This window comes from Deefgea piscis (assembly GCF_019665785.1).
Lineage (GTDB): Bacteria > Pseudomonadota > Gammaproteobacteria > Burkholderiales > Chitinibacteraceae > Deefgea.
The window spans coordinates 1,842,897-1,958,239 of record NZ_CP081149.1 but is presented as its reverse complement, the minus strand read 5'-3'; the positions used below and the strand labels follow the sequence as shown (position 1 = coordinate 1,958,239).

104 protein-coding genes, 4 tRNA genes and 1 pseudogene (1 of these 109 only partly in view) are annotated in these 115,343 nt (G+C 49.2%); 67 read left to right on the top strand and 42 right to left on the bottom strand.

What is annotated here, in order from left to right; all coding sequences use genetic code 11:
• Positions 1-27 precede the first annotated feature (27 nt).
• The 4 genes from K4H25_RS09100 to K4H25_RS09085 all read right to left on the bottom strand — a co-directional run bounded on the left by K4H25_RS09100 (position 28) and on the right by K4H25_RS09085 (position 3,561).
• Positions 28-1,320, bottom strand: a complete 1,293-nt coding sequence (locus K4H25_RS09100; protein ID WP_221020232.1) for a DUF445 domain-containing protein — start codon at positions 1,318-1,320, stop codon at positions 28-30.
• A gap of 227 nt (positions 1,321-1,547) precedes the next feature.
• On the bottom strand, positions 1,548-2,939 hold the full coding sequence (gene dbpA / locus K4H25_RS09095; RefSeq protein ID WP_221020231.1) for an ATP-dependent RNA helicase DbpA: 1,392 nt from the start codon (positions 2,937-2,939) through the stop codon (positions 1,548-1,550).
• A 207-nt stretch (positions 2,940-3,146) separates the two neighbouring features.
• Positions 3,147-3,223, bottom strand: a tRNA-Pro gene (locus K4H25_RS09090).
• 182 nt (positions 3,224-3,405) lie between these two features.
• The gene (locus K4H25_RS09085) at positions 3,406-3,561 is read right to left on the bottom strand and encodes a cbb3-type cytochrome oxidase subunit 3 (protein WP_221020230.1); all 156 of its coding nucleotides are present in this window, start codon (positions 3,559-3,561) and stop codon (positions 3,406-3,408) included.
• A 184-nt stretch (positions 3,562-3,745) separates the two neighbouring features.
• Between K4H25_RS09085 and K4H25_RS09080 the strand changes: the two genes are divergently transcribed.
• On the top strand, positions 3,746-5,467 hold the full coding sequence (locus K4H25_RS09080) for a SulP family inorganic anion transporter (RefSeq protein ID WP_221020229.1): 1,722 nt from the start codon (positions 3,746-3,748) through the stop codon (positions 5,465-5,467).
• Positions 5,468-5,554: 87 nt separating this feature from the next.
• Here K4H25_RS09080 and K4H25_RS09075 read toward each other — a convergent pair whose 3' ends face one another.
• On the bottom strand, positions 5,555-7,153 hold the full coding sequence (locus tag K4H25_RS09075; protein ID WP_221020228.1) for an ABC transporter ATP-binding protein: 1,599 nt from the start codon (positions 7,151-7,153) through the stop codon (positions 5,555-5,557).
• Positions 7,154-7,610: 457 nt separating this feature from the next.
• Here K4H25_RS09075 and K4H25_RS09070 point away from each other — a divergent pair, with 457 nt between their 5' ends.
• From K4H25_RS09070 to K4H25_RS09020, 11 genes are all read left to right on the top strand, one after another.
• Entirely contained in the window at positions 7,611-8,648 is a 1,038-nt protein-coding gene (locus K4H25_RS09070; protein ID WP_221020227.1) for a serine/threonine protein kinase, read from the top strand.
• Between the two features lie 270 nt (positions 8,649-8,918).
• Positions 8,919-10,160 carry a bifunctional glutamate N-acetyltransferase/amino-acid acetyltransferase ArgJ gene (gene argJ / locus K4H25_RS09065; protein WP_221020226.1) on the top strand — a complete coding sequence of 414 codons (1,242 nt, stop codon included), beginning with the start codon at positions 8,919-8,921 and terminating at the stop codon, positions 10,158-10,160.
• Positions 10,161-10,233: 73 nt separating this feature from the next.
• Positions 10,234-11,214: a Nudix family hydrolase gene (locus K4H25_RS09060; RefSeq protein WP_221020225.1), complete on the top strand. Its 981-nt coding sequence runs from the start codon at positions 10,234-10,236 to the stop codon at positions 11,212-11,214.
• Entirely contained in the window at positions 11,211-11,675 is a 465-nt protein-coding gene (locus K4H25_RS09055) for a hypothetical protein (protein ID WP_221020224.1), read from the top strand. Before K4H25_RS09060 ends, K4H25_RS09055 begins: the two co-directional genes overlap by 4 nt.
• Positions 11,676-11,790: 115 nt before the next feature.
• The gene (locus K4H25_RS09050; protein ID WP_221020223.1) at positions 11,791-12,234 is read left to right on the top strand and encodes a DUF4124 domain-containing protein; all 444 of its coding nucleotides are present in this window, start codon (positions 11,791-11,793) and stop codon (positions 12,232-12,234) included.
• Between the two features lie 116 nt (positions 12,235-12,350).
• Positions 12,351-13,673 (top strand): sodium-dependent transporter, encoded by a 1,323-nt coding sequence (locus K4H25_RS09045; protein WP_221020222.1) that lies wholly within the window; start codon positions 12,351-12,353, stop codon positions 13,671-13,673.
• Between the two features lie 106 nt (positions 13,674-13,779).
• Positions 13,780-14,496: a tRNA (N6-threonylcarbamoyladenosine(37)-N6)-methyltransferase TrmO gene (tsaA, locus tag K4H25_RS09040; protein ID WP_255587461.1), complete on the top strand. Its 717-nt coding sequence runs from the start codon at positions 13,780-13,782 to the stop codon at positions 14,494-14,496.
• On the top strand, positions 14,493-15,404 hold the full coding sequence (locus K4H25_RS09035) for a patatin-like phospholipase family protein (RefSeq protein ID WP_221020221.1): 912 nt from the start codon (positions 14,493-14,495) through the stop codon (positions 15,402-15,404). The genes tsaA and K4H25_RS09035 overlap by 4 nt, the downstream gene beginning before the upstream one ends.
• A gap of 16 nt (positions 15,405-15,420) precedes the next feature.
• On the top strand, positions 15,421-15,912 hold the full coding sequence (locus K4H25_RS09030) for a YaiI/YqxD family protein (protein ID WP_221020220.1): 492 nt from the start codon (positions 15,421-15,423) through the stop codon (positions 15,910-15,912).
• 612 nt (positions 15,913-16,524) lie between these two features.
• Complete coding sequence (gene recG / locus K4H25_RS09025; protein WP_221020219.1) at positions 16,525-18,540, top strand: ATP-dependent DNA helicase RecG; 2,016 nt, start codon at positions 16,525-16,527, stop codon at positions 18,538-18,540.
• Positions 18,541-18,639: 99 nt separating this feature from the next.
• Positions 18,640-20,775, top strand: a complete 2,136-nt coding sequence (locus tag K4H25_RS09020; RefSeq protein WP_221020218.1) for an ATP-binding protein — start codon at positions 18,640-18,642, stop codon at positions 20,773-20,775.
• A gap of 14 nt (positions 20,776-20,789) precedes the next feature.
• Here the strand turns inward: K4H25_RS09020 and K4H25_RS09015 are convergent, their stop codons facing one another.
• From K4H25_RS09015 to K4H25_RS09005, 3 genes are all read right to left on the bottom strand, one after another.
• Positions 20,790-21,419 (bottom strand): protein-methionine-sulfoxide reductase heme-binding subunit MsrQ, encoded by a 630-nt coding sequence (locus K4H25_RS09015; RefSeq protein WP_221020217.1) that lies wholly within the window; start codon positions 21,417-21,419, stop codon positions 20,790-20,792.
• A gap of 66 nt (positions 21,420-21,485) precedes the next feature.
• Positions 21,486-22,400 carry a protein-methionine-sulfoxide reductase catalytic subunit MsrP gene (gene msrP, locus K4H25_RS09010; RefSeq protein WP_221020216.1) on the bottom strand — a complete coding sequence of 305 codons (915 nt, stop codon included), beginning with the start codon at positions 22,398-22,400 and terminating at the stop codon, positions 21,486-21,488.
• Between the two features lie 206 nt (positions 22,401-22,606).
• Positions 22,607-22,915, bottom strand: a complete 309-nt coding sequence (locus K4H25_RS09005; protein ID WP_221020215.1) for a c-type cytochrome — start codon at positions 22,913-22,915, stop codon at positions 22,607-22,609.
• A 243-nt stretch (positions 22,916-23,158) separates the two neighbouring features.
• Here K4H25_RS09005 and cysG point away from each other — a divergent pair, with 243 nt between their 5' ends.
• A complete protein-coding gene (cysG, locus tag K4H25_RS09000) occupies positions 23,159-24,532 on the top strand; it encodes a siroheme synthase CysG (RefSeq protein ID WP_221020214.1) in 1,374 nt (457 codons plus the stop codon).
• A gap of 74 nt (positions 24,533-24,606) precedes the next feature.
• Here the strand turns inward: cysG and K4H25_RS08995 are convergent, their stop codons facing one another.
• The 3 genes from K4H25_RS08995 to K4H25_RS08985 all read right to left on the bottom strand — a co-directional run bounded on the left by K4H25_RS08995 (position 24,607) and on the right by K4H25_RS08985 (position 27,057).
• Positions 24,607-25,878 (bottom strand): voltage-gated chloride channel family protein, encoded by a 1,272-nt coding sequence (locus K4H25_RS08995; RefSeq protein ID WP_221020213.1) that lies wholly within the window; start codon positions 25,876-25,878, stop codon positions 24,607-24,609.
• Between the two features lie 79 nt (positions 25,879-25,957).
• Complete coding sequence (locus K4H25_RS08990) at positions 25,958-26,665, bottom strand: LrgB family protein (protein WP_221020212.1); 708 nt, start codon at positions 26,663-26,665, stop codon at positions 25,958-25,960.
• A complete protein-coding gene (locus K4H25_RS08985) occupies positions 26,662-27,057 on the bottom strand; it encodes a CidA/LrgA family protein (protein WP_221020211.1) in 396 nt (131 codons plus the stop codon). Before K4H25_RS08985 ends, K4H25_RS08990 begins: the two co-directional genes overlap by 4 nt.
• A gap of 285 nt (positions 27,058-27,342) precedes the next feature.
• Here K4H25_RS08985 and K4H25_RS08980 point away from each other — a divergent pair, with 285 nt between their 5' ends.
• From K4H25_RS08980 to K4H25_RS08945, 8 genes are all read left to right on the top strand, one after another.
• Complete coding sequence (locus K4H25_RS08980; protein ID WP_221020210.1) at positions 27,343-29,781, top strand: heavy metal translocating P-type ATPase; 2,439 nt, start codon at positions 27,343-27,345, stop codon at positions 29,779-29,781.
• Between the two features lies 1 nt (position 29,782).
• The gene (gene ccoS / locus K4H25_RS08975; RefSeq protein WP_221020209.1) at positions 29,783-29,977 is read left to right on the top strand and encodes a cbb3-type cytochrome oxidase assembly protein CcoS; all 195 of its coding nucleotides are present in this window, start codon (positions 29,783-29,785) and stop codon (positions 29,975-29,977) included.
• Between the two features lie 239 nt (positions 29,978-30,216).
• On the top strand, positions 30,217-31,641 hold the full coding sequence (gene ccoN / locus K4H25_RS08970; protein WP_221020208.1) for a cytochrome-c oxidase, cbb3-type subunit I: 1,425 nt from the start codon (positions 30,217-30,219) through the stop codon (positions 31,639-31,641).
• A gap of 21 nt (positions 31,642-31,662) precedes the next feature.
• Positions 31,663-32,277, top strand: a complete 615-nt coding sequence (gene ccoO / locus K4H25_RS08965; protein WP_221020207.1) for a cytochrome-c oxidase, cbb3-type subunit II — start codon at positions 31,663-31,665, stop codon at positions 32,275-32,277.
• Positions 32,278-32,282: 5 nt separating this feature from the next.
• Positions 32,283-32,450: a cbb3-type cytochrome oxidase subunit 3 gene (locus K4H25_RS08960; protein WP_173534028.1), complete on the top strand. Its 168-nt coding sequence runs from the start codon at positions 32,283-32,285 to the stop codon at positions 32,448-32,450.
• 19 nt (positions 32,451-32,469) lie between these two features.
• Complete coding sequence (ccoP, locus tag K4H25_RS08955) at positions 32,470-33,381, top strand: cytochrome-c oxidase, cbb3-type subunit III (protein ID WP_221020206.1); 912 nt, start codon at positions 32,470-32,472, stop codon at positions 33,379-33,381.
• Between the two features lie 150 nt (positions 33,382-33,531).
• Positions 33,532-34,968, top strand: coding sequence for a cytochrome c oxidase accessory protein CcoG (gene ccoG / locus K4H25_RS08950; RefSeq protein WP_221020205.1), 1,437 nt, complete (start codon positions 33,532-33,534; stop codon positions 34,966-34,968).
• A gap of 1 nt (position 34,969) precedes the next feature.
• Positions 34,970-35,455, top strand: a complete 486-nt coding sequence (locus tag K4H25_RS08945) for a FixH family protein (RefSeq protein WP_221020204.1) — start codon at positions 34,970-34,972, stop codon at positions 35,453-35,455.
• 50 nt (positions 35,456-35,505) lie between these two features.
• Here K4H25_RS08945 and K4H25_RS08940 read toward each other — a convergent pair whose 3' ends face one another.
• The gene (locus K4H25_RS08940) at positions 35,506-36,624 is read right to left on the bottom strand and encodes an acyl-CoA dehydrogenase family protein (RefSeq protein WP_255587456.1); all 1,119 of its coding nucleotides are present in this window, start codon (positions 36,622-36,624) and stop codon (positions 35,506-35,508) included.
• A gap of 46 nt (positions 36,625-36,670) precedes the next feature.
• Entirely contained in the window at positions 36,671-37,222 is a 552-nt protein-coding gene (msrA, locus tag K4H25_RS08935; RefSeq protein ID WP_221020203.1) for a peptide-methionine (S)-S-oxide reductase MsrA, read from the bottom strand.
• A 327-nt stretch (positions 37,223-37,549) separates the two neighbouring features.
• On the opposite strand from msrA, the gene K4H25_RS08930 reads away from it, so the two are divergent.
• The 10 genes from K4H25_RS08930 (at position 37,550) to K4H25_RS08885 (ending at position 51,985) form a co-directional block, all read left to right on the top strand.
• Entirely contained in the window at positions 37,550-38,965 is a 1,416-nt protein-coding gene (locus K4H25_RS08930; RefSeq protein WP_221020202.1) for a methyl-accepting chemotaxis protein, read from the top strand.
• A gap of 159 nt (positions 38,966-39,124) precedes the next feature.
• On the top strand, positions 39,125-42,523 hold the full coding sequence (gene mfd / locus K4H25_RS08925) for a transcription-repair coupling factor (RefSeq protein WP_221020201.1): 3,399 nt from the start codon (positions 39,125-39,127) through the stop codon (positions 42,521-42,523).
• Positions 42,524-42,593: 70 nt separating this feature from the next.
• Positions 42,594-46,682 carry a DEAD/DEAH box helicase gene (locus K4H25_RS08920; protein WP_221020200.1) on the top strand — a complete coding sequence of 1,363 codons (4,089 nt, stop codon included), beginning with the start codon at positions 42,594-42,596 and terminating at the stop codon, positions 46,680-46,682.
• A 2-nt stretch (positions 46,683-46,684) separates the two neighbouring features.
• Positions 46,685-47,143, top strand: coding sequence for a GNAT family N-acetyltransferase (locus K4H25_RS08915; protein WP_221020199.1), 459 nt, complete (start codon positions 46,685-46,687; stop codon positions 47,141-47,143).
• Between the two features lie 16 nt (positions 47,144-47,159).
• A complete protein-coding gene (locus K4H25_RS08910) occupies positions 47,160-47,891 on the top strand; it encodes a UPF0149 family protein (protein ID WP_221020198.1) in 732 nt (243 codons plus the stop codon).
• A gap of 3 nt (positions 47,892-47,894) precedes the next feature.
• The gene (locus K4H25_RS08905; protein WP_221020197.1) at positions 47,895-48,917 is read left to right on the top strand and encodes an FUSC family protein; all 1,023 of its coding nucleotides are present in this window, start codon (positions 47,895-47,897) and stop codon (positions 48,915-48,917) included.
• A gap of 4 nt (positions 48,918-48,921) precedes the next feature.
• Entirely contained in the window at positions 48,922-49,761 is an 840-nt protein-coding gene (serB, locus tag K4H25_RS08900; RefSeq protein WP_221020196.1) for a phosphoserine phosphatase SerB, read from the top strand.
• Positions 49,762-50,072: 311 nt separating this feature from the next.
• Positions 50,073-50,321, top strand: a complete 249-nt coding sequence (locus K4H25_RS08895; RefSeq protein ID WP_221020195.1) for a BufA1 family periplasmic bufferin-type metallophore — start codon at positions 50,073-50,075, stop codon at positions 50,319-50,321.
• 72 nt (positions 50,322-50,393) lie between these two features.
• Positions 50,394-51,227 carry an MNIO family bufferin maturase gene (gene bufB / locus K4H25_RS08890; RefSeq protein WP_221020194.1) on the top strand — a complete coding sequence of 278 codons (834 nt, stop codon included), beginning with the start codon at positions 50,394-50,396 and terminating at the stop codon, positions 51,225-51,227.
• Positions 51,224-51,985 carry an HvfC/BufC N-terminal domain-containing protein gene (locus K4H25_RS08885; protein WP_221020193.1) on the top strand — a complete coding sequence of 254 codons (762 nt, stop codon included), beginning with the start codon at positions 51,224-51,226 and terminating at the stop codon, positions 51,983-51,985. The genes bufB and K4H25_RS08885 overlap by 4 nt, the downstream gene beginning before the upstream one ends.
• 17 nt (positions 51,986-52,002) lie before the next feature.
• On the opposite strand, the gene K4H25_RS08880 is transcribed toward K4H25_RS08885, so the two are convergent.
• From K4H25_RS08880 to K4H25_RS08865, 4 genes are all read right to left on the bottom strand, one after another.
• Positions 52,003-53,331, bottom strand: a complete 1,329-nt coding sequence (locus tag K4H25_RS08880; RefSeq protein ID WP_221020192.1) for a chitinase N-terminal domain-containing protein — start codon at positions 53,329-53,331, stop codon at positions 52,003-52,005.
• Positions 53,328-55,043 carry a single-stranded-DNA-specific exonuclease RecJ gene (gene recJ, locus K4H25_RS08875; protein WP_221020191.1) on the bottom strand — a complete coding sequence of 572 codons (1,716 nt, stop codon included), beginning with the start codon at positions 55,041-55,043 and terminating at the stop codon, positions 53,328-53,330. Before recJ ends, K4H25_RS08880 begins: the two co-directional genes overlap by 4 nt.
• A gap of 54 nt (positions 55,044-55,097) precedes the next feature.
• Positions 55,098-56,087: a hypothetical protein gene (locus tag K4H25_RS08870; RefSeq protein WP_221020190.1), complete on the bottom strand. Its 990-nt coding sequence runs from the start codon at positions 56,085-56,087 to the stop codon at positions 55,098-55,100.
• Positions 56,088-56,232: 145 nt separating this feature from the next.
• A complete protein-coding gene (locus K4H25_RS08865) occupies positions 56,233-56,583 on the bottom strand; it encodes a YnfA family protein (protein ID WP_221020189.1) in 351 nt (116 codons plus the stop codon).
• 169 nt (positions 56,584-56,752) lie between these two features.
• Here K4H25_RS08865 and frmR point away from each other — a divergent pair, with 169 nt between their 5' ends.
• From frmR to fghA, 3 genes are all read left to right on the top strand, one after another.
• Positions 56,753-57,028 (top strand): formaldehyde-responsive transcriptional repressor FrmR, encoded by a 276-nt coding sequence (frmR, locus tag K4H25_RS08860; RefSeq protein WP_221020188.1) that lies wholly within the window; start codon positions 56,753-56,755, stop codon positions 57,026-57,028.
• Between the two features lie 32 nt (positions 57,029-57,060).
• A complete protein-coding gene (locus K4H25_RS08855; RefSeq protein ID WP_221020187.1) occupies positions 57,061-58,170 on the top strand; it encodes an S-(hydroxymethyl)glutathione dehydrogenase/class III alcohol dehydrogenase in 1,110 nt (369 codons plus the stop codon).
• A gap of 118 nt (positions 58,171-58,288) precedes the next feature.
• Positions 58,289-59,158, top strand: coding sequence for an S-formylglutathione hydrolase (fghA, locus tag K4H25_RS08850; protein WP_487246752.1), 870 nt, complete (start codon positions 58,289-58,291; stop codon positions 59,156-59,158).
• Positions 59,159-59,650: 492 nt separating this feature from the next.
• On the opposite strand, the gene K4H25_RS08845 is transcribed toward fghA, so the two are convergent.
• Entirely contained in the window at positions 59,651-59,920 is a 270-nt protein-coding gene (locus tag K4H25_RS08845; protein WP_221020185.1) for a hypothetical protein, read from the bottom strand.
• A 272-nt stretch (positions 59,921-60,192) separates the two neighbouring features.
• On the opposite strand from K4H25_RS08845, the gene K4H25_RS08840 reads away from it, so the two are divergent.
• A protein-coding gene (locus K4H25_RS08840) for an IS3 family transposase (RefSeq protein ID WP_374706344.1) occupies positions 60,193-61,367 on the top strand; the annotation gives its coding sequence in 2 pieces (ribosomal slippage) (positions 60,193-60,460 and positions 60,460-61,367; 1,176 coding nt in all).
• A gap of 378 nt (positions 61,368-61,745) precedes the next feature.
• Here K4H25_RS08840 and K4H25_RS08835 read toward each other — a convergent pair.
• On the bottom strand, positions 61,746-62,036 hold the full coding sequence (locus K4H25_RS08835) for a hypothetical protein (RefSeq protein WP_221020183.1): 291 nt from the start codon (positions 62,034-62,036) through the stop codon (positions 61,746-61,748).
• A 9-nt stretch (positions 62,037-62,045) separates the two neighbouring features.
• Between K4H25_RS08835 and K4H25_RS08830 the strand changes: the two genes are divergently transcribed.
• Complete coding sequence (locus tag K4H25_RS08830; RefSeq protein ID WP_221020182.1) at positions 62,046-63,164, top strand: Fic family protein; 1,119 nt, start codon at positions 62,046-62,048, stop codon at positions 63,162-63,164.
• Between the two features lie 65 nt (positions 63,165-63,229).
• On the opposite strand, the gene K4H25_RS08825 is transcribed toward K4H25_RS08830, so the two are convergent.
• Positions 63,230-63,385, bottom strand: a complete 156-nt coding sequence (locus K4H25_RS08825) for a site-specific integrase (RefSeq protein WP_255587454.1) — start codon at positions 63,383-63,385, stop codon at positions 63,230-63,232.
• 69 nt (positions 63,386-63,454) lie between these two features.
• Between K4H25_RS08825 and K4H25_RS08820 the strand changes: the two genes are divergently transcribed.
• The gene (locus K4H25_RS08820) at positions 63,455-63,952 is read left to right on the top strand and encodes a transposase (RefSeq protein WP_221020181.1); all 498 of its coding nucleotides are present in this window, start codon (positions 63,455-63,457) and stop codon (positions 63,950-63,952) included.
• A complete protein-coding gene (locus K4H25_RS08815; RefSeq protein ID WP_221020180.1) occupies positions 63,949-64,428 on the top strand; it encodes a helix-turn-helix domain-containing protein in 480 nt (159 codons plus the stop codon). The genes K4H25_RS08820 and K4H25_RS08815 overlap by 4 nt, the downstream gene beginning before the upstream one ends.
• A gap of 104 nt (positions 64,429-64,532) precedes the next feature.
• On the opposite strand, the gene istB is transcribed toward K4H25_RS08815, so the two are convergent.
• Both istB and istA read right to left on the bottom strand, forming a co-directional pair.
• Complete coding sequence (gene istB, locus K4H25_RS08810; RefSeq protein ID WP_221020179.1) at positions 64,533-65,336, bottom strand: IS21-like element helper ATPase IstB; 804 nt, start codon at positions 65,334-65,336, stop codon at positions 64,533-64,535.
• Between the two features lies 1 nt (position 65,337).
• A pseudogene (istA, locus tag K4H25_RS08805) lies at positions 65,338-66,832 on the bottom strand (IS21 family transposase).
• A gap of 84 nt (positions 66,833-66,916) precedes the next feature.
• Here istA and K4H25_RS08800 point away from each other — a divergent pair.
• Entirely contained in the window at positions 66,917-67,372 is a 456-nt protein-coding gene (locus K4H25_RS08800; protein ID WP_221020178.1) for a hypothetical protein, read from the top strand.
• Positions 67,373-67,546: 174 nt separating this feature from the next.
• Here K4H25_RS08800 and K4H25_RS08795 read toward each other — a convergent pair.
• Together K4H25_RS08795 and K4H25_RS08790 are read right to left on the bottom strand one after the other, a co-directional pair.
• Positions 67,547-67,636, bottom strand: a tRNA-Ser gene (locus tag K4H25_RS08795).
• 94 nt (positions 67,637-67,730) lie between these two features.
• Complete coding sequence (locus tag K4H25_RS08790; protein ID WP_221020177.1) at positions 67,731-69,251, bottom strand: fumarate hydratase; 1,521 nt, start codon at positions 69,249-69,251, stop codon at positions 67,731-67,733.
• Positions 69,252-69,369: 118 nt separating this feature from the next.
• Here K4H25_RS08790 and K4H25_RS08785 point away from each other — a divergent pair, with 118 nt between their 5' ends.
• Positions 69,370-70,152, top strand: a complete 783-nt coding sequence (locus tag K4H25_RS08785) for an NUDIX hydrolase (protein WP_221020176.1) — start codon at positions 69,370-69,372, stop codon at positions 70,150-70,152.
• A gap of 234 nt (positions 70,153-70,386) precedes the next feature.
• Complete coding sequence (locus tag K4H25_RS08780) at positions 70,387-71,268, top strand: DMT family transporter (protein ID WP_221020175.1); 882 nt, start codon at positions 70,387-70,389, stop codon at positions 71,266-71,268.
• Between the two features lie 94 nt (positions 71,269-71,362).
• Here the strand turns inward: K4H25_RS08780 and K4H25_RS08775 are convergent, their stop codons facing one another.
• From K4H25_RS08775 to K4H25_RS08735, 9 genes are all read right to left on the bottom strand, one after another.
• Complete coding sequence (locus K4H25_RS08775; protein ID WP_221020174.1) at positions 71,363-73,435, bottom strand: putative bifunctional diguanylate cyclase/phosphodiesterase; 2,073 nt, start codon at positions 73,433-73,435, stop codon at positions 71,363-71,365.
• Between the two features lie 154 nt (positions 73,436-73,589).
• Positions 73,590-75,407, bottom strand: a complete 1,818-nt coding sequence (locus K4H25_RS08770; RefSeq protein ID WP_221020173.1) for a M61 family metallopeptidase — start codon at positions 75,405-75,407, stop codon at positions 73,590-73,592.
• A gap of 209 nt (positions 75,408-75,616) precedes the next feature.
• On the bottom strand, positions 75,617-77,008 hold the full coding sequence (cysS, locus tag K4H25_RS08765) for a cysteine--tRNA ligase (protein ID WP_221020172.1): 1,392 nt from the start codon (positions 77,006-77,008) through the stop codon (positions 75,617-75,619).
• Between the two features lie 250 nt (positions 77,009-77,258).
• Positions 77,259-78,419, bottom strand: a complete 1,161-nt coding sequence (gene clsB, locus K4H25_RS08760; protein WP_221020171.1) for a cardiolipin synthase ClsB — start codon at positions 78,417-78,419, stop codon at positions 77,259-77,261.
• Positions 78,416-79,192, bottom strand: coding sequence for an endonuclease/exonuclease/phosphatase family protein (locus tag K4H25_RS08755; protein WP_221020170.1), 777 nt, complete (start codon positions 79,190-79,192; stop codon positions 78,416-78,418). The genes clsB and K4H25_RS08755 overlap by 4 nt, the downstream gene beginning before the upstream one ends.
• 152 nt (positions 79,193-79,344) lie before the next feature.
• The gene (gene torD / locus K4H25_RS08750; RefSeq protein WP_221020169.1) at positions 79,345-79,977 is read right to left on the bottom strand and encodes a molecular chaperone TorD; all 633 of its coding nucleotides are present in this window, start codon (positions 79,975-79,977) and stop codon (positions 79,345-79,347) included.
• Positions 79,974-82,463 carry a trimethylamine-N-oxide reductase TorA gene (torA, locus tag K4H25_RS08745; RefSeq protein WP_221020168.1) on the bottom strand — a complete coding sequence of 830 codons (2,490 nt, stop codon included), beginning with the start codon at positions 82,461-82,463 and terminating at the stop codon, positions 79,974-79,976. The genes torD and torA overlap by 4 nt, the downstream gene beginning before the upstream one ends.
• Positions 82,464-82,475: 12 nt before the next feature.
• Positions 82,476-83,657 (bottom strand): pentaheme c-type cytochrome TorC, encoded by a 1,182-nt coding sequence (gene torC, locus K4H25_RS08740; RefSeq protein ID WP_221020167.1) that lies wholly within the window; start codon positions 83,655-83,657, stop codon positions 82,476-82,478.
• A gap of 48 nt (positions 83,658-83,705) precedes the next feature.
• Entirely contained in the window at positions 83,706-83,867 is a 162-nt protein-coding gene (locus K4H25_RS08735; protein WP_173533950.1) for a nitrate/trimethylamine N-oxide reductase NapE/TorE, read from the bottom strand.
• 869 nt (positions 83,868-84,736) lie between these two features.
• On the opposite strand from K4H25_RS08735, the gene gbpA reads away from it, so the two are divergent.
• Together gbpA and K4H25_RS08725 are read left to right on the top strand one after the other, a co-directional pair.
• Positions 84,737-86,164, top strand: coding sequence for an N-acetylglucosamine-binding protein GbpA (gene gbpA / locus K4H25_RS08730; RefSeq protein WP_221020166.1), 1,428 nt, complete (start codon positions 84,737-84,739; stop codon positions 86,162-86,164).
• A gap of 259 nt (positions 86,165-86,423) precedes the next feature.
• Positions 86,424-87,236 (top strand): mechanosensitive ion channel family protein, encoded by an 813-nt coding sequence (locus K4H25_RS08725; protein ID WP_221020165.1) that lies wholly within the window; start codon positions 86,424-86,426, stop codon positions 87,234-87,236.
• An 86-nt stretch (positions 87,237-87,322) separates the two neighbouring features.
• Here the strand turns inward: K4H25_RS08725 and K4H25_RS08720 are convergent, their stop codons facing one another.
• A complete protein-coding gene (locus tag K4H25_RS08720) occupies positions 87,323-87,724 on the bottom strand; it encodes a GFA family protein (RefSeq protein ID WP_255587451.1) in 402 nt (133 codons plus the stop codon).
• A 44-nt stretch (positions 87,725-87,768) separates the two neighbouring features.
• Positions 87,769-88,821 (bottom strand): SPFH domain-containing protein, encoded by a 1,053-nt coding sequence (locus tag K4H25_RS08715; protein ID WP_221020164.1) that lies wholly within the window; start codon positions 88,819-88,821, stop codon positions 87,769-87,771.
• A gap of 363 nt (positions 88,822-89,184) precedes the next feature.
• Here K4H25_RS08715 and K4H25_RS08710 point away from each other — a divergent pair, with 363 nt between their 5' ends.
• The gene (locus K4H25_RS08710; protein ID WP_221020163.1) at positions 89,185-91,446 is read left to right on the top strand and encodes an LVIVD repeat-containing protein; all 2,262 of its coding nucleotides are present in this window, start codon (positions 89,185-89,187) and stop codon (positions 91,444-91,446) included.
• Between the two features lie 182 nt (positions 91,447-91,628).
• Here the strand turns inward: K4H25_RS08710 and nudB are convergent, their stop codons facing one another.
• Complete coding sequence (gene nudB / locus K4H25_RS08705; RefSeq protein WP_221020162.1) at positions 91,629-92,069, bottom strand: dihydroneopterin triphosphate diphosphatase; 441 nt, start codon at positions 92,067-92,069, stop codon at positions 91,629-91,631.
• Positions 92,070-92,123: 54 nt separating this feature from the next.
• On the opposite strand from nudB, the gene K4H25_RS08700 reads away from it, so the two are divergent.
• The 7 genes from K4H25_RS08700 (at position 92,124) to K4H25_RS08670 (ending at position 98,307) form a co-directional block, all read left to right on the top strand.
• Complete coding sequence (locus K4H25_RS08700) at positions 92,124-93,335, top strand: cysteine desulfurase (RefSeq protein ID WP_221020161.1); 1,212 nt, start codon at positions 92,124-92,126, stop codon at positions 93,333-93,335.
• Entirely contained in the window at positions 93,332-93,781 is a 450-nt protein-coding gene (locus K4H25_RS08695) for a SufE family protein (protein WP_221020160.1), read from the top strand. The genes K4H25_RS08700 and K4H25_RS08695 overlap by 4 nt, the downstream gene beginning before the upstream one ends.
• A gap of 77 nt (positions 93,782-93,858) precedes the next feature.
• Positions 93,859-94,608: a basic amino acid ABC transporter substrate-binding protein gene (locus K4H25_RS08690; RefSeq protein WP_221020159.1), complete on the top strand. Its 750-nt coding sequence runs from the start codon at positions 93,859-93,861 to the stop codon at positions 94,606-94,608.
• Between the two features lie 181 nt (positions 94,609-94,789).
• A complete protein-coding gene (locus tag K4H25_RS08685; RefSeq protein ID WP_221020158.1) occupies positions 94,790-95,437 on the top strand; it encodes a paraquat-inducible protein A in 648 nt (215 codons plus the stop codon).
• Positions 95,437-96,072, top strand: a complete 636-nt coding sequence (locus K4H25_RS08680) for a paraquat-inducible protein A (protein WP_221020157.1) — start codon at positions 95,437-95,439, stop codon at positions 96,070-96,072. Before K4H25_RS08685 ends, K4H25_RS08680 begins: the two co-directional genes overlap by 1 nt.
• On the top strand, positions 96,065-97,723 hold the full coding sequence (locus K4H25_RS08675; protein WP_221020156.1) for a PqiB family protein: 1,659 nt from the start codon (positions 96,065-96,067) through the stop codon (positions 97,721-97,723). The genes K4H25_RS08680 and K4H25_RS08675 overlap by 8 nt, the downstream gene beginning before the upstream one ends.
• Complete coding sequence (locus K4H25_RS08670) at positions 97,720-98,307, top strand: PqiC family protein (protein WP_221020155.1); 588 nt, start codon at positions 97,720-97,722, stop codon at positions 98,305-98,307. The genes K4H25_RS08675 and K4H25_RS08670 overlap by 4 nt, the downstream gene beginning before the upstream one ends.
• Before the next feature lie 9 nt (positions 98,308-98,316).
• Here the strand turns inward: K4H25_RS08670 and K4H25_RS08665 are convergent, their stop codons facing one another.
• Complete coding sequence (locus K4H25_RS08665; protein ID WP_173533938.1) at positions 98,317-98,709, bottom strand: RNA-binding S4 domain-containing protein; 393 nt, start codon at positions 98,707-98,709, stop codon at positions 98,317-98,319.
• A 55-nt stretch (positions 98,710-98,764) separates the two neighbouring features.
• Between K4H25_RS08665 and K4H25_RS08660 the strand changes: the two genes are divergently transcribed.
• The 5 genes from K4H25_RS08660 (at position 98,765) to K4H25_RS08640 (ending at position 103,308) form a co-directional block, all read left to right on the top strand.
• On the top strand, positions 98,765-99,394 hold the full coding sequence (locus K4H25_RS08660; RefSeq protein WP_221020154.1) for a Smr/MutS family protein: 630 nt from the start codon (positions 98,765-98,767) through the stop codon (positions 99,392-99,394).
• Positions 99,391-99,738, top strand: coding sequence for a VanZ family protein (locus tag K4H25_RS08655; RefSeq protein WP_221020153.1), 348 nt, complete (start codon positions 99,391-99,393; stop codon positions 99,736-99,738). The genes K4H25_RS08660 and K4H25_RS08655 overlap by 4 nt, the downstream gene beginning before the upstream one ends.
• A gap of 121 nt (positions 99,739-99,859) precedes the next feature.
• Positions 99,860-100,711 (top strand): mechanosensitive ion channel family protein, encoded by an 852-nt coding sequence (locus K4H25_RS08650; protein ID WP_221020152.1) that lies wholly within the window; start codon positions 99,860-99,862, stop codon positions 100,709-100,711.
• A gap of 230 nt (positions 100,712-100,941) precedes the next feature.
• Positions 100,942-102,723: a DEAD/DEAH box helicase gene (locus tag K4H25_RS08645; RefSeq protein WP_221020151.1), complete on the top strand. Its 1,782-nt coding sequence runs from the start codon at positions 100,942-100,944 to the stop codon at positions 102,721-102,723.
• A 96-nt stretch (positions 102,724-102,819) separates the two neighbouring features.
• A complete protein-coding gene (locus tag K4H25_RS08640; protein WP_221020150.1) occupies positions 102,820-103,308 on the top strand; it encodes a GNAT family N-acetyltransferase in 489 nt (162 codons plus the stop codon).
• On the opposite strand, the gene K4H25_RS08635 is transcribed toward K4H25_RS08640, so the two are convergent.
• Genes K4H25_RS08635 through K4H25_RS08625 form a run of 3 tightly spaced genes read right to left on the bottom strand, consistent with a single transcriptional unit; the run spans position 103,303 to position 104,801 of the window.
• Positions 103,303-103,716: a protein YgfX gene (locus K4H25_RS08635; RefSeq protein WP_221020149.1), complete on the bottom strand. Its 414-nt coding sequence runs from the start codon at positions 103,714-103,716 to the stop codon at positions 103,303-103,305. The two genes, K4H25_RS08640 and K4H25_RS08635, sit on opposite strands and share 6 nt — an antisense overlap.
• Entirely contained in the window at positions 103,716-104,411 is a 696-nt protein-coding gene (locus tag K4H25_RS08630; RefSeq protein ID WP_221020148.1) for an SIMPL domain-containing protein, read from the bottom strand. Before K4H25_RS08630 ends, K4H25_RS08635 begins: the two co-directional genes overlap by 1 nt.
• Before the next feature lie 30 nt (positions 104,412-104,441).
• Entirely contained in the window at positions 104,442-104,801 is a 360-nt protein-coding gene (locus tag K4H25_RS08625) for a hypothetical protein (protein WP_173533930.1), read from the bottom strand.
• 123 nt (positions 104,802-104,924) lie between these two features.
• Between K4H25_RS08625 and K4H25_RS08620 the strand changes: the two genes are divergently transcribed.
• Entirely contained in the window at positions 104,925-105,278 is a 354-nt protein-coding gene (locus K4H25_RS08620) for a hypothetical protein (protein ID WP_221020147.1), read from the top strand.
• Positions 105,279-105,387: 109 nt separating this feature from the next.
• Here K4H25_RS08620 and rnr read toward each other — a convergent pair whose 3' ends face one another.
• Positions 105,388-107,832, bottom strand: a complete 2,445-nt coding sequence (rnr, locus tag K4H25_RS08615; protein WP_255587444.1) for a ribonuclease R — start codon at positions 107,830-107,832, stop codon at positions 105,388-105,390.
• An 85-nt stretch (positions 107,833-107,917) separates the two neighbouring features.
• On the opposite strand from rnr, the gene K4H25_RS08610 reads away from it, so the two are divergent.
• Together K4H25_RS08610 and K4H25_RS08605 are read left to right on the top strand one after the other, a co-directional pair.
• A tRNA-Leu gene (locus K4H25_RS08610) sits at positions 107,918-108,004 on the top strand.
• Positions 108,005-108,038: 34 nt separating this feature from the next.
• A tRNA-Leu gene (locus K4H25_RS08605) sits at positions 108,039-108,125 on the top strand.
• A gap of 60 nt (positions 108,126-108,185) precedes the next feature.
• Here the strand turns inward: K4H25_RS08605 and K4H25_RS08600 are convergent.
• Positions 108,186-108,806, bottom strand: coding sequence for a TetR/AcrR family transcriptional regulator (locus K4H25_RS08600; RefSeq protein WP_221020146.1), 621 nt, complete (start codon positions 108,804-108,806; stop codon positions 108,186-108,188).
• A 109-nt stretch (positions 108,807-108,915) separates the two neighbouring features.
• Between K4H25_RS08600 and K4H25_RS08595 the strand changes: the two genes are divergently transcribed.
• The 8 genes in view from K4H25_RS08595 to K4H25_RS08560 are tightly spaced (at most 4 nt apart) and all read left to right on the top strand, a layout consistent with a single transcriptional unit that may run on beyond the window.
• Entirely contained in the window at positions 108,916-110,196 is a 1,281-nt protein-coding gene (locus K4H25_RS08595; protein WP_221020145.1) for an NAD(P)/FAD-dependent oxidoreductase, read from the top strand.
• Complete coding sequence (locus K4H25_RS08590; RefSeq protein ID WP_221020144.1) at positions 110,193-111,008, top strand: DUF1365 domain-containing protein; 816 nt, start codon at positions 110,193-110,195, stop codon at positions 111,006-111,008. The genes K4H25_RS08595 and K4H25_RS08590 overlap by 4 nt, the downstream gene beginning before the upstream one ends.
• On the top strand, positions 111,005-112,216 hold the full coding sequence (locus K4H25_RS08585) for an SAM-dependent methyltransferase (protein ID WP_221020143.1): 1,212 nt from the start codon (positions 111,005-111,007) through the stop codon (positions 112,214-112,216). Before K4H25_RS08590 ends, K4H25_RS08585 begins: the two co-directional genes overlap by 4 nt.
• Positions 112,217-112,220: 4 nt before the next feature.
• Entirely contained in the window at positions 112,221-112,751 is a 531-nt protein-coding gene (locus K4H25_RS08580) for a chalcone isomerase family protein (RefSeq protein WP_255587443.1), read from the top strand.
• Complete coding sequence (locus K4H25_RS08575) at positions 112,748-114,028, top strand: MFS transporter (protein WP_221020142.1); 1,281 nt, start codon at positions 112,748-112,750, stop codon at positions 114,026-114,028. The genes K4H25_RS08580 and K4H25_RS08575 overlap by 4 nt, the downstream gene beginning before the upstream one ends.
• Positions 114,025-114,549, top strand: coding sequence for a DUF3833 domain-containing protein (locus K4H25_RS08570; RefSeq protein WP_221020141.1), 525 nt, complete (start codon positions 114,025-114,027; stop codon positions 114,547-114,549). The genes K4H25_RS08575 and K4H25_RS08570 overlap by 4 nt, the downstream gene beginning before the upstream one ends.
• A 2-nt stretch (positions 114,550-114,551) precedes the next feature.
• The gene (locus K4H25_RS08565) at positions 114,552-115,334 is read left to right on the top strand and encodes an SDR family NAD(P)-dependent oxidoreductase (protein WP_221020140.1); all 783 of its coding nucleotides are present in this window, start codon (positions 114,552-114,554) and stop codon (positions 115,332-115,334) included.
• Positions 115,331-115,343, top strand: the 5' portion of a protein-coding gene (locus tag K4H25_RS08560) for a nuclear transport factor 2 family protein (RefSeq protein WP_221020139.1). The gene runs 413 nt beyond the window's last position; 13 of the gene's 426 nt are visible here — the first part of the coding sequence; its start codon is at positions 115,331-115,333; its stop codon lies beyond the right edge, outside the window. Before K4H25_RS08565 ends, K4H25_RS08560 begins: the two co-directional genes overlap by 4 nt.

Sequence of the window (115,343 nt, the reverse complement as noted above, 5' to 3'; positions counted from 1 at the left end):
ATTCCCCCATCCGCCAAACCCAAGACTTTAACGCAATAATTGATGGCCCGTATACAAAAACAAACCAATCAACCCGCCCACCAACGTGCCATTCAGGCGAACAAACTGCAGATCAACGCCCACGCTGACTTCCAGCCGCTCAACCATCACTTCATCATCCCAAGCTTTGAGTTGTTCGGCGATAAATTGGCCAATTTGTCGCCGATATTTTTTAACTAGCACTCCAGCTGCGACGCGGGCGTGGCGATTTAACCAGTCGGCCAGAACGACGTCATCCGCCAAGCGCACACCCAAATGCTGCAAACTGAGCGCCAATTTGGCGCGTAGCACTGAGTCTTGCGCCGCCAAATCATCAGCCAACCAAGCCACCAGCCGCGACCACATATTGTCGATAGCGTTCAGCAAACTCGGCTGCGCCAATAAATGCTGCTGACTCAACTGCAGCGCCGCTTGTAGTGATGCATCGTGCTTTAGATTTTGCTCCAGATCCGCTAACGCTTGATCAAAATGCTCACGCAATGGATGATCGCTCGATTCGCGCATGTTTTGCACTTCACGCCCTGCCGCATGCACCAGTTTTTTGGCCATATAGCGCCCACCGGCTGCATCGAGTGAAATCCAGCGCAAATAATCAAATTCAGCGGCAATAATGCCGGCGATATGCTGTTGCAGCTCAGGCTTTTGCAGCTCCTGATCTAAATGCGCCAGCACGGCATCGAGCATGACTTGATGCTGACCACTTTGCCGTATCACAGCCAAAATCTCACCAGCTGGTTTCACCAAATCAATTTGCGCCAATTGCTGCAGCAACAATCCACGCAAACGCAGCGCCATCGCTGGTTCAGTCAAGCTTTGCAAAATAAAATCCATCAGCTTAGCGACTTGATCGGCGCCCGCTTTGGCATTCACATCCACTTGCAGCCAAGCGGCCAATCGACGCGCTGGATTAAATTGACTCACTTTTTCCATAATCCGCTCGCTGGACAAAAAATGCGTCTCAATAAATTCACCCAAACTATCGGCAATGCGGTGTTTGTTTTTGGGAATAATCGCCGTATGCGGAATCGGTAAATTCAATGGATGTCGAAACAGCGCTGTCACAGCAAACCAATCGGCCAAACCACCGACCAAAGCGGCCTCAGCAAAAGCGGCAATATAAGGCAAACTGGGATGCGCGCCGCGAAAATACGTCGCCAGCAGCATAATCAATGCCATCAGCACCAGCAATAGCGTCGCATTACGCTTTAGCAGCCGCAAACGCTGCGCCTTAACATCAAAAGAACGTGCCGCCGGCTGGCGCGGGGTCGGATTGATTACCATAAGCCCTCGAAAAAAATTAAGCCCTGCTATTTGAAAGCCTACATGCAGCAAGGTCAAGTCATGCCCCCACTCGCTTCTCAAACTACTGCAGTAGCGAGCGACTGCCACATCACGTTAGCCGCTGATTTATATTTATAGTGACATGTCACCAATGTATACACAGACACTTACTCCGCACAAACAATAATGCCCAGCATTGGCTGGGCATTATGCAGACTAAAATCGTTTTATTTCACAATTTGAACTTTAACCGGCTTACCTTTAAGTTTGCCTTTGTCATTACCCAAACGAGCAATCACTTGGTTGGCGTATTGCAATTGCACCGCCACATACGTTCTAAATTCGAACAAATCAATTTTACCAATTGCGTCATTCGGAATTGCGCCGTCGCCAGTTAAAGCGCCAACGACATCACCAGGGCGCACTTTTTGTTTGCGCCCGGCATCAAAGCAAATCGTTGCCATTTTGGCCGGCAAAGCATAATCACCATTGATTTTTAGATCGGCTTCTTTGCCTTCTGGGATCGGCAACTCTAGGTATTCTTCAATAGTGCGCTGACGCTTTACTTGCGATGGCGATACCAAACTAAAGGCAAAGCCTTTTTTACCTGCACGGCCAGTACGACCAATTCGATGCACGTAGATTTCAGGGTCGTACGGCAATTCGTAATTCACCACGGCAGCCAAGTCTTTAATATCCAAGCCTCGGGCGGCCATATCGGTGGCAACCAGAATTGGGCAACTACCATTGGCAAATTTAACCAGCGTTAAATCACGATCACGCTGCTCGAGCTCGCCGTGTAATTCAATCGCATCAAAACCGTCTTTTTGTAAACTACGCGCCAAATCCATACAGTCTTGGCGGGTATTACAAAACACCACGCTGGATGCTGGTTGGTAATGCGCGAAAATGCGCTTAAGCAAATCGGCTTTTTCTGCGTTGTCTTTGACCAAATATAATTGCTGCTCAATAAACACCTGATCGTGCAAAGACTCCACCGTGACTTCAGTCGGCGCGCGTTGAATCGACGCACTGAGTTTACGAATCCCTTCGGGATACGTTGCTGAAAACAGCAAGGTTTGACGCCAGCGCGGCAGAAAATCAATCACATCTTGCACTTCACCGCCAAAACCCATATCGAGCATACGATCGGCTTCGTCCAGCACCAGCGTGCTGACTTGTTTTACGATCAGGGTGTTTTTATGTAAATGATCTTGAATACGACCCGGCGTGCCGACCACCACGTGTGCACCATGCGCCAATGAGGCCGCTTGCGGCGTTAACGGTGTACCGCCGCACAAAGTCAGAATTTTTAAATTGGGTAAATGGCGCCCCAAACGGCGCAAATCTTTACTCACCTGATCGGCAAGTTCTCGCGTTGGGCACAGCACTAAAGCTTGTACACGGTGCAAATTAATATTGAGTTTTTGCAGTAGCGGAATACCAAACGCAGCCGTTTTACCACTCCCAGTTTTGGCTTTAGCAATAATATCGCCGCCTTCGAGCACAATCGGCAAGCTCGCCGCTTGAATTGGCGTCATCGCCTCAAATCCCAGCGAAGCCAGATTATCGAGCATTTCAGCAGGTAAATTTAGAGCAGAAAACGGCGTTTTAGTCATAGCAAATCCAATGATGTATAGAAAGCAAGCCAACAAGGCAGTGGCATCTGCAGCGCGAAAACTTAAAAAATCGCATCGCAAATCGATTAAGCTAAGCGGCTTAAATCAATCCATTGCACTACAAGCATTCTAAGGGATTTACAACGAGAACTAAGATTTAGATTGGTAATGCAGGGGTGAAACTGAGATGAGGCAAAGCAAGAAGTCTGGTCGGGGCGGTGGGATTCGAACTCACGACCACCTGGTCCCAAACCAGGTGCGCTACCGGGCTGCGCTACGCCCCGAACAGGACCCGAATATTATAGATCATTTAAAAAAGGGTCAAGCACTATCGAACAAAAATATCGACAAACAACAAAAAAAACCAATAACAGCCTGTTTTTACACGCAATTAAAAACAAGCCAATCACTTGCCACGCGAAAAACTCGCGCCGTATGCGGCAGTCAATTGACGTGGCGTCTTGATTTAATCTGCTTTTTCATCTTTTTTATCGATTTTTTCGCTATCAAACGGCAGTTTGGCGTCTTCTTCAAAGCGTTTTTTCTGCTTTTTACCAAACACCCAAATCACAATCGCCACAAAAGCCACAATTAAAATCAAATGATAAATCGACAAGCCCATGATGACACTCCTACAGCCGCAACCCAGCAAGGCACGGCCGAATTAAATTGAAATCCAATAAACACCGCTCAGACAAAGCACCAGCACCAGCTTACTTTCAATTTAACAAATCCACAATACAGCAAGGCGAAAGCTCATTTGCGGCGTAGAATTCAACTACCCACCCAAAGCCATCCAAACACGCATGACAATCACTCAGACCTTACTCAAGCTCTATCGCCAACGACGCTGGCCCAGCATTGTGCTAGCTCGCGGCGTGATACCCAATACACGGCGAGGGGTCATCAATGACGCCAAAGCCGGTATCGCCCTCGCCTCAGTCAATATCCCGCAAGTTTTAGGCTACACCAGTATTGCCGGCACGCCCATTGTGACCGGGCTCTACACGGTATTACTCCCCTTATTGGGCTTTGCCTTGTTTGGCTCCTCACGGCATCTAGTTGTTGCGGCTGATTCTGCCACTGCCGCCATCTTTGCCAACGGCTTATCGGGCATGGCCACACCAGCTAGCGCCGCATATATGAATTTAGTCGCCATCGTCGCGCTACTCACGGCAGGCATTTTGCTAATAGCCCGCTGGCTTAAACTCGGCTTTGTGGCTGACTTTTTATCCAGAACCATCTTAACCGGCTTTTTAACTGGCGTTGGCTTGCAAGTGAGCATCGCCATGCTCGCGCCGCTTTTGGGAATTCATAATCAAACCCATCAAGCCCACACCACTTGGTCGCAACTCCATTTCGCAATCACTCATTTACCCGACATCAACTTACCCACGCTCTATTTGGGCATCGTCGTAATTGGCGCCATCTTAATTGGCAAACACATCAATCCTCGCTTCCCCGTGGCGATGATTGCCGTATTCACTAGCATTCTGGCCGGAAAATATCTCGCCATCTCCAACTGGGGTATTGCCTTAATTGGCCCGGTGCCTGGCGGATTACCGCAACTGTCTTGGCCCAACATGACTTGGCATGGCACGCTCACACTAATTCCATTAGCGCTATCTTGCGCCGTCATCATCATTGCGCAAAGTGCCGCCACCGCACGAATCTATGCTTTGCAATTTCAAGAAAACGAAGATGAAAACGCCAATATATTAGGCCTTGCCGCCGCCAATGCCGCAGCAGCGGTTAGCGGGGCATTTGTCGTCAATGGCAGTCCTACGCAAACGGCAATGGCGGCACAAGCTGGCGCACGTAGCCAAGTCGCGCAAATCGTCTTTGCCGGCATTGTCGCCATCGCCCTGATGTTTTTAACCAACTGGCTCGCTTACCTGCCCCATGCAGTATTGGCAGCCATTGTATTTACCATCGCCATCGGCATGATTAATGTTTCGGCACTCAAAGCCATTTATCAAGAAAGCCCAGGGGAATTTAAGCTGGCAATCATTACCGCAATGACCGTGGCCTTAGTCGGCGTTGAGCAAGGACTGCTCTTTGCCGCGCTATTGTCTTTACTGCACCACGTTAGCCACAGCTACAACCCGCATTGCGCGATATTGCAAGCCAACTCGGAGGGGCACCTCATCACCCAAGCCATAGAACCGGGCGAAACAACCTTTCCGGGCTTGATTATTTATCATTTTGGTGCCGACTTATTTTATGCCAACGAGCACCGCTTTAGCGCCGACATTCATTCACTGATAAGCCAAGCCGCTACGCCAGTACATTGCTTAATTATCGACGCCTCAGCCATGACGCATATCGACTACTCCGCCGCCCAATCGCTACGCCAACTGGATGATCAATTGCAGCAACAAAACATCACACTGATGTTTGCCCGTTGCGATACCGCCTTTATTGACGACTTAAACCGCCATCACATCAGCGAAAAAATTGGCGCAAAGCATATTTTTACCACCTTGCACGAAGCACTCAAATACTGGCCCAACACCAACAAGACTTAGGGTGCACGTAGGGTGCGAATAAGCGCAGCGCATTCCACCGCCGCGCATCGCTTCGTATCGCTTTGCACCCTAGCTCACCACACGCCATCAAAGACTCGCCGCTAATAATTGCTGAGTATAAGGATGCTGCGGCTCAGACAGCACCAGCTCAACATCGCCGGTTTCGAGCACTTCACCGTTTTTAAGCACCAACACGCGATGCGCTAAAGCACGCACCACTGCCAAATCATGACTAATCAGTAAAAAACTCAAACCAAATTTAAGCTGCAATTGCACTAATAACTGCAAAATTTGTCGTTGCACCGTCGCATCGAGTGCCGAAGTCGGCTCATCAAGCACAATAACTTGCGGCTGCATAATCAACACCCGCGCAATGGCGATTCTTTGCCTTTGCCCACCGGAAAACTCATGTGGGTAGCGCGACAAAATATCGTCCATGTCGGCATGATTCCCCAAGCCCACTTCTTGCAATACCGCAATCACCTGCTCACGGCGCTCAGCCTCACTGCATTCTGGGCGATGCACCAACAAGCTCTCACCCACCAGATCAAAAATCGTCAACCGTGGCGACAAAGCGGCAAACGGATCTTGAAAAACAATTTGTATATGCTGGCGCGCCTGTCGCAACGCTTTGCCCTGCAATGCACTCAATTGCAGCGCGGGCGATGCATCCAGCGTTAACTGCACGCTACCGCCGCCTTGGCCCACGCGCAATAAACGCAGCAAAGCCAAAGCCAAGGTTGTTTTGCCGCTGCCCGACTCACCCACCACGGCCAAAGTTTGCCCGCGGTGCAAATCAAAATCGAGCTTGGCTAAAACAGTTTTGAGTTGAGTTTTAAACCACGAACGAGATACCGGATAAGCATGCGTTAATTGCCGCACTTGCAATACGCAAGGTGAATGCAATGGCAAAGGCGCAGCAACGCGAGTCGGGCGCGCCGCCAATAAAGACTGGGTATAGGGATGCGCTGGACTCGCAAACAATTGCTGCGTTGGCGCCGTCTCAACAATTTGCCCCGCCTGCATCACCGCCACTCGATCGGCAAAACGGCGCACTAGATTTAAATCATGCGAGATAAACAACACCGCCATCCCTTGCTCAGCCTGCAATTGACTGAGCAAGGCCATGATTTGCGCCTGCACTGTCACATCGAGCGCGGTGGTTGGCTCGTCGGCGATCAAAATCTCTGGCTCAGTAGCAATCGCCATGGCAATCATCACCCGCTGCCGCTGCCCGCCAGAGAGCTGGTGCGGAAAAACATCGAGCTTATCAGTCACATCAGTAATACCCATACGCAGTAATAGCTTACATACCCTATCTCTAGCCGCTGCAGCGCTATACCCCACCAAGACTTCGGCAATCTGCGTGTAGACGGTTTGCAAAGGGTTGAGCGCCGTCATTGGCTCCTGAAAAATCATCGCGATGCGCCGACCACGGATTAAACGCAGTGCTGATTCTGGCAAGGACAACAAAGACTGACCGGCAAATTCAATCTCGCCCTGAGCAATCACCTCGCGATCTAATCGCAACAAGCTACGCGCCAGAACGCTTTTTCCCGAGCCTGATTCGCCCACCAAGGCCAATTTCTCACCCGCATTCAAATGCAGACTTACATCGCGCACCACTGGCTCATTGGTACTGGCAAATCGCAGAGATAAATTCGACACGGTCAACAAATTAACCATAGCGCTGACACCCCAAATCAACTAAATCCATCAAAACCTCGTTAACACGGATCACTTGGCTATTTTTAGCGTCAAGCGCGCCAAAAACCTTTTAACGCAGAGACGCAGAGGCACGGAGAAAAACAAACCCATTGGGCTGGATAAAAGCATTTCGCTTTGAATTATGCTTTGCTTGATGGCACAACAATGGCTTTTTAACTTTTATACATACTCGTGAGCGACAATTTAGCCATCCACCGCGTCAATACACACTTCATGCGCATCACTCAAGCTTAAAGATCGATCATAAAGCACTTCCTTCGCGCTCATAAGAGCATCTCTCAAACACCAGAAAAAACGCACAAACTGGCAACAATTTAAAATCGCCCTGAAACCCACCGAAAGCGCGCAAAAAGAAAACAGCCAAACCCACAAATTGACCGCCTAGCCCAAGCCCAAACGGCGTAAAATGCCCAGTATGAAACCTGCTCCTTACTCCGCACTCACGCCCGACCTGACCTTAGACGCCCTTGAATCGCTTGGCTTGGCTTGCTCAGGGCATTTACTTGCGCTCAATAGTTACGAAAATCGCGTTTATCAAGTTGGTATCGACGATGGCGACCCAGTTATCGCCAAATTTTATCGCCCCGAGCGCTGGAACGACGCGGCGATTTTAGAAGAACATCAATTCACGCAGGCACTGGCCGAGCGCGAAATTCCGGTGGTTGCGCCGCTCACCCTTAACGGCCAAACGCTGCATCGTTTTGGCGAATTTCGTTTTGCGGTTTTCCCACGTCGTGGCGGGCGCGCGCCCGAGCTCGATCAAGCTGAAACTCGCGAATGGATTGGTCGATTTTTAGGCCGTATTCACGCAGTTGGCCAACTAAGCCCCTTTGCCCATCGCGCACAACTCACGCCGCAAACCTTTGGCCAAGACTCGCTCGACTATTTAATCAGCAACAAGGTGATTCCTCTGGATTTAGCCGCCAGCTATCAAGCGGTGGCAGAAACGGCGCTGGCAGGCGTGGCCGAATGCTATCAACGCGCAGGCGACATCCAACTCATCCGTCTACATGGCGACTGCCACCCAAGCAATATTTTATGGACGCCAGCTGGCCCGCACTTTGTTGACTTTGACGACGCGCGCACGGGCCCAGCGATTCAGGACTTATGGATGCTGCTCTCTGGCGACAGAGACGAGCAACAAAACCAACTGGCGGACATTTTGGCCGGCTACGAAGATTTTTGTGAATTTGATCGGCGCGAGCTGCATTTAATTGAAGCGCTCCGAACATTACGCCTGATGCATTACAGCGCATGGCTGGCTCGACGCTGGGATGATCCAGCTTTTCCGGCGGCTTTTCCCTGGTTTAATACCGCCACCTATTGGCAAGACCGCATTGCCGAGCTGCGCGAGCAAATTGAAATCATGCATCTACCGCCACTGTGGAGCAATGAATCCACTGGCCACATCCGCATTGATGACGAAATCGACCCGCCGTATTGGGATATGTAAACACAGCGCAAAAACACCGCGTTCTGAGGCATGAATAAGGTGTTTTTGAACGCGAACACGGCATTAAGCAAAACCTGCGACAATCAATCTGATGTCAAGTAGTTCACAATCAGCACAATCAGAGGCGATTAACTCGCAAAGATCGTCGCAGACTGGCGAGGCCACTGACACACCCACGTGCATCGCATCGAGCAAAAGCCTTTCATCGCTCAGTCGCATCACGTTACAATCTGCTTACTTTTTAAAATTTGCACCCATTTGGAGTCTTGCATGCCGGTTAATCTCGCCCCCATCGATCCTGCTTTATTATTCCCGGTTGCCGGGGTTGAAATTGGCATTGCCTCCGCAGGCATTAAAAAAGTCGGCCGCCAAGACACCACCTTAATCCAAATCGCCGATGGTGCCCGCGTTGCGGGGGTGTTTACCTTAAATCGTTTTTGCGCCGCGCCAGTTCGCATTTGCCAAAAAAATCTTCAGCAGTATCTGGCCACAGGCCAATCGATCCGAGCCCTGGTGATTAATACGGGCAATGCCAATGCCGGGACCGGACTAGATGGCCTCGCACGCGCCGAGCAAATTTGCGCCGCAACGGCCAGTGAATTGGACTGTACATCCGAACAAGTACTGCCTTTTTCAACCGGCGTGATTTTAGAGCCACTGCCGTCAGAAAAAATCATCGCCGTTTTGCCCGCCGCCAAAGCCGATCTGTCACCGAAAAATTGGGCACAGGCCGCTAACGCGATCATGACCACCGACATCGCCCCCAAAGCGACCAGCACGCAAATCGTTTTGGATGGCAAAACGGTCACTGTGACCGGCATCGCCAAAGGCTCGGGCATGATTCACCCGAATATGGCCACCATGCTCGGCTTTGTCGCCACCGACGCCGCCATTAGCCAAACTTTATTGCAAGACATGCTACTGGCCGCAACCGACGCTTCATTTAATAGCATCACCGTTGACGGCGACACCAGCACCAATGACAGCTATATCGCCATTGCCACAGGGCTAGCTGGCAACACCGAAATCACGGATGCCAATAGCCGCGACTACGCCACTTTGCGCGGCGCAATTGAGCAGGTTTCGCACTTTTTGGCGCAAGCGATTGTGCGTGACGGCGAAGGCGCAACCAAATTCATTACCATTAACGTAGAAGGCGGCGCCAGCTACGCCGAATGCAAAGCCGTTGGCTACGCCATTGGCCGCTCGCCACTGGTTAAAACCGCATTTTTTGCATCAGACCCTAATCTAGGCCGTATTTTGGCCGCGATTGGCTACGCCGGCATTAGCGATTTAGATGTTGACCAAATCGAAGTGCGGCTTGACGACGTATTGGTGGCAATCAATGGTGGGCGCAATCCAGAATACCAAGAAAGCCAAGGCCAAGCCGTGATGAACCAAGCTGAAATCAGCATTAATATCCAACTTAATCGCGGCGAGCACCGCGCCACGGTGTGGACTTGTGATTTCTCTTACGACTACGTCAAAATTAACGCAGACTACCGCAGCTAGATCCCTGCCAGACCCAGCTAAGTCGCCGACACGACGGCTTAGCTGGCGATTTTTCTTTTTTTTGAGCCCGTCAATGCAGCCAGACCACCACAACCCCAACAACCCCAAAAAAACCACTGTCGTCGCCGCTGGGGTATTAATTAACGCACAAGGGCAGTTTTTAATGGGCAGCCGTCCCGCTGGCAAGCCTTACGCACATTACTGGGAATTTCCGGGCGGCAAACTCGAAGCTGGCGAAACCGCGCACGACGCTTTATGCCGCGAGCTAAAAGAAGAAATGGGTATCGATGTCACGGCGGCCACACCTTGGCTCACTCAGCGTTTTAATTATCCGCACGCCAATGTTGAATTGCGCTTTTTTAAAGTGCGCAGCTGGAACGGCACTTTGCACGGCCACGAAGGGCAAGAGCTCGCTTGGCAAGGTGTAGGCCAATTGAATGTTTCACCCATTTTGCCGGCCAACGGCCCGATTTTGCGTGGCCTAGCCTTACCGGAGGTCATTGAAATCTCCAATATGGCCGAATTAGGTCGCGAAGCGTTCATGGCGCAACTCAGTGCCAAGTGGGCAGCTGGCCCAATTTGCTTATTGTTACGAGAACCACAACTCTCTATTAGTGATTACCAAGATCTGGCAAAAACAGTGCAAAGCATTGCCCGACCACACGGCGGCAAGTTGATTTTGCATCGTGATTTGGCCTTGGCCCAAGCGATCAAAGCCGACGGCATTCATTTTACCGCCAGCCAACTACAGCAACTGAACGCCAGACCCAGAGGCATCGATTGGGTGAGCGCTTCCACGCATCAGCTGAGCGATCTTGAAGCTGCGGCGCGCATTGGCGTTGACTTTGCCTTTTTAGGTCATGTTGCGCCAACGCAAAGCCATCCGGGGCAAACGCCTTTAGGCTGGGAAAAATTCAGTCAATTATTGCAATTAGGCTGGTGCTTTCCGGTATTTGCCATTGGCGGGCAAACGCTATCCTCCCTTCACACCGCCCAAGCGCACGGCGGGCATGGCGTAGCCCTATTACGCGCTGCATGGAGTCAAACAGTATGAAAAACATCCTGAGCAACAATGCATGGGCCAGAAAAAGCATTCTGATCTTCGCGCTACTTTTAGGCGCGAGTTTATTTGCTTATAAAATGGGCTTATTTAAAGGCTGGCAGCAAGCAAAAGTCGATCAAGTGATCCATATTTCTTGCCCGGACTTGCAGCAAGGCTGTCAGTTTAAAATCAACGAACAAAGCTACCAAATCAAAAGCGCCGCACCACTAAGTACCGACCAGCCCGTCACGCTGACACTGACCGGTCCCGCCAAATCGGTGTATTTAAATTGGCAAATGGTCGATATGGATATGGGTAGCAATCGCTACAAGATGCAAGACATTGGCAAAGATCAATGGCAGGCCGAAACCGCGCTACCGATTTGCAGCCAAAAACGCCAAGACTGGCTGCTGTCTTTGCAATTAGAGCAAGTTGAAGTTCGAATTCAAACTTCATCACGCGGCAAGTCTTAATCTTGGCACGCCGCATTACTGCGGCCGCGCCACTTAAACTGTGGTGTTTTCGACTTCAATGCTTGAGCATAAAAACAAAATATCGCACTTCGTAACTTTAGAATAAAAGGCTGTTATGCGATTCTGGCTGCTACTTACTTTGCTTACTACATCTGGCATGGGTTTTGCCAACAAGGTCTACCAATGGCGTGACAATGAGGGCAATGTGTTTTATTCCGATCGTGCCCCCACGCATACCGTAGCCAAAGAAAGAAAGATACACAGCAGTAGCGCGCCAGCGCCCGCCACCGATAAACCCGCGGCGATCACACTATGGATTACGCCGCAATGCGGGGCAAACTGTGAAACGGCACAGGCCATGCTAGAACAAAGTAAATTGCGCTACGCGCTAAAAACGGCCGATCCAAGCCAAGAAGACAGCATGTTGGCTTTTTTTAACGCCGCCAAGACCTTACAAGCGCGCCCACCCATTCTGATTATTGAAAAAACAATTTTGAAAGAATTCAATCCCGTTCAATGGCAAGCAGCGATCAGCCAAGCCCAAACCACACTAAAATAAGAGCAACAAACCCAACAAATCATACAAATCGCATATCGGCCAGCCAACTATTACCCTTGTTCGAGGGGCTTGAAAAAGCAAAACTCCCGTGGTGACAATTTAACTAGAGCATTTTTATGTCTTCACGTGCCAATTGGGGCTCAAAACTCGGCTTTATTTTAGCCACCTCAGGCTCCGCTGTCGGACTTGGGGCCATCTGGAAATTTCCTTACGTTGCCGGCAAAAACGGTGGCGGTGTGTTTTTACTGGTGTATCTCGCCTGCGTACTAACAATTGGTATTTCGATGGTGCTCGCAGAAATGAGCATCGGCCATATGGCCAAAAAATCCGCCACCACCGCGTATCGCAACCTCAAAGGCGGTCTATGGCCTTGGGCGGGGCGACTCTCGGTTTTGTGTATTTTTGTTTTGCTGTCGTTTTATTGCGTTGTTGGCGGCTGGAGTTTTGCTTACCTATGGCTATCGCTCACCGGCGAAGTGATGACGCAAGACACCAAGGCACTCAGCAACTTATTTAATGGCTTTATTGCCAGCCCAAGCCAAAGTATTTTTTATACCGGTCTATTTTTGGTAGCAACAGTTGGCATCGTCATGGGCGGCGTACAAAAAGGCATTGAGCGCACCAGCAAAATCTTGATGCCAGCATTGTTTATCTTAATGCTGGGCATTATTGCGCGCGTATTGACTTTACCTAACGCCATGGACGGCGTGATGTACTTCATCACCCCTGATTTTTCCAAAATTAACGCCGCAATGATGATTGAAGCAGTGGGTTTGGCAATGTTTTCATTGTCGGTCGGCTGCGGGATTTTGATTGCCTACGGCTCATACGTTGACGAAAAAACCAAACTACCTGGCGCTACGTTGTGGATTTCACTCTTGGCGACCCTCGCTTGCGTAATGGCGGGCTTAATGGTGTTGCCGGCGGTATTTGCTTTTGGGATTGACCCATCAGCTGGTCCTGGCCTGACGTTTATCACCATGCCTGCGATTTTCTCGCAAATGCCATTCGGTCAATTCTTTGCCGTAATGTTCTTTTTGCTACTGATTTTTGCTGCCATTACTTCTTCAGTCTCTTTGCTCGAACCGATCGTGGCATTTTTGATTGATGAATTTAATATTCAGCGCCAAAAAGCAACTTTAATGACCTGCATTGCGGTATTTACACTGAGCATTCCAGCGGCGCTGTCATTTGGCGTTTTGGCTGATTTTCATATTTTTGGCAAAAATCCATTTGACCTGATGGACTACGCCGCCTCCAATGTGATGATGCCTGCAGGTGGTTTATTAGCAGCATTGTTTGCTGGCTGGGCGATTTGGCCGCGCGTACAAGCGTCGCTAATTGCGCAAGATTCAGCGCGTATTTTGCCGGCGTTTCGCTTTATTTGCGCCATCATTGCACCAATTGTGATTTGCGTGATTTGGGCGCACAACTTGTAATTGTTCACTAAACACACAAGCCAAGCCCTACAGATAGCAGCGAGTGCGGTAATATCCAGCACTCGCTGCTTTTTTATGGCCGCTCTATTGTGAAGTCTGCAACCCTGTGAATCCAAACGCTGTGAATCCAAACCCATACACCATCGAGCCAATTGGTTTTATTCGCACGCCTTTTGTCGACAAATTCGGCATTCCGCGCCAACCGAGTTTGGCGCCGCATGCGATTGGCACGCTCAAACTCGTTGCGCCATTTAATCACGCCGATTGCGTACGAGGCCTGGACGGGTTTTCTCATCTTTGGCTGAGTTTTATTTTTCATGAAACGCTCGGTCGCTGGTCACCCACGGTGCGCCCGCCACGCTTGGGCGGCAATGAAAAAGTCGGCGTTTTTGCCAGCCGCAGCCCGTTTCGCCCCAATTCATTGGGCTTGTCTTTGGTGCGTCTGCTAGATATCGACACCCAAAATGGCGTGACCTTGCGCTTTTCTGGCGTGGATTTAGTCGATCAGACGCCGATTGTCGACATCAAACCCTACATCCCGTTTATTGAAAGCCAAAGTGAGGCGAAAGGCGGTTTTGTCAGCGGCGCGCCACCAACGCTAAACGTTGAATTTAGCCCCACCGCCCACAGCCAATTGGCGCAATTGCCAGCAACAGACTCAAGCGCACTGCACGCCTTAATTTGCGAAGTATTAGCGCAAGACCCACGCCCTGCCTATGCTAGCGACCCATACCGCAGCTATGGGATCCGACTTTATCAGTATGAAATCCAATGGCGATGCGATGGTCAAACCGCCTTGGTCCTCTCAATGGAGCCACGATGAACCGACTTCAGTACGTAATCAATCATGTCCGTCCACGACTTTGCACGCTCATCGTCGTTATCACCAGCAGTCTTTTGGCCGCGTGCAGTACGCCACCAGCTGCACCACCGACACCAACACCAGCGCCTAAAGTTAAAATCGGCCTCGCGCTCGGCGGCGGCGCCGCCAAAGGCTTTGCCCACATTGGCGTGATTAAAATGCTTGAAGCCAACGGCATTCAAGCCGACGTCGTTGCCGGCACCAGCGCCGGCAGCGTTGTTGGTGCGCTGTACGCCAGCGGGATGGATGCGTTTACGCTGCAAGAGCGCGCATTTAGTCTGGATGAAAGCCAAATCCGCGACGTCAATTTACTCGGCGGCGGCTTAATCAAAGGGCAAAAACTGCAAGATTACGTCAATCAATTGGTGGGCAATAAAGCGATCAATCAGTTTGCCAAGCCTTTTGCAGCGGTCGCCACTGAGCTGGAAACTGGCAAAAAAATCGCCTTTAGCCGCGGCAATGCCGGACAAGCCGTTCGCGCGTCGAGCAGCATTCCAGGGATTTTTATGCCGGTGAGCATTGCCAATAAAAAATACGTTGATGGCGGCGTAGTTAGCCCAGTACCGGTCGACGCAGCGCGCGATTTGGGCGCTAATTTTGTCATTGCGGTGGATATTTCAAGCAAAGCCAACAATCAAGCCGCCAGCACCAGCACACTGGGCGTGATGAACCAAGCGATTGTCATCATGGGGCAAAAATTGGGCGAACAAGAACTCGCCCGCGCCGACATTGTGATTCGCCCCAAAGTCGGCAAAATTGGCGCCAGCGATTTTGACATGAAAAACGTCGCCATTTTAGAAGGCGAAAAAGCCGCGTTAGCGATGCTACCTTTGATCAAACAAAAACTCGCTGAGCGCAGCAAAAATTAACGGGTATTTACCAGCAATGCATACACAGCAAAATCCAGACACCAATACCCCTAGAAAATGCCATCTTTGGGTCGATGCCGATGCCTGCCCTGTTGCCATTAAAGAAATCATGTTTCGCGTCGCCGAGCGTTTAGCACTACCGCTCACCTTGGTCGCCAATCAACTGATACGCGTGCCGCCGTCGGCGCACATTCGCGCCATTCAAGTGGCGCATGGTTTTGACGAAGCGGACCATTGGATTGTGGCGCAAGCCCAAGCGGGCGATTTAGTCATCACCGCCGACATTCCATTGGCGGCGCGCATTATTGACAAACAAGCACACGCGCTCAATCCTCGCGGCGAGTTTTATTCACCAGAAAACATCCGCGAACGACTCAATATGCGTGACTTCATGGAGGAACTACGCGGCGCCGGCCTGCAATCGGGCGGCCCTGCGGCATTTAGCCAAAGCGACAAACAAGCTTTTGCCAAAGCACTGGATCGGTTTTTAGCACAACGCGGCCGCTAAACGCTGCGCAAAAACTTTTGACGCAGAGACGCAGAGGCGCGGAGAAAAGCCAAATCAGAATTCAATCCGCCAACGAACTCATTAACTCAAGGGTTTAAATTGTGACTTGCAGATGGCCAAAGCACTGGATCGCCTCTTAGCCCAACGCGGCCGCTAAACGCTGCGCAAAAACTTTTGACGCAGAGGCGCGGAGAAAAGCAAAATCAAAACAATCAAAATTTAAACCGGTCAAACCGCCAACAAACGCAACAATTTAAACTGCAACATACTGATGTTTTTCCTCTACGTTTCTGCGTCTCTGCGTTGGCTTTTCGCTCACTCAAACCGACCAAAACCCTAAGCAAACGCAGCGGTTTAAACTGCAACGTGCTGATGTTTTCCTCCGCGTCTCTGCGCCTCTGCGTTGGCTTTTCGCTCACTCAAACCGACCAAAACCCTAAGCAAACGCAGCGGTTTAAACTGCAACGTGCTGATGTTTTCCTCCGCGTCTCTGCGCCTCTGCGTTGGCTTTTTAAAAATCAACGACGTAAACCGCCAATGTCAACCGCCCCTAGCTCAAATGGCGCAAATACGGTACAGTGAAGCCAATAGAACGATTGTTCAAGCCAACTAATGAGCTCACTCACACCCGCCCAACAGCAGCGTCTCCATAAATTGGGGATACAACGCGAATTTGATTTGATATTGCATTTGCCGCTGCGCTACGAAGACGAAACGCATCTCTACGCCATTGCCGACGCGCCGATGGGCAGTCCGGTTTTGGTTGAGGGCGAGGTGCTGTCTTGCGAAGTCAATTACAAGCCGCGCAAACAACTGAATGCCCGCGTTAAAGACGCCAGCGGCTCATTGGTGGTGCGACTAATGAATTTTTACCCTAGCCAAGTGCAGCAATTGGCCGTTGGCAAGCGCGTGCGACTCTATGGCGATTTACGCCACGGCTATTTTGGCACCGAAATGGTTCACCCCAAAATTCGCGTTGGTGGCGAAGTCAGCCTGCAAGAAGCACTCAGCCCGATCTACCCAACCACCGCCGGTTTATCGCAAGCGCAACTGGCTACATGGATCGCTAAAGCCTTGGCCAATACACCAATGCCCGACACCCTGAGCGACGCCATTTTAGCGCCACTGCAATTGCCCGATTTTGCCAGCAGCGTGCGTTTACTGCATGCGCCCACCCCCGACATTCCAAAGATACTGCTCACCGCCCGCACGCATCCGGCATGGCAAAGACTTAAGTTTGACGAATTACTCGCCCAGCAATTGTCGCTGCGCTTAGCGCGCGCTGTGCGCCGCGAAAAAACCGCACCCAAAATCGACCCTGACGGTCGACTTGGCGCGCAGCTGATTGCCAACTTGCCATTTGATCTCACCGCCGCGCAAAAACGCGTACTACTTGAAATCACCCAAGATTTAGCGCAAGCGCACCCGATGCAGCGACTACTGCAAGGCGATGTGGGCGCGGGTAAAACCATTGTCGCCGCCGTGGCCGCCTGCCATGCAATCGAAGCGGGCTTTCAAGTGGCGATGCTGGCCCCTACCGAGATTTTGGCCGAACAGCACTTTCAAAAACTATCAGCATGGTTAACGCCACTGGGCGTTAACGTGGTGTGGCTCACTGGCAGCTTAAAAGCCAAAGCCAAGCGCGAAGCGATTGCAGCCGCGAGTGACGGCAGCGCACAACTCTTGGTCGGCACTCACGCGATTTTTCAAGCCAGTGTGGCGTTTCAAAACCTTGGCTTGGCCATCGTCGATGAGCAACATCGCTTTGGCGTACAGCAAAGATTGGCGCTACGCGAAAAAGGCCAAAGCCCACACCAGCTGATGATGAGTGCCACGCCGATCCCACGCACCTTGGCAATGAGTTTTTACGCCGATTTGGATGTCAGCGTGATTGATGAATTGCCGCCAGGGCGAACGCCGATTATTACCAAACTGATTTCCGATGCGCGCCGCGACGAAGTTATTGAGCGCATTGCTGCCAAAGTGCTTGAAGGTCGGCAAGTGTATTGGGTTTGCCCCTTAATCGAAGAATCCGAAACACTGCAATTGCAAACCGCGGTCGACACCCATGCCCAGCTAAGCGAAGAGCTCGAAGGCATTGCCGTTGGCTTATTACACGGCAAAATGAAACCGGAAGAAAAAGCCGCCACCATGGCCGCTTTTTCTCGCAATGAAATTCAAGTCTTAATCGCCACTACGGTAATCGAAGTGGGCGTTGATGTTCCCAACGCCAGCCTCATGGTGATAGAGCACGCCGAACGAATGGGTTTATCGCAATTACACCAATTACGCGGCCGAGTTGGCCGTGGCGCGCACGCCAGTTTGTGTATTTTGCTCTACACCACGCCACTGAGCGAAACCGCCAAAGCGCGGTTAAAAGTAATTTTTGAGCACACCGACGGCTTTGAAATTGCCCGCCAAGATTTGCATATCCGAGGGCCAGGCGATATGGCCGGCATTAAGCAATCGGGCGTACCGATGCTGCGTTTTGCCGACTTAGAAACCGACGCTGATTTACTTGAATTAGCCAGAGACAGCGCCGAAACCATTTTGCAGCACCACGCCAATTTGGCTCAGCCACATTTAGATCGCTGGCTACCCGGACGCGAAGCGTTACTAAAAGTGTAAACAAAGCAACAGTGAATAACTAGGGTTTACCGCAATCGACACGTAAGAATTCCAAAGAGATATACTAGTCGCATATATTATTTGACTTAAGGCATTCGCTTGAATCACTTCAAATTTCGCACGACTTTTTGCATTGTGATCGGCGTATTGAGCTTGGTCTCAATTTTAGTTTTAAGTTATGAATTTAAAGCGCAAAAGTTACTCAACGAATTTAACTCCCCAGCGCAGCAAAAGCTGATTAAAGAAGCGCGCTCTGGCAATCGCCTATTTAGTTTTGTCGAACGCGCCGTCGACGAAGCCATCAAAAACCCTAAGCCGGAAAACTTTATCGCAATCAAAGCTGCGTTTGCTGAGTTTGCAACGCTAATCCACCATTATGACAGTGGCCAATTTAGCGAATACTCTAACAATCCCAAATTTAATGCACACATTACGCCACTGGTGCAATGGGCCAACAAAACTGAACAATTACTCCCCGCTCTTAGCGCGGCGCAATTGCCGGCTTTGGCCAGCAGCATGGAGCGCGTCGCCCCGCACTTACGTATTGTCGTCTCCTCGATTGATGCACAATACAATGCCAGCTTAGAAGCCAAAAAAGACATTTTTACTAGTTTTAGTCGCTACCGCCTAAGCTTGATTGCCTTACTATTGACGCTAATGAGTGGCTTTGCTTATTTTGCGCTGCGCACTTTATGGCGCAACCAACAGACGCTGGCCCAACTCAAAGCCGCAGAACAAAGTGCTCAAGCGGCTAATCAAGCCAAAAGCCTGTTTTTAGCCTCTATTAGCCACGAAATGCGCACGCCGCTGACCACCATTTTGGGCTACTCCGAATTAGCTCAAGCCAGTGCAGATCGCAGCAATCCAACCTATTTGCAGCACATTATTCAAGCCAGCCGACACTTACAAACACTCCTGGGTAATGTGCTCGATATGAGCAAAATTGAAGCGGGGCATTTTTCACTCAACCCCAGTCAATTAGACATGCCAGCGCTAGTGAATGATTTGCAGGCTACTTTTCAACCCATGGCACTCAACAAAAATCTAACGCTAACAATTAGCGCCGATCCTATCCCTGACAATGTATGGTTAGACACCGGAAAATGGCGGCAAATACTGATTAATTTACTCTGCAATGCGATTAAGTTTTCGGATCAAGGTTGCATTACTTGCCATATCAGCGCCAAAGCACTTACCGACCAGCGCATTACTTTGCAAGCCATCGTCGCAGATCAGGGCATGGGTATTGATGCCGAAGAAATCAATAGTGTTTTTCGGCCTTTTGAGCAAACCGCCAGCGGGCGCATTAAAGGTGGTACCGGCCTTGGTTTAGCACTCAGTAAAGAATATGCGCTCAATATGGCTGGCGATTTAAGCTTTACCAGCCAGTCGCAACAAGGCAGTACGTTCACCTGTACTGTACAAGCTGAAATTCAAGCCTATTGCGCCCAAAACCCCGCGCCACAATGCTCGCTGCAAGGCTTATGTATTTTGTTGGTTGAAGATCAAGAAGTAAATCGCGACCTGATGCGGCAAATTTTATGCTTAGCCAACGCCAGCGTCATCGAGGCGCGTCATGGGCAAGAGGCTCTCAGCCTCTTGAGCCAAAATCCACACATTAATATGCTGGTGATTGATCGCAATATGCCCGAGTTAGATGGCATTGCCACACTCGAAATTTTGCGCCAGCGCGGCAACTTCTTACCGGCACTCATGGTTAGTGCTGGCCTGCGCCCAAGCGAGACTGAAATTCAACGCATCGGCCTCAATGGCTGGCTTGGCAAGCCGTTTGCCGCTAAAGATTTAATCAACGCCATTGCCTGCCTTACGCAGCACACCAGCACCCAACACTCAAGCACTGCTTTTATTGACGCCGACAAGCGTTGCGAGCCAGACGATAGTGAGCTGGCTTATTTCAATCCACAAGCGCAAACCCGGCTGGGCTTTAGTCCGGAGCGGTTTTTTACCATTAGCGAAAAAGGGCTCAAGCGCATTCATGAAATTATTCAGCAGCTCGCCAATCAGCCAGACCCACAAGAGAGCTGTCGTTTAGCACACAGCGGTAAAGGCATTGCACTGCAAATTGGTGCAGATCGGATCGCCCAATGTTTAGCCCACATCGAGCAAAACCCTAGCCAATACCAAACTGCACAATTGGCTGAACTTGACGCCGAAATCAAACTCACCCACCGCGCCATCAGCGAGCACCACCAACGCCAGACACAATCAGCCTAAGTCCAACAACCGGACTAAGGAACTCGATGCAGCACACGCCAGCCCAACAACACCGCCAATACGGCAGCATAAATCAATGGCGTACTCAGGTCGGCCTTCACCAGCCAGAGATAATGCACTACGCCTAAAATCGCAATCACATACACCAAGCGATGCAAACGCGACCAATTGCGCTTTAAACGCCGCATCCAGCCCTTGGTTGATGTCACCGCCAGCGGGATTAACAATACAAAAGCCGCAAAACCAACGGCAATAAAAGGCCGCTTTAAAATATCCCGCACTATCGCCGACCAATCAAAAAATTGATCCAGCCACAGATACGTCATGAAATGCAAAAGCGCATAAAAAAAAGCAAACAACCCTAGCATGCGGCGGTAATCAATCAAGCGGGAATAGCCCGTCAACTGTCGTAATGGCGTGATGCTTAAGGTTAATAGCAGCGCCACCAGCGCCCATGTGCCAGTCGAGCGGGTAAAAAATTCAATGGGATTAACTGCATCCAAACTCAGTACTAGCGAGCGCGCCAAAGGCAGCAGACCCGCAATCAACAGCAGTACTTTAGTTGGACGCGGCAACAAATTTTTGAGCCTATCGCGCAACAATATAGGTATAGGCTTTAAGCCTTCATTCATAATGCGTTGCATGAATATACCTTGCAGTAGAAGGTTTTGTTCAAATGACGTGTGGTGCAGATTATCGATTAGCGCGGCTTAAAAAAACTTGCGCAAATCCATGCCTTGATACATCGATGCTACTTGCGGACCATAGCCATTAAACGGCAGCGTATCGCGTTTTAAAAACTCACCAATTCGCCTTTCTTTGGCTTGACTCCAGCGTGGATGCGCTACGTCGGGATTCACATTGGAATAAAAACCATATTCATTGGGCGCACTTTGGTTCCAACTGGTTGCTGGCTGCTGCTCTTGCAAGCGAATACTGACGACCGACTTAATGCTTTTAAAACCATATTTCCACGGCACCACCAAGCGCACCGGTGCGCCATTTTGATTGGGCAGTACTTCGCCATACAAACCCACCGCCAAAATGGTTAAGGGATGCATCGCCTCGTCAATACGCAAACCTTCACGGTAAGGCCATTCAAGAACGCGACTACGTTGCCCCGGCATTTGCTTGGGGTCATTTAATGTTTCAAAAGCAACAAACTTGGCTTTTGACGTGGGGTTGACTTGTTTTAAAACACTGGCCAACGGAATACCCACCCAAGGTATCACCATGGACCACCCTTCTACACAGCGTAAGCGGTAGATACGCTCTTCTAAAGCCGCCACCTTTAATAAATCATCAATACTATAGGTGCGTGACTGACCAACTTCACCGTTCACCACAATTTGCCATGGTTTGGTCTTTAATTGCCCCGCATACAGCGCAGGATCGCCTTTATCCGTGCCGAACTCATAATAATTATTGTAAGTTGTGATTTGCTTCAAACTATTGGGCGACTCTTTTGCCGACAAAGCACTCGGTTTGGCATTAAGACCTGCCATTGCCTCTGCCGTGAGCAATAAAGAACTCGCTCCAGCCAACATAAACTGGCGACGGTTTAGAAATACCGACTGCGGCGTTATCTCTGACGGCAAAATATCGCTAGGTTGACGAATAAGCATGACAAGTTCTCCAAAAAGAGCCGTTCTGATACGAATATAAAGGTTTCGTCGGACTAAGCCGACTCGGCAAGGATCACCACTACAGCGTAATGAATGATGGCTGCGCAGGGTGTTTTTCAATTAGTCGTCATCACGCCTTCATTCTGACAGTGCCCATACAAAAAAAACCGCAAAGTTTTCACTTTACGGCTTTTTACAGTTAATTCTTATTTTTGCGCCAAGATCCACGTCGCCAATTGCTTGGCTTCATCGCCAGTAATCATATTTGGCCCCATCGGCACCGGTCCCCAAACGCCAACACTGCCTTTTTGAATTTTGCCGGCCAGCAAAGCTACCGCATTTTTATCGCCTTTATATTTGGCGGCAATTGCTTTAAACGCAGGACCCACGATTTTATTCTCTACCGAATGGCAAGCCATACAGTTTTTTGACTTTAACATCGCTTCAACCGGTGCCGCGATCGCAGCCCCTTGTAGTAACGCCAAACTCAGTGCGGCCCAATAAATGGTTTTCATAATTCAAATCCTTATTGCTATTAATCCGTTAAGCAATGCCTCTTGCCGCTTTATTACTTTATTTTATCTTACTTTGCTCGAAATGCCGCTTAGAGTAGCAACTAAGCTATCGCGGCAGCATCGCATACAAACAGTGAATCACACATGCGGAACATCAACGCCAAGGTGATCTATGAAATTTTTACGCCAACATCGCCAAAAAACGCGACAATAGTGACCTGCCCGAACAAAATGGCCTAGATCATGGATTACTTTCCTTTATTTTTAAATTTAAAGCAGCAAGCCTGCCTCATTGTGGGCGGCGGTGAAATTGCCGTTCGCAAACTGCGTTTATTGCGCTCTGCGGGTGCTGATGTCACCGTCGTGTCGCCCGAGCTCTGTGACGAGATGCATGATTTAGTTCGATCGGGCGAAGTGCGCTGGCAGCCGGCGCAATTTTCGATCACGCAAATTACTGGGCAACGCCTAGTCATCGCCGCCACCGATCAAGCCAGCGTGAATCAAGCGGTGTTTTCGGCTTGCGAAGCGGCCGGCATTTTGGTCAATGCCGTAGATGATCCAAGCCATAGCCGCTTTATCACCCCGGCAATTATTGATAGAACGCCACTCACTATCGCCATTTCAACGGGCGGCGGTGTACCGGTGTTAGCAAGGCATTTACGCGCTCAACTTGAAGCGTTGATTCCCCACGGCTGGGGTGATCTGGCGCAATTGGGTAGCGAATTACGCCAACATTGCAAAGAAAAAATGCCAGACCCCGCGCAGCGCCGCGATTTTTGGGAGGCTGTTTTAGCTGGCCCAATTCCAGACCAAGTTTTCTCTGGGCAAATTGAACACGCCCGCGCACAACTCATATCGGCGATTGATGAGGGCAAGCATGCACCAACGGGCGCAGTGTATTTAGTTGGCAGTGGCCCGGGAAATCCTGATTTGCTGACGTTTCGCGCATTGCGCCTAATGCAGCAAGCTGACGTGGTGTTGTACGACAACTTGGTTTCGCCCGAAATCATGGAGATGGTACGCCGCGACGCTGAGCGAGTTTATGTCGGCAAAAAATCCAATAATCACGCGCTACCGCAAGAAGAAATCAATCGATTACTGGTTCGTTTAGCGCTCGAAGGCAAGAAAGTCTTGCGGCTTAAAGGAGGCGATCCGTTTATTTTTGGTCGTGGCGGCGAAGAGATAGAAGAATTGGCCCAGCACGGCATTGCGTTTGAAGTGGTGCCCGGCATTACCTCGGCCGCTGGCGCATCGTGCTACGCCGGCATTCCGCTCACGCATCGTGATTATGCGCAATCGGTCACTTTTGTAACTGGTCACAGAAAGGCTGGTGAAGTGGATCTTGATTGGCCACGCTTGGTCAATCCAAGTGAAACCGTTGTGGTATATATGGGCGTCGCACAAGCTGGGTATATTGCTGAACAGCTCATTAATCATGGCCGAGATAAAGATACCCTTGTGGCTATCATTGAGCGCGCCACAACGGCACAACAAAGAGTCGTCACCACTACCTTGATTGAGCTCGCCCAGCGAATCGAGCAAGAAGGCATTAAACCCCCTGCCTTGTTGATTATTGGCGATGTGGTGCAATTGCATGACAAATTGAAGTGGTGTTAAAGCACGCACAAAAACCTGCTTTGCAAGCAAAATGGCCAGCTCAATCGCTGGCCATTTTTTTATTCACCGCCCACTTACTTTATCTCGGTCAAATCAGACAAGCGAACTTCTGATTTGTCATCTGTCATCGGCCGACCTTTGCCAGAGCCCCAACGCTGCGCCACATAAATACTGCTGTGCCCCGAAAACAAAAAAGCCACCACGCAAGCCAATAAAGCATACGGGCCAATCGCCGCGCCAAACAGCTCAATCGCCATTAATGTACACGTTAATGGCGTATTAGCAGCACCAGCAAACACTGCCACAAAACCCAAACCAGCCAACAAAGGAAACGGCATATTCAGTAACGGTGCCAAAGCATTGCCCATCGTCGCGCCAATATAAAACAAAGGCGTCACTTCACCGCCTTTAAATCCAGCGCCAAGCGACAAGGTGGTAAAGAATAATTTAAGCGGTGCATCCCAAAATGGGATCGGTTGATTAAACGATTCAACAATACTTGGAATACCCAAGCCAATATACCGCTCGGCCCCAAAAATCAGCACCAAACTGGCCACACAAATGCCGCCAACAAAGGGACGCAGTGGTGGGTACTTGATCCGTTTAAAGTGCCTTGCCACCCAGTGCGTTAATTCAGCAAATGATTTACCCGCCAAGCCAAACAAAGCACCAGCAAACAGCACTGCCAATAAACCCATAATGGTGACTGAAGGAATACTAGGAATCACATAATGCGTGTGATGCACGCCCAAAGATCGCACCAACCAATCGCTCACCAAACTGGCGATTAGACAAGGAAACAAAGCGTTATTGCGCATTTTGCCCAAGGCTTGCACTTCAAGCCCAAACACCGCGCCTGCCAGCGGCGTACCAAACACCCCAGCAAAACCGGCGCTCATTGCCGCCATCAAAATCACCCGCCGATCTTGGACCTTGCGCTTGGTGATCAAGGCAATTTGGTCGGCCAATGCGCCCGACATTTGCACTGCCGTACCCTCACGGCCAACGGATGCGCCAAATAAATGTGAAAATACCGTACCAATAAAAATCAACGGCATCATGCGCAACTGGGTAATCGCGCGAGGCTGATGAATTTCATCGATCAGTAAATTATTACCTGACTCAATATCTCGGCCCCATTCGTAATACACCCAGCCCACCAACAAACCTGCAAAGGGCAAAAATAGAATCAGCACTGGATTAGCAACCCGCGTTGCCGTTGCCCAATCTAATGAGACTAACAATAAGGCCGAGGTCAATCCCGCACACAGGCCAATCACTGCCGCCAGCGGCAACCAGAGCACAATATCGCGCAGCGTTTGCCGATAAAAAGTTTGCCAATTCATTTTTTGTCCTTTACTCGACCAATGCCGATACTGGCCCCAAAATAAAGAGCCCCAACGACAACCATCATCAACACCGCCGTTACCAGTACCACGCTGTCAGCAAAATCGGCAAAATCAGCGCCGTAACCACCCCATTAAAGCCCATCGCCAATCCTGCAAATGCACCTGCCGTATCGGAAATCTGAAACGCGCGCGCAGTGCCTACACCATGCGAAGCCAAACCCAATGCAAAGCCTTGCGCTACTTCATGCTCAATTTTCAACCAGCGAAACAAAGGCAGCGCCATCGCCGCACCTGCAATCCCGGCAACAATCACCGCGTTGGCGGTGAGCGACGGTAAGCCACCATGCTCTTGTGATAAAGCCATCGCAATGGGTGTAGTACATGATTTAGGCGCAAAAGATAATATGGTGGTCCAAGTCAAACCCATCCACTGCCCCAAAATCAACACCGACACAATCCCCACCGTCGAGCCGACCAATAAAGCAATACTCAGTGGAATAAAGTATTGCTTCATTTTCGCTAAATTGAGATACAAAGGAATCGCGAGCGCCACGGTGGCCGGACCGAGCAATAAATGAATCGGCTTGGCACCGGCAAAATAAGTTGCATACGACACGCCGCTAATTTTTAACACCACAATCAGCACTAAAACCGAAACCAACACTGGATTGAGTAAAGGAAAACAACGTGCGCGGTGATACAGCGTATCGGCCAATAAATAAGTCACGCCAGTGAGTGCAATCCATGTTGCAGGATATTGCGCGAGGGCTGAAATAACGCTCATTTGCTAGCCTGCTGAGTCAATTTAGCTTTGCGTCTGGCCAATAAAAACTGCAATACCAAACCCGTTACCAGCAAAGTAATCACGGTAGAAATTAAAATCGTAACCACCATCGCCACACCTTGTGATTTTAATTTGTCACCCAACTCAATCAGCCCCACCCCAGCCGGAACAAACAAAATACCCAAGTAGCGAAGCAAGCCTTCTGAAGCATAAACCACGCGTTGCTCGGCACCGCGCCGCACAATACACCATGCAGTCAGCAGCAACATGCCAATCACCACCGCAGGAATTGGCAACTGAAACAGCTGCCGTAATAATTCACCACTGACTAAGGCGAGAAAAATAATTGATAAGCCATACAACATACGCAATCCAATTTCAGAATTTGCCAATATCAACACTCTACTGCGAGCCAGCAGCGCTGAATAGACCAATCAATTACCTTGATCAATGGATTTAATTTCCAAAATCGGCACATTGAATACCGACCATTTAGATCAACCTACAGCAAGATATTGATTTAAAGATAAAATTTATATTTAAGCGCGGTTCTCGTTGCAATAAATCGCCATAAACACGCAACAATATTCAATTAAGTCCATCGCTCAACATCAAATGTAAAACGCTATTTTAGAATTGCTTTCCCACCCTGAAGCGGTTTTCGTTAAAATGCGGCTATGAATACCGAATCCATGCTTTGCTTTCACTGCGCCCAGCCTTGCCCCGCCCAAAGTGAATTTCAAATCCGCTATCGCCAAGCAATGCACCCTGCCTGCTGCGCGGGCTGCCAGGCGGTGGCCGAAACGATTATCAATAGCGGCTTAGATCAATACTATACGCAAAGGCAACAGCCAGCCGATCGCAACGCACCACTACCTACCGAGCTACTTGAGCAACTGGCGCTGTATGACGACCCAGCCTTACAGCAAGACTTTGTTCACACCACCAGCGGCCAAGAAAAAGAAGCGGCGCTCATCCTCGAAGGGATAAGCTGCGCGGCGTGCATTTGGCTCAATGAGCAACATATCGCCCAACTAAAAGGCGTTACCTCGGTATCGATCAATTATTCCAATCACCGAGCACGCATTGCTTGGGATGACAGCCAAATTCAACTGTCGACGATTTTGCAACACATTGCCGCAATTGGTTATCGCGCCATCCCTTATGACCATGCTCGCGATGAGCAAAACTGGCAAAAACAAAGAAAGTCGGCCTTATTTCGTCTGTGGGTTGCCGGTCTCTCGATGATGCAAGTCATGATGTTTGTCGTGCCGATTTACCTCGCCCCCGCAGGGGAAATCGAAGCCAACTGGCTCTCCATGATGCACTGGGGCAGTGCTTTACTTACCTTACCTGTGGTGTTGTATTCTTGCTGGCCGTTTTATCGCAACAGCTGGCGCGATTTGCGTCGTGGCCGCGCCAGCATGGATTTGCCCGTCAGCATCGGCGTATTGGTGTCATTTTTTGCCAGTTTGTATGCGCTGATCACCGATCATGGCGAGATTTATTTCGATGCCGTATCGATGTTTGTGTTTTTACTATTAGGCGGGCGCTATTTAGAGCTCAAAGCGCGGCGCAGTGCCGGTGCTGCGGCAGAAAAACTCGTTAAATTAGTGCCCACCTTTGCCCATCAACTCGATACCGAGCAGCGATTGCATGAGGTTGCCGTCAGCCGGCTCAAGGTCAACGATCGCATTGTGGTTAAAGCGGGTGAGATCATCCCGATTGATGGGGTGGTGCTTGGCGGATCTAGCGATGTAAATGAAGCCATGCTCACTGGCGAATCGCTACCCGCTCATAAAACTAGCGGCGCGCTAGTCACCGCAGGCACGGCCAATTTACTCTCACCACTCACCATTGAAGTACTACACACTGGCAGCGAAACGCGAATTGCCGCCATGGTGCGCATTTTGGATCAAGCACTAAGCCAAAAGCCTCGTTTAGCCACCATTGCTGATCAAATTGCCGGCTGGTTTGTATTTGGTCTACTGATTGCCGCAGCCGCAACGTATTGGTACTGGCATTTGCACGATCCTTTGCATGCGCTGCCGATTACGGTGGCACTGTTAGTCGTGTCTTGCCCTTGCGCCTTGTCGCTCGCCACCCCCACCGCGCTTACGGCGTCTACAGGCCATTTGGCGCAACTGGGTTTATTGGTCACTCGCGCCAACTTATTAGAGACCCTCGCCAAAGTCACCGATATTGTGCTCGATAAAACTGGCACACTGACCTTTGGTGAGCCGCGAATTACCCGAACCATCGCACTTAACATCAGCAGCGAGCGGGCTTTGGCCATCGCACAAAGCCTTGAGCAGCAATCGGAACATCCGATCGCCAAAGCGTTTTTAGCCGAGTCCAATACCGAAAGCCTGCCCGTAGCGCAGCAAGTACAAAAACATGCTCAGGGCGGTCTATCCGCAATAATCAATCAGCAGTATTACGTCATCGGCTCACTAGCATTTCTTGCCGAACAGATACAACAAGCCGTACCCGAAGAATTTGAGCTGTATCGGACTGAAGGCAGCATGGTTGCACTATCAGACGGACATACCTGGCTAGCCGCCTTTGTATTAGCCGATCAGTTACGCACTGATGCCATCGCCACCATCGCTGAGCTCAAAGCCTGCGGCGTACAACTGCATCTGGTTTCTGGTGACCAATCGAGTAGCGTACAAGCCGTAGCGCAACAGCTCAACATTCAATCAGCTATCGCCAATGCAACACCTGAAAGCAAAGTCAGCTACATGCAGTCCTTACAACAACAAGGCAAAACTGTGTTAATGATTGGCGATGGCGTCAATGATGCGCCGGTGCTAGCGCTAGCCAATGTTTCAATTGCCATGGGCGCTGGCGTGGATATTGCCCATGCCGCTGGCGATATGGTGCTATTAAACAACAATCTGTCTTGCCTTCCCGCCGCACTGGCACTCGCCAAAAAAACCCAGTCCATTATCAAACAAAATTTACTCTGGGCTTTGCTTTACAATCTCGGCGCATTGCCGCTGGCGGCGGCTGGGTTTATCACCCCTTGGCTTGCCAGCCTAGGCATGGCGATCAGTTCATTGCTGGTTGTCGTCAATGCCTTACGCCTACTTTCACGCCAAAAGAGGCCATAAAATGGAAAGCCTTTACCTGTTAATACCGCTCTCGATTCTACTTGCCTTCGTCATTGGCTTTGTCTTTTGGTGGACCATCCGCAGCGGTCAACTGGACGACCTTGAAGGGCCAAGCTGGCGAATTTTGCATGACGATGACAAGTTGCCGCAGAAAACCGACTCAAACGACGCAGAAAAACAAAAAAATCCTGACTGAACCCGTTACAAACAGGTAAAATCGGGCAGTTTGTAACTATGCACACTTGATTAATATCAAGTTTGCTCAGCATTGAGTTGCGTATAGTCCGTAGAGTCTTTCGCCCCTTATCAGCGGGACAAAAGACATCGCTAGACCACCGTGATTGGGTTCACCCAAAAACACATACCACTCAGCACAAATCAAAAATAAGTTTTTAACTAAATTCCAAGCAGTTGGAGATCAATCGGAGCGCTCTAATGGAAAACCAAGCCACATACAATTACAAAGTGGTTCGGCAGTTTGCCATCATGACGGTCGTTTGGGGGATTGTCGGAATGTTGGTTGGCGTAATTATCGCCGCCCAAATGTTCTGGCCAGAACTCAATTTCGGTCCGTACTTTCATTTTGGTCGTTTACGCCCACTTCACACTAACGCAGTTATTTTTGCGTTCGGTGGCTGTGGACTATTCGCAACGTCGTACTACGTAGTTCAGCGCACCTGTAATGTGCGTCTTATCAGCGATAAACTCGCCGCCTTCCATTTTTGGGGTTGGCAGCTGGTGATTCTATTGGCAGCGATTACATTGCCTTTGGGTTACACCCAAGGTAAAGAATATGCTGAACTTGCATGGCCGATTGATATCTTAATCACCGTAGTTTGGGTGTGTTATGCCATCGTGTTTTTTGGCACGATTGCCAAGCGCAAAGTAAAGCATATTTATGTCGCCAACTGGTTCTACGGCGCATTTATTCTAGCTGTTGCCTTGCTACACATTGTCAATAGTTTGGTTCTGCCTGTTTGGGGCACCATGGATTCATACCCAATTTACTCTGGCGCGGTCGATGCCATGGTGCAATGGTGGTATGGGCATAATGCGGTTGGTTTCTTCTTAACTGCTGGCTTCTTGGGCATGATGTATTACTTCGTTCCTAAGCAAGCAGGACGTCCGATTTATTCTTATCGCCTATCAGTAGTGCATTTCTGGGCGCTGTCTTTCACCTATATGTGGGCCGGCCCTCATCACTTGCATTACACCGCGCTACCTGACTGGACTCAGTCTTTAGGTATGGTGTTCTCTCTGATTCTGCTTGCACCAAGCTGGGGCGGCATGATCAACGGGATCATGACCTTGTCAGGCGCATGGCACAAACTACGCACTGATCCAATCTTGAAATTCTTAGTGACTGCATTGTCGTTCTACGGCATGTCGACCTTTGAAGGCCCAATGATGGCGATCAAATCAGTCAATGCATTGAGCCACTACACCGACTGGACTGTAGGCCACGTTCACTCTGGCGCACTCGGTTGGGTAGCGATGATTACCATCGGCTCGATCTATTACTTGATCCCACGTTTGTTTGGTCGCGACCAAATGTTCTCGGTTAAGTTAATCGAAGTGCATTTCTGGATGGCCACCTTAGGTACCGTACTGTACATCGCTTCAATGTGGATTGCCGGCGTGACTCAAGGCTTGATGTGGAGCGCACTCAATAGCGATGGCACTTTGGCTTACTCGTTTATTGAAGCAGTTAAAGCGTCGTACCCTTACTACTTCATCCGCTTCTTGGGTGGCGTCATGTTCTTATCGGGTATGTTGCTGATGTTCTACAACGTGATTCGCACCATCTCCGAAGGCAAAGCGGTTGATGCACCGATCCCAGCCGTTGCAGCGCACGCCTGATCGCGCAAGGAATAAATTGAAATGAATAAAATTCAGAAAATCGTTGAAGAGAACGTGTTTTATCTGATCGTCCTGACTTTTTTTACGCTCAGCATCGCAATGTTTGTCGAAATTTTGCCGCTGATGTTTAGCAAAAGTGTCACTCAGCCGATCGCTGGCGTTAAACCCTACAGCTCATTACAGCTAGCAGGTCGTGACGTTTATATTCGTGAAGGTTGCTACTCATGTCACTCACAGATGATTCGTCCATTTCGCTCAGAAACTGAGCGCTATGGCCACTACTCTGTTGCGGGTGAATCAGTGTATGACCGTCCTTTCCAATGGGGTTCAAAACGTACTGGTCCGGATTTAGCTCGGGTTGGCGGACGTTATTCTGACGAATGGCATCGTGTTCACTTGATGAATCCACGTGATGTAGTACCTGAATCAAATATGCCGGCGTTTGCTTTTTTGGCCACCAAGCCAGTTGATGGCGAATTGATGACCAAAAAACTACAAACCCTGCGTAATTTAGGTGAGCCATACACCGACGCTGACATTGCTGGTGCTGCCGAAGCGGTTAAAGGCAAAACAGAAATGGATGCAGTGATTGCCTATTTACAAGGCCTCGGTCTCGCACTGAAAAACAAGAGGTAAGCACCATGGATCTGCAAACTGAAGCCCGCATTGTGGTCACCGTTCTTGGATTTATCATGTTTCTTGGGATTTGTTTTTGGGCGTTCAGTCGCCACAACAAAGCCAGCTTTGAGCAAGAGGCACAGCGCGTATTTCTTGACGATGACTTGCCTTCATCAGACAAGCAGACCTAATGCGTTCGGAGAATAAAATATGAATGATTTTACGAGCAGTTTTTGGGGTTATTTCATCGCGGCAGTGTCTTTAGGCGGGATTTTTTATTGCGCCTACATTCTCGCTACGCAGATGAAATACAAACTAAAAAAAGGCGAAAAAGCGCAAGTCACCGGCCACGTATGGGACGGGGACTTAGAGGAATACAATAATCCGCTACCAGGCTGGTGGGTGGGCATGTTCATTGCGACGATTGTTTTCGCTTTGGCCTATTTATTTCTCTATCCAGGCTTAGTCGCTTTTGGTAATGCCAAAGATTGGTCTTCTGCAGGTCAATACAAAGCAGAGATCGTCAAAGCAGACCAACAAACTGATGCGCTGTACGCCAAGTTTATGGCAATGCCAATCCCTGAAGTTGCCAAGTCTCCTGAAGCGACGCAAATGGGTAAGCATTTGTTTCAAACTTACTGCGTGCAATGTCATGGTGCCGATGGTCGTGGCGCAAAAGGTTTTCCAAACCTGACTGACAGCGATTGGCTGTATGGCGGCACACCTGCCGACATTGAACACACGATCAAAGTGGGTCGTCATGGTCAAATGCCAGCCTTTGGTGCAGTGTTTGGCGAAGAAAAAGTACGCGACGTCGCTAACTACGTGATGAAGTTGTCAGGCAATACCGCTTACAACAACGTTCGTGCTGAGCGCGGTGCCAATACCTATGCTCAAGTTTGTATTGCATGTCACGGCACCGACGGCAAAGGCAATCAAGCGCTTGGCGCACCTAACCTCACCGACAAAGTGTGGTTATACGGCGGCTCAGAGGCAACGATTGTTGAAACCATCACTAATGGTCGAAACAACGTCATGCCAGCTTGGCAAGACTTCCTTGGCAACGGCAAAATACATTTGCTTTCTGCCTATGTATATGGTCTAAGCCACGAAAAGAAATAAGCCATACAGGCATCATTGCGGGCGGATCTAATCCGCCCGTTTTTCATTTAAGCAATTAAGCGAGCGCTTGTTCGATCGATATTAATTATAAAAACAATACTAAAGACCAGCATAAACTGGGTTTTAGTATTGTTTTTCTCGGAGCTAATCATGAGCAAAAAACTTCACGAAATTCCAATTAACGTGGTGAATGTTAAAGACGACGGCCAGCTCGAAGAAGTCATGCTGTACGCCGCGCACAAAAAAATCTATCCGCGTTGGATTACGGGGTTTTGGAATAATTGGCGGGTGTTTTTTGTTTTTGTTACTCAGCTTTTCTTTTATGGCATGCCGTGGCTGATCATTAACGACAGACAAGCGCTGCTATTTGATTTGCTACATCGTAAGTTTTATGTTTTTGGCCTGGTTTTTCTGCCGCAAGACTTTATTTACCTCACCGCATTGTTGCTATTGAGTGCCTTTGGTTTATTTGCTTGGACCACCATTGGGGGGCGGCTGTGGTGTGGTTACGCCTGTCCACAAACGGTGTATACAGAAATCTTTTTATGGATAGAAAAATGGGTTGAAGGCGATCGAGCTGCCCGAATTAAACTCGATAATGCGCCACTGAACGGCAAAAAGCTGCGCTTAAAATTCATTAAACACAGCCTTTGGGTGCTATTTGCACTCTGGACTGGCTTTACTTTTGTCGGTTACTTCACGCCCATCCGCGCCTTATGGACTGATCTACTGACGTTTACGCTGTCAGGTTATGCGCTGTTTTGGGTACTGTTTTATGCTTTTGCCACCTATGGCAATGCCGGCTGGATGCGCGAACAAGTTTGCAAATACATGTGTCCTTATGCGCGCTTTCAAAGCGCGATGTTTGATGCCGACACGCTAATTATCAGCTATGACGCCGAGCGCGGTGAAAACCGTGGCAGCCGTAAAAAAGGCAGTGACTATCAAGCGGCAGGCCTTGGTGACTGTATTGATTGCACCATGTGTGTTCAAGTGTGTCCGGTCGGCATTGATATTCGCAACGGTCTGCAATATGAATGCATCGGCTGTGCCGCCTGTATTGATGCTTGCGATGAAATCATGGACAAAATGAACTACCCACGCGGCCTCGTTCGCTACACCACCGAAAACGCTTTGGAGCATAAATACCCCGAGCGCGACATCATCAAGAAAATCACCCGCCCTCGGGTCATTATGTACGCCGTGGTCATTAGCATTACCCTCGGCGTCACGATTACATCGTTAATGATGCGTCAACCGGTTAAAGTTAATATTGAGCGCGATCGAATCGCGCTGGTGCGTGAGGTTGAAGATGGCTTATTGGAAAATAGCTACCGCCTGTTGATTCAAAATGCCAGTGAACAAACGCATACCTACACGATTCAAGCCAAAGGTTTACCGGAAATGAAACTTGTCGGCGAAAATCAAATCAAACTAGCACCCACGGCGATGAGTGACGTTGCAGTTCGCCTTCAAGTGCCACCGCAATTTGCCAAAATGGGTAGCCACGAAATTGAATTTATCGTGACCGCTAAAGATGACCCGGCACAAACCGTAGTCGAAAAAGCCACTTTTATTGGACGTTAAGATGAATGAAGAACAAAAACCTTGGTACAAGCATCCGCATGTTTGGCTATTAATTACCTTCCCTGTGCTGGCCATTATGGGTGGTTTTCACATGCTGCACTTGGTCTCCACCTCGACCGACAGCTTGGTGAGTGACAATTATTACAAGGAAGGCAACCAAGTCAATCAACGCCTAGAGCAAGATCAAGCGGCCATTGCCAAAGGCATTACCGCCCAGATTTTACTCGGCGACAACCAAAAAACCGTGCGGATTATCTTAAACCGCAATGACTTAGGCCCAATCAAGCTCAAGCTCATCCACCCAACGCTCAGCGGGCGTGATCAAGAAGCGCCCCTGAGCTCAAATGACGGCATTATTTATAACGGTGAATTTGCGCATCCGGTCACAGCCAATCGCTGGTACGCCGAGCTGTCCGACATGAAAAACACGTGGAGTCTACGCAAAGAATGGGCATCACAAATTTCGGCGGCATTAACACTACCGTAATCTAGCCTAATTGCAGCGATCTCAGAATTTGAGATCGCTGCAAAAATCGCCTAAGAAAACAAATCCATTCCGCATGTTGCTCGGCCAATAAACTCAAACAATACATCTGAAGTCGGCCCCATAATTGCGGCAGCTCTAGAATCCCTAAAATACCGCTCAACACCAACATCTTTACGAAACGCCGCGCCACCACACACCCGCATCGCCATATCACCCACTTCAAGCGCAGTTTCGGCGCACCCCACTCTTACTTCTAAGACTCGCAATAGGGTGTCCGCTCGGCCACAAGCAATTGCTGCTAGCGTATCGTCGCGCAAAGCCCTGGCCATATCAGCGCGAATTTTTGCCTTACCGATATACGCCCGAATCGTCGGCAGGTCAGCCAAAGCACTATCGGTATGCTGATAACGTATGCCAGTCACATGGCCCACTGTTCTTTGCATCAATGCCTCGATAATACCTACTGAGCACGAAGCCGTTAGCACCGCAAATACCGGCAGAACCGTACCCATCATAATGTCAAAGCCAGCGCCATCCTGACCCATTTGATCGCTCGGACTCACCATCACCGCCTTGGCATAAATCGGCGATGACGCATTACCACGTAAGCCCATGCCATCAAAGGGCTTGGGCATGGTTAAACCTGCCGTATTGCTCGGCACATACCAGAGTGTACTCAAACCCTCTGCCGCCAATGGCTTTGAAGTCCAAACATAGGAGTCTGCCTCACACGCAGAGGTAACCCATGATTTCTCAGCATCCAACGCTATTTTGTCGGCAACTAAACGCGCAGTACTCACTGGCGCCCAAAAATGACTACGAGAGCCATTCTCAGACCAAGCCAAAGTCGTTAAATGCCGCCCTGCGGCAATTTCACGGCGAATCTCGATACGACCAAAAGCCTCTATCGCCACCGAGCCACAATAATGCATACACAGCACCATGGCCGTGGTTGGACAAGCTTCAGCAATTTTTTCGATCACTTTTGCCGCTTCATTCAAGCCCAAACCCAAGCCACCTACCTCAGCAGACGACAGTAAGCCGAGCCAACCGGCCTCACCCAATCGGGTCATGGCTGCACGAGGAAACACCGCATTTTTATCGGTTTCTATCGCCGCAGGCGCAATCGTATCGCTAATAATACTGTCCAACGTTGACCAATTAACCATAAATCACCTCATAAAGACTGAAAGAAAACAAAGCAACTCAAATGCGTTAACGCATTTCACTTTTTAAAAGGGCCGCAAATTTTCGGCGAAACCGCAGCATCTTCGGTACCACCGTGGTGACGCAATAAGGATTAAGTGGGTTCTTCTCAAAAAAAGAGTCGTGCTCGGAGCCTGCTCGCCAAAATGGCTGCGCGGGCACGACCTCGGTCACAATCGGACTTGGGAAACGTTTTTCCGCCTCTATCTGTTGGATTACTTTTTTGGCAATACTTTTTTGTTGCTCTGTTTGATAAAAAATCATCGACCGATACAAACGCCCAACCTCATCACCTTGCCGATCAATAGAAGTTGGATCGTGAGAATCAAAATAAACGTCTAACAAAATCTCAAAACTAATCACCCTGGGATCAAACTCAATGCGCACGACCTCCACATGCTCGGTTTCTTGTGCGCACACAGACTCATAAGTTGGATTTTTAGTTTTGCCACCGCAAAATCCAGACTCCACTTTTAGCACGCCATTTAATCGAACAAACAAGGCCTCCATACACCAAAAGCACCCTCCCCCTAAGACGACGACCTCGTTAGAAGTAAACATATCAGACCCCTATTGCGCTGGTGAGTTGTAACCGCGAAGGTGCACTATGCGTGCACTGCCTACAAAATTTAGCATGCACCCAATAAAAATCCATCCTCATAGTCAGCTAGAAAACAAATATATTTATATACAACCTACTCAAAGATTTCATACATCACAAGATTTAACATAAAAAACCCATTTAAAAATGACACTACAAGACAGTAAAACATAAGCTATAAAAATTTATAGTTACATTGTGCGCTATATAATTCAGCAATAGTTGGCAGTAGCGTCAGTAGAATACGTAAGAAACACACAAGGCAATCGTCAGACTAAGGAGTGACCATGCTGAGTTTTAAATCTATCGGGGTCAATATCTACATCGCCCTAATCATCGGCTCACTTCTACTGGCCGTTCAATCGCTAAGCTATAAGCAGGCCGCTAAACAGCTAGAAACAGAAAGAACCCATGAGTTGGTACTCATCAGCAAAAAAATCGCCATCGCCCTACCTCTTTTGCTCGAACAAAACCAAGCTGAAGTCGCCAAACAAATAATTGCGGCGGAATTACAAAATTCATTTATTGAATCAATTCAAATTTTTAATAATAATAAATTATTAATCGACCTACAAAGCCAAACCAAATCAACAGCACCAATTCAATTTGAGACACAAACGAACACCAACACACCAGACAAACCGACCATTAACATAACTTATAACAAGGAAGATTTGTCTTATAAGTTACAAAAACAACAACTAGATTTGTTGCTATATTCATTACCCACATCCATCATTTTATTTATAATTTTATTGCAACTTATTAAATGGAAGTTTACTCAGCCAATATCGCAAATAAAAAACATCTTGCATCAAATCACAAGCAACCCACATTCGCAGTGCATTTATCCTGCAGAAAACAAAGAAACCAATGATCTTAGCGATGTTTGCTCACAACTTCATAAACACATCATTGATCGAAACGACAACGACCAACAATCTAGCCAAACAATTAGCGTAACTTCTGAAGAAATAGCGGCGACCGCCGCTGAATTTGCTAGTTCAATGAGTGCGCAAAATGCCAGTCTGACGCGTAGTAATGCCTCAATGAGCGAAATATCAAAATCAATTAATACCAATACCGAACACGCCAATAGCACGCATTACATTGCAAAAGAAAGCGCAACCCGTGCCAAAGAAGGCCATGTTTTAATCCAGCAAACAATTAGTGCGATAGCCAGCATTCACAGCAAAATCAGCATTATTGATGATTTAGCTTACCAAACTAATATTTTGGCTTTAAATGCCGCAATCGAAGCGGCCAGAGCCGGCATACACGGCAGAGGATTTGACGTTGTTGCACAAGAAGTTCGGCGACTCGCAAATCGTAGCCAAACCGCCGCAGGCGATATTGAAATGCTTGTAAAACAAGGGATTAATAGCTCAAATGAAGTAGGCCACTTATTTGGCGACCTAAGCTACCTAACTGAAGAAACCGAGCGACTCATTGAAGATATCGCACTCAATTCAAGTAAACAATCGCACAATTTATCGCAACTTAATCAAGAAAACCTACAAATTAGCCTATTAATGAACCACCTTTCTTCTTCTTCCGAAGAATTATCCGCTACGGCACATGAATTAGGTGTCATTGCAGAACGTCATTTAAGAAATCTTGAACAACCGACGCCTGATTCAACTGAAGCAATTAACAATCCTCACGCCTACGCATTACCACCGCTGATTGTGCGTCATGGCTGACACCGCATTAACCATGTTTTGACTCTTGATCAACAGCAATCAATCAGCCGAGGCAAAACAAGTCCATTTCAAGTACTGTAACCTGCAAGTTTGCCATGTTGAGGGCGTGCTGCGGCTGGTATAATCTGGGATTGTCCAGCTAGAGCGCGCTCTTACACTATGTCGCAATTGCCTCAACTGCCTCGCGCCAATGAGCGCCTCAAACTCGCACAACCCCACGGCTCTGCTGATGCCATGCTCTTGGCCGACTACGCACAAGTTGCGCGGCCCTTAGTGATTTTGACGGCCAACGCGCAAGAAGCGGGCCGACTCAAAGACGAGCTCAGTTTCTTTTTGCCAGAAAAAACCGTCCTGCAGCTACCAGACTGGGAAACACTGCCTTACGATCATTTTTCTCCGCATTCCGACTTGATTAGTGAGCGACTTGCCACGCTGTGGCAAGCTCGGCAAAACGCCGTTGACGTGCTCATCGTGCCGCTACAAACAGCGATGGGCGTATTACCGCCCGTTGAATTTTTAACCGCAACGACTTTTTTCATCAAAAAAGGCGATGCGTTTGACGCTGACCAGCTGCGCGCCGACATGGCTTTTGCCGGCTACAACCACGTCACCCAAGTGTATGGGCCGGGCGAGTTTTCGATTCGCGGCGGTTTAATCGATTTATTTCCAATGGGCAGCACGCTGCCATTTCGAATTGATTTATTCGACAATGAAATCGAATCGATTCGCACCTTTGACGTCGACACCCAGCGCAGCCTCTACCCTGTGCCTGAAATTCGTTTACTGCCCGCCAGAGAATTTCCTAGCGATGAAGCCGGTTGTAAATTATTTCGGCAAAACTTTCGCGAAGCCTTTGAGGGCGACCCATCTAAAGCGCGGCTTTACAAAGACATTTCAAGCGGCGTGATTCCTGCTGGCATCGAATATTACTTGCCACTGTTTTTTGAGCACACTGCTACCGTTTTCGACTACTTGCCCAAAGAGGCAGTATTGGTCTTGCACGGAGCATTAATGGGCGCTGCAGAGCAATACTGGCAAGATATTGCTGAGCGACATAAGCTCAGCTATGGCGACAAAGATCGTCCACTTTTGCCGCCACGCACGCTGTTTGTCGCGCCAGATCTTTTATTTAGCCATATCAAAAACTATCGCCGCATTGAGCTGGGCGATGGCGAAACCAGCCTCACCCAGCCGCTACCGGCGCTTGACGTGGATCGGCGCAACGACAATCCAATCCGTCGACTCAACGATTTTGTTGAACACTATCCGGGAAAAATTATCCTCAGCGCCGAAAGCCTAGGCCGGCGCGAAACCATGTCGCAGTTTTTTGCTGAATACGGCTTTAAGCCGACTTTGGTCGAGAATTGGCAAGCCGCTTTAAACAGCAAAGCCCACGCCCTATTGCTGGCCTCGCCGCTGTTTCGTGGTTTTGAATGGCGCAGTGAATCGATTGCCATCATTACTGAGGCGGATCTCTATCCGTCGGTTATCCAAAGTCGCGGTAAAAAACAACAAAAACGCAGCAATACCGACGCCATGTTGCGCGATTTATCCGAGCTTAAAATTGGCGATCCGGTGGTGCACGAAGCGCACGGTATTGGCCGCTATATGGGCCTTACGTCAATGGATTTGGGCGATGGGCCGACCGAATTGCTGCTCATTGAGTACTCAGGCAATGACAAACTCTATGTACCAGTCAGCCAATTGCACGTGATTTCCCGTTATTCGGGCGGTGCGTCAGACTCGGCGCCGATGCATAAACTGGGCTCAGGCTCGTGGGAAAAAACCAAACGTAAAGCCGCCGAACAAGTGCGCGATACTGCGGCGGAATTACTTAATCTTTACGCGCGCCGCGCAGCGCGTGAAGGCCACGCGTTCGAATGGAGCCCACACGATTACGAAGCCTTTGCCGCGGGCTTTGGCTTTGAAGAAACCGCCGATCAAGCTGGCGCCATCGAAGCAGTATTAGTCGATATGCGCGTTAAGCAACCGATGGATCGCTTAGTGTGTGGCGATGTGGGCTTTGGTAAAACCGAAGTGGCACTGCGTGCGGCTTTTGCTGCGGTGGCCGGTGGCAAGCAAGTTGCCGTTTTAGTCCCCACCACCTTGTTGGCTGAGCAGCACTTTCAAACCTTTGTCGATCGTTTTTCAGACTGGCCAATTAAAGTCGCCGAACTGTCTCGCTTTCGCTCTGGCAAAGAAACTGCGGCAGCGATTGCTGGTCTGGCTGACGGCAGTGTGGATATCGTCATTGGTACACACAAATTGGTGCAGCCAGACGTAGTGTTTAAACAGCTGGGCCTCGTCATCATCGACGAAGAGCATCGTTTTGGCGTAAGACAAAAAGAGCAGCTCAAAGCGCTGCGCGCCAATGTGGACGTACTCACCCTCACCGCCACGCCGATTCCACGCACTTTGGCGATGAGTTTAGAAGGCTTGCGTGATTTTTCAGTGATTGCCACCGCGCCCAATAAACGCTTGGCGGTTAAAACCTTTGTGTCTAAATTCTCTGACGGCATTATTCGCGAAGCCGTGCTGCGCGAACTCAAGCGCGGCGGCCAAGTGTTTTTCTTACACAATGAAGTCGACACCATTGAAAACATGCGCGAAAAACTTGCCGCCTTATTGCCCGAAGCGCGCATCGGCGTGGCGCACGGCCAAATGCGCGGCCGCGAGCTAGAACACGTGATGCGTGATTTTACCCAGCAGCGCTTTAACTTATTGCTGTGCTCAACCATTATCGAAAACGGCATCGACATTCCAAACGCCAATACAATCTTGATGAATCGCGCGGATAAATTTGGCTTGGCACAATTACACCAAATGCGCGGCCGTGTTGGTCGCTCACACCATCAAGCGTATGCGTATTTGCTGATTCCTGACGTGGAAAGCATTAGCAGCGACGCCAAAAAACGTCTCGAAGCGATTCAAATGATGGAAGAGCTCGGTTCTGGTTTTTATCTGGCGATGCACGATTTAGAAATTCGTGGTGCCGGTGAAGTGCTTGGCGATTCACAATCAGGTGAAATGCATGAAATTGGCTTTGCACTGTATTCGCAAATGCTTAAAGAAGCCGTCAAAGCGCTCAAAGCCGGTAAAGAGCCTGATTTGTCGCAACCGCTGGGGGTGACCACCGAAATCAATCTGCACTCGCCAGCACTCTTGCCAGAAGACTACTGCCCCGATGTAAACGAGCGTTTGTCACTGTATAAGCGCTTGGCCAGCTGTGACGACAAAGATGAGCTCAATGAAATCCATCAAGAGCTGGTGGATCGCTTTGGCTTACTGCCGGATGCGGCCAAGGTGCTGCTCGATTGCCATCGCTTGCGTATGCTCGCTAAACCACTGGGCATTAGCAAAATTGATGCCGCAGAATCGGCAATTATTATTCACTTCACGCAAAACACCGTTGTGGAACCGATGAAAATCATCAAACTAATTCAAAACAAAAAAAACTACAAACTACAAGGGCAAGACAAGCTGCGCATTGAAGGCGACTGGCCGACCAGTAGCTTACGCGCTGCCCGAATTACCGAGCTGATCCGCGAATTGGTGTAACACACGCGGTATGGCTAAGCCATATCGCAACGCGCTTCACTCCTTACAATTATAATAGATAGGTATTGCCTTGGCTCTTTTGCAAAACAAATCACTCAGCGATATACCCCCACAAGATCTACCATTTTTATATGCCTTTGCCGTGTATGGTAAAGGCCTAGGACAAACTCGGGTCATTGAATTACTCAAACGCGTCGCTTTAGTTAGCCCGTTTGAGCCGTCCATTGCGCTGGATATTCCTTCGGTCAAAGCCACCTTGGGCCGTTTGTTAATTGCCAAATGGATTAAAAACGACGTGGTGGGGTTTGAGCTCAATGATGGCTTGCAATGGCCGCTGTTGGCGCAGCTCAACGAGCATGGCGCCCTGCTCGACTGGGTGAATGCAGCAGTGCAAACCAAACCGGTAGTGCAATATTGGGAAAGCACGTCCAGACAAAGCTATGCCACGCTGTGCGTGTTTTCTGCGCTATTGGGGGATGAATCACTACTGACCAACGATTTAGAAGCATTTAGCACCAGCGGCATGTCCTTAGCGGCGCTCGAGCAGCATCCGGTGCATTTTTTCTTTGACCATCCTCTGGGCGTGCGGCATTTTTCTACGCTGACTGCCGAAGTTCAAGCTTTACTGCTGGTCAATTTTTTGTACTTTGCCAGTAATTTATTAGCGCCAGCGAAAGCACAATACGATTACGCGCTCAACCACTGCGCCACGCTCAAAGGGGTGCTACCCAATTTTGTGTCGATTTTAGCTTGGCAAGCGCACTTACGCGGCGATCAAACTGCATTTGAGCACCTTGCCAAGCTGCTTAATCCCAATGCGCTCTCTGAAGCGGATACCGCCAATCGCCTCAGTCGCGGCGATTTTGTTAGCGCCATTCACCGCTTTGGCCTGCTGATCGAGCAAATCAAAAAACACAGCAATAAGCGCAAAGTCGCCATTAGCGGCGTCAATGGCCTGCTCTATAGTCTGGCCTTAATTGGTTCGCGCAGCGAAGACGATTTAAAGCGCTTAGTCGTGCAGTTTGAGGTCGGCAAAAAAGACAAGCTCAATAGCCTGTATGACGAGCATATTGATTGGATTTATTACCTCGCCACGGGCTTGGCGTGCCACACCTCAACGGTGCAACCGGTCACTGCCAGCTATGGCTTTGCAGGGCTAATTGAGCTGCTGATTTTGTATTGGCGCGACTACCCATTTGATGCCAATTGGCGCACCCAGTGCGAAAAACTGCATCATGCTTGGCAAGAATACGAATGGGTTACGCAAGAGCTCGACGTATTTATGGCGCGCGCTTTTAGCGACGACTTATTACTCCCCAATTGGCATACCGATCGCCAACAGCAAGCTTGGGTCGATTTATTGCCACGCGAAGCGGCTTGGTCACGCGCGCTGACCGCGCTCAGCCAGCTCAATGCCAAGCCCAATGAGATCGCCACCAGCCATATTCGGCTGGTTTGGTTGGTTAGTGTGCTGCACGGCGGCGTTACGCTCGAGCCCAAAGAACAAAAACTCGGCGCCAAAGGCGTCTGGAGCAAAGGCCGCGCCGTCGCGCTCAAACGCCTAGCCATTGGCAATGACCCCGCCTTGGCTTATTTAAGCGCACAAGATCAACGCATCGTTCGGTATGCGCACGCAGAGCATAATTATTATGGTGAGTCGGGCTATACCCTAGATCATGAATCGGCATTATTCGAGCTAATCGGCCATCCGCAAGTGTATTGGGCCGACGCCCCGGATGTGCGCATTGATATTGTGGAGGGTGAAGTTGCACTGCAACTGAAAGAAAACAAAGGCCAAATTTCACTCAAGCTCAACCCTAAAGTGATTGCCGGTGAAGATGTCGTTTGGAAAAAAGAAACCCCGACCCGGCTGATGGTCTATCGCATCAAGCCCGACATTCGCCAAATTGCCGGCATTATTGGCAATGGTCTACTCGTTCCAGCCCAAGCCAAACCACAACTCGTTGGCGCGATTACGGCGATTGCACCCCATATCGCCATTCATTCAGACCTACCCGAGCTAGCCGCACACATCAGCGCAATACCGGGCAACACCATGCTGTACGCGCATTTATTACCACTCAATGAAGGCTTACGCCTGCAGTTTTTGGTGCGCCCGATTCTGGATGGCGGCTGGTTTACCCCGGGCAAAGGCGCGGCCAATATTTTAGGTGAGCAAGACGGCAAGACCGTTCAGGCCGAACGTGACTTAGCGCAAGAAAAAGCCACGCTCAATCACGTACTCAATGTCTGCACCGCGCTGGCCAATGCCGAATCTGACGGTCAAGAATGGCAAATGGACGCGCCCGATGATTGCCTCGAACTATTGATGCAATTGCGCCGATTGCCTGCAGAGCAAATCGAGCTGGTTTGGCCCGAAGGCGAGCGCTTTCGCCTTAAAGCCACTAAATCACTGGCCAATATGAAGCTGGGGCTTAAGCAACAAGGCGATTGGTTTGTCGTCAATGGCGAAGTTAAACTCGACGATGGCAAGGTATTGCAATTGCGCCAATTGCTCGAGTTACTTGACGCCTCACCCGGCCGCTTTTTAAAGCTCGGCGACAACGATTATTTGGCGCTAACTGACTCCTTTAGAAAACGCCTCGAAGAGCTCTACGCCGTCGCAGAACCAAGCGGCAAAGACGGCTTTAAAGTCAACCTGCTGGCCAGTAATGCGCTGCTTGAACTGAGCCAAGAAGTGGGCGAGCTTGAAGCAGACGCTGCGTGGCGCAATCACATCGCCAAGCTCGATCAACTGGCGCAGCACCAGCCCAAAGTGCCATCCACCTTGCAAGCGACGCTGCGCGACTATCAACTAGACGGTTTTCAATGGCTATCTCGCCTTGCGCACTGGGGTGTCGGCGCCTGCTTGGCTGACGATATGGGCTTGGGCAAAACCGTGCAAACCTTGGCCTTAATGCTAGAGCGCGCCCCGCACGGCCCATGCTTGGTGGTGGCCCCGACTTCGGTTGCGCTCAATTGGGAAGCCGAAAGCTGCAAATTTGCCCCGACGCTAAAGATTCAAGCGTATGGGCAACAACGTAAACTGGAAGCCTTAGGCGCGTTTGACGTCATCATCACCAGCTACGGCTTACTGCAACAAGACGCTGAGCAATTTGCTGCCGTGCATTGGCATACGGTGGTGCTGGACGAAGCCCAAGCAATTAAAAATGCCACCACCAAACGCAGCCAAGCTGCTATGGCGCTGCAAGCGAACTTTAGAATGATTGCCACCGGCACACCGATGGAAAATCATTTGGGTGAATTGTGGAATCTATTTCGCTTTATCAATCCAGCGCTACTGGGCTCTAAAGAGAAATTTACCGCCAAATACGCCAACCCGATTGAAGGCGGCGATAAAACGGCCAAACACGCGCTCAAAAAACTCATCCAGCCATTTATGCTGCGCCGAACCAAAACCCAAGTGCTCGCCGAATTGCCATCACGCACCGAAATCACGCTACGCGTGCCACTCAGTAGTGACGAGCAGCATTTATACGAAGCACTGCGCCAACAAGCCGTTGAAAGGCTCGACAGTATTGATGAAGCGGCCAAAAAACCGATGCAAGTACTGGCCGAAATCACCAAACTGCGCCGGTTTTGCTGCAACCCCAAATTAGTAATGAAAGACAGCCAGTTAATCGGTAGCAAGTTGACTGCATTTGCAGAAATCACCGAAGAACTACTCGACAATCAGCATAAAGCTTTGGTGTTTAGCCAATTTGTCGACCATTTAGCCATTGTGCGTGAATGGCTAGAACAAAAAGGCATTGCCTACCAATATCTAGATGGCAGCACACCACCGAAAAAACGCCTTGAAGCAGTCAATGCATTTCAAGCTGGTGAAGGCGATGTGTTTTTGATCAGCCTAAAAGCCGGTGGCTCAGGGCTCAATTTAACTGCAGCCGATTATGTAATTCATCTTGACCCGTGGTGGAATCCAGCGGTAGAAGATCAAGCGTCAGATCGGGCGCATCGCATGGGACAACAACGCCCTGTGACTATTTATCGCCTCGTTGCGGAGGGCACGATTGAAGAGCAAATCGTCGCGTTGCATCACAATAAACGCGACTTGGCCGATAGTTTGCTCGAAGGCGGCGACAGCAGTGGCAAACTCGGCGCCGACGCCTTATTGCAACTACTTAAATCGGCGGTATAACGATGCAAAACTATGATTTTCGGCCCGCCCTAGCCTGTGACGCCAAAGCCATTCACGCCCTTATCGTGCAATCGATCACGCAATTGGGGGTATTAGATCATCAGCATTGCGCACAAACGCTCAGCGACCTATACCATACTATTAATGCGGAAGACATTGCCGAATCGATTAATGATGGTGGCACCGTGTGGCTCGCGGTACAGCAGCAAATAATCTGCGGCGTTGCCGCGATGGATAGGCACGGCGAGATCTTGCATTTTTATGTTTCACCCCAGCATAGCGGGCAAAATTTGGGGCGAGCGTTATTAGCAGCACTCCAATTGAGTGCCCGCGAGCAAGGCTTAAGCCATATAATGCTGGTTACAACGCATAGCGCACGCGGTTTTTTCCGTGGGCAGGGTTTTATCCCAACGCGCCCTGACTTTGCTGAGTGGTTAGAAAAGCCACTACAGCAGCACTAAACCAATGGAAATCAGTATGAGCAAACTCCTTAACGACGAACAACTTGAACAACTCGACAGCTTTTTAATGTCACCGCGCACACCGGCCGAAACCATGGACATCGAGATGCTCGATGGCTTTTTGGTGGCACTGGCCGTGGGCCCAGAAGAAGTCCCAGAAGACGAATGGCTGCCGGCGATTTTTGCTGGTACGCCGCCGGAATTTGACGACCATGAAGAAGCCGAACAGATTTTTGGCCTGATTCGCCAACATGCAGCCAGCATTAAAGCGGCGTTTTCAGTTAATCGCCGCGACAATCCCGGTGAAAACCCATTGTATGTGCCGGTGATTTTGTCGGACGAAGACCAAGACGAGCAATGGCAAGAAACCTCTGGCGTATATTGGGCCTCAGGTTTTTATGCTGGGATTGAAGCGCGGGGCGAAGCGTGGGACGCACTGCTAGAAGCCAATGAAGAACTCGATACCGCCGTTGAAAACATTCTCGCACTCGCTGCCAGCGCGGGCGACGAAGCAGATACCAGCCCAAGCGATGAAGTGGGTGCTGAACCGGTCAAGCTATTGACTACTAAAGAGCGGGCTGATCGCGTGGCCGAGTTGCCTTGGCATGTTGAAGACATTATGTATTTTGTGCTTGAAGAAAAATTTGGCCATGTTGAGCAAGTCAAACGCGACGAGCCCAAAGTCGGCCGCAATGATCCTTGCCCATGCGGCTCAGGCAAAAAATTCAAAAAGTGCCACGGTGCATAATTAATGCCCAAGTGGCTCACGCTACTTCGCCCTAATCGCGGACCATTCCCCCCTTCGCGCATGCTGTTGGGGGTAATGGCTTTTGCTATTCCAATGGGCTGGCAGGTTTACCACGATCACAACCAAGCGGCCGGCATGATGGGTTTTGCCATTTTGGCGACACTGATGCTCGACATCGGCGGCACCCGCAAAAAACGCCTCGAAAGCATGGTGCTTGGCAATATCTTGATGCTGCTGACCGCCAGCATTAGCCTGAGCATTAATCACAATATATTGCTTTGGCTAGGCGGTATTTTACTTTTAATGACCTTAATCGGCGCGAGTTTATCCGCCGGTTTTGCTCTGGATTTATTACTACGGCTATTGGCCTCAGCCTATTTAATAGGCTACCCCGGCACGTTTGTGTCGAGCGCCATTTTGCCGTATTACCTGATTGCGGCGGCAATGACGATTGCGCTCAGTGTGAGCTTTGCGCCCAGAATGAATAACCCCATCGGCCTACAAATCCAGCCGCACTGGCGTAGCGATTACCAGCAACTGCGCAAAGGCCAATTTGCTGGGGCCACCTTTGGCATTTTATTGGCCATTGCCTGTGCGCTAAGCTTTTTTTCTGCCCGTTACCTCAATCTGACTGCACCTAATGTGGCGGCTATTTGTACCGTCGTGGTATTTCGCCCTGAGCCCGACCGAACTTATCCAACGATTTGGCTACGCTTTGTCGGTGTATTGCTCGCCTCGGCCATAGCTTGGTTGTTTGTATTTCAAATTGATTCAAATGTTGAGCTAGTTTTATTGGCGGCCTTATCCGGCGCGTTGATACCGGTCGCCTTTGCCAATGGCTTAATGTATGTCGCAGCGATTATTACTTTTATTGTGTATGTGATTTTGGCGCTACTGGGGATTCATGGCCATGCAGCCGAGATTTCGGCTGAAAATCGAATTTATGAAACCGTCTTAGGCGCGAGCATCGCAGGGATTTTTGCGATGATTTTCCATAGTTTAAAACCAGCAACAGGGAAGCAATAAGTTTATGTACCGTTTAGTGATACAAGCGCCAGAATTGGCGACGCAAAACTTAAAACAACTGGCACGTCTTTCTGGCGCACACACCATTGAAGCGATTAACCAACAGGCGTTTAAGCTTCACGGTGCTGAGATCGACAACCTCGAATCGGTTGCTGACTTTTGTGAATCCAATCAATTTGATTTCGCCTTTATCCCAGAAGAGCTCAGCGTACAAGACATTGGCTTGGTAGTGATGGATATGGACTCCACGCTGATCACCATCGAATGCATTGACGAAATCGCCGACATGATCGGCATCAAAGCGCAAGTTGCCGCCATTACGGCTGCCGCCATGCGCGGCGAGCTCGACTTTAACGCCAGCCTCACGCAGCGTGTGGCCTTGCTAGCGGGGCTTGACGAATCGGCATTAGAGCGCGTTTATACTGAGCGTTTGCAGCTGATGGCGGGCGCAGAAAAAATGCTCGCGGGTTTTCAAGCGGCGGGGGCAAAAACCTTGCTGATCTCCGGTGGTTTTACTTTTTTCACCGAAAAACTCAAAACGCAACTGGGGCTTACTCGCACCATTGCCAATGTACTGGAAATCGAAAACGGCAAACTCACTGGTCGTATTGTTGGCGACATCGTTAATGCCGAAAGAAAACGCGATGAATTGATCGCCATGCGCGATGAACTCGGTTTACGCCAAGAACAAGTGGTGGCGATGGGCGATGGCGCCAATGATTTACCCATGCTCAATGCCGCAGGCTTTGGCGTAGCCTGCCATGCCAAACCCAAAGTGCAAGCCGAAGCGCCTTACAAAATCAATTATGTTGGCCTCGATGGCGTCTTAAATTATTTTAAGTAAACTTTTCGCAAGTGCTTGCTTTACAGCGCGAACCCTTCCAATCGAGCTAACCTAAAATAAAAACCGTTCACATGCCTGATTGCATCTGAGCGGTTTTTGTTTTCACCCAATAATGGCGGCATAGGTATATCAACACAAGCCATAAATTAAATAAGATCTAGCGCTATACCTCTAATACGCATCAGCGATAAAAAATATTTTAATATTATTCTCTAACTTGTGTAATAACAAAGCAGTCGCCACGACTACCATTGTGTCGATACAGACAAACGCTGCTTTTCTTACTTGATTAGATATGCTGGAGAATGAAAATGAACAATAAATCAATCTTACTCGCCTCAGCCATGGTGGCCGTCTTAGCTGCCGCCGCACAACCGGCTTTAGCCGCTGATGCCGCCAAAGAAAAATGCTATGGCGTTGCCAAAGCAGGCGCCAACGATTGCGCCGCCAATGGGCACTCTTGCGCCGGTCAAGCGGGAGCCAGCATGGACCCCAAAGAATGGAAATATGTAGCCAAAGGCACCTGCACAGAAATGAATGGCATGCTAAAAGCAATGTAATTACCCCCATGCGGCAGGTAGAGATAGGCCACTCAATCTGCCGCATCAATCTTTACACTCAAGTGGATTACGATGTTGACCTCACTGCCACCCTGCGCCGGCTTAGGGCTTAGAAGCCCGCATATTCAGCAAGTGATTCAAGAACGTCCACCCGTATCTTGGTGGGAAGTGCATAGCGAGAATTATTTCGGTGGTGGCGCGCCAATTGCGGCACTTGAAAAAATCCGCGCCGATTACCCAATCAGCTTACATGGCGTCGCTATGGGGCTAGGCAGTCCAGATGCGCTCGATGCGCAGCATCTAAAGCAACTTAAAACCCTCGTTGATCGCATCGAACCGGCGGCGGTGTCCGAGCATTTGGCGTGGAATCGCCTTAATCAACGCGCTTACGCCGATTTATTGCCTGTGCCACGTCTTGAAGGCGTGATTGAGCAACTCAGCGAGCGAATCAACATCGTGCAAGATTTTTTACAACGGCCCATCTTGATCGAAAATGTCTCCAGTTACATCCAATTTGCAGATGAAATTTATCTCGAAAGTGAAGTACTGGCGCAATTGGTAGCGCAAACCGGCTGCGGGCTGATTCTTGACGTGAACAACCTGATTGTCAGCCAGATTAATCTGGGCATTGACCCCTATCTTGAACTGGCACATCTGCCCCTCAAATCAGTAGGTGAAATTCATATCGCCGGTTTTGAGCTGTTTGACGGCGTTGCCATCGACACCCATGGTGCAGCGCCAACGCCAGCGGTATGGCAATTACTTGATGTGGTAATCCAACAAACCGGACCGATTCCCGTGCTGCTTGAGCGCGACAATCATATTCCGGCGCTTGATGAATTAACGCTGGATTACCAACAATTAAACGCGCATTGCGCCGCAATTTGGCAAGGCGAAAAGCCATGAACTACCAACAAGCGATCGCTGAATTTGCCCGCACCATTGACCAGCCCAACAGCACTAACTCGGCCATCAGTCCAGCAACGCAAGCCAATATGGCGGTTTACCGAAATAATGTGCGGCTTAATCGCGCCAATGCCTTGCAAATTGCCTACCCCACCATCTTTGCTTTATTGGGGGATGAATTTTTTATGGCGATGGCAGACTGCTATACCGAACAAACGCCCTGCCATAGCGCCAACTTACAGCGTGAAGGCGAACAGTTTCCCGCATTTATTGCGCAATTTGCCCCAGCACAACCCTATCCTTATTTAAGTGACGTGGCGCAATTTGATTGGGCGCTGCATATTGCCCACACTGCAGACGATTGCACTACGCTTAGCGCACAATCTTTGGCTGAATACGTCGATGAGCTGAGCGAGCTTATTTTTACCTTGCATCCCGCCGTCAGCATTATCGAGTCACCATGGCCGATTGCCAGTATTTACGCCATGCATCACGGGCAAGCTGCACCGCAAGATTTACAGCAAGCCGAGTCAGTCCTCATTTGGCGCGATCAATACCAAGTCATCGATGCGGCCAACGCGCAATTTTTACGCCAATTGCAACAAGCGCAACCCTTAGCTCAAGCCTTAATGGCCGCCGCCAGCATCAGCGCCAACTTTGACCCTGCGGCCAGCTTAGGCCAATTAATTAGTCAGCAATTAATTATAAAAATCACGTCCACATCGACAGCATCATCGCAGGGCGCTCTGCAAAAATAGCTACAAATCCTTGCGGCTTACTGCACGACCATACGTTGACTCTCAACGCATTGCTGCGCGCGACAAAGCTGCACTCGCCAATGCGCCGGCCGAGTTGGCGGCACACCTTGCCAACTGCCACACCACACCCCAGCCTGACAGGCGCGTTTGATTTTTTGGCTAAAAATCACCTGCCGCGAATTTTCATCGAGCAAACGCCAAGTCTCTGGCGCTACGCTCGCAGCAGTGGTTTGCCAACTGACAAGCAACTGCCCCGCCACCAATCCCGAGCCCAGCTCTGCGTCGCTTTCGGCATACACATTGACTTCAGGCGGCGCTGGCGCGAGAGCAGGGCCCAGCATGGCCTCAACCGTCTGCGGCCGCGACTCACTACAGCGATTTTCCTGACATAAACGCACAGCTAGCGAATAGACACCGTCCACTAAAGGCAGCTGCACGCTGCCTGCTTGGCTATTTTCAGTGTGTTCAGTAAATTGGCTAGAACGATAAATCACTTTGCCCGCGTTGAGCACCTGCCATTGATCACCGGTTTTTCCCCAGTACAAATGCCATTGCAGCGTAATTTTGCCATCGGTAACGACAGCAGGAAACCAAGCCAACTCGGGCTGACCGGGTACATGCTGCGAGTCACTACTTTGCTCTGCCGACTCAACCCACGTTTGCGCATAAGCAGCACTGCATTTAGGCGCCGCTTGCGATCCATTGCACAAACGCACTTCCCACTGATGCTCACCAGGCTCGATTTTTTCTATGGTAAAAACGCCGCCTTGCACATCATTGAAGACCACTTCGGATTGGGATTGGGATTGGGATTGGGATTGGGATTGGGATTGGGTAGATGATATGGCGGCATCAGTTGCGGATGCAGCAAGTTTGGGTAAAGGGCGCTGAATAAAGTCTTTGCCGCGATAACGCAGCTGCTGATTATCCCAAACTTCCCACCATTGCCCCACCTGCCCCATGCCATTTTGCCAACTCAAACTAAACCGACCTGCTTTTACTCGAAGCGGCACCAAATCTAAAAACGGCGCCTGCGGCGTTTCATCCACCAGCGCGCCCATCGTCTCTATGGCGCTAGTCGGCGCAACAAACTCAGCGGGGGTAATTTCTGCGGCATTGCCACGAATCGGCGCGGGTTCGGGCAAAGATTCGCACGACATCAAACCAAGAATCATCGTCGGCTGGCAGGCCAATTGCATGCGAGCGGCCGCCTCCGCGCTGGGCAATAAAAAACTCGCCTGTGCTGCAGGCATCACACCCAAGGTAAGCAGCACCAGCGCACTTGCGCCTAGACATCGACTGGCTGCCGTGAATAGCAAAGACGCAAACCGCGCTCGGCGCATCATAGTGAGATGTCATCCTGAGGATTAAATGGTCGGCTAAATTCCAATTGCAATTGCAACATCCGCTCACCTCTAAATTCATTCACATTAATTTTATACACCGCAGTAATGTCTTTAGGTATTGGCTCGCAGTAATTAAATTGCATAGCCTCTACAGCAATACCTGACTTTGTCGCTAATTTAAGCTTGCTGTGTTTTTCGCCAACAATACGCTGCTCTAGTACCCGAAACTGCCCCTGAAATAAAGGCGCTGGAAACCCCTGCCCCCAAACTTGGCTTTCTAAACCTTCGGCAGTGGCCAATACAAAAGCCTCTGGCGGCAACTCACCATCGGTTTCGATAATGCGGCTTAAATCACCTTCATTGAGTAATTCTCGGCAAACGGATTCAAATGCCGCTTTAAATTCAGCAAAATCGCGAACATTTAACGACAAACCCGCCGCCATCGCATGCCCACCAAATTTACGAATTAAATGTGGATGACGTTTAGAGACTAAATCCAGCGCATCGCGCAAATGTAAGCCGGGAATCGAGCGCCCCGAGCCTTTGATTTCATCGCCATTGCCGTTAGCAAAGACAATGGTCGGCCGATGAAAACGATCTTTCATACGCGACGCCACAATCCCCACTACGCCTTGATGCCAATCGGGGTTGTAAAGTGCAATACTAAAGCTATCGTCCACCGCCACACTGGCCAATGCCAATTCGGCCTCGGCGCGCATGCCGTGCTCAATATCGCGGCGCGCCCGATTTAATTGGTCCAGTTCACGTGCCAAAGGCAAAGCGGCCTCTTCACTGGCGGCCAGCAAAGTGTTAATCCCAAAACTCATATCGTCCAAACGCCCTGCGGCATTCAGGCGCGGCCCCAAGGCAAAGCCCAAGTCAAAGCAACTGGCTCGAGCATGAAAACGCCCCGCAGCACTAAACAAAGCCATAATTCCGGGCGCGGCGCGGCCGGCGCGCATACGCTTTAAGCCTTGCTCAACCAAAATCCGATTATTTGCATCAAGCTTAACCACGTCGGCCACGGTGCCTAATGCCACGATATCAAGCCATTGCGCCAGATTTGGCTCAGTTTTTCCCGCAAATGCACCACGCGAGCGCAGCTCAGCACGCAGTGCCATCAACACATAAAACATCACGCCAACACCGGCGAGGTTTTTACTTGGGAATGCACACTCGGGCTGATTGGGGTTCACAATCAATGCATTGGGCAGCGTATCGGCAGGTAAATGATGGTCGGTAATTAAAACCTCAATACCCAGTGCACGTGCTGCCTCAACCCCGGCATGACTAGCGATGCCATTGTCGACGGTAATAATAATATTGGGTTGGCGCTCGGCGGCTAAAGCGACAATTTCTGGCGTGAGGCCATAACCATATTCAAAACGATTGGGCACGATAAAATCCACCACCGCACCAAATGCCGCCAAACCTTTCATACCCAAAGCGGTGGCCGTAGCACCATCACAATCGTAATCGCCAACAATCAACATGCGTTGCCCAGCGGCGATAGCATCGGCCAAACGAGCCCCCATTTCGGCAGCGTTTTTAAGTTGGCTAAACGGCAATAAGTGCTTTAACTCATGCTCAAGCTCTTGCGGATGGGCAATGCCACGCGCAGCATAAAGCCGCGCATGCAAGGCTGAAAATCCAGCGCTTAACAATGCGTTTTCTAACTGGGCCGGAACGGAACGAGGACGAATAGTCAGCACAAAAATCCTTTAATCAATACACCAAGCCAAGCAGCTTGGGCCGCGCAGCTGCGCTTAAAACGGCAGTCGTGGCGCGCGCCAAAAACGATATAAATCCAATCGGCTCACCCGCACTTTGGTGCCAGCGCTAGGCAGCGTTAAAGTCAGCGATTTCAACTGCCCCGCCTGCAGCTGAGTCAATAGCGGAGCAAACCAATGCTGCTCTAACCATTCCCACTGACAGCGCCATTCATAGGCACGGCCATAAATAGCATCAATACTCAATTGATCGAGCACCACCGTCACATCATGCGCCGGTAAATCGGCCACCGCTGGCGCACTTTGCCAATTCGCGCCCACTAAGGCCGCGACGCGATGATCACCCCCCCAAACCTTGGGCGAAACGGGCGGTGCGACTGCAGTCGGAAACTGCTCGCCACCCCATAACCAAACACTATTAATCATTGCAATGCCGGCAGCATCTCGCTCATCATTGACGCGATGCCCATAAAGCAACATTTGGATTTCATTGAGCACGGCATTAAATTGCAAAGCCTGCTCGCCCTGCGGCAAATAGTCTTGCATATTGCCGCCTAAGGCGTCGCCCAAGGGGGTGAATTGCAATTGCGGATCGGCCGGCAAGCGTAAATACCAGCGACTCGGGGTGACGGCCACAAAGAAAAACCCATCATCGGCAAACTGCTGATTAAGTGCCGCCACCAAAGCATCGGCCTCTGCTTGGCTAATTTGAAATAAAGGCACGCCAAGCATCGTGAGTCGATCACGATCAATGCGTAAATGAATCGGATCGCAACATAGCCAATACCCCGGCTGGGCCTCGGGATAGACCTGCGCCAAAGCCAATGCAGTGAGCGACGATGATGGGTAATTGAGCCGCTGCGCTAAAAAATCTGCCGCCGTAGCACTCGGACCAATCGGGCAGCGCTGATGCTGCCCCTTACCATAGAGCGTTGCCAAGGCCGGCAACGATAAATCGCGGTTCATTAAGGGGCGTAAATCTTCATCACGCCAGATCGTATCGGGAATAATCAGTTCATAGTTCATTGTGTTGATTTTACACGGAACACGCTCGAGCCGGAAAACAACCACCGCTTAAGGCCGGTTGACGTTGGGTTTGCCAATCGCGTCTGCGCGGATTTTGGCCTGAGGCAAGGCTACAAGCGCGCAGCATCAGGCCAAAATGACGTACTTAATTCAAGCCGGACGCTGAATCAGCAATCGGCTGAAACGCAATCACTGCCATGCCCAGCAAAGCCAATAACGCCCCCAAACCATCCCAACGCGTTAATGTCACCCCATCGACCACGCGTAACCACACTAAAGCCACGGCAATATACATGCCACCGTAGGCGGCATAAATTCGGCCAGTGGCACTTGGATGCAGCGTTAAACAATACGCAAACAAAGCCAATGACAACGCCGCTGGAATTAAATACCACGCGCTGCCACCTTGCTTGACAACCCGCCACACTAGATAACAGCCCACGATTTCAGCGAGCGCAGTAAAGGCAAACAACAAAAACACTCTTAGCCATTCCAAAATAACACCCTCAGCTCACAACACGAAAAAATACCCACCAAGGCGCGGCTGTTAAACAGCACCATCGGCAGGTCATTAATATACTGCATACTACCATAGAGTATGCATTGCATTTTAGTATACTGGGGTATAGTATATAAAACACTCAATCATCCCCAAGTCAACGCCGATGCCCAGCAGTCCAGAAGAAAAAAAGAAAGTGCTCACTCGAATTCGCCGCATTCGCGGACAAATTGATGCGCTAGAAAAAGCCCTAGAAACCGGCGCTGAATGCCGTGCCATTTTGCAACAGGTCTCTGCCGTACGCGGCGCGACCAATGGCTTAATGGCCGAAGTACTTGAAAGCCATATCCGAGAAACATTTGATACCACCGAAGGCGGCAGCAGTGCACACAATGCCTCGATTAATAACACCATTGAATTAGTTCGCGCCTACCTTAAGTAGCCAAGCGAATACCTAACCAGGACATCAACACCATGAAATCACGCGCTGCCGTCGCTTTTGCCCCAGGAAAACCATTAGAAATCATCGAAATTGACGTTGCACCACCGCAAAAAGGCGAAGTTTTAATTAGAAACACCCACACCGGTGTTTGCCACACCGATGCATTTACATTATCGGGTGACGACCCAGAAGGCGTTTTTCCTGTCGTACTTGGGCATGAAGGCGCAGGCATCGTGATTGAAGTCGGCGAAGGCGTGACCAGCGTTCAGCCGGGCGACCATGTGATTCCGCTGTATACCGCAGAATGCGGGGTCTGTGAATTTTGTCTTTCTGGCAAAACCAATCTTTGCGTTGCGGTTCGCGAAACACAAGGCAAAGGACTGATGCCCGACGGTACGACGCGTTTTTCCTACAACGGCCAGCCGATCTACCACTATATGGGCTGCTCAACATTCAGCGAATACACCGTCGTGGCTGAAGTGTCTTTAGCTAAAATCAATCCACAAGCAAATCACGAGCATGTTTGCTTGCTAGGCTGCGGCGTCACCACCGGCATTGGCGCGGTGCACAACACCGCCAAAGTGCAAGCCGGCGACTCGGTGGTGGTTTTCGGTTTAGGCGCCATTGGTTTGGCCGTGGTGCAAGGCGCGCGACAAGCCAAAGCCGGACGCATCATCGCCATCGACACCAACCCAAGCAAATTTGCACTCGCCCAACAATTTGGCGCGACCGACTGCATCAACCCCAAAGATCACGACAAAACAATTAAAGATGTACTGCTTGATATTAACAAATGGGGCTTTGACCATACCTTTGAATGCATCGGCAATGTCAACGTGATGCGCGCAGCGCTCGAAAGCGCGCATCGCGGCTGGGGGCAATCGATTGTGATTGGGGTAGCCGGCGCTGGCCAAGAGATCTCCACCCGCCCTTTCCAGCTGGTCACTGGGCGCACATGGAAGGGCTCGGCATTTGGTGGCGTAAAAGGCCGCAGCCAATTACCCAATATGGTTGAAGACGCCATGAAAGGCGATATTGAACTCGCGCCTTTTGTGACTCATACCATGACGCTAGAGCAAATTAACACCGCATTTGATCTGATGCATGACGGCAAGTCGATCCGAACTGTTATTCATTTTTGATCTTGATTGGCGCTAGGGGCTGTTGACGATGGGTTTATCGCCGCGCTGACTTTTTTTCTCGGCGAATCAATCCCTAACCCGCGCCCGACAGCAACACACGGCTTGCCGCTCAACGGCAATACCCCACCTTCCCCAGGAACCCGCTATGCAACAAATCGAAAAACACGCCTGCTTTGGCGGTTGGCAAGAAGTTTGGACGCATGAATCACCCTTACTCAACTGCCCAATGCGCTTTGCAGTTTACCTGCCGCCACAAGCTAAAGAGCGCAAAGTACCGGTGCTCTATTGGCTTTCAGGCCTAACGTGCACCGAGCAAAATGTCATCACCAAATCCGGCATCCAGCGCTACGCCGCAGAACACGGCATCATGATTGTCGCCCCAGACACCAGCCCAAGAGGTGAATCCGTTGCCGATGACGCCGCTTATGATCTAGGTCAGGGTGCGAGTTTTTACTTAAATGCCACACAGTCGCCGTGGTGTAAGCACTACCAAATGTATGATTACATCCTGCACGAGCTACCTCGCCTGATCACCACGCACTTTGCCGCCAACGAAAGAAAATCCATCAGCGGCCATTCAATGGGCGGTCATGGCGCACTGGTGCTGGGGCTTAGAAACCCCGATGACTATGTCAGCATATCGGCGTTCTCGCCGATTGTTTCACCAAGCCAAGTCAGCTGGGGACAAAAAGCGTTTACCGCCTACCTTGGCGAGGATAGAGCAACTTGGCAACAATACGATGCCGTTGCGTTAATTTTGCAAGGCCACGACAAAAAAGCATTTTTGGTCGACCAAGGACTGGACGATCCGTTCTACGCCGAGCAGTTATGCACCCAAAAACTCGAAACCGCCTGCCAGCAGATGCATATCGACGCGCAAATTCGCTACCACGCAGGGTATGACCACAGCTACTACTTCATCGCCAGCTGGATTGAAGATCACGTGCTCTATCATGCCAATCGCCTGAATGCGCGACCACCAGCTTAATCAGAGCCCTCAAAATTTGAGCCGTTACGATTGAACCAATCTTTTCTACAAAACAGACGTAGCGGCCAAATGAGAGCGGACTGTGAACAATAAACATGTGTTTATTTTATTGAATTACATCTCCAGCAAGCTTGAGCCCGAGGTGTTCAATTGCACGAGCACGGACTACATGAATTGACTCACCTGCTTTGATGCTTGAGCATATATTACTCATTCGTGAACGATCAATTGGTTAAATAGCAAATATGCCGATGGGCAATGCAAAAAAAATCCAAAAATTGTGCGTAATTTCATAAACCTTAACCTTTATACAATTAAGCCTCAAACTTTACCCTAGCTATTGGCGACTGCTATATAACGGATTGCTGACGCTCATTCGGGCATTAATAAGGCAGGGTTACTTTCGCTATTGGCCGATTTGAGCTGCTGCTCCCGCCCCAAAGCGAAAATTGTATTTAAAAGTTGATACTGAAATACGTCAAAGTAGATTCATTAAAATGTCTCGCGCCATAAGGCTGTTTTACATTTCGTACACATTACTTTTCTATTTGTCATCCCAGGATTTAGGCCACCAAAGTCAAATACATGAGTAGAGCCACATTTAAAACATGTCGCTTCTTCTTGGCAACCATGCAAAGCAATATATTCGTCCTTGGTTGGCAGCGCTTTCCAATCTTGTTTTGTCCAAGGTAAAAATCTGAATAAATATGTTGCTGCAGCAAAAAAAATTAAAAAACAAAACACAGAAATGACAATTGACATGAAATGCCTCGTTAGACAAAACCATAATTATTTTTAAAAGCTATGATTGTCCAATTTTAGCTAATGCTCAATGTATTAAACATCAGTTTTACTCGAAGGATGCATCTACTTTTTCATCCAAAATTTGCATAAAATTTGATAGATTGGATTTCTGCTTGACTGCTTCTGGCCCAGACTGTGTAAAAACGTGCCTTGTAGTTGTAGTGGCACACTGAATTTGGCCACCTGATTAGAGGTGTTATGCTCCACCTCGTAAGCAATTAGGTGACTCAATGAACAATAAAACCAGACCGACATTTAGTCCTGAATTTCGCCTCGAATGCGCCCAGCTTGTACTCGACAAAGGCTATTCCGTTCGACAAGCCGCTCAGGCAATGAACGTGGGTAAATCATCCATGGATAAATGGGTTCGGCAACTGCGTGAAGAACGTGCCGGCATGACCCCCAAGGCGACGCCGATGACGCCGGACCAACTCAGAATCCGAGAATTAGAAAAGCGTCTGAAGCAGGTCGAGCTTGAGAAAGAAATATTAAAAAAGGCTACCGCTCTCTTGATGTCGGACTAGCTGAACAATTTAAGATAATTGCTCAGCTCAAGCAGAGCTACGCAGTGGCACAGTTGTGCCGCGCGTTTGAAGTCCATCGTAGCAGCTTTAAGGCCTGGAAACGCAGCAAGCCAATCAGGCCAGAGCAGGTGCAACGCTTAAGCAAAGTACGCGAGTTGTTTAACGCCAGCAATGGCTCTGCGGGCTCGCGCAGTATTGCGACCATGGCCAGCGCACAAGGCGTCCAGATGAGTCGCTATCTGGCCGTTAAGTGCATGAAAACGCTTGGGTTTACGAGTTGCCAGCAGGCTAGTCATTCCTACAAAAAGACAGGACGCGAGCACATTGAAGTACCAAATTTGTTAGCGCGACAGTTTGCAGTGGCCAAACCCAATCAAGTCTGGTGTGGCGATGTGACGTACATTTGGGTCGGTCATCGCTGGGCGTATCTAGCGGTCGTAATGGATTTATTTGCCAGAAAACCAATTGGCTGGGCAATGTCACTCTCGCCCGATAGTGATTTAACCTGCAAGGCATTGAGTCATGCATTTGAATCCAGAGGTCGGCCTAAAGGGGTGATGTTCCATTCTGATCAAGGCAGTCATTACACCAGCGTCAAATTCAGGCAATTATTATGGCGCTGCCAAATTCAGCAAAGTATGAGTAGGCGGGGTAACTGTTGGGACAATAGCCCAATGGAGCGATTCTTCAGGAGCTTGAAAACGGAATGGGTGCCAGAGGTAGGTTACGGTTCATTCGCCCAAGCTGAGCGAGAAATATTGGATTACATGCTGGGCTACTACAGCCAGCTGAGGCCACATCACCATAACGGTGGTTTGGCGCCCAACGAAGCCGAGCGCAATTATTGGCTTGGCTATAACGATGTGGCCAAAATTAGTTGACCACTACACTGCGCTCTTGGGCACGAATGGAGTTCAACACCCGGCTCTGCAAGAGCCAACAAAGCGGGGTGTCCGATTTGTTATCGCGAAAAGCATTATTACAAATTGGGAGACATGCAAAAATTCGCCCTAAGCAAAGGTGGCCAGTGTTTATCTACCGAGTATCGCAACGTAAATTATCGACTGACCTTGCAGTGTCGGCGCGGACATGTTTGGTATGCCGTCACATCGCGAGTCTTGGGTGGGAGCTGGTGCCCAGAATGTGCCATTCTCGACAGAATTTACAAGCCCTGTAGCAAAGCCCGTCAAAAGTACGAACCGTCAGATCTGCATCGCCCTGATATAAGCTAATGTTGGCGTACGGAATCATTGGGCTGTTCAAAGTCCCCTTAAGTACCAGTACCAAATGCGTGCCAGAAACAAGCCCAAATGGCGCTCTGTCAGTATTTGCAGGATGCTTAAAATGTCCGCAAAGGCCGATGTGTCGATGCCGAAGTGTGAGAAACGAAAGGCAGCAAACCCGTGGATTGTTGCCTTAATCGTTTCAGTTTCATTGTCAAAACGGTTCAACCAAAGCGATATTCTGAATGTGAACGTGCGGTGAATAATTGGTTTAATCACCGTATTATGTGCGGATAATAAGTTGCCCTTGCGGTGAATGTGCTTCATAATTACCGCATGAATAGCGGCGAATATAAATATATCTGGCAGTCTCCCGACTGGCCAAATTGGCATTACGATCTAGCGGAATTAGCAAAACCGCTAGCTGAAGTTTGTCGTGCTCAAGGCATGTTACTTGGACGATTAAGTGACGTTGGCATGACTCTACGCGATCAGGCTAGCTTGCTGGTATTGACAGAAGATGTCCTTAAAACGAGTGAAATCGAAGGTGAACACTTTGATGTCTCAACTGTGCGCTCCTCGATTGCACGGCGTCTTGGCGTTGATATTGGTGCATTAGCACCCACAGACCGGCATGTCGAAGGTGTGGTCGAAATGGTGCTGGATGCGACGACTCGCAGTGCTGATGCCCTCACATTAGGTCGGTTGTTTGGCTGGCATGCAGCCCTGTTTCCGACTGGCTTTAGCGGAATGAGCCGCATCCGGATTGGCGAGTTTAGAGCGGATGAGGATGGCCCAATGCAAGTTGTCTCTGGTCCGATTGGCCGGCAGAAAGTGCACTATGAAGCACCTCCGGCAGAATACCTAACGCAGGAAATTGCGCACTTTTTGGATTGGCTAAATAGTCGTGATCTTAAAGATCATGCAATTTTAAAGGCAGGGATTGCACACTTGTGGTTTGTGACCCTACACCCGTTCGATGATGGAAACGGGCGGATTGCCCGCGCGGTGGGGGACTTACTGCTAGCGCGCGCGGATGGTAATACTCAGCGCTTTTATAGCCTTTCGGCACAAATCCAGCGAGAGCGAAGTGACTATTACGACATATTAGAAAAAACCCAAAAAGGCACGCTGGATATCACGCACTGGCTGAGTTGGTTTCTTAATACCTTGCTTCGAGCCATTGGGCACGCTCAGCTTACACTAGATGCGGTGCTAGCCAAGGCCAACTTCTGGCAGCGCTGGTCGGCTACGCCATTCAATGAGCGGCAAATCAAATTGCTCAATCGTTTACAGGACGGGTTTGACGGTAAACTGACTTCAAAAAAATGGGCTGCCATCGCCAAGTGCTCCACCGATACCGCGCTGAGAGACATCAATGAATTACTAAATTTGGGTGTGTTACATAAATCTGAATCTGGCGGGCGAAGCACTTCCTATGAACTTTCCGTTTGATTTAAGCAGTGTAATACCCACCTTTGGCCGAGACGTAAGACTCTCGGCCGAGTGCCTACGATGCTTTATATTTCAGTTTGCTCTGATATTTCGAGAGCATCATCAACTTCAATGCCAAGATAACGAATAGTGCTTTCCATCTTGGCGTGGCCAAGTAAGAGTTGAATCGCACGCAAGTTCTTTGTGCGTTTGTAGATGAGCGTGACTTTGGTTCTTCGCATTGTACCCCCTATGTCAGACTAGTTGTCGCCTCTGAATTTTCATTGGTTTGAAAAAACAGAGGCTTCAACATGCAAAAAATCACGTATTCTGACGACTTTAAACAGCAGGCGCTGAGCAAAGTTTACCAACGCCAAGGTCGTACGATTGAGTCGGTTGCTCAGGAACTCAATCTTGCTAAATCAACACTCAAGGGCTGGATGGCTGCCGCTAAAAAAACACAAATTCCAACGTCGATAGAACGCGCGAAACGACCTGAAGATTGGTCGATTGAGGAACGCCTTTTGGCTCTGCAACAGAGTCATAGCCTGCCTGAAATTGAGCTCAATGCGTGGTGCCGTCAGCAGGGTTTATTTCCTCATCATTTGAGTCAGTGGCGCGCTGATTTTTGTGTTCCGCCGGCCATTAAAAACAGTAAAGCCGACGCTCAGGCGATGCGCGAACTGAAGAAAGCCAATCAACAATTGCAGCGTGAATTAAACCGCAAAGATAAGGCATTGGCGGAGGCTGCTGCGCTGCTGATTTTGCAAAAAAAGTTCAATGCCTACCTGGAGGGCGCGGACGAATGACCGCGCTGGCCGAGCGCCTGCTGTGCCTTGATTTACTGCAAGATGCCGTTGCGGCAGGGGCTAGACAGGCTTTGGCTTGCGCGATTATTGGCTTCAATGTCCGCACGATTCAGCGCTGGACAGACGGTGGTACGGTGACGATCGATCAGCGCCCATTGCAGCAGACGGTGCCTGCCCACAAGTTGACTTTAGCCGAGCGAGCGACTGTTTTAGCGGTGGCTAATTCAGCCGAATTTGCGCACTTAGCGCCGAGCCAGATCGTACCCAGACTGGCCGACCAAAATCGGTATATTGCTTCCGAATCAACGTTTTATCGGGTACTGCGCGCAGCGGATCAACTCCAACATCGTCGCGCCGAGCGTCCGGCGCAAGTGCGCAGTAAACCGAAGGCCTTGTGCGCCATCGCACCGAATCAATTGTATAGCTGGGACATTACTTATTTGGCGAGCACGATTCAGGGTGTAGTGGCACACTGAATTTTGACCAGCGATGCGCGTTGAATTCTAACCAGGCGTTAGCGTCATCCACGGCATGGATGACTGGTTTTAGCGTACTGCTTTTCTCCTCTTTTTTACAAGCTTTAAAATAATTCGTCGGCGCTGCTTGGCTGCTCTTTTTGTCGCTCTCTTTCCTGTATTTTAAGTTTGGCACTGGCGCTACTTTGCTTAAAGCGCCATGACTCATTACCTGTTTCGATGATATGGCAATGGTGCGTCAGCCGATCCAGTAAGGCCGTGGTGAGCTTAGCGTTGCCGAACACATTAGGCCACTCCGCAAAGGTCAAATTGGTGGTGATGATCACGCTGGTGCGCTCATACAATTTGCTCAGCAAATGAAACAGCAGCGCACCGCCCGCTTGTGAGAAAGGTAAATAGCCCAATTCATCCAGAATCACCACGTCCATATGCATCAGGCTATACGCCAATTTACCTTGCCTACCTGCAGCCTTTTCTTGCTCAAGTCGGTTGACCAATTCCAGCGTGGAATGGAACCGTACCCGTAATTCTTGTTGTTGGATGCCTGTGATGCCTAGCGCCGTCGCCAGATGCGTTTTGCCCGTTCCTGTACCGCCAATCAATACGATGTTATGGGCTGCTGCGGCGTATTGACCTTGGGCGAGCTCACGAATTAAGCTTTCATCAACTTTGGATTGGCTAAAGTCAAAGCCCGCCAAGTCACGATGATGTGGGAAGCGAGCGGCTTGCATTTGATAGCTAATCGAGCGCACATGCCGATCGGCATGTTCGGCGCGAATCATCTGCCGCAGATAAGCATCAAGGGTATTGGCCTCATGGCTAGGGCTGGATTGGCGTATGTCGGTATACGTCGATGCCATGCCGTGGAGCTTCAGCTGTTTTAGTTCAGTGTGGATGTCGAGCTCCATGCTACACCTCGCTATTTTGGTGCAGCTGATCGTAACGCCCACTATCCGCAAGCGGCGGGTCTTTCAGTTGCAACGCCGTTTCTAATGTCGCTAGCTGTGGCGCTTCGTGTAACCGCGTCAGTACATTGAGAACATGCTCGGCACTGACTTGCCCCGTTTCCAGCATTAACTCAACGGCCACTTGCAACGTAGTGAGGCCATGCCGAGGAATACAGCCAAGCACTTTGGCCATGACTCGATCACCGCCGTCATGTCGCAACAAGCGCTGTTGCAATTGTTGCAAATAGTCAGGCATTTCGCTGAATGGCGCGCCATTGCGCAATGCGCCTGGCTTCTTCTCAACCAAAGGAACGTAATGTTGCCAGTCATAAAAGATGCGGCTGCGATCAAAGCTACGCGGATGCTGTGTCACTGGATCTTGATCGGCATAGATGACGATGTGCGTTGGATAGAGTCGAATACTCACCATTTGATTGGCTAAATGGCACGGCACTGAATAGCGATTGCGCTGAAAGGTGATCAAACAGGTACTCGAAACCCGCGCTAAGATTTCGGTATAACCATCAAACGCACCTGGAAACGGCATCATCTGCACTTGTTCGTCTTGCAGCAACTCAGCCAAAGTGAGTTCTGGATAGTCGGGGTGATGCATCTCTTGCCATGCGGCGCGACAGCGCTCGGCGAGCCAGAGATTGAGCTCATCAAAGTTGGCGAACTGTACTTGCTGTGCCGCCTGCCAAATTTGCCGCCGCCGATCTTGCACGTTCTTCTCAACAATGCCTTTCTCCCAACCGGAAGCGACATTGCAGAAATCGGGATCAAACAAATAATGCGCCGTCATGGCATGAAAGCGCGCATTCACGACCCTTGATTTGCCTGGCAAGACTTTATCCACGGCGGTCTTCATGTTGTCGTAGATGCCGCGAGTCGGCACACCGCCCAGCATTTGAAACGCACGAGTATGTGCATCAAACAACATCTCGTGACTTTGGGTCGGATAGGCCAACAAGGCAAATGCACGACTAGCGCACAGTTTCAGATGCGCCAACAACACCTTGCGATGAATGCCGCCAATCAGCAGCGATTCCTCGCTCCAGTCGAATTGAAACGCTTCACCCAGTGCAAACTTGAGCGGTACAAAAGCGGATTTCAACGAGGGCCCCATGGTTTCTAAACGCCACTGGCGAATAAATGCGGTGACGCAGGAATAATCGCCATCAAAGCCAGCGAGAACGAGTTCTTGGAACAAGACTCTGGCCGTGCGACGGTCGCGTTTCGGGCGATGCAAATCGGTTTGTAATGCCTTGATGAGCTGCGCGTGAAACGCGCGTGAGTTTGGTATTAACGGACTTGCGTTGATAACGGGGTTCAGTGCTGGACTCGGTACGAATCCATTTCTTGACGGTATTACGAGTGAGTGAAGTGCGTCGTGCAATCTCACTAATGGAGAGCCGATCGCGGAAATACATGCGGCGGACTTTAGCAAATGTGGCCATGGTAATCACCTTCAATTTCCTAGCTCGTTGAACGAGTTTGGAGATTAGTTACCCTGGTCAAAATTCACTGCGCAAGATGGCGTTTTGCTGGTTAATATTCAATGCGCCTCAACAGCTATTTTTGATTGGTTTAAACAAGAGAATCAAGAACTGCGATATAAAATAGCTCAAGACTTTACCATTAAAAAATTCACAGAACAGACGCAATCAATTTTTTATACACTGCAACCGATATCGTTCTGCAATCATGATGATCTCTTGGCATACATGGATAGCAGAAGTTTGAGCTTGGATGAGAAGAAACACTGGCTAGATGGTGTTAAGAAACTATACCACCAACAGCAATACCGAAAAAATCTCAAGGGTAAGAAACAGTACAACTTCATTCTTCCTGAGTCCACAATTGCCAAGCTTGATGGACTAGCTATTCAGTACTCACTAAGCAGAGCTGAAATTATTGAGCTTTTAATAAAAATGGAAGCTACGAAACCGACCCATCTTCCTGAGCGACTTAGGTACGTAATGCAAATGACCTTGTGAGTAGCGGGACAAGGCCACTTGATCCCTATAGCCTTTACTTTCCCGAGCGCCAAATGTCCAAGATAAGCCAATAACAACTTATTGAAGCCAAAATCAAGTGGTACACTCGATGGTACACCACAAATAACAGTCAATAAAAAAACCCTGATAAATCAGGGCTTTAGCTTTAATTCTTGGCGGAGAGAGGGGGATTCGAACCCCCGACAGGGATTAACCTGTGGCCGCTTTCCAGGCGACTAACTTAAACCACTCATACATCTCTCCGCAAGAGAGGCCGAATCATACCGAACCCATCCCTTGCTGGCAAGCGCGGCGCGGGATTAATTCAAATCCAGCGCTCGCTGCTGCCCATTTTAAATCACACTTCAGCGACTGGGATTTTGCCAATTTTGGCTTGCCACTCTTTTGGTGCTGTTGCATGCACCGATGTGCCATTCGAATCCACAGCGACCGTGACGGGCATATCGACGACATCAAACTCGTAAATCCCTTCCATCCCCAAATCAGCAAAGCCCACTACACGGCTGGCTTTGATCGCTTTTGACACCAAGTATGCAGCACCGCCAACGGCCATCAAATACACTGATTGGTGTTTTTTGATCGCATCAATCCCTGCTGGGCCGCGCTCGGCTTTACCAATCATGCCCAGTAAGCCAGTTTCTGCGAGTACTTGCTCGGTAAATTTATCCATGCGTGTGGCGGTGGTTGGGCCGGCGGGTCCGATGATTTCATCGCGCACGGCATCAACTGGGCCAACGTAATAAATAAAGCGCCCAGCAAAATCAACCGGCAGTTTTTCGCCTTTATTGAGCATATCGACCATGCGCTTATGCGCTGCGTCGCGCCCGGTCAGCATTTTGCCGTTAAGTAACAGCGTTTGGCCGGGTTTCCATGTCGCCACTTCTTCGCGCGTAACCGAGTTCAAATCCACTCGGGTGGCGGCGCTGGACGGCGTCCACGTTACATCGGGCCAATCTTCCAATTTAGGCTCTTCCAATACCGCAGGGCCTGAGCCATCAAGCGTAAAGTGCACATGGCGCGTTGCCGCACAGTTAGGAATCATCGCCACTGGCAAGCTAGCGGCATGCGTTGGGTAGTCTTTAATTTTCACGTCCAGCACCGTGGCCAAACCGCCCAAACCTTGCGCGCCAATGCCTAGCGCGTTAACTTTTTCGTACAGCTCAACACGTAGCTCTTCAACGCGGTTTTGCGGACCACGAGCGATCAATTCGTGAATGTCGATTTCTTCCATCAACGCTTCTTTGGCCATCACCATGGCTTTTTCGGCTGTGCCGCCAATGCCAATCCCCAACATGCCTGGTGGACACCAGCCTGCGCCCATTAATGGCACAGTTTTCAACACCCAATCGACGATCGAATCGGAAGGATTAAGCATGACAAATTTGGTTTTGTTTTCAGAGCCGCCGCCCTTGGCTGCGATATCAATCTCCACCGTACAGCCCGGCACGATTTCATAGTGAATCACGGCTGGCGTATTGTCCTTGGTGTTTTTACGTAAGCCTGCCGGATCCATCAAAATCGACGCGCGCAATTTATTGTCGGGATGCAAGTAAGCACGGCGTACGCCTTCGTTAATCATGTCCGTCACGCCCATCGTCGCGCCATCCCACTGCACGTCCATCCCAACGCGAACGAACACCGTCACAATGCCGGTATCTTGGCAAATGGGGCGATGACCTTCGGCACACATGCGACTATTGGTTAGGATTTGCGCGATCGCATCTTTAGCAGCAGGGCTTTCTTCTAATTCATAAGCCCGACCTAAAGCTTGGATATAATCCTTAGGGTGGTAGTAACTAATGTATTGCAAGCTATCGGCAATGCTGGTGATGAGATCGTCTTGGCGAATCTTACTCATTATATGCTCCGTAGGGTCCAGTTTTACGCCCAAATTGTAGCGTATCCTGCGGCACTACCGATCATCGGTCTGCTAGATATTTCACCTACATCGTTAAAATTAATTTTTAGAGTTCAAGATGCCAACGATCGCCCACTACCTTGCGCAACAACCAGTGTTTAACCCTGCGGGATTACTACCTTTTTATTTCGGCTTAAATCAGCTGGGCTGGGTTGAGCCGGAAATCGCATCGATATTATGTAGTCAGACTCAAGACTGGAAAATCAGTCAGCAAACACTCTACCTTGACAGCCCGCAGCCCGCACAAGCCATGTACCAAGCAGCCAAAATACTGCAACAACAAGGCTTAATCCAAGGTTGGCGTAATGAACAATACGGGGTTTACGCCCCGATTTTGAATAATGCAGCCGATTTTACTCAGCCCTTATGGGCATTAGAGCGCGCCGCTTTTCGCCGCTTTGGCCTACTCAGCCGCGCAGTGCACATCAATGGCTACTACCCCGATGGCAGCTTATGCATTGCAAGGCGTGCCAAAACCAAGAGTATTGACCCAGACAGATTAGACAATATGGCCGCTGGCGGCATACCCCTTGGCGAAGAGCCTAAGGACTGTGCGATACGTGAATTATTTGAAGAAGCGGGTTTTAATGCTCAATTAAGCAATACGCTGGTGTTGCAAGAAACTATCCTTATGCAACGCAACGAAATCGATGGCACCCACCGCGAACTACTGTATTGCTTTGATTTAGCGTTGCCGACCGATTTTACACCGAACAATCAAGACGGCGAAGTCGCCGCTTTTTATCGTATGTCGCCAGAGCAAGCGACAAACAAACTTCAGCAAATGACTTGGGATGCAGGCGTGGTGACCGCTCGATTTTTACAGCGGCAGCAATTTTAGTGTTTGTGATTGAAATAAAACCCTAGTTCAACGCTAATACCTAATTAGCGTGTCGCGTAATTAACGCAAAACCAATCTAGCCACCCATTTATTAATTCAAAAACAAAAATTTAAGGCAAGATAGCTAAAAAATAAAAATCAGCCAATTAATTCAAAAATTATATATAAAAAAATTTTCTCCTTCCGCGAAACAGCATAAAAACGTTAACAAATAGAACGACAGGAATATAAACCATGTCTATTTATGCCACCTATTCCAAGCTAGCTTTGGTTTCATTGATATGGGGAGGCACCTTTGTTGCCGGTCGCTATCTATCTGCAGATGTGCCCCCATTATTATCAGCTTGCCTGCGATTTTTCTTAGCAAGTATGACATTAATCATCATCATTAGCATCAAAAACAATTTAATTATTGAACTATCAAAATCACAAATACTTAGATTAATTACACTTGGATTCTTCGGTGTATTTTCGTATAACATTTTCTTTTTTTATGGATTGCACTATACCGATGCTTCACGAGCCTCTCTGATTGTTGCCCTCAATCCGGCATTAATTGCGTTAACCGCCTTTTTTATTGAAAAAGAAAAAATATCTCGAATCAATCTGATAGGAATCATAGGCTGTGTAGTTGGCGCGATAACAGTTATTCTCAGCAAAAGCACCATTTCTAATTCAAACAGCGAACTATGGAAAGGCGACTTACTCATTTTGGGCTGTGTAATCAGTTGGGTAATCTATACGGTATTTGCAAAAAAAATAGTTTTGGAAATTGGCCCAATTCATACCGTGACTTATTCTGTGGTTGCAGGTACGGGCATGTTATTTATGGCGCTTATTTTCCAAGACGGAGATACCATTTCAGCCATGACCTTAATCACGCAAAAACAAATATTGAGTCTGGTCTATCTTGGCGTCATTGGATCGGCTATAGCTTATATTTTGTATTACGACGGAATACAAAGCATTGGCGCTACAAAAGCCGGCGGATTTATTGCGCTCAATCCGCTATCTGCGGTAATCCTTAGTTTTTTGATTCTGGGTGAAAACTTAAGTATTTCCATGTTGCTCGGCGGCATCATCGCCATTACAGGCATCTATTTTTGTAATAAATAACGTATTCAATTAGCACGGGAAAAGTGATTCCTACAATCATCCCATTTCAATAAAAACCATAAATTGCGGCCAGAACATCAGACTTTAAAGGCGTTTAAAAATTCGACATGCTCGGTGGCGTTAGCTCGGCAGGCAGGTGTGGCGCTTTGGCTAGCCAGTTCACTAAAGCAGCGCTACTCATGGGTTCGGCAATCAAATAACCTTGCACTTCGTCACACCCCATCACCGCCAGTGCTTGCCAGATCGCAACGGTTTCCACGCCTTCGGCGACGACTTTTAGCCCCAAGATATGGCCGATTTCAATCATGGAACGAACAATAGAGACGCTTTCAAAGGTGCTATTCATCGACATCACAAACACTTGGTCGATTTTTAATTCATTGACTGGCATTTTGGCCAAATAAGCAAAAGACGAATAACCGGTACCAAAATCATCAATCGATAAGCGCACGCCGAGGGCACGTAGGCGAGCAAGATTTTGTAACATCACGTCGGGCTTATGCATCACACCGGTTTCAGTGATTTCAAGACAAAGATTCGCCGCGTCGCCCGCCTTAATCAGCTGCGCTTCGACAAAATCGACAAATTGTACATCCTCGACATCACTCACCCCCACATTCACTGAAATCAGTAAGCGCAGTCCGGTTTGCTGCCAAGCGACTTGCTGACGCAATACTTCGTGCAGCACCCATTCAGTAATGCCGCGTAATTTACCGGTTTTTTCCGCAAATGGAATAAACAGCCCTGGAGAAATCCAACCACGACTCGGATGCTGCCACCGCACCAAAGCCTCAGCGGCATTCACCTGCCCAGTGGCCACATTAATTTTGGGCTGGTAATACACCACTAAATGATTCTCTTGCAAGGCTTCGCGCAAATCACCCAACAGCGTAAATTGACTTAAACGATTTTCTTCTCGCGAAGGATCATATAAAACACTGCCTTCTCGGTTTAACTTGGCAAAAAACATCGCCACTTCAGCATGACGCAACAAGCCCTCGGTGGTATTGGCATGCTGTGGAAAGATGGCGATACCCGAGCGGATCGCAATATGAATTTTTTGTTCACCCAATAACAGCGACGCCGATAAGGATTCTTCTATTTGCCGCATTTGCGGCTGAACTTGCGATTCATTCTCAGCCGAGAGCAATAAAGCAAACACATTGCCCGACACTCGACCGACCAACCGAACTGGGTTAGCTTGCAGCAAAGAAAATCGATCCGCGATAATGCATAAAGCACGGTCACCCGCTTCAAAACCAAACGCATCATTCACATAACGAAAATCAGCCAAATCAATCATCGCCACCGCCAGCCACAATGGATTTTTACTCAGCGCCACGGTTAAGGCTTCAGCAAACTTCACGCGATTGGGCAAGCCGGTTAATCGATCGGTAAATGCTAACTGGCGTAATAAATGCTCGCGCGCCGAAATCGCGTCGCCCATGGCATTAAACGCCGACGCCAAGCTACCTAATTCATCATGCCGATGAATTGGCATGCGGACATCAAATTCACCCGCAGCAAAACGGCGCACCGCCAAAGAAAACCGCCGTAATGGTGCGGTCATTTTATTCGCCAAAATAGATGCCACGCCTGCACCCATTAAAAACAACAATAAACAACACAAAGCAGCCTGAACTTTAAGCTGACTTTGCTGCGCCAATACCGATTCCATCGAGATATCAGCCGCTAAAACATAAAAACCGCCGCCCTTGCGTGGCAGCGCCATGGCGATGGAGCGAAAAACGCCATATTCATCCCTCACCTCGCCAAAATAAGTTTTTCCACTGTCTAACGCGGCCTTAAATCGCAGCTCCTGATCGGCATACGGTTGCAAATAATGCCCATAGCGCCCCTCTTTCACCTCAGATGGACTGGCACTGTCGGCCAAATAACGCACCTGACCTTGTTCCATCGCCAATACATATAAATAGCGCACGCCAACTTGCTCGGCATAGCGATTTAACTGCAGTACATTGCGCTCATAATCGGCACTAGAAACCGATTTTCCACTAAGGGCACGATCTAGATAATCTTCGGGTAAAACAAAGGGAATCGCTCGCGCTGCAGACAATAAACGACCATCAAGCTCGGCAATTAAGGCCGTATTTAAAAATACATACAGCGCCGCAGACAAAGCCATTGAAATTAACAAATTCAGCAACAGCAAAACCAATAGAACTTTGGTTCTTGCTCCCCTAAATTGATTAATTAATCTTGTGCGAAAGTCCAAAATGGCGCCTCAAACTCAATTTACATTCATCGAGTTTAAGTAATAGACCGATTTGCTGCGGCGCGCAAAGAAAGTTACGTGAAATCTAACCAATCAACCACTTTCTTCTAGCTTTCGATTTGCCTAGGTTTTCTACTGGGTTTGCCTGTAAACCAATGGTATCCAAAGCCGCCCATTGTGGCGTTACTTGGCACCTAAACAGCACATCACGGCGAAAGGCATGAACTTCAAGCGAGCGCACCGGCAAGTCAGCGCCTTGCGCGGCAGTAGCCAGCATGGCGTCAAATTGACTGGCGTTCACTCGCAAGCCATCAATCGCCACCAGCACGTCCCCCGCCGCCAAGCCCGCTTGTTCTGCGGCACCGGCCGTCATCACATTGAGCAACTTCACCCCCATCGCATCACTTGCCGTCTTAGCACATAGACTCAACTTGGGCGCGGCCGGTTGTGCTAGCCACCCACCCCGATCTTGCGCAGAATCAGCCGCCCTTTGTTGCCAGACAATATCTAAATCGGCGAGCAATGCTTGCAATGGCAGCGGCGCAGTTGAGCGTAAGCCCAGTTCAAATAAATCTGACAAATCAACACCGGTTACCCGTTGGGCCAAAGCTTCCCACTCGGTTTCGGCAATCCCGCGGCCAGCGGTCTCGAAGGTCATGCCATACTCTTGCCACAATGCACGCATCACATCATCCAACGATTTTTGCTGTTGGGTAGCTTGGCGGATGGTTAAATCTAGGCACAGTGCAAACAGCGCGCCTTTGGTGTAATAACTCACTAGCGCATTGGGGCTGTTTTCATCTGGTCGATAATACTTAATCCAGGTATCAAAGCTGGCGTCTTCTAGATTCTGCACTAGACGGCCATACCCCCGCTCAACACTGCTTATGGTTTGCGACAATAAGTCCAAATAGGCCTGCTCTGTAATCACCCCAGCGCGCAGCAAACATAAATCATCGTAATACGAGGTAACACCCTCAAACGCCCACAATAGCCGCGAATAATTCTCTTGGCTTAAGTCATACGGCGCATAAGCGGCGGGTTTAATGCGCTTCACATTCCAGCTATGAAAATATTCATGGCTGCATAAGCCCAAAAATTGCCGATAGCCCGATTTAACCTCTACCTCATGCGCCCTAGGCAGGTCACTGCGATTGCAAATTAAAGCCGTCGATGCGCGATGCTCTAAACCGCCGTAGCCTTCGCCCACCGCCAGAGTCAGAAATAAATAATCTTTAAATGGCGCTGGACTACCGAAAAATTGAATTTGATACTCGCAGATTTTTTGTAAATCTTGCGCCAAGCGCGGTAAATCGGCTTGATGTCGCCCCGCAATCACCATGCGATGCGGCACCCCTGCCGCAATAAATTCGACTTGAGAAAAATCACTCATTTCAACCGGATGATCAATCAGATCATCATAGTTTTGCGCCAGATACTGACCAAAACCAGCAGCATCGACCTGCTGCGCAGGCAGACTGGTTGCCACTTTCCAAGCGCTGTTCTGGCTCGGAACAATCGTTAAGCTGCAGGATTGATCTTCTTGCCCTGCCACAGCTAAGAAAACGCTAGTGCCATTAAAAAAGCCGCGTTCATGATCCAAATACGCACCACGTACCGATAAATCAAAGGCATACACTTGATACGTCACCCGCAACGGCGCTGTAACCACAGCCGCCTGCCAGCTCGATTTGTCCAACTTCGTTAGCGGCACGCGAACACCGGCCGACTCGGCTGCAATACTGACGATATGTTTGGCAAATTCACGCAGCAAATAACTACCCGGAATCCAGCTTGGCAAATGCACGATCTGCCCTGCCGCATCAGGCTGCTCAATCGTTAGTTCAACCGCAAACAAATGCGCGGCGTTAGAGTGGGGGGTAATTTTGTATTGGATGCTCATGATTAATAGCGACCTCAAAATGGGTGTTGCGTCTTTTATTCAAGCCAATCGTTCAATGCGGCTCGCATTGAACGGCCTAGCTAGTCACGATTTCTTGAAACAACAGACCTTTGCAAAAAAAAATGATCGCCAAGTGTTACCTGGCGATCAATCACTTTAAATCAGTTTGTGGGCTGGCGCGGTCATTTACCGCGCCAGCACTACCAAGATTACTCTCGACGCCAGCCAGTGCCTTGCGCCGTATCTTCCAGCACAATCCCAGCCGCGGCCAATTCATCCCGAATTCGATCCGATTCGGCCCAATTTTTGGCCGCCCGCGCCGCTTTACGCGCCGCGATTGCCGCTTCGATTTGCTCCGCTTGCCAAATACTATCGCTGCTACCCGCTTGCAAATACGCTTCTGGATCGCGCTGCAATAAACCCAGCACATTGGCCAACGCTTTTAACAAACTCGCCGCAGCAATACCTTGCTCAGTAGCGCCGTGTTTATTGGCTTGCAAGGCCAATTCAAACAACACCGCCACCGCTTCGGTGGTGGCAAAATCATCATCCATCGCCGCTTTAAAACGCGCCGCCATCGGGTGTGACCAATCAATGGATACGGTTTGAGCAGGGATCGACTTTAGCGTGGTGTATAAACGCGTTAAGGCATTTTTAGCATCGTCTAAATGCGCGTCGCTGTAATTGAGTGGGCTGCGATAATGCGCGCGCAAAATAAAGAAGCGCAAAACTTCAGCGTCGTATTGCGCCAAAACGTCACGAATAATGAAAAAATTACCAAGGCTTTTCGACATTTTTTCATTATCAACATTGATAAATCCATTATGCAGCCAGTAATTAACATAAGGATGGCCGTGCGCACCCTCCGATTGGGCGATTTCATTTTCATGATGCGGAAACTGTAAATCCTCACCACCGCCATGAATATCAAACTGCTCGCCCAAATGGTGGCAGCTCATTGCCGAGCATTCAATATGCCAACCGGGCCGACCGCTACCCCACGGTGAAGCCCACTTCACTTCCTTAGGTTCTTCAGCTTTAGCGCTTTTCCACAACACAAAATCCGCTGGATCTTGCTTATTTTCGTCAATATCGACGCGCTCACCGGCACGCTGATCATCTAAATTTTTACGCGATAATTTGCCGTAACCTTGAAATTTGCGCACCGAATAATACACATCGCCATTGGGCGCTGAATACGCCAAACCACGATCAAACAACTGGCCAATAATCGACTGCATGCCATGAATATGCTCAGTGGCACGGGGCTCATGATCTGGGCGAATAATCCCCAGCGCAGCAAAGTCTTCATTCATCGCGGCAATAAAGCGCTCGGTGAGCGCATGAATCGACTCGCCATTTTCTGCGGCACGGCGAATGATTTTGTCATCAATATCGGTGATATTACGCACATAATTCACTTGGTAACCCGACTCACGAAACCAACGCGTGATAACGTCAAACACCACCACCATCCGCGCATGGCCAATATGGCAATAATCGTAAACCGTCATCCCGCAAACATACATGTTCACAATGCCGGGCGTCATCGGTTTAAATTCCTGCTTCTCGCGGGCCAAGGTATTGTACAAAGTGATCATAAAGGGCTCGTAATTGGATTTAGTCCGTCATTCTACCAAAGCTACCGAGTACGCCCAACGCTGTTTACTGAAAAATTCAAACTTCACCTGCGCTTTAACGTGATGCGATCAATTACTTACACGCATCACCTTACGCCAGCGTCGATGTGTACCAGCTCGACTTAATATGTCAGCCAAACCATCAATAAGGTAGCGCCAGCAACCCGAGCTCGGCACATTGATTGGCGCTTTTACGCCAACAAAAACGAAATTATTCAAGATATTTTCGCCCACCGTAGCCCGAAACCCCGAGCAAGAGTCGAACTAGACCGTAACAAGTCCACACCACAGCTCGGCGTAAATAACTGGCTTGATGTATATGCTCGGGCAAAATAAGCAGCGCATCACGCTGCAAACGGTATTGCAAATCAGCCCGCAGCTGCTGCGCGAAAGACGCATTCTCAACAATAAGATTCGCCTCTCGCGCCAGCAATAAACTAAATGGATCAATATTGCTTGACCCCACGGTGGCCCAGACCTGATCAATCACCGCCACTTTGGCATGCATAAACCCGCTTTTATATTGATAAATCTCGACGCCGGCGTGCAATAAATCACGGTAATACGCCCAGCTGGCGTATTGCAGCAAGGCATGATCACGCTCGTCTTGTAGCAACAGCACCACCTTCACGCCGCGCTTAGCAGCGCGCATCAAAGCTTGGCGTAAACGCAGACCGGGTAAGAAATAAGCGTTGGCGATTATGATTTCTGATTGCGCCGCTTCAATCGCTTGCAAATAAGCTTTTTCAATTGCATGCCGATTGCGCGCATTATCTCGCACCACCAGGCGCGCTTTAGCATCCCCTGCTACCGTCGGCAATGGCCACTGTATACGAGCAAAAATTGATTTTTTAAATTGCATCCACGCGGTGTACTGCCACTCACGCAGCAAGGCCTGCTCAATCTCCAGCACCACCGGCCCTTTGACGGCAACGGCATAATCGTAGCGCGGCGCCATGCCGGGACCATCATCGTCGCTAATGATATTGATGCCGCCGATAAACGCCAGCTGGCCATCAAAACAAGACAATTTGCGATGCAAGCGCCGTAAACGTGAGCGCTTAAGCGCGAAACGACTCACCTCGGGGCGAAAAAACAAAACTTGCACCCCTGCGTCCTGCATCTCTTGGCGCAGCGAGGCCGGAAAAGCATAAGCGCCAAAGCCATCAAGCAATAAGCCGACTCGAACGCCGCGTTGGGCGGCGCGCATCAACGCGCGGGCCACCGCAAAGCCGATGTCATCGCTCGCAAAAATATACGTTTCAAGGCGAATTTCAAACTGAGCCGCATCAATCGCTGACAGCAGCGCAGGGAAAAACTCTAAGCCATCACGCAATAAAGTCAGCTGATGTCCGTCCAAGTAATGCGTCATACCTTTGGAGCACCAGCCAGAGATAATGTGGCCAATAAAGGCGCGTGGTCCGACAAACTGCGCCACGGCGCGCCTTGCAAAACCTCGGCCGACTCAATACTAAAACCACGGGTATAGATACGATCTAAAGAGAAAAACGGCATTCTGGCCGGAAAACTGCGCGCATGCGCGCCATGCAAAGACTGAAAAACTTCGTCCATGCCCAATTCAGATTGCAGCACTTGGCTGACTTCACCGCGCCAATCGTTAAAATCCCCCGCCAGCACCAGCGGCGCGTCTTGCGGCACTTGCTCAGCAATGGCGCGAATCATCAATTGCAATTGCTTACGCCGATCCGAGGCACGTAAATTCAGATGCACACAAAAAGCATGCAAAGACTGCGTCCAATGCGGTAAATCCAGCTGACAATACAACAAACCCCGTTGCTCAAACCGGTGCAAAGTTAAATCGTGATTACTGCGATGCAAAATTGGAAACCGCGATAACAAAGCATTGCCGTGATGCCCGAGTAAATAATGGGCATTACTACCGTAAGCAGAAAATAGCGCATCGCCAGCCAAATACACGTGCTGGGCATCCAGCGGCCAAGTATGGATTTTTTTGGCTAAATCATGGTGCAGACCCTGTACTTCCTGCAAAAAAACAATATCCGGATCAAGCGCTTTTAAAGCATGACGCACGCCATGCAATACAAAATTCTGGTTGAGCGGTGACATGCCTTTATGAATATTGTAAGAAGCAACTCGCAATATATTTTTGCTTTTTAATGGCATAGCGGCATACTCCTCAAAATCCCAATGTCAACACTGAATCGAGCAAGCTTAGCACAGCCTTAGACGCGACAACGGGTTTGCTGCTCATCATTGTCAGCAAAAATAAAAGGGCCATCGGCCCTTTTATTATTAGTACTGCATCCAGCCTTAACTTATTTCAAGGATGCATCTGCTTGAGCCTGCAAGATGCCACATAACAAACGGCTTAGCGCCGGATAAAACGCCACTTGAGTTACGATCGTTTGGCATTTTTGGCTAAATTCTGGCACCCAGCGTAGCAAAGACGCCACCATGTCTTGCTCGTCCAGCGCTTTGCCGGTCATCGCTAGCCAAGACAACAACTCAAGCTGAATCGCCAAATGATCGGCCGCTTCAGGATAGTTGCTATCTAAGCCTAGGGCGTAGCGCTCTAGCTTTTCACGCATGGCTTTTTCTTCTGGACCAAACAGCGTTTTATGCTCGCCCAAATAGCAAGACGCATACGGCAAAGCACTACTTTTAACGTCTAACAAAAAACACATGGTGTAATCGGCCGCCAATTCAAGTTGGGCATCGGGCAGATCACGTAAAGCATTGATCGCGCCTTGCATATCCTGAACTTCAGCGGCAAATCCAGCTTGCGCCAATACCTCAAATAACGGCTCAGCAGCACCGGAAAACCAAGTCTGTAGCTGTGCCTCGCTCAATTCTCGCGCATAGAGCGTCGCAAACCAAGCGTATAAAGCCGCGCGTTGATCGGCTGGCGCCGCTTCTGTTGGCTCCGGTGTTACTGTGCTGGCATTCATTTAGGCATCACCTCAGTTGGGCCACCAAACGCAGTCACTGCGGGGGCTTTTCCTTTGTATTTTTCAACTTCAACCACGCAAGTATTGGCACTAATGGCCTGCGCCAAGCTCGACGTACCAATGTCTTGCGTCATGGTATTGGGGTCACCATAGGTATCGAGTGCACCGATTTCTGGCCCAGTTGGACCATACCAAGCGCCCTCTTGCAAACGCACCACGCCTTTGGGGAAATCACTAGAAACATGCGCGCCAACCAAGGCTTGACCACGATCATTAAACACCCGAACCAAATCGCCGTGTTTAATACCACGTTGTCGCGCGTCCTCTGGACTCATAAACAAAGGCTCGCGCCCTTGAATCGCATACGTTGCCCGCATCGGTTCCGAGTCACACATTTGCGAATGCAAGCGTTTGTCCGGGTGAACCGATTGCATCCACAACGGGAAGCGTTTTGAATTCGGACCGCCGTGTGAGCGCTCGCTTTTTTCCATCCACACCGGATGCCCCGGGCAATCGGCGTAATTATAGCTAGCGATTTTCCGGCTAAAGATTTCAATAAAGCCCGATGGCGTTCCCAAGGCGTTGATTTCCGCGTCTTCACGGAAATCGGCATGGCGCACCCATGGTTTGCCCGCAGGGAATAACACAAAGCCTTTGGCCCAGAATTCTTTAAATGGCGGCATTGGGAATTTACTGCCGTTTTCCTTGCGACAATTTTCGTACAAGAATTCCAACCACTGCATTTCATCCATATTGCGGCTGTATTCTTTGTCGCGGCCAAAGCGCTGCGTTAAGCCACGGAAAATCTCAAAGTCAGTTTTAGAGCTAAACAGTGGATCAACCAGTTTTTGCATCGCAATCACACCACGACCACTGTACGAACCATACGCGTCAATGTCGTTACGCTCGAACTGCGTACACGCTGGCAAGACGATATCGGCAAAGCGGCAGGTTGCCGTCCACGTGTAATCCACCGCCACCACCGTTTCAAGGCGATGGAAGGCTTTTTTCATCTTGTTACGGTCTTGCTGACGATGCCATTGATTGCAACCGCTATAAATCGCCATTTTGTACGGCGGCAATTTAACTTTCTGGCCGTTGTAATCAATCACCTTACCGGGGTCTAGCAATGCGTCGATCGCTCGAGCGCACGGAATCATCTGGCTATAGCCTTTGTAATCGGTGTTGGTGTATTTCGGTTTTTTACCCGGATCTAAATTCAACGGGAAAGAACCTGGCATTGCAGCGCCCGAAGACGGCACGCCAATCGAGCTGTAGTGATGGGCATAACTAATCCCGCCGCCTGGCAAACCAATTTGCCCCAACATCGCCGCCAACACCGCGCCCATCCAATATGGTTGCTCGCCATGCTCCTGACGCTGCACCGCCCAGCCAAAAATAAGCTGGGTACGGCCACTGGCCATCAAGCGCGCTAATTCACGAATTTGCTGCGCTTTGACGCCGCAAATCTGCTCGGCCCATTCTGGCGTTTTTGCCGTTTTGTCCGTGCCTTGCCCTAATAGATAAGGTAGGAACTTCTCAAAACCGAGGGTATACGCATCAAGGAATTGCTGGTCATGCAGTTTCTCGGTATACAGCGTATGCGCCAAACCCATCATCAACGCCACATCCGTCAATGGATTGACGTATTGCTTTTCGCAGCCAAGATAGTTTTGCGTTTTGCTTTTCACCGGATCAATGCTGATCACGCGAATTTCTTTCTTGGCGATCTTGTTTTTTAGTTGCTCAAGGTAGGCGAAAGATTCATGCGTTTCGCAATTCCAACCCACTTGCAAGTTTTTAACTGGATCACTGGCCCAAAAAATAACGGTTTTACTTTCTTTAAGGATGACTTCCCACGAAGTGCCTTGTGAATACACTTCGGTTGAACCGAGTACATATGGCAAAATTACCTGCCCAGCACCGGTCGAGTAATCCCCAGCGGTGGAAATCGTATGCCCGTGCATATTCATCGCCCGCAACATATGATTGCCGCAGGTATGAAATTGCCCAGTCTGACGCCAACCGACCAAACCGGTGTGCATCGCCCACGGACCATAGCTGGTTTGCACCCGCTCAAGCTCGGAATAAAACAGATCTAAAGCTTGATCCCAAGTCACACGGACAAAGCGATTGTCCCCGCGTTGGGTGGTGTCACTCTTATGGCCATTTTTAAGCCAATCTAAACGCACCATCGGGTAGCGAATCCGCGATGGGCTATAGATCAAGCCGATAATGCCTTGAATCATTTCGGTGGGGTATTTATCAAATTCAAAGGCTTTGATTTCAACCACTTTACCGCCAGCCACACGGGCACGGATTGCGCCCCAGTGCGAACCGGTGATTTTCCAATCGGTGCCACTGCCGGTAACGGCAGCCGCTTTGGCTTCGCTTTCGCGAGAGAGTAATAAACTAGGGCTTACTAACGCAGCCACGGTGGCCAGCGACAAACCCTTTAAAAATACACGGCGTGAGTTCTGAGTCATGAGCTTATTCAATTAGTGGCTAGGTTTTTTAAAATCTGACGAATTATTTTGTAGGTATTTCAGTACCAAGCCTTGGGTATCTTTATCCATGCTAGTAAAACCGACCATCCCACCAAATAACCCCGGCCAGGTATTTGCATCAAAATGCGCTTCGTCAGGCTGCTTATGGCAAACACTGCAGCTATTTTTGTAACTGTCTTTGGCCACCGACCAGATTGGATCGGTACTCGCCACCACTTCACCTTTTTTAATCCAGAACGTAGCTGACGATTTTTGCCAAATCAAACCGGTATTTGGATCTTCTTTGCTTTCTGCAATTTTCACCAATTGCTTGTCTTGCGCGACGGCTTTTTCGAGCGTGGCAACGGTAATGTTTTTAGCAAAATGGCCATACCAAACTCGGCCAAAGCCTTTGCTCTTACGCCAAGCCGAAACTTCAACTTGCTGCGCAGCGCCTTTCTCTTGCAGTACTTTAACTGGCGCACCAACTTCCAACTTACCCGCCACTTTGCTCATGGCTTCATCCAAGTACAATTCACGCGGATACACATTAAAGTAAGTGCCACCGACTTTAACGCTCTCATTGCCAGCCGCTTGAATCAAGCCATCAAATGCTGGATTACGCGCATCGGTTTTTTCTGGTTTTTTATGCGCAATCCCTTGATGGCAATCGACACAACTTTGATTACGCTCTGCCGCACCGCGCATTGCTTCACGCGATGTTTCACGCATTTTTTCAAAATCCATGCTGTTGTAGTCATGGCAAGTACGGCATTCTTTTGAGCCATTGGCTTTAAAGCGATCCCACTCGTTTTGCGCCAAACGAGCTCGGTTGGCTTCAAATTTTTCTGGCGTATCGATTTTGCCGGTTAGGTGCGACCAAACCTCAACACTGGCTTGAATCTTGCGCGCCATTTTGTCGGTAAAGTCATGCGGCACATGGCAATCAGAGCACTGCGCCCGCACGCCAGAGCGATTGCTCCAATGCACTGTTTCTTTAAGTTCTTCTTGGTTTTGATGCATGGTGTGGCAGCTAACACAGAAGGCTTCGGTATTGGTGGCAGCCATCCCCGCATTAAAGCCTTGCCACGCCAAAATACCGGCAATAAAACCCACCGTCACCAAAACACCCAGACCAATTTTGGCCGCTGGCTTGCAAAATAAATTTCGCAACCAGATCCATATTTTTTTCATAAACAAATCCAATTCATCAAAACAAAAAAGCGAGATAACAATCTCGCTTTACGCGCCCGGCAAGCCGATTAAAAAAATCTGCAATAAGCGCACAATCAAACCATAGGTGGCAATCGCGCCAAACATCGCAATCGGCAAGCCTACAAACGCCAACAACAAAAGCTTTTTCCATTCGCTTTTGCGAGTTTTTTCTGTTGTTATTTCAGTCATTATTACCACTATCCAATGCTTCAATTAAAACCAATGCCTACCGCGATACACAGCAAACCCATATATATACTTATAATTATCTACGAACTAATTCATTATTTCAGTTAACTTTTACCTACAAAAAAATTATTTAAACAATGTATTTGTTTTTTCTGGCGGCTACTTTACAAATCGCTATTCAAGCACGAACAACAACAGCTACATCTAAACGAGCTACAGAAAAATAATTTAGAAACCATTAGGTTAAATAAAACAGAGGCAATCAGAGAACAGCATAAAAAAACAAAAATTACCGCTAATTTATTTAAAATTAACCCACAAAACAAAGCACAACATTGACCTCAATCAACAAGGCCATACGTGTAAAGATGCAGAAAGATACTCAACACAAAAACCAACCGCTGGTCAGCCAACAAAACTCAACAAAAACAACTTATCTACAGCAAAAACCTAAAAAACACCCCACTTTACGGCGTAAATATTAACACCCTCACTTACAGGCACTCCCTTACAATGTGCCGCGCCAAATGTCGAACTAACTTAACCAAACCTCGAATTACACCGTCTCGTTTAATTTCCTTTTACAAGGTAAACAATGCATTTAAATACACTGTTGACGCTGTTTGCTGTCGCACTCCTAAGCGCTTGCTCAAGCGGAGAAGATCTGCCAACACCCGAAGCATCGAGCACTCCAACTCCGGTCATTGCCAGCTCGCCCCCAGCCGCAAGTAAGGCGCCAAATTCAAGTAGCGCTCACCAAGAAAATGGCCTTCCGCCGGTCATTGAGCAATTTTAAATTGCCCGACGGATTGCCCGATTGACGGCACAGATTCAATTTTTCAAATCATAAAACCCAAGGCCACACCCTAATGAAGCGTCATTTCATCCAGCATTTACTCATATCGACCAGCCTACTTGCCGCCAGCACCGGCGCATTCGCTCACGGCTATATGACCGAGCCGACCTCACGGGCTTATTTATGCAAAATTGGCGGCAATAGCCAATGCGGCGCAGTGCAATGGGAACCACAAAGCATTGAAGCACCGTCTGGATTTCCAGCCCTAGGTCCTGCCGACGGCAAAATTGCCAGCGCTGGCCATATTCAGTTCTCGGAATTAGATGCGCAAACCAGCGATCGCTGGACCAAGCGCGATATCAAAGCCGGCCCACAAAACATGAGCTGGTTTTTTACCGCCAATCACACTACGCGCAATTGGCGCTACTACATCACCAAACAAGACTGGAATCCGAATCAAGCACTGACTCGCGCGGCGTTTGATCTCAAGCCTTTTTGTGAAGTGGATGGCGGAATGCAAAAGCCAAATCCACAAACCAGCCACCTTTGCACCGTACCGCAGCGCACCGGCTATCAAGTGATACTGGGGGTATGGGAAGTAGGTGACACCAGTAATAGTTTTTACAATGTGATCGACGTGATGTTTGACGACAATGGCGGACAACCTGCTCCCGACTGGCGCCAAGGCGGCAGCATCCACCCTTCGGTCGATTTAAAATCGGGCGATCGCGTCATGACACGCGTTTTTGACCAAAACGGCGAACGTCCTCAGCTACAAACCACACTCACAATTGCCAATGCCGCACAAGGGCTACGCAATAATTGGGCACACGCTCTGGCGAGCAAAATCAACCAAGAGCAACAGCACATTCGTGCTGGGCAAAAAGCCAGCAACGGGCAATTTGGCCCTGTTTATGGTTTAAATCCAATTTATCTTAAAACCAGTAGCGGCTTAAGTCGGGTTGAGATTCAAATCGAACAAAAGCAACCACCGCTGGTCAATAGCGTTCAAGTCAGTAATCTCGCTCGTGAATACAGCATCAAAGACGGCAAAGTGACACTGACTTTTAATGTCGCAGCGCAAGGCGACCTAAACGTCAGCAATACGGTTTATAACCATGACGGCATTGCACAAGGCCAAAGCGAAGCCAGCCTAAACAACAGCAATAAAACCTTTACCATGGCGCTAAGCAATGTAAAAGCCGGCCATCATCAGCTGGTGGTGAAAGGCTCGCCTAAAAATGGCGGCGCTTATGTACAGCAAACCCTCGATATGATGTTTAACGACGCCACTGCGGGTGGGCAATATGATTTTGTCTTCCCTGCATCAATTAAATCGTATCAAGCAGGTACTTTGGTCAAACAAGAGAAAGACGGCAAAACCTATCGCTGCAAGCCGTTTCCATACAGTGGCTACTGCTCGCAATGGTCAAGTAGCGCCACGCAATACGAGCCTGGCGTTGGCTCACACTGGTCATCGGCTTGGGATGAAGTGAAATAATAAACTAGCCGCAGTTAAAGCTTAGGGCTTAGACGCCGTGCCACACCGCCGTTGTACCCGCACTGCGTTCAAATTAAAGCGCACAACAATTTGTTGTGCGCTTTAATTCTGGCGGCGTAAATACACGCCATTAATTTACAATGTGGGCAATGTGATTCGTGTGCACTATTGCCCTTATAAAGGGTAATTTATCCTCTTCGATTATTGATTTAATTCTGCGAAACTCAACCGTATTATTAGCTTAAATAAAGCACACCGAATGAATTGGATAGACCTATTACAAGCCCAAGCAATTAGCTATGCGCCTAAATTATTATCGGCACTGATTGCGCTGTTTATTGGCTGGAAACTCATCGGCGTTGCCAGTCAGCTATTAGAAAAAATGCTAACACGTAGCAATGTCGAAGCCACACTCAAGCATTTTTTGGGTAGTCTGGCCGATGTAGCATTAAAAGCACTGTTACTGATTAGTGCGGCGTCAATGATCGGCATTGAAACCACGTCATTTATTGCGATTTTGGGTGCGGCAGGTTTAGCCATTGGTTTGGCGCTGCAAGGCAGCTTGAGTAATTTTGCCGGTGGTGTACTGATTTTAATGTTTAAACCCTTTAAAGCCGGTGACTATATTGAGGCGCAGGGTCAAGCTGGTACAGTCGAAGGCATTCAAATTTTTACCACGCGTTTACGCACACCCGACAATAAACTCATCGTCATCCCCAACGGCCCCTTAGCCAATGGCAATCTCACCAATTACTCGGCCATGTCCACCCGCCGCGTCGATTTTGTCTTTGGTGTTGGTTATGACGATGATATTGACCACACCCGCGAAGTGATTTTATCGGTACTCAAGCAAGACACACGCATTCATGTAGATCCTGCCCCGCTGGTGGTGGTGTCATCGCTAGGCGACAGCTCGGTGAATTTCACCGTTCGCGTCTGGACCAATAGCGAAGACTACTGGCCGGTGTTTTTTGACACGACCGAAAAAGTCAAAAAAGCCTTTGATGCAGCCAAGATCTCAATTCCTTATCCGCAACGCACCGTGCATCATATTCAGCATACTGATAAATAAACGGCGGCAATTGATCGCGCCCAGCTTATTGCGAAATTCAAGACCATAAAAAAACCGGCAATGCCGGTTTTTTATTGCCTGTCACTTTAACGAGGTTCAGCCCACTGCGCGTATTCGGGCAAGTCGACAAAATTGAGCCACGGCACATCGTGCGAAGTCCAAATATGCTGGCTAGCACGCAGACTTGGATCGTCATCTAAAGTGGCCACCCGTAGCACCCACATAGGCTTGCCGACTTTTTTAGCCAATAGATGGCTGCCGCATTGCGAACAAAAATAACGCACTTTATCCGCTGACGAAGCATACTCACTCAGCATATCTTCACCCGCGAGCCAACGAAATTGCTCCTGGCGCACACCAGCGGCTGAATTAAATGCCGCCGCATGTGTTTTACGGCAGGTCTGACAATGACAGTGCGAAATTGGCGTCGCCAATTCATCGACTGCATAACGCACGGCTTTACACGCGCAAGATCCTTGCAAGCTCATCTCTATTCACCTTTATCAGTTACTCAGTCACAGCACCAGCGATATCAAGCCTCATCACCGGCAATCAGTTTTTTAAGCACTTCCGCTTTGGCAGCATCGTAATCAGCAACCGTAATCAAGTCTTGCGCTAGCAAGGCTTTTAATTGTTGCAACTGCACTTGGGCCTCGCTCATTAAGGGGGATGAGTTTGCAACATCAGTCTGCTCAGTAGCCCGATTGGGCTGCGCATTTGGCGCGAGCACAGAGTTCATCGCCGATGCCATCACTTGCCCAGCGGCAACGCCGGCACCTAAACCCACGCCCAATCCCGCCAAGCCACTGTCGTTTTGCGCGGCGAGCACCATCGATTGAGCCGCCTGATACTGACCAAACGCCCCCAGATCACCAATCATCTGCATTGAGATTTTGTTATCGAGGGCTTTTTGTAATTCATCGGGTAAGGAGATATTTTCTAGCGTAAAGGTATCGAGCAGCAGTCCGTATTGTGCAAATTGCGAACGCAGTGCAGCACCAATTCGCTCGGCCATTAAGCCTTGATGACTCGCCATATCCAAAAAAGGCACATCCGAGCTGGCTAACACCTGCGTCATCGTCGAGACCACCTGATTACGCAACTGCAGCTCGACATCATCGCAAGTATAAACGTCACGCGTACCGCTGATTTGGCTAAAAAACAGCTGTGGATCGACGATTTGGTAAGCATAAACGCCAAAAGCGCGCATTCGAACCATGCCAAAATCAGCGTCTCGCAGCGTAATCGGCTGCGGCGTGCCCCACTTGCGGCCCAGCTGTAAACGCGTACTCATAAAGTACACATCTGACTTAAACGGTGACTCGAATAATTTGTCCCAATTTTTAAGCGCGGTCAGCAGCGGCAAAGTGCGCGTGGTCAGCGTATATCGACCGGGGGTAAAGACATCGGCAAACTGGCCTTCATTTAAAAACACCGCCATTTGTGATTCGCGCACCGTTAAACTGGCACCATATTGAATTTCACAATTGGCCTGCGGGAAGCGATAAGCCAACACCCCATCTTCATCTTCATTCCACTGCAGTATGTCGATGAACTGATTATGAATAAACGATCCTAGACCCATACCCTATTCCCCATACTCAAATCGACCAAAACAGAATGCCCGATTGACACCCACACCGGCATAACACGCCACAAAGTAATGCATCTGGCCTATGCAATATCGCAGTTTTGTCAGCATTCAGCAAGCAAGTGCTAAATATTGCTGAGCGCGAGCAGCAAAATAAACGGCAAGTGGGTGCACAGCGGTACCTTCACAACCCAGAAAGCGGTGGAATGTTCTGGCTAGTTGTTTAATTTGTTGGCAAAGGGGCAATATCACAGTTGCCACTAGAGCAAATAAAAAGACACAGCTTGCAATAATTATTATATAAGCAAATCATGATATTGTAAGATTCACTTTTATATTTAAACGACATTTCACACAATGAAATTACGCGAAATAATCAGCTTACTCGCCCTGAGTCTCATGTTAGCCGCTTGTGGCGGCGCAGGTGATTCAAACGGGGAAATGGGTGGTGGTGGTGGCAGTGGCAGTGGAACTGGTAGCGGCACTGGTGGCGGCAGTACTGGTGGTGGCAATGGAGGAACAGGCGGCGGTGGTAGTGGCACAGAAGAGCGCAATCCTGTCGTAGACCGCAGCATTAAATTACTCGATCAAGCGCAGCAATTAAATGCCAGCAGTTTTGGGCTGGACGATGCTGCATTCTTACCCAGCGCGGTGGTGCTCAAAGATAATATTCTGTATATAGCCAATGACCTTATTTCTACTCCAGCTGCTGTTTTGCGTTTTGATCTTAACGCCAACAAAGCATTAACGCCGATTAGTAATTTTTCCAGCAATGGCAGCACCGATGATTTTAAGCGTTTATACGATATTAATCAGTTTCAAGATCGGCTTTACACCGCGTCTCTTTCATCCAATCGTGTGGATATTTTTGATATTAGCCAGAGCGAGCCGCGCTTTATTACCGCGCTAGGCACTGGGAACTGGAGCGGCCCTTCAAATCAAGTCTTAGTTCATCCGATTGCGGTCGCGGCCAATGCCAACTACATCTTTGCCGCCGATACCGACAAAAGAATTTCGGTTTGGAAACAAAGCGACGCTACTCCAGCCAATAATAAAAAAGCCATCAAGCATGCTTACCTCAGCCTGCCAGACTGCACAAGCACTTACTGTGACGTTAAGTTAGCGACGGTGGGTGAACGACTGTTTGCTAGCTTTGGTAATGGTAAAACCTTGGTTTACGACGTGGGCCAGCTGGCTGAATCGACCACCATGGTGCAACCCATCATGCAGCAAAATAGCGTCAGCAATACGCTCATCCAAGGCGACGATGGCCAGCTGTATGTAAGCCGCACCGGTGGCGGAATTGATCGCTTTGCATCCAGCAACTTACCAGCCAGCGGCGCGCAAATTTTACCCGCGACACCACTCGATCAATTTCGCCAAATCAATCTGGCCGATCAAGCCGCACCACAAAATTTGCTCAAAGCAAAAGACATTGGTTTTAATCAACAAACCATCGCCGCAATCCAAAATAAAGACATCTTGATCCTGCCACAACGACAAGTGGACGAACTACACCATATCGACAAGGTAACAACGCAGCAGTATCAGTATGCCGCGATGGCGGCAGCGCAAAAAGGATTGCTATTACAAGACAGCGATAGCTGGGAGACATTAACTAATCCACAACTGCGCAGCTTTGCGATCAACAAAATCCTCAGCGGCAAGCTCGATCAACGGCAATTGGCATTAAGCAGCTACAGCGCTATCCCCGTTCGCAATCTAGAAATTCAAGCCCGCCTTAAAGGCAGTGAACCGTGGTTTGTGCTTGGATCGTTAGATCAACTACCGGCATTTAGCACCGTTCGCTTTGATGTCGCTATCAACGATGGCCGTACTTTCCAGCGGGTTGATGACAAAGGCAGTGTGCAATTCAAAGGTTTAGACGCACTCAGCGTACTGCCGAGCGATTTGTTTGAGATTCGAATTGATTCCAAAACCGATGCGCACGTGCAAAAAATCAGCAATTTCAAAATGAAATGGCAACTTTCATTTGGTAAATACGATGCGGATGGTAGTGATGGATCTTGGGGAAAGATTAATCCGATTTACGCCCGCGAATGGGTCATCATGATGACCAATTTTGCATACGTATTAAATAGTCCCGAATTTGAACATGTTTGGTTTAACCATAAAAAAGTCATGGGCCATGATTTCTTTGGTAATGCCGGACAAGTTGATGCTCCAAGTGGATTTTTTACTGGCGAAGATTACCGCAATAACTATCAAGCGATCATGAATCGTGGCGGCATTCGTTTGGGGGTCACCACGATGGGAGGGGGGCTTGGTGGTGGTGACGTTTTAGGCATAGATACTTGGAATTTCTACGAACATTACTTTAGAAATGCCGGCGTTATCGGCCATGAATTTGGCCATCACTGGGGCAGCCACAATAGTGCTTGGTCCAATTCAAGCTATGGACTACAAAGCAGCAGCGCCCAATTGCTGGAATACTTCCTCAGAAAACAACAGCTCCCGTATATGGATCCAAACACCAATGGCTTTCATTTAGCGCCAAGAGAGATGCTTTACAATGGCATTGTGGAAGGAATGCGCGTGCCACGCAAAGATACGGAGGTGAATAATCTAGAGCGCTACTTCAGCGCCAACCCACTGTAAACTGAGCCTACTCAGTTAAAACAAGCGCTCCATCACCAACACTGGCCACACAAGTGGCCAGTGCTTTTTTTCATCCAACTGGAATCGTTAACCAACGTAAGGGCTCAACTGCTCCAGCAGTTTGCATTATTTTCCTGCGACACTCGCAGCGAAGTCACTCATTGACGTGGCAGCGCAGGCGGCTAAGCCAGCCGACTTGGCAATTGCTGTAATGCAGCTGCATTGGAGGGGGAAAATACCATTTCGATGGCTTCAGGCAAACTCACCCAACGATATTGCGTGTGTTCGCGTGGTGAAATGGTCACTGGGCTGCCGCTTGGCACCGCAACACTAAAAACATGCTCGGTATTGTGCGTGACCCCGGGCGCATAGCGATGCCGCCAGCGCGTAAAGATTTCAAACTCACTAGCGTATTGCCAATCGCGCACTGCATCAGCACTAACTTGCAAACCGGTCTCTTCAAACAGTTCACGCACGGCAGTGTCAATCAAGCATTCATTGGCTTCGCAGCTCCCAGTCACCGATTGCCAAGCACCAGCAAAATCACAGCGCTCGAGCAATAAAATCTGCAAATCAGGAGTATGAATGACAAGTAATATAGAAATAGGCTGTTTATAGGGCATGGCGCATTATACAATTGCCAGTCCAAGCTGCCAGCTGTTCTTCAGGCAAACACCATGTTTGACGCACTTAGCCTCAAAAAACAGTTCCCGATTTTTAGTCATTATCCCGAACTGATCTATTTAGATAATGCCGCGACGCTGCAAAAACCACGCGCAGTGCTCGATGCGGAGCGGTTTTATTATGAACATCACAATGCCAATGTGCATCGCGGTGCGCATCGTTTAGCCACTGCGGCCACCGAAGCCTTTGAAAACGCAAGACATACCGTGGCGCAATTGATCAATGCGGCGAGCGACGATGAAATCGTTTTTACGCGTGGCACCACCGAAGCCATCAATTTAGTCGCCAATACTTGGGGCAATACGCTGACTGCGGGCGACGAAATCATCCTATCAACGCTCGAGCATCACGCCAATATCGTGCCGTGGCAAATGCTGGCTAAGCGCCGTGGGCTAACGCTAAAAATCATCCAGCTTGATGCGCAAGGCGCGCTGGATTTAACGCATTTTTTAAGTTTGCTATCGAACAAAACCAAATTAGTCGCGATCAGCCAAGTCTCAAACGCCATCGGCAGCATTCAGCCAGTGCAGTGGATTTGTCAGCAAGCCCACCACTATGGCGCCAAAGTGCTGATTGATGGCGCACAAGCCATCGCTCACAGCGCAATCGATGTGCAAGACATTGGTGCTGATTTTTATGTGTTTTCGGGGCACAAAATCTATGGTCCAACGGGTATTGGCGTACTCTGGGCGCACGCCAAGCTCTTAAATGAAATACCCCCTTGGCAAGGTGGCGGCGAGATGATTGCAACGGTGTCATTTGCGCAAACTACATATGCTGCAGCGCCCTATCGCTTTGAAGCCGGTACGCCACCCATTGCGCAGGCGGTCGGCCTCGCCGCAGCGCTCAATTGGCTCAATCAACAAGACCGCATCGCGCTCGCCGCGCATGAAATCGCGCTACGCCAGCAACTTGAAGCGGGGCTAGCCCAAATGCCAGCGGTCAAGATTCACGGACAAAGTACCAATAAGGCGGCCATTACTTCAATGACTTTTACGGATGCGCATCCGTATGACGTCGCCCAATTTCTCGACCATCAGCACATTGCCGTTCGAGTTGGCCATCACTGCGCGCAACCTTTACTGCAATCGCTGGGCTTAAGCGGCACTTTACGCGCCTCATTTGCCGCCTATAACACCCCCGACGATGTGACGGTTTTTTTAAATAGCTTACAACAGACTTTAGATGTATTGAGTGAATCATGACTTTTCCGCAACACCCATTTGGCATTAGCCTGCAAGACAAAGCCATCAGTCTTGATGACTTAACTCAGCGCCTGTCGCAAGCGCAAGGCTGGGAAGGCAAAAATCGTTTACTGGTACAGCTGGCCAAAGCATTGCCAGAATTTCCTACTGAGCTTCGCTGCGACGAGCACCGTGTTACTGGCTGTGAAAGCCAAGTTTGGTTATTAATCCAAGCCAATAACGGCAAATACGACATCGCCGCCGATAGCGACTCAAAAATCGTCAAAGGGCTACTCACCTTGATTTTGGCGGCCTACCACGGCCGCAGCGCCGAAGAAATTCAGCAATTTGACTTTAATGCTTGGCTCAATCAACTCGGTTTGCATCGTTTTTTATCGGCCAGTCGTGGCAACGGCCTAGCGGCAATAGTGACAAAGATCAAACGGCACGCAATTTCAATGAGATAATGACGTTTTTCTTGCACCGAACTGCTATTTTAGCGGGCTAATTGGTCGCAAACATTCTACTCAGGGAGACAATACATATGCTTAAACTAAAAACAATCATTAGCTGTATCGGACTATCTGCCGCCATCATTGCGATGCCGGCCGCTGCAGAAAAAACCTATACCGTGGCAACCGATGCGACTTTCGCACCGTTTGAATCACTGAACAAAAACCGCGAAATCGTTGGCTTTGACGCCGACATTATTAAAGCCATCGCCGCCAAGCAAGGCTTCAAAGTTAAAATGAACAACACCCCTTGGGAAGGTTTGTTTGTGAGCCTTAACAATGGCGAACGCGACATTGTAATTGCCGCAGTGACAATTACCCCTGAACGCCAAAAAAGCATGGATTTTTCAGCCCCTTATTTTGATGCCAAGCAATTGATTGTGGTGAAAGAAAACAGCCCAATCAAACAATTTAGCGACCTGAAAGGCAAAAAAGTCGGCGTACAAAATGGCACCACGGGCGATACCGTCGTGCAAAAACAATTTGGCAAAACCAATCCAGATATTCGCCGTTACGAAAACATCACTTTAGCGCTCTCTGAATTAAGTAATAGTGGCGTGAGCGCGGTCGTTGCCGATAACGCCGTGGTGAGAAATTACCTAGTCAACAATCCAAAACAAAAATTCCGTTTAATTGATGACACCAGCTTTGAAGTTGAGCACTATGGTATCGCCGTTCGTAAAGGCAATACCAAATTACTCAATGAAATTAATGCCGGCCTTGCGGGCATTAAAGCCGACGGCACGTATCAAAAAATACAAAATAAATATTTTGGCAAATAATTACGCTAAATCTCTATTAAAAAACGGTGCATCAATTGCACCGTTTTTTTATTCATGTCGATCGTTTTGTTTTGCTATACCATTTAGCATGCATGCAAGAATGGGTAAAAATGGGATTTTAATCACCAGAAAGTACCTTGCAACACAGCAATCGCTCTATTAGTATCTAAAAATCATCTCGGTGGAAACAAATACTCCCTTGAATTACGATACTCGAGCACTCATTGCTTGCACAGACTGCGACTTGCTGATCCAAGCGCCGCAACTAAAACAGGCAGAAAACACCAGCAGCACGGCACTTTGTCCGCGCTGTAATGCCGTATTGTTAAAACAAGCCAACCACAGTGCTTCTCGAACCTTAGCGTTAGCCATTGCCGCTTTTTTTATGCTGTTGTTGGCCAATGCCTTCCCGATTTTAACGCTACAAATAGGCAGTGAAAGCATTTCATGCTCCATTTTTGGTGCTGCCGATACACTCTATCAGCAAGGCATGTGGTATTTATCGGCCATTATCATCATCACTACCATCATCACCCCTGCTTTGCAGCTAATGATCTTATTGTATTTATTAATTCCCATCGCGCTGGGCAAACGCCCTCAGTTTATTGTCGTACCGATGAAAATATTTAATGCCTTACACCCTTGGAGCATGATAGAAGTCTTTATGCTCGGCATTTTGATTTCACTGAGTAAGCTCATGGGGATGGCCCGCATTGAACCGGATGTGGCACTCTGGTCGATCGCCATATTAATGCTGCTATTAACCGCGACATTATCTACCTTTAATCCAAAGAAAATTTGGCAGTTATTAACTCCGGCGCACCAATAATGGCCAAACCAATCACTGCCAGCCAGCTGCGCCTATTTAACTGCTCACAATGCGGCCTACTCTCCAAACAAATTAGCCAAGCTCAATCTTGCCCACGCTGCCAAAGCCGACTGCATTTTCGTAAGCCCAATAGCATACAGCGCACATGGGCATTTATTATTGCAGCGTATATTTTATATATTCCGGCTAATTTACTGCCGGTAATGAATACCAGCTCTATTCTTAGCAGTGAAAAAGACACTATTCTGAGTGGCGTATTTTATCTATGGACTTCAGGATCTTGGCCGCTGGCCATTTTGGTCTTTGCTGCCAGCATTACCATTCCAGGGCTTAAACTGCTGATATTAACCTTGCTCGCATGGACGGCTGGCAAAAAGAAACAATGGCGAAATCAAGAAAGAGCACGGTTATTTCGAATCGTTGAGTTCATTGGTCGCTGGTCAATGCTGGATATTTTTGTCACCGCAATGATGGTCGGATTAGTGCGTTTCGGCCCAATCGCCTCCGTCACAGCGGGACCTGGTGCAATCGCATTTGCCTTAGTGGTGATTTGCACCATGTTGGCGGCACTTTCATTTGATCCTAGATTAATCTGGGATTTACCATCGGACGAACACGACAAAGAAAATGACTGAATCACACAACACACCTACAGCCGATGATATCGATGACATCGATGACAGCAGCATCGCACAAGCTAAAATCAAACCCAAACGGCTACGACCTACTTTAATTTGGCTCATCCCTTTTATTGCTGCTCTGGCTGCTGGCTGGATTGGCGTGCAAGCGATCATGAAAAAAGGCCCAACTATCACCATTGAATTTAATAGCGCTGAGGGCCTAGAGTCAGGAAAGACCAAGGTTAAATATAAAGACGTGGTGATTGGTACAGTCAGCAGCGTCGCCTTAAGCGAAGACCACCAGCGCGTTAAAGTGACCGCTGAAATGACGCATGGCAGCGATAATTTATTGGGCGAACAATCGCGGTTTTGGGTTGTGCGGCCCTTAATCTCTGGCGGAACGGTTTCCGGCTTAGGCACCTTGCTTTCTGGTTCATATATTGCACTTGACCCAACACGCAAACCAGACAGCAAACGATTTTTCACTGGTTTAGAAACCCCGCCCGTCATTACGTCAAATCAACCAGGCCGAGAATTTACACTCAAAGCCCAAAACATGGGCTCAATCAGCAATGGTACGCCAATTTTCTTTCGTCGCTTACAAGTGGGTGAAGTAACGTCATTTAAGCTCGACCCCAGTGGGGAATTTATTTCTGTTTCGATTTTTGTCCACGCACCGTATGACCAATTTGTTACTGATAACAGCCGTTTTTGGCACGCCAGTGGCTTTGACGTTGCACTCAATAGCAACGGGCTTAGCATTGAAACGCAATCGTTAGCTTCCGTTGTCATCGGTGGTTTAGCATTCCAGTCGCCACCAGGTGAAGACCCTGGCGAAGTTGCCAAAGCGGGCAGCCGCTTTTTATTGGCCGATAACAAAGCCGCAGCCATGAAAAGCAATGATAGCTATAAACTGCCTTTTGTTATTCACTTTAAAGACTCGGTCCGCGGCCTTGCAGTTGGCGCAGCCGTTGATTTTCGCGGCATCCAAGTGGGTGAAGTACAATCGATTAAATTAGTTTTGGCTAAAAACAAAACCGATATTGAGTTACCCATCACCATTGCGATTTACCCCGATCGTTTCCGTAATTTGCAAACCGACGACAATCAAGTACTCAGCTTGGCCGACCAGAAAAAAATCATTAATCGTTTAGTCGAAAACGGCATGCGCGCGCAAATGCGAACCAGCAATCTGATTACAGGACAGCTTTATATCGCGCTAGATTACGTGCCCAACGCCAAAAAAGCGCGAATCAACTGGGCCAGCAATCCACCACAAATGCCAAGCGTCAACAGCAGCTTGAATGAAATTCAAGATCGAATTGCATCGATTGTGAAAAAAATGGACCAAATTCCACTGCAATCAATCGGGCAAAATGCCGACCAAACGCTCAAAACCTTGCAACAAACACTCGCATCAAGTAATGCATTGATTCAAAAAATTGATCAAGAGCTGGTCCCTGAAGCTAAAGTCACACTTAAAAGTGCAGAGGGTGCTTTTAAGCAAGTACAAACCACCTTGCAACCAGAATCGCCGGTACAGCAAAATTTAGATCAAACGCTACAAGAACTCAGTAAAGCCGCACAATCATTACGTGCATTGTCGGACTATCTGAATCGTCATCCAGAAGCACTCATTCAAGGTCGTAAGGCAGATCAACCATGAAAATAACACCCTCGCGCCTCATCGTTTTATTGGCGGCATTATTACTTTCGCTAACTGGCTGCAGTAGCCCGAAAGAATACTTTTACACGCTGAGCGCAACCACTACACCTAATTTGCAATGGCAAACTGCAAGAAACATTTACATTAACCCGATCCACATTCCTGCCAGTGTTGATCGCCCGCCAATTGTCATCCAAAAAACCCCACAACAAGTCACATTACTTGAGCAACGCCTCTGGGCATCCCCGCTGAAAGAGCAAATCCTTAATGTGCTGGCGCTCAATCTAACGCGCCTCAGCCAAAACCCCAACATTAATACTTGGCCACAACTCCCTGTCAAAAACACCGAACTGACCATTGCAATGCAAGTACTTCGTTTTGAATCCATGCCAAGCCAAGGGATTACACTTGAAGTGCAATGGACTTATTTAGATCACAATTTTCAAAGTATCAGCACCCAGCATGAAATCATCCAAGAAGTAGCGAGTGGCAACAGCATTGATGCACTGATCGTGGCGCACAACCAAGCACTGGCCACACTGGCAGCAAAAGTGATCCAAACCCTCCCCGCCACTCGGCATTAACTGCATTAACTATGATGTTTGGCGATCAATTGCTTGCTGCAATTGACGCCGCCATTTTTTACTCGGGCGACCTTTAATATCCGGATGATCAAAATGCGGCTGCAATTGCTGCGCATACTGCTCGCGCTCACGCCGCACTATACTTTCTGGGGTTTCTTGATATAAAGTTCGCGCTATTTCGGCCGATCCGCGCTGTTGACTCAATTGCACGATATGCACTTCAAACACGCCGTGCGCAGCTTGCACTTTAATCAGGTCTCCGACTTTAAGCGGCATTGCACATTTAGCGCGCTGACCTTGGTAATGCACATGCCCTGCGTCAATCGCCCGCGCAGCGCATGAGCGGGTTTTAAAAAATCGTGCAGCCCACAGCCACTTATCTAAGCGAATTTTTTCTAGCATGATTAAACACAGTTGAAATACAAAATGACATTCTACGATGATTCGAAGTACCAATATGGATAAAGAAACCGAGCAACAATTAAAATGTTTACGTAAAAAACTGCGTGAAGCAAAAAAAGCCCCCAGCTCAGCAGTAACAGCAAAGGCCAAGACCGCCCAAGAAACAGATCACGCGCTATTTTTAGCCGCGATGAAAGGGGTGCAAGTTTTAACGAGCCCAGCAACAGTGCAGCATACTCGTCCAATACCCAGCCCTTGGCCCAAAGGTTTACACGTTGCCAGCCCCATTTTAAACGACACAATGAGCGATTTTTGGCCATGGGATGAGCTTGAAGCGGGCGAAGAACTGATGCATATGAAGCCCGGTCAAAAACTCGATACCTTGCGTAAACTTAAACGTGGGGAATGGCGCGTCGAAGCCGAGCTTGATTTACACGGAGAAAACATCGACTCCGCACGCCGGCAAGTGGCGCAATTTTTGCATCACTGCCAGCAACGGCAACTACGTTGCGCTCGAATTATCCACGGTAAAGGCTTAAGCTCTACCGATGGGATTCCTGTACTGAAACTCAAGCTAAAAAACTGGCTAGTTCAAATGCCAGAAGTATTGGCTTTTGCCCAAGCCAATCCATTTCAAGGCAGCGCTGGCGCGGTCTTAATCCTTATTAAATCAGGTCAGCCATGAAACACTCAGCCAATAAACCCTATTTACGCCTTGCCTTTTATTTGTGGATGGCCGGAATTTGGATCGGTTCTTTAATTCCGCTTGGGCCACCGAGCGGCAATCATGGCGATAAAATTGAGCACTTTATCGGCTACGCCGTTCTTGCGGGTTTAGGCCAACTGATTTGGCAGCAACCACGACGAGCTTGGCTACTGGCAAGTTTAATGGGCGTTGCCGTCGAATTTGCTCAAGCCTGCACCACGTGGCGCAGCTTTGATCTATATGACATGCTGGCCAATGCCATTGGCGCCGCAATCGGCACCATCTTAGCTTATCTGTTTTTACGCCGTACACAGGCCAGTTAAACACAAACAAAAGTGATTAAGCGAGTGCTCTTTTGGTAACAATGCATTGCTCAACGCTTAAACAATATCGTATGGTATAGCCATCAAGATTATTTGTACTAAGGGGGCCATAGATATACCTATGAATCAATTTATTGAGCACTCACTGCCATTTTTACTTGATCGCTCCACCTTGCGCGACGCGCTATTCACGCTGCTCTTACTGACCGCCATCGTTTCAATGCGTGCCGCAATTCGCTCTACCATTTTGCATCGCAACGATCTATCAGTAGAAATCAAACGCCGTTGGCTAGTGACTTTACGCAATATTGCACTAGGCTTTTTTGTTCTCGGCATTATTTTAATTTGGGGCAATGAGATTCAAGCCTTTGCCGTTTCTTTAATTGCTGTCGCCGCCGCATTTGTGCTGGCCACTAAAGAAGTCATTTTGTGCATGCTCGGCTCAATTTATCGCACCAGCAGCCACGTCTATGAAGTAGGTGATCGCATTGAAATCGCGGGCATCAAAGGGCAAGTACTCGATATTAATTTGATTTCCACCACGCTGGTTGAATCAAGCCGTGCCGAGCACCACAAAGGCACAGTAGGCCGTGGCATTAAAATCCCCAATTCAATGCTGTTTGGCAACCCCGTCTACAATGAAACCATGATGGGTAATTTTGCGATTCAAACGATTCATATCAATGTCGCGCGAGATGCCGACTGGGAACTAGCTGAAACCGTGCTTTTACAGTGTGGTCGCGAGATTATTTCGGAATACATGGATGAATTAGCGCAACATGCCAAAGAGATTTCAAGTGACTACGTGATGGATACGCCACTTCAAGAGCCACGCGTTCGTTTAATTTTGGATGAAATCGAATTCATTGGACTTCAGTTGCAACTTCCCGCACCATTGGGCTTGCGCGCGCAAATTGAACAGCGCGTATTGCGAGACTTCCTAAGAAAAGTACCCATTCATCCCGTCGCCTAGCAGCTATTGTGTGACTATTCAAACATTCACAACAAATATGTTGCATAATTGGCAACAAGTCGGCATAATTCGCCTCCTTCATCCGTGCCTCTATTTTTAGCGCACGATACTCGTTAGCCCCGTCATCGCCTCTAACCTTATTCCCGCGTGCTTTTGATAAAGCGGTTGTTCCTGGTTGGCGTCGATGCTGCGCTGGATTTTCCAGCCCGATACCTTACAAGGACAACTCAATGCCGCATACTACTGCGCCTGAAACAACTACGCCTAATGCTTTTGTAACACTAGGCCTTGCCTCACAACTGACTGACATTTTAGCCGCACAAGGCTTTAACACCCCAACACCAATTCAAGCGGCATCGATTCCAGAATTATTGGCTGGTAACGACGTAATGGCTTCAGCACAAACTGGTACTGGTAAAACAGCCGCCTTCTTGTTGCCAGCTTTGCACCGCCTGACTAAAGAAGCAAAACACACTGCCCGCGGCCCACGCATCCTCGTTTTGACACCGACTCGCGAACTCGCTGAGCAAGTATCAAAAGTAGCGACTGATTTGTGTCGTAACATCCCACGTTGCAAAGTAGTGACTGTTGTCGGTGGCGTGCCTTACCCTGTACAAAACAAATTATTGTCGCAACCTTACGAAGTTTTGGTCGCAACACCAGGTCGTTTAACTGACTTGATGCGCAGCGGTCGTATTGACTTCAAACGTTTGGAAATGCTGGTTCTTGACGAAGCCGATCGTATGCTGGACATGGGCTTTATCGACGAAGTTGAAGCGATTGTTGATGCCTTGCCAAAAGAGCGTCAAACCGCCCTGTTCTCTGCAACCTTGACTGAATCAGTTCAACGCTTCGCCGTGCCAATGTTAAAAGCACCGAAACTGGTTGAAATGGCTGCTCAAGCAACAATGCAAGCGCAAATCGAACAGTCAGTACATTACGCTGATGGTTACGAACACAAACAAAAATTAACTGCAGCTTTGCTCAAGAAAAACGAAGGCCAACAAGCCATCGTCTTCACCGCAACCAAAATCAGCGCTGATGAATTATCAGAATGGTTGAAAATGGAAGGCTTCCGTGCAGCAGCAATGCACGGTGACTTAGCACAACGCGATCGTCGTCGCACCTTAGATCGTTTGCGCAAAGGTGATATCGATGTATTGGTTGCTACTGACGTTGCCGCACGTGGTATTGACGTTGCCGGTATTACTTTAGTATTGAACTTTGACTTACCACGCTTCTGTGAAGATTACATTCACCGTATCGGTCGTACTGGCCGCGCCGGTCGCACTGGTGAAGCTGTGTCATTAGTGACAAAAAATGACTTCACTTTATTGACGCGTATTCGTCGCCAATACAATCTTGACTTCAGCACACAAGTCATCGAAGGCTTGGAAGCTCGCTTCCAACCTGGTCGCGCTGGTTCAGGCGGCGGTCATGACCGTGGCCGTCCAAGTGGTGGTCGTGGTCGTCCAGCCGGTGGTAACGGCGGTGGTCGTGGCTATCAAGGCAACCGTGAAGGCGGCGGCTACCAAGGCAATCGCGATCGTGACGCAGGTCGTAGCGAAGGCTATAACGGCGGCCGTAGTGAAGGCACTCACCCACGTGGCGAAGCTGGTTACCAAGGTCACCACCGTCCAAGCGACTCATCACCACGTGATGGCGGCTACCAAGGTCAACCTCGCGAACAACGCTCATTCGGCACGGGCCAAAGCCGTGACCGTGATGGCGCACCGCGTACCGGTGGCTACCAAGGTAACCGCGATGGCGCAGCACCTCGCTCAGGCGGCTACCAAGGCAACCGCGAAGGCGCAGCACCACGCACCGGTGGCTACCAAGGCAACCGTGATGGCGCAGCAGCACCACGCACTGGCGGCTACCAAGGTAACCGTGACGGCGGCAGCAATACCGGCGGCTACGCAGGTCGTGGCGGTGACGGCCAACGTCGCAGCACTGGCGGTGGCTATCAAGGCAAGCCAAGCGGCAATCGTGGCGGTGGTCGCTTCGAATAAAGCTTTCGCTTAAAATAAAAAGGCAGCCTAGGCTGCCTTTTTATTTAGGTATATCAACAGAAACTAACCATACCAACACCCACAATACAATACCCAATGATTAGCCGAAAAATTCGACTTATGCATCCCGATGATTTTACCGCCATCCTCGCATTGCAATCGGACTGCTACCCCACTGCACTGATTGAAAGTGCGCATGCGCTACAACAAAAGCAGCAGCTTGCCCCTCATTCGTCATGGGTCATCACCCTCAACGAACAAGTCAGTGGCTATTTATTCTGCCATCCTTGGCTAGGTGAAAAACCACCAGCACTCAACTGCCAACTCAAGCAGCTACCTGAAACCACCGATCGATTTTATATTCACGACCTCGCCATTTCACCGCGCGCTCGTGGCAATAAACTGGCCGAGCAACTTATACACCACGCCATAGAATGGGCAATCCACGCCAATTTTTCGCAAATAATGCTGGTTGCGGTATTGGGCGCCGATCATTTTTGGCGAAAACACCAATTCAGTCCACTCGCTACGTCGCTACCAGCAGCTTATGGCGAGAATGCCGTCTGTATGCTACGCCAACTATGATGAGTGCTCTGACCACACCCACCGCAGCCAAACTCGCCACTGCCGTAAAGACGCCGCAGGCGCACTATCTGGCCACAAGACCAAATTAATTTTGTGCTTATCTTCATCTTCAAAATGCAAAACAATCAACGCCTGCGTTACCACGCTGCTTGGCAATAAACGCGCAGAGATTTCTCCACCCTGATGATCAAACAGCCGAAACACCCCGTCTGAGCACGCACGAACAATGGCAATCGTTTCGGTATGAGTCCAGTAAAAAGGAAAAATTCCGAATAAAAACAAAGCCAAAAGCAGAGCCCAAGCCGCCTGAAGCACCAAGCAAGCAACAATCGCCAACAGAAAAATCAACAACAAAAAACCCCGCCGCCAAAATGACACGGGGTTAATGTGCAAATCAATCGGTAACATCAATCACCCAGTTGAATACTGCCATTCACATTCACTTGCACATGGCTTTCGCCACTTTCGATTGGCGCTGGCGCAGCAGACACTGCAGCATCCATCACCGGCGCACTACGCATCATCATGACACGAGCTTCAGGACGGAAACCAGTATTAATATTCATATTCACCAACTTCCAATCCTTGGCCGACATACTGCGCTGAATCAGTGCAGCCCGGCGTTTAAATGCCGCAATACCTTCTTCGATCAGCGACTCCTCGACCTTGCTTTTGGCTGCGTCAGACACGCTATAACGCACGCCAGCCAATTGCAACCCCGATGAAGCTTGCAAATCACCGATCAATTGCGACAAAGCCGAAAAATCTTTCGACGTTAATTGCAACTCACCTCGGCTGCGCCACCCTTCTTGCTTATTATTTTTATTGCCATAAACCGGGTAAGTCGCATACGTCGTACCCGCCGATTGCACCGCCGGATATTGCTTTAATGCCTTCAACGCACCCGACAAAGCCAGATTCACTTTTTCCGCCATTCGCGCCGGATTGGCATCACTGAGCTCAACAAATAAAGTGGCCGTCGCCAAGTCATTACTCACTTCACGACTGGCTACCGCCTCAAAATTAACCAAATTTCGCTGCGGCACCTCTGCAGCCCAAACCGAACCCGCCAACAAAGCACACATCAAACCCAATTTACGCATCTTGAACCCTCGTATAAAAGTGAATTGCAATTAATGATAGCTATGATCTGCAGGTGTGTTATGAATCTCTTCGGCAACGGCATCCATCACGCCCAAATGGATTTCTACATCAAACCACTCCCAAAACAATTTTAAATTGCGTTTTTCTGGCCACAATGTTTCGTCAATTACCCAAGATGCCAATTCCATCGCAAAAATTTTATCGGCGATTTCATCAATATACGCAATTGCATCTTCTGGCTCAGCGGCCTCTGGCACCATCAACACAGTACAATCGGTTCTAATTTCATCCAGCGTTAATACAACGTCATTATCCGGCAATTGATTTAACCAATTCAAAAAAGCCAGCTTTGGGCGAATAATCGCAGCAGAACGGTCAACAATAAACATACATTACTCCAAAATAAGTCAGTTTTAATCTTAATTTCAATAATAACAAGCCAAATTAGACCAATAGGCTTTAAACTAGCTCAGTTCGTGTGTCATTATTTATTTTTGGTAATCATTTAATTCATGTCGCAAAATACAATCAATTTATCCAATTCTAAACGCAAATTCGTTCGTTGGCGCGCTGCAATTATACCCAAGCATCACACACAAGCCTTCGAAGGAAAAATTACTGAAGCCAATGCCGATATATTAACTTTGATTTCAGCCACAGAATTTAAAGCCGGCAGTGAAGCGCGTCTAATGCTCGAAGTTCACGAATATCTTGGCATGGAAAGCAATAGAAACACCCTTGATTTAACAGGAAAATTTATTAATAGCGCCTTAATTGGGCATGTCAGTGTTTTTCGGCACCAATTTCAATTGCATTCATTAAGTTATCAACAACAGCAACTACTCAATAAACTCACAAACAGCTAAAAATAGAACACGCCGCCGTAAAATAAGCTTCAGCAGCCCTGCACTGGCGACCAAAATAAGCATAAGGCCCAATAAAAATAGCCAGCCCCAACAAGGCTGGCTATTTGTATTAACGGCGGCGGCGTCGACGTGCCGCGGGTTTACTCGTTGCGGCTGGCGCGGCCCCCGATTTAGCCTGACCTTCTGGTTTAGTCGCCACGGGCTGGCGTGCTACTGAACGAGCCCCAGTGCGTGCTGGCGTTTTTTCCCCACCACGCGATCGATTCGCTCTAGGCGCAGTCGGCTTTGACTGGCGCTCTCGCTCTGCAGCATCTAGCACCAACACAAAATCAATCTTGCTGGTTTCCAAATCAACCCGCGCCACACGCACCTTAACGCGATCGGTTAAGCGATACACTTTACCGCTATGCTCGCCCTTTAACTCTCGGCGTTTTTCATCATAATGAAAGTAATCTGTACCTAATTCAGAAACATGTACCAAGCCCTCGACATACACCTTATCGAGCAAAACAAACATCCCAAAACCGGTCACCGCTGAAACTGAGCCTTCAAACTCTTCACCTACTTTATCTTGCATAAAGTAGCATTTGAGCCAGTTTTGTACGTCACGGCTTGCCTCATCGGCACGGCGCTCAGTCATCGAGCACTGCACCCCTAAAGCCTCCCATTTCATTGCTGGCTTATATTTCTTGCCAGCCAAAATCGCCTTAATCGAGCGATGCACCAACAAATCCGGATAACGACGAATTGGCGAAGTGAAATGCGCGTAAGCCTCATAACTCAAGCCAAAGTGGCCTTCGTTATCTGGGCTATACACCGCCTGCGACAAACTGCGTAACAACATCGTTTGCAATAACGGCGCATCCAAACGGTCTTTGAATGAATTGAGTAATTTGGCGTAGTCGCTGGCGGTTGGGTCTTCTTCACCACCTAAACTCAAACCCACGGTCTTCAAATATTCACGCAGATTTTTCAGCTTCTCTGGCGTTGGACCTTCATGCACGCGGTATAAAGCAGGATGCTCTTTTTTCAGCAAAATATCGGCAGCGCAAACATTGGCCGCCAACATACATTCTTCGATCAATTTATGTGCATCATTACGCACCACCGGCACGATTTCGCTGATCTTACCTTTGTCATCAAAACGCATCTCAGTTTCAGTCGTTTCAAAGTCAATCGCGCCGCGCTCGGCACGCGCTTTGGCAAACGCTTGAAACAGCGCATATAAAGTCTGCAAATGCGGCACTTGCTGGGTATATTGCTGTGCGACTTCACCATCGGGGTTTTGCAAAATATCCCATACCTTGGTATAGGTAAATCGCGCTTTAGATAACATCACCGCCGGATAAAATTGATAGCCTTTAATCGCGCCCTTGGCGCTCACTTTCATATCGCACACCATACACAGGCGTTCGACATCCGGATTGAGCGAACAAAGCCCGTTGGAGATTTGCTCGGGCAACATTGGAATCACGCGGCGCGGAAAGTAAATCGAGTTACCGCGCTCAATCGCCGTTAAATCCAAAGCATCATCAGGACGAACGTAATGACTCACATCGGCAATGGCCACTACCAAACGCCAGCCCTTGCCACTTTTTTCGGCATATACGGCATCGTCAAAGTCTTTGGCAGTTTCACCGTCGATGGTCACCAACGGCATATCGCGTAAATCTACCCGCTCAACCCCGTTCTCTGGCTTCCAATCTAATTTGCGCACTTTTTTGGGCATTTTGCGCGCTAACGCTTCCGCTTCAGCCGAAAACACATGCGGTAAATTATGTTTACGCAGGGCAATTTCAATTTCCATACCCGGATCATCATAATTGCCGAGCACTTCAGTCACGCGCGCCACAGGCTGGGTATAACGCGATGGCTGAGTCAACATCTCAATCATCACCACCTGCCCCACTTGCGCAGCACCACAGCCTGATGGTTCGATTTGAATATCTCGGCTAATTCGCTTGTCTTCAGCCGTCACAAAGAACACGCCACGTTCGCAATGCAAGCGCCCTACCAAGCGTAAATTAACATGCTCGAGCACTTCTGCAATCGCCCCTTCAGGACGACCACGGCGATCAACGCCAATTTTGCGCGCCAGTACACGATCCCCGTGCAGGACTTTATCCATTTCTTTCGGACCAAGAAACAAATCATCGCTACCGTCATCAGGAATCAAAAAGCCAAAACCATCTGGATGGCCTTGTACTTTACCGGGGATTAAATCTACTTTTTCTGGCAGGCATAAAGCGCCAGCACGATTAATCAGTAATTGGCCTTCACGACCCATTGCCTGTAGACGTCGCTCAAATGCGATCTCTTCAACCAATAAAATATCTAATTGCTTCGCCAAATCAAACGCCGACATCGGCGCACCTTGTTGCTCTAACACTTGCAAAATAAATTCGCGAGAAGGCAAAGGGTTTTCATAGCGCTCGCGTTCACGGGCCAAATAAGGATCTTGTGCTCGCAAACCTTTTAGTTTTTTTGCTCGAGCAGGTTTCTTCGTTGGGGATTTCTCATTTTGAAATTTATCCATCGGAACCGTTTTTTTCATAGTTTTTTATTGACACCATTTCTAGGTTTGAATATTATTGCGCCCTTCTGTAAGTGGCGCCGCGATATTGTAGCGCAGTTGAAGAGCCCAGGTGGCGGAATTGGTAGACGCACTAGGTTCAGGTCCTAGCGCCCGCAAGGGTGTGGAAGTTCGAGTCTTCTCTTGGGCACCAACTTTTCAACTTATTTACACACTGTATCAGATATGCCCAGGTGGCGGAATTGGTAGACGCACTAGGTTCAGGTCCTAGCGCCCGCAAGGGTGTGGAAGTTCGAGTCTTCTCTTGGGCACCATCAGTAAGTACAGTAGAGTGCAAAACCCCATAAAACTTAGGTTTGTGGGGTTTTTTGTATTTATGCTTCGACTGAAGGGCGCAGCCCACCTAAAGCCACTTGCAATATATGCGTTACGATGGTGTCGTTGTCCATTTTGCTAAATTTTTGCAAATACTCGACGGCCGGATCACAAGTGCGTGAGTAATAACTAAATAAAATCACATCACTTGGCAGCTCCGGATTCAAATCGCCTTTTTTTTGTGCTGCCAGCACCAGCTTTTCAAGCTGCCCATTCAACTTCAACACCCGAGTGACGTACTTTAGATTGCGCATCAACATATCGCGCACATGCGTGCTCGTTGACGGTAAAAATGGCATTCCACCCTCTAAACGCACCCGCAATGCCCACTCCAGCAAAGCCACTAGCCGATCGATCGCGCTTAATTCATTACTCAATTGCGCTAAAAAATCAATCGCACCATCGATCAAACGAATTAAAGCCTCGCCAACTAAATCCTCTTTTGACTTGAAATGCTTATATAAGCTTGGTTTTGAAATGCCGACGGCGTTAGCAACGTCATCCATCGTCATTAGATCGTAGCCTTTGGTGCCGAGAATCGCCGTCGTCGCATCTAAAATCGCGTTTTCACGCAGTTTAAAGGCTTGGTCTTTGAAGCTTAATTTGCTAAAGATACTCATCGGTAAATTTCCGCTACTAATTAGTAGATATTATTTTGAATTAGTAGTAATGTTAGCACTGAAGTAGCAAAACACAAACTACCCATCATGCTGAACGGCAGGAAGAACGATGAATTTAACTCGGCAACGCATCGCAGTGATTGGCTCAGGCATCTCAGGCTTGGCCAGCGCCTATTTTTTAAGCCGCAGCCACGATGTGGTGCTGTTTGAGGCAGGGCGCTACTTGGGCGGCCACACTAATACGGTCGACATCACAGTGGAAGGCAAAACTCATCCAGTTGATACTGGGTTTTTAGTCTTTAACCAAGCGACGTATCCGAATCTAATCGCCTTGTTTGCTGAACTAGGCGTCAATACCTATGCGACCGATATGTCGTTTGGTGTTTCACTCGATGACGGCGATCTTGAATGGGCAGGTACTAACCTCAACACCGTCTTTGCCCAACGCCGCCGACTCATCTCGCCGTCATTTATCGGCATGTTGCGCGACATCATGCGATTTAATGCGGCAGCCAATGAAAACCTCGCCGCCAGCCTGCAAAGCAAAGCCACTTTAGGTGAGCTACTAAAAAGCGGCAATTACGGTGATACTTTCCGCGATGCGTATCTATTACCGATGGCAGCGGCGATTTGGTCGAGTTCACCCAATGATATTTTAGAATTCCCAGCTTCAACATTTTTACGCTTTTGCCTTAATCACGCCCTCTTACAAGTGAACGATCGGCCGCAATGGCAAACTGTCCAAGGCGGTGCGCGAGAATATGTGCGCAAAATTGCCGCTACATTGACTGACATTCGCCTGCAAGCGCCGGTATTTCGCGTTGAGCGGCTTTCGACTGGTGTGATGGTACATACCGAAAATACTGCCGAGCAATTTGATGCGGTCATCTTCGCCACACACGCCCCCGATACCCTCGCCATATTGAGTGACGCCAGCGATGCTGAAATCGCCCTGCTTTCAGCCGTACGCTACCAAGCCAATACCGCAGTTCTGCATACCGACGTCCAGCAATTACCGAAACTCAAAAAAGTCTGGTCAGCGTGGAATTACCTTGGCGGCGCAAATATCGATGGGCAACGCCCCGTCTGCGTAAGTTATTTGCTGAATCAATTGCAAAATCTACCGTTTCAAACGCCAGTGGTGGTCACGCTCAATCCATTTACGCCTCCAGCAGCAGATAAAGTACTGGCGCAGTTTGAATACCAACATCCGGTGTTCGACCACGCGGCGATTGCCGCGCAAGCTCAGCTACATACCATTCAAGGCAAAAATCGCACTTGGTTTGCAGGCGCGTGGACCGGCTATGGTTTTCATGAAGATGGTTTGAAGTCAGCATTGCGCGTTGTCGCTGATTTTGGCCTCGCACCGAGCTGGACGACCTTGCCATGACCGCCCCAGCGCAAATCATTCGCGGCCAAGTGATGCACGAACGTTTACGTCCAGCACAAAACCGCTTTGTGTATCCGGTATTTTGCTTGCGCGTCAATTTAGCGCGCTTGGCCGAGATTGACGTCAGTGGTTTTGGCATCAATCGCAAGCGCCCCGTTGCAATTTACACAAAGGATTACGGCCCGAAAGACGGCAGCAATCTTGAGCAATGGATGCGCGATCTGCTAGCACAACACAATATAAACGCCGATGGTGAAATCTGGCTGCATACCTTCCCGCGCGTTTTGGGCTTTGTGTTTAATCCTGTGAGTTTTTGGTATTGCTACGATCGCCAAGGCGGGCTGCGTGCGGTACTGGCTGAAGTCAATAACACTTTTGGCGAAACGCACCAGTATTTAATTGCAGGCCAAAACCAGCAATGCATAGACAGCAATACCTGCCTTGAATGCATCAAGATGATGCACGTCTCACCGTTTTGTGAAGTACAAGGCCACTATCAATTTGGCTTTCGCGATACACCGCAAACCGCTTGGGTGGGCATTGATTATTTTGATAATGCAGGTCTGCTGATTAAAACCGCCGTTGGCGGCAAACGCGAGGCGCTCAATCGGCAAACACTCTGGCGTGCCCTACTCGCGCAGCCCTTATTAACGCTGGGCGTGTTTGCGCGAATTCATTGGCAAGCGTTTCACTTATGGCGTAAACGGGTGCCGTTTTTTAGCAAACCGGCACCACCCGCAATCGCATTGAGCACTTCAATCCACCCAACACCACACAAGGTCGTCGCACAACATTCGGAGCTGACATCATGAATCAAAGCCAAGTTATCCAAAGCATTGCGCAAAACGCACCCACTGCCGCCAAATTATTTTTGAATCTGCTGGGCCGTTTGCAGCATGGACATTTGCAATTGATTACGCCCGAAGGCACGCACTTGATGTTTGGCAACTTACATCAGCCGCCATCAGCAACCCTGCAAATCATTGATTGGCGCGCGTGCAGCCGTATTTTGCGAGCGGGCGATATTGGCTTTGCTGAGGGCTATGAAGCCGGCTGGATTGATAGCCCTGACCTGACTGCGGTGCTTGGCCTTGCGCTCCGTAATGAAGCGGTACTCGACCAAATGGTATTTGGTGGCAAGCTGGCGACATTGTGGTATCGGATCAAACATTGGCTACGCCCAAACACCCGCGAAGGCAGCCGGCGCAATATTCATGCGCATTACGATATTGGCAATGCTTTTTACCAACGCTGGCTCGACCCAAGCTGGACCTATTCCAGTGCGATTTTTAATGGCGACTACGCGCAGTCATTACACAGTGCGCAAATCGCCAAGTACCAACGCATTATCGACGCACTCGGTCTGCGCGCGGGCAGCCGCGTATTAGAAATCGGCTGCGGTTGGGGCGGTTTTGCCGAACATGCGGCGCGACTCGGTATTCAGGTGCATGGCGTAACGATTTCTCCAGCACAATTGGCCATCGCGCAAGAGCGCATCGCAGCGCAAGACTTGGGCGAGCTCGCACAACTTGAAATCTGTGATTACCGCGACTTGCAAGGCGAATACGACGCGATTGTGTCGATTGAAATGTTTGAAGCCGTCGGCGAGCGATTCTGGCCAGAATATTTCAAAACCGTTGCTGCACGTTTGAAATCAGGCGGCAAAGCGCTCATCCAAACCATCACCATTGCCGAATCCGCGTTTGAGCGCTATCGCAGTAGCACCGACTTTATTCAGCAATATATATTCCCCGGCGGCATGTTACCGAGCCCAGAGCGCTTTAATCAAAAAGCCAGCCAAGCAGGCCTTTCCACCATCGATCAATACCACTTTGGCCGCGATTACGCCGAAACCTTGCGCCGCTGGCGCGCTGATTGGGAGTCTGAAAAAGCCGCCATCATCGCACAAGGCTTTGATGAAAAATTCATGAAAATTTGGCGACTGTACTTTGCTTACTGCGAGGCGGGCTTTGACGGTGGCAAAACCGATGTCGTGCAATTTTTGTTGAAAAAAGACTAAGGCCATGCTCATCAACCGTATTGCCCTACCCGCATTACTCGCCATGGCCTGCATCGCGATACCTGCACAAGCAGCCATTTGGCGCGAGCATCTACCGCAAGCGCAAGCCATCGGTAGCGGCGATTTGCGCTGGTTCGGCCTCAAAATCTATACCGCCAAATTGTGGAGTGAGAAAAAGCCGTTTGATATCAACGCCCCCTTTGCCTTGGAGCTGACGTATCACCGCAATATCAGCCGCGCGCAATTTGTAGAAACCAGTTTGGATGAAATTGAACGGCTATTTGGTACGCGCTACAGCGCCGACACCCTCAAGCGCTGGGAGGGCGAAATGCAGCGCGCGTTTACGGATGTCAAAGCAGGTGATCAGTTGATTGGGGTATTTATCCCCAATGAAGGAACACGCTTTTATAGCCGCAACAAATTACTGGCCGATATTCGCGACCCAGAGTTTGCCAAAGCGTTTTTTGCCATTTGGTTTGATGCCCGCAGCAAAGACAAAGACTTGCGCGCGCAATTATTGGGTAGTACACCATGAAAGCACCCAGCACCTTCGCCTACGCCGCTTACGGTCTGCTAGGCCTGCCACTGGCGATGGCTGCACTGCCGGTGTATGTACAAATCCCCGCGTACTACAGCGGGCAATTGGGTTTGGCGCTGGGATTAACCGGTTGGGTTTTATTTTTGGCCCGCTTAATCGACACTTTTCAAGACCCACTGCTTGGGCGTTGGATTGACAGGCTCAATGGCAATATCACGATGTGGCTTTGGGGCAGCGCAGCGGTGTTAGCTTTGGCATTTTTAGGTTTATGGCTGCCGCCAGTCCCAACTGGCAACACGATGTATCTGGCGCTATGGCTTGCTGCAATGCTAATTGCAGCCTATACCGCGCACAGCATGCTCAACATCGCCTATTTAACTTGGGGCGCACGCATTGATTCAAGTTCAATGAGCAGCGATCAAGGTCTACTGGGCGCGGCGGCGTGGCGAGAAGGCGCAGGCTTGTTTGGCGTGATTTTAGCCAGCGTGATTCCAAGCTGGATTATGAGCCGCCCCGCCGCAACACTGAACAGCAATTTAAGCTATTACAGCATCGCCTTTGCTGCGGTTTTGCTACTGGCAGTATGGGTATTACTTAAATTCGCCCCCGCATGGCAACGCGTCAAAAATAGCGAAACAGCATCCAGTTGGAGAGCCACTTGGGCTTTGATGAAAGCGCATCAAGGCTTTCGCCAGCTATTGCCGCCCTATTTTTTAAATGCGATTTCAGTGGCAATTCCATCGACTTTGGCGCTGTTTTTTATTAACGATCGCCTACAAGCACCGAGCTACGCGGGCGCATTTTTAGCCAGCTACTTTATCGCCGCGGCAATTGGCCTACCGCTGTGGGTGATGGCCGCAAAGAAAATTGGCGTTTTATGCGCGTGGCGCTGGGGCATGGTGTTGGCGATTTTGGCATTCTGCTCCGCAGCTACCTTAGGCGCGGGCGATATTGTGGCGTACTTCATCGTCTGCGTTGCGGCAGGTTTGGCACTCGGCGCAGATTTGGCCTTACCGCCAGTGCTGCTGGCCAAACTGATTCGCCAAGACAGCTCACCGGCCAGTTATTTTGGTGTTTGGACTTTACTCGGCAAATTAGCGTTAGCCTTGTCTGGATTAGCCCTCCCGGCCTTAGCGGCGCTTGACTATCAACCGGGCAGCCCCGCTGGCCCAGCGCTAGCTTGGGTTTATGCTGGCGTGCCTTGCGCTTTCAAACTGACTGCATTTTTATTGCTCACTCGAATCAAAACCGAACCGGCAGGAGTTTCATCATGAAAAAATCAATCATCGCCGCCTTGTGTGGCTTGCTGACTGCCTGCGCGTCGCCGGATGTGGCGCAATATCAAAAGGCGGAACCTAAGCTCGATTTAGTGCATTACTTTGTTGGCAAAACCGATGCGTGGGGCATGTTTCAAAAACGCAGTGGTGAAGTCGTCAAACGCTTTCATGTGGAAATTACCGGTACGCACAACAACGGCAAGCTCGTCCTTGACGAGCAATTTAAATACGACGATGGCAGCACCCAACAACGCATTTGGACACTCACCCAAGCCGCGGATGGCACTTGGCGCGGCACGGCAGATGATGTGAAAGGCGAAGCGGTTGGCAAAATTGCGGGCAATGCACTCAATTGGCGCTACACGATGTTTTTACCGGTGGATGGCAAAACCTATGAAGTGCAATTTGACGATTGGATGTTTTTAATTGATGACAAAGCGATGATCAATCGGGCCAGCATGCAAAAATTTGGCTTTGAGCTTGGCCAAGTGACGTTGTTTTTTCAGAAAAGAGACTAGCCATGTTTGCCCCTTTAAATCATCCGATCAAAGATTGGGCTGGGCAACGCGTCTGGTTAATCGGTGCTTCTAGCGGTATTGGCGCAGCGCTGGCTCAGCACGCTTTGGCTGCAGGCGCATCGGTGATTTTATCGGCGCGCCGTCAGCCGCAACTAGAGCAAGTGGCCCAGCAACACGCCAAGGCACTGATCTTACCGTTTGATGTGCTCGACACCGCTGCATGGCAAAGCAGCTACGGCCAAATTGTCGCCCAATTAGGCGGTGTGGATTTGATTGTCTTTTGCGCGGCCGATTACCGGCCTGAGCGCAGTTGGGACGTCAATCCCGCCATTGCGGCACAAACTTTACAAACTAATCTTGGTAGCGTTTACAGCGGCTTGGCCACCATCTTGCCCGAACTGATTGCGCGCGGCAGCGGCGGCATTGGCTTAATTGCCAGTGTCGCGGGCTTCATGGGTTTGCCCAACGCTAGCGTTTACGGACCGACCAAAGCGGCAATGATTAATTTGGCCGAAATTTTGTATGGTGATTTGCACCCCAAAGGATTGAATGTGTATTTAATTAATCCGGGCTTTGTCAAAACCCATCTGACCGCTAAAAATGACTTCACGATGCCCGCCTTGCAAACACCAGAACAAGCCGCCAGCGCGATTTGGCACGGCATCAGCGCAGGGAAATTTGAAATCCATTTCCCATGGCGCTTTACCCAAATATTAAAATTACTGCAACTGCTACCCTATCGCTGCCGATTTGCACTGCTCTCTCATTTGGTAAAAAACCCATGAACAGCTTAA

Excerpts from the sequence above, each read along its gene's own strand:
- K4H25_RS08580 (WP_255587443.1), top strand. The coding sequence starts at position 112,221 with ATGCTCATCAACCGTATTGCCCTACCCGCATTACTCGCCATGGCCTGC.
- K4H25_RS09045 (WP_221020222.1), top strand. The coding sequence starts at position 12,351 with ATGTCTTCACGTGCCAATTGGGGCTCAAAACTCGGCTTTATTTTAGCC.
- K4H25_RS08670 (WP_221020155.1), top strand. The coding sequence starts at position 97,720 with ATGAAAATAACACCCTCGCGCCTCATCGTTTTATTGGCGGCATTATTA.
- rnr (WP_255587444.1), bottom strand. The coding sequence starts at position 107,832 with ATGAAAAAAACGGTTCCGATGGATAAATTTCAAAATGAGAAATCCCCA.
- msrP (WP_221020216.1), bottom strand. The coding sequence starts at position 22,400 with ATGCTTATTCGTCAACCTAGCGATATTTTGCCGTCAGAGATAACGCCG.
- K4H25_RS08680 (WP_221020157.1), top strand. The coding sequence starts at position 95,437 with ATGGCCAAACCAATCACTGCCAGCCAGCTGCGCCTATTTAACTGCTCA.
- K4H25_RS08770 (WP_221020173.1), bottom strand. The coding sequence starts at position 75,407 with ATGAGCATCCAATACAAAATTACCCCCCACTCTAACGCCGCGCATTTG.
- K4H25_RS09060 (WP_221020225.1), top strand. The coding sequence starts at position 10,234 with ATGCAGCCAGACCACCACAACCCCAACAACCCCAAAAAAACCACTGTC.
- K4H25_RS08855 (WP_221020187.1), top strand. The coding sequence starts at position 57,061 with ATGAAATCACGCGCTGCCGTCGCTTTTGCCCCAGGAAAACCATTAGAA.
- K4H25_RS08880 (WP_221020192.1), bottom strand. The coding sequence starts at position 53,331 with ATGATGCGCCGAGCGCGGTTTGCGTCTTTGCTATTCACGGCAGCCAGT.
- dbpA (WP_221020231.1), bottom strand. The coding sequence starts at position 2,939 with ATGACTAAAACGCCGTTTTCTGCTCTAAATTTACCTGCTGAAATGCTC.
- K4H25_RS08655 (WP_221020153.1), top strand. The coding sequence starts at position 99,391 with ATGAAACACTCAGCCAATAAACCCTATTTACGCCTTGCCTTTTATTTG.
- K4H25_RS09050 (WP_221020223.1), top strand. The coding sequence starts at position 11,791 with ATGCGATTCTGGCTGCTACTTACTTTGCTTACTACATCTGGCATGGGT.
- K4H25_RS08940 (WP_255587456.1), bottom strand. The coding sequence starts at position 36,624 with ATGGTTAATTGGTCAACGTTGGACAGTATTATTAGCGATACGATTGCG.
- K4H25_RS08870 (WP_221020190.1), bottom strand. The coding sequence starts at position 56,087 with ATGAACTATGAACTGATTATTCCCGATACGATCTGGCGTGATGAAGAT.
- K4H25_RS08690 (WP_221020159.1), top strand. The coding sequence starts at position 93,859 with ATGCTTAAACTAAAAACAATCATTAGCTGTATCGGACTATCTGCCGCC.
- K4H25_RS08980 (WP_221020210.1), top strand. The coding sequence starts at position 27,343 with ATGAATACCGAATCCATGCTTTGCTTTCACTGCGCCCAGCCTTGCCCC.
- clsB (WP_221020171.1), bottom strand. The coding sequence starts at position 78,419 with ATGACGCATTACTTGGACGGACATCAGCTGACTTTATTGCGTGATGGC.
- K4H25_RS08650 (WP_221020152.1), top strand. The coding sequence starts at position 99,860 with ATGAATCAATTTATTGAGCACTCACTGCCATTTTTACTTGATCGCTCC.
- K4H25_RS08710 (WP_221020163.1), top strand. The coding sequence starts at position 89,185 with ATGAAATTACGCGAAATAATCAGCTTACTCGCCCTGAGTCTCATGTTA.
- K4H25_RS08715 (WP_221020164.1), bottom strand. The coding sequence starts at position 88,821 with ATGGGTCTAGGATCGTTTATTCATAATCAGTTCATCGACATACTGCAG.
- K4H25_RS09080 (WP_221020229.1), top strand. The coding sequence starts at position 3,746 with ATGACAATCACTCAGACCTTACTCAAGCTCTATCGCCAACGACGCTGG.
- K4H25_RS09005 (WP_221020215.1), bottom strand. The coding sequence starts at position 22,915 with ATGAAAACCATTTATTGGGCCGCACTGAGTTTGGCGTTACTACAAGGG.
- K4H25_RS09055 (WP_221020224.1), top strand. The coding sequence starts at position 11,211 with ATGAAAAACATCCTGAGCAACAATGCATGGGCCAGAAAAAGCATTCTG.
- K4H25_RS08675 (WP_221020156.1), top strand. The coding sequence starts at position 96,065 with ATGACTGAATCACACAACACACCTACAGCCGATGATATCGATGACATC.
- K4H25_RS08885 (WP_221020193.1), top strand. The coding sequence starts at position 51,224 with ATGAACTACCAACAAGCGATCGCTGAATTTGCCCGCACCATTGACCAG.
- msrA (WP_221020203.1), bottom strand. The coding sequence starts at position 37,222 with ATGTTTACTTCTAACGAGGTCGTCGTCTTAGGGGGAGGGTGCTTTTGG.
- K4H25_RS08785 (WP_221020176.1), top strand. The coding sequence starts at position 69,370 with ATGCCAACGATCGCCCACTACCTTGCGCAACAACCAGTGTTTAACCCT.
- K4H25_RS08640 (WP_221020150.1), top strand. The coding sequence starts at position 102,820 with ATGATTAGCCGAAAAATTCGACTTATGCATCCCGATGATTTTACCGCC.
- K4H25_RS08585 (WP_221020143.1), top strand. The coding sequence starts at position 111,005 with ATGAATCAAAGCCAAGTTATCCAAAGCATTGCGCAAAACGCACCCACT.
- K4H25_RS08735 (WP_173533950.1), bottom strand. The coding sequence starts at position 83,867 with ATGACTGAAATAACAACAGAAAAAACTCGCAAAAGCGAATGGAAAAAG.
- K4H25_RS08570 (WP_221020141.1), top strand. The coding sequence starts at position 114,025 with ATGAAAAAATCAATCATCGCCGCCTTGTGTGGCTTGCTGACTGCCTGC.
- serB (WP_221020196.1), top strand. The coding sequence starts at position 48,922 with ATGTACCGTTTAGTGATACAAGCGCCAGAATTGGCGACGCAAAACTTA.
- torC (WP_221020167.1), bottom strand. The coding sequence starts at position 83,657 with ATGAAAAAAATATGGATCTGGTTGCGAAATTTATTTTGCAAGCCAGCG.
- K4H25_RS09085 (WP_221020230.1), bottom strand. The coding sequence starts at position 3,561 with ATGGGCTTGTCGATTTATCATTTGATTTTAATTGTGGCTTTTGTGGCG.
- cysG (WP_221020214.1), top strand. The coding sequence starts at position 23,159 with ATGGATTACTTTCCTTTATTTTTAAATTTAAAGCAGCAAGCCTGCCTC.
- K4H25_RS09015 (WP_221020217.1), bottom strand. The coding sequence starts at position 21,419 with ATGCAACGCATTATGAATGAAGGCTTAAAGCCTATACCTATATTGTTG.
- mfd (WP_221020201.1), top strand. The coding sequence starts at position 39,125 with ATGTCGCAATTGCCTCAACTGCCTCGCGCCAATGAGCGCCTCAAACTC.
- K4H25_RS08595 (WP_221020145.1), top strand. The coding sequence starts at position 108,916 with ATGAATTTAACTCGGCAACGCATCGCAGTGATTGGCTCAGGCATCTCA.
- K4H25_RS08635 (WP_221020149.1), bottom strand. The coding sequence starts at position 103,716 with ATGTTACCGATTGATTTGCACATTAACCCCGTGTCATTTTGGCGGCGG.
- K4H25_RS08995 (WP_221020213.1), bottom strand. The coding sequence starts at position 25,878 with ATGAATTGGCAAACTTTTTATCGGCAAACGCTGCGCGATATTGTGCTC.
- K4H25_RS09035 (WP_221020221.1), top strand. The coding sequence starts at position 14,493 with ATGAACCGACTTCAGTACGTAATCAATCATGTCCGTCCACGACTTTGC.
- K4H25_RS08960 (WP_173534028.1), top strand. The coding sequence starts at position 32,283 with ATGGATCTGCAAACTGAAGCCCGCATTGTGGTCACCGTTCTTGGATTT.
- K4H25_RS08660 (WP_221020154.1), top strand. The coding sequence starts at position 98,765 with ATGGATAAAGAAACCGAGCAACAATTAAAATGTTTACGTAAAAAACTG.
- K4H25_RS08600 (WP_221020146.1), bottom strand. The coding sequence starts at position 108,806 with ATGAGTATCTTTAGCAAATTAAGCTTCAAAGACCAAGCCTTTAAACTG.
- gbpA (WP_221020166.1), top strand. The coding sequence starts at position 84,737 with ATGAAGCGTCATTTCATCCAGCATTTACTCATATCGACCAGCCTACTT.
- K4H25_RS08910 (WP_221020198.1), top strand. The coding sequence starts at position 47,160 with ATGAGCAAACTCCTTAACGACGAACAACTTGAACAACTCGACAGCTTT.
- K4H25_RS08780 (WP_221020175.1), top strand. The coding sequence starts at position 70,387 with ATGTCTATTTATGCCACCTATTCCAAGCTAGCTTTGGTTTCATTGATA.
- ccoO (WP_221020207.1), top strand. The coding sequence starts at position 31,663 with ATGAATAAAATTCAGAAAATCGTTGAAGAGAACGTGTTTTATCTGATC.
- K4H25_RS08725 (WP_221020165.1), top strand. The coding sequence starts at position 86,424 with ATGAATTGGATAGACCTATTACAAGCCCAAGCAATTAGCTATGCGCCT.
- K4H25_RS08845 (WP_221020185.1), bottom strand. The coding sequence starts at position 59,920 with ATGTCAATTGTCATTTCTGTGTTTTGTTTTTTAATTTTTTTTGCTGCA.
- K4H25_RS08895 (WP_221020195.1), top strand. The coding sequence starts at position 50,073 with ATGAACAATAAATCAATCTTACTCGCCTCAGCCATGGTGGCCGTCTTA.
- K4H25_RS08665 (WP_173533938.1), bottom strand. The coding sequence starts at position 98,709 with ATGCTAGAAAAAATTCGCTTAGATAAGTGGCTGTGGGCTGCACGATTT.
- K4H25_RS08990 (WP_221020212.1), bottom strand. The coding sequence starts at position 26,665 with ATGAGCGTTATTTCAGCCCTCGCGCAATATCCTGCAACATGGATTGCA.
- cysS (WP_221020172.1), bottom strand. The coding sequence starts at position 77,008 with ATGATCACTTTGTACAATACCTTGGCCCGCGAGAAGCAGGAATTTAAA.
- K4H25_RS08815 (WP_221020180.1), top strand. The coding sequence starts at position 63,949 with ATGACCGCGCTGGCCGAGCGCCTGCTGTGCCTTGATTTACTGCAAGAT.
- K4H25_RS09030 (WP_221020220.1), top strand. The coding sequence starts at position 15,421 with ATGCATACACAGCAAAATCCAGACACCAATACCCCTAGAAAATGCCAT.
- ccoN (WP_221020208.1), top strand. The coding sequence starts at position 30,217 with ATGGAAAACCAAGCCACATACAATTACAAAGTGGTTCGGCAGTTTGCC.
- K4H25_RS08790 (WP_221020177.1), bottom strand. The coding sequence starts at position 69,251 with ATGAGTAAGATTCGCCAAGACGATCTCATCACCAGCATTGCCGATAGC.
- K4H25_RS08625 (WP_173533930.1), bottom strand. The coding sequence starts at position 104,801 with ATGTTTATTGTTGACCGTTCTGCTGCGATTATTCGCCCAAAGCTGGCT.
- K4H25_RS08695 (WP_221020160.1), top strand. The coding sequence starts at position 93,332 with ATGACTTTTCCGCAACACCCATTTGGCATTAGCCTGCAAGACAAAGCC.
- K4H25_RS09075 (WP_221020228.1), bottom strand. The coding sequence starts at position 7,153 with ATGGTTAATTTGTTGACCGTGTCGAATTTATCTCTGCGATTTGCCAGT.
- istB (WP_221020179.1), bottom strand. The coding sequence starts at position 65,336 with ATGGAGCTCGACATCCACACTGAACTAAAACAGCTGAAGCTCCACGGC.
- K4H25_RS08755 (WP_221020170.1), bottom strand. The coding sequence starts at position 79,192 with ATGCCATTAAAAAGCAAAAATATATTGCGAGTTGCTTCTTACAATATT.
- K4H25_RS08945 (WP_221020204.1), top strand. The coding sequence starts at position 34,970 with ATGAATGAAGAACAAAAACCTTGGTACAAGCATCCGCATGTTTGGCTA.
- K4H25_RS08905 (WP_221020197.1), top strand. The coding sequence starts at position 47,895 with ATGCCCAAGTGGCTCACGCTACTTCGCCCTAATCGCGGACCATTCCCC.
- K4H25_RS08915 (WP_221020199.1), top strand. The coding sequence starts at position 46,685 with ATGCAAAACTATGATTTTCGGCCCGCCCTAGCCTGTGACGCCAAAGCC.
- K4H25_RS08720 (WP_255587451.1), bottom strand. The coding sequence starts at position 87,724 with ATGAGCTTGCAAGGATCTTGCGCGTGTAAAGCCGTGCGTTATGCAGTC.
- ccoP (WP_221020206.1), top strand. The coding sequence starts at position 32,470 with ATGAATGATTTTACGAGCAGTTTTTGGGGTTATTTCATCGCGGCAGTG.
- K4H25_RS08930 (WP_221020202.1), top strand. The coding sequence starts at position 37,550 with ATGCTGAGTTTTAAATCTATCGGGGTCAATATCTACATCGCCCTAATC.
- K4H25_RS08820 (WP_221020181.1), top strand. The coding sequence starts at position 63,455 with ATGCAAAAAATCACGTATTCTGACGACTTTAAACAGCAGGCGCTGAGC.
- argJ (WP_221020226.1), top strand. The coding sequence starts at position 8,919 with ATGCCGGTTAATCTCGCCCCCATCGATCCTGCTTTATTATTCCCGGTT.
- bufB (WP_221020194.1), top strand. The coding sequence starts at position 50,394 with ATGTTGACCTCACTGCCACCCTGCGCCGGCTTAGGGCTTAGAAGCCCG.
- K4H25_RS08590 (WP_221020144.1), top strand. The coding sequence starts at position 110,193 with ATGACCGCCCCAGCGCAAATCATTCGCGGCCAAGTGATGCACGAACGT.
- ccoG (WP_221020205.1), top strand. The coding sequence starts at position 33,532 with ATGAGCAAAAAACTTCACGAAATTCCAATTAACGTGGTGAATGTTAAA.
- K4H25_RS08830 (WP_221020182.1), top strand. The coding sequence starts at position 62,046 with ATGAATAGCGGCGAATATAAATATATCTGGCAGTCTCCCGACTGGCCA.
- K4H25_RS08565 (WP_221020140.1), top strand. The coding sequence starts at position 114,552 with ATGTTTGCCCCTTTAAATCATCCGATCAAAGATTGGGCTGGGCAACGC.
- recG (WP_221020219.1), top strand. The coding sequence starts at position 16,525 with ATGAGCTCACTCACACCCGCCCAACAGCAGCGTCTCCATAAATTGGGG.
- K4H25_RS08620 (WP_221020147.1), top strand. The coding sequence starts at position 104,925 with ATGTCGCAAAATACAATCAATTTATCCAATTCTAAACGCAAATTCGTT.
- K4H25_RS08825 (WP_255587454.1), bottom strand. The coding sequence starts at position 63,385 with ATGCGAAGAACCAAAGTCACGCTCATCTACAAACGCACAAAGAACTTG.
- torA (WP_221020168.1), bottom strand. The coding sequence starts at position 82,463 with ATGACTCAGAACTCACGCCGTGTATTTTTAAAGGGTTTGTCGCTGGCC.
- torD (WP_221020169.1), bottom strand. The coding sequence starts at position 79,977 with ATGAATGCCAGCACAGTAACACCGGAGCCAACAGAAGCGGCGCCAGCC.
- K4H25_RS09100 (WP_221020232.1), bottom strand. The coding sequence starts at position 1,320 with ATGGTAATCAATCCGACCCCGCGCCAGCCGGCGGCACGTTCTTTTGAT.
- K4H25_RS09070 (WP_221020227.1), top strand. The coding sequence starts at position 7,611 with ATGAAACCTGCTCCTTACTCCGCACTCACGCCCGACCTGACCTTAGAC.
- frmR (WP_221020188.1), top strand. The coding sequence starts at position 56,753 with ATGCCCAGCAGTCCAGAAGAAAAAAAGAAAGTGCTCACTCGAATTCGC.
- K4H25_RS08700 (WP_221020161.1), top strand. The coding sequence starts at position 92,124 with ATGTTTGACGCACTTAGCCTCAAAAAACAGTTCCCGATTTTTAGTCAT.
- nudB (WP_221020162.1), bottom strand. The coding sequence starts at position 92,069 with ATGCCCTATAAACAGCCTATTTCTATATTACTTGTCATTCATACTCCT.
- K4H25_RS08630 (WP_221020148.1), bottom strand. The coding sequence starts at position 104,411 with ATGCGTAAATTGGGTTTGATGTGTGCTTTGTTGGCGGGTTCGGTTTGG.
- K4H25_RS08575 (WP_221020142.1), top strand. The coding sequence starts at position 112,748 with ATGAAAGCACCCAGCACCTTCGCCTACGCCGCTTACGGTCTGCTAGGC.
- ccoS (WP_221020209.1), top strand. The coding sequence starts at position 29,783 with ATGGAAAGCCTTTACCTGTTAATACCGCTCTCGATTCTACTTGCCTTC.
- K4H25_RS08835 (WP_221020183.1), bottom strand. The coding sequence starts at position 62,036 with ATGAAGCACATTCACCGCAAGGGCAACTTATTATCCGCACATAATACG.
- K4H25_RS08645 (WP_221020151.1), top strand. The coding sequence starts at position 100,942 with ATGCCGCATACTACTGCGCCTGAAACAACTACGCCTAATGCTTTTGTA.